Source organism: Saccharothrix ecbatanensis (genome assembly GCF_014205015.1).
In the GTDB taxonomy this organism is placed as follows: domain Bacteria; phylum Actinomycetota; class Actinomycetes; order Mycobacteriales; family Pseudonocardiaceae; genus Actinosynnema; species Actinosynnema ecbatanense.
On record NZ_JACHMO010000001.1, the window covers coordinates 7338557 to 7453523 of the forward strand.

At 70.3% G+C, this 114967-nt stretch carries 106 protein-coding genes (2 of these 106 cut by a window edge); 65 read left to right on the top strand and 41 right to left on the bottom strand.

The annotated features are described in order from the left end of the window. Positions 1-222, top strand: partial view of an HAD family hydrolase gene (locus F4560_RS31960; RefSeq protein WP_184926489.1) — the 3' portion only. It extends 573 nt beyond the left edge of the window; the window shows 222 of its 795 coding nt (coding positions 574-795); the start codon falls outside the window, past its left edge; it ends in the stop codon at positions 220-222. 106 nt (positions 223-328) lie between these two features. Here F4560_RS31960 and F4560_RS31965 read toward each other — a convergent pair whose 3' ends face one another. Further along, on the bottom strand, positions 329-763 hold the full coding sequence (locus F4560_RS31965) for a PPOX class F420-dependent oxidoreductase (protein WP_184926491.1): 435 nt from the start codon (positions 761-763) through the stop codon (positions 329-331). A gap of 211 nt (positions 764-974) precedes the next feature. Here F4560_RS31965 and F4560_RS31970 point away from each other — a divergent pair, with 211 nt between their 5' ends. The 3 genes from F4560_RS31970 to F4560_RS31980 all read left to right on the top strand — a co-directional run bounded on the left by F4560_RS31970 (position 975) and on the right by F4560_RS31980 (position 3718). Next, positions 975-1895, top strand: coding sequence for an ABC transporter ATP-binding protein (locus F4560_RS31970; protein ID WP_184926494.1), 921 nt, complete (start codon positions 975-977; stop codon positions 1893-1895). Between the two features lie 6 nt (positions 1896-1901). Further along, positions 1902-2666, top strand: a complete 765-nt coding sequence (locus tag F4560_RS31975) for a hypothetical protein (protein ID WP_184926496.1) — start codon at positions 1902-1904, stop codon at positions 2664-2666. 143 nt (positions 2667-2809) lie between these two features. Further along, entirely contained in the window at positions 2810-3718 is a 909-nt protein-coding gene (locus F4560_RS31980; protein WP_184926498.1) for an ABC transporter ATP-binding protein, read from the top strand. Between the two features lie 24 nt (positions 3719-3742). Here the strand turns inward: F4560_RS31980 and F4560_RS31985 are convergent, their stop codons facing one another. Continuing rightward, on the bottom strand, positions 3743-4933 hold the full coding sequence (locus tag F4560_RS31985; RefSeq protein ID WP_312869603.1) for a S8 family serine peptidase: 1191 nt from the start codon (positions 4931-4933) through the stop codon (positions 3743-3745). 230 nt (positions 4934-5163) lie between these two features. On the opposite strand from F4560_RS31985, the gene F4560_RS31990 reads away from it, so the two are divergent. The 4 genes from F4560_RS31990 to F4560_RS32005 all read left to right on the top strand — a co-directional run bounded on the left by F4560_RS31990 (position 5164) and on the right by F4560_RS32005 (position 9189). Continuing rightward, the gene (locus F4560_RS31990; protein WP_184926500.1) at positions 5164-5745 is read left to right on the top strand and encodes a hypothetical protein; all 582 of its coding nucleotides are present in this window, start codon (positions 5164-5166) and stop codon (positions 5743-5745) included. A gap of 92 nt (positions 5746-5837) precedes the next feature. Continuing rightward, positions 5838-6479: a tRNA (guanosine(46)-N7)-methyltransferase TrmB gene (gene trmB / locus F4560_RS31995; RefSeq protein ID WP_221484941.1), complete on the top strand. Its 642-nt coding sequence runs from the start codon at positions 5838-5840 to the stop codon at positions 6477-6479. A gap of 145 nt (positions 6480-6624) precedes the next feature. Next, positions 6625-7746 (top strand): nitric oxide synthase oxygenase, encoded by a 1122-nt coding sequence (locus tag F4560_RS32000; RefSeq protein ID WP_312869604.1) that lies wholly within the window; start codon positions 6625-6627, stop codon positions 7744-7746. Positions 7747-8022: 276 nt separating this feature from the next. After that, positions 8023-9189, top strand: coding sequence for a sensor histidine kinase (locus tag F4560_RS32005; RefSeq protein WP_184926502.1), 1167 nt, complete (start codon positions 8023-8025; stop codon positions 9187-9189). 56 nt (positions 9190-9245) lie between these two features. On the opposite strand, the gene F4560_RS45780 is transcribed toward F4560_RS32005, so the two are convergent. Further along, positions 9246-10442, bottom strand: a complete 1197-nt coding sequence (locus F4560_RS45780) for a hypothetical protein (protein ID WP_184926503.1) — start codon at positions 10440-10442, stop codon at positions 9246-9248. Between the two features lie 173 nt (positions 10443-10615). Between F4560_RS45780 and F4560_RS32015 the strand changes: the two genes are divergently transcribed. Both F4560_RS32015 and F4560_RS32020 read left to right on the top strand, forming a co-directional pair. Continuing rightward, the gene (locus tag F4560_RS32015; RefSeq protein WP_184926504.1) at positions 10616-11917 is read left to right on the top strand and encodes an amidohydrolase family protein; all 1302 of its coding nucleotides are present in this window, start codon (positions 10616-10618) and stop codon (positions 11915-11917) included. A gap of 58 nt (positions 11918-11975) precedes the next feature. After that, positions 11976-12560, top strand: coding sequence for a hypothetical protein (locus tag F4560_RS32020; protein WP_184926505.1), 585 nt, complete (start codon positions 11976-11978; stop codon positions 12558-12560). Here the strand turns inward: F4560_RS32020 and F4560_RS32025 are convergent. From F4560_RS32025 to F4560_RS32035, 3 genes are all read right to left on the bottom strand, one after another. Continuing rightward, positions 12557-13237 carry an SDR family oxidoreductase gene (locus tag F4560_RS32025; RefSeq protein WP_184926506.1) on the bottom strand — a complete coding sequence of 227 codons (681 nt, stop codon included), beginning with the start codon at positions 13235-13237 and terminating at the stop codon, positions 12557-12559. The two genes, F4560_RS32020 and F4560_RS32025, sit on opposite strands and share 4 nt — an antisense overlap. Before the next feature lie 315 nt (positions 13238-13552). Continuing rightward, positions 13553-15634, bottom strand: a complete 2082-nt coding sequence (locus tag F4560_RS32030) for a PhoX family protein (RefSeq protein ID WP_184926507.1) — start codon at positions 15632-15634, stop codon at positions 13553-13555. 176 nt (positions 15635-15810) lie between these two features. Next, complete coding sequence (locus F4560_RS32035) at positions 15811-17853, bottom strand: PhoX family protein (RefSeq protein WP_376775366.1); 2043 nt, start codon at positions 17851-17853, stop codon at positions 15811-15813. 134 nt (positions 17854-17987) lie between these two features. Between F4560_RS32035 and F4560_RS32040 the strand changes: the two genes are divergently transcribed. After that, positions 17988-18626 carry an HAD family hydrolase gene (locus tag F4560_RS32040; protein ID WP_184926509.1) on the top strand — a complete coding sequence of 213 codons (639 nt, stop codon included), beginning with the start codon at positions 17988-17990 and terminating at the stop codon, positions 18624-18626. A gap of 67 nt (positions 18627-18693) precedes the next feature. Here the strand turns inward: F4560_RS32040 and F4560_RS32045 are convergent, their stop codons facing one another. Then, positions 18694-19785 carry an inositol-3-phosphate synthase gene (locus F4560_RS32045; RefSeq protein ID WP_184929518.1) on the bottom strand — a complete coding sequence of 364 codons (1092 nt, stop codon included), beginning with the start codon at positions 19783-19785 and terminating at the stop codon, positions 18694-18696. Between the two features lie 44 nt (positions 19786-19829). Then, entirely contained in the window at positions 19830-20375 is a 546-nt protein-coding gene (locus tag F4560_RS32050) for a PadR family transcriptional regulator (RefSeq protein ID WP_184926511.1), read from the bottom strand. Between the two features lie 191 nt (positions 20376-20566). On the opposite strand from F4560_RS32050, the gene F4560_RS32055 reads away from it, so the two are divergent. The 4 genes from F4560_RS32055 (at position 20567) to F4560_RS32070 (ending at position 26029) form a co-directional block, all read left to right on the top strand. Next, positions 20567-20971 carry a DUF5318 domain-containing protein gene (locus F4560_RS32055; RefSeq protein ID WP_184926512.1) on the top strand — a complete coding sequence of 135 codons (405 nt, stop codon included), beginning with the start codon at positions 20567-20569 and terminating at the stop codon, positions 20969-20971. Positions 20972-21692: 721 nt separating this feature from the next. Next, the gene (locus tag F4560_RS32060; RefSeq protein WP_312869605.1) at positions 21693-23972 is read left to right on the top strand and encodes a transglycosylase domain-containing protein; all 2280 of its coding nucleotides are present in this window, start codon (positions 21693-21695) and stop codon (positions 23970-23972) included. Between the two features lie 215 nt (positions 23973-24187). Further along, entirely contained in the window at positions 24188-25744 is a 1557-nt protein-coding gene (locus F4560_RS32065; RefSeq protein ID WP_184926514.1) for a glycosyltransferase family 87 protein, read from the top strand. Positions 25745-25774: 30 nt separating this feature from the next. Then, positions 25775-26029: a hypothetical protein gene (locus F4560_RS32070; RefSeq protein WP_184926515.1), complete on the top strand. Its 255-nt coding sequence runs from the start codon at positions 25775-25777 to the stop codon at positions 26027-26029. An 11-nt stretch (positions 26030-26040) separates the two neighbouring features. Here the strand turns inward: F4560_RS32070 and F4560_RS32075 are convergent, their stop codons facing one another. The 5 genes from F4560_RS32075 to F4560_RS32095 form a co-directional block, all read right to left on the bottom strand. Next, entirely contained in the window at positions 26041-26208 is a 168-nt protein-coding gene (locus F4560_RS32075; RefSeq protein WP_184926517.1) for a DUF397 domain-containing protein, read from the bottom strand. Between the two features lie 14 nt (positions 26209-26222). Next, positions 26223-27095 carry a helix-turn-helix domain-containing protein gene (locus F4560_RS32080; RefSeq protein ID WP_184926519.1) on the bottom strand — a complete coding sequence of 291 codons (873 nt, stop codon included), beginning with the start codon at positions 27093-27095 and terminating at the stop codon, positions 26223-26225. A 135-nt stretch (positions 27096-27230) separates the two neighbouring features. After that, entirely contained in the window at positions 27231-28805 is a 1575-nt protein-coding gene (locus F4560_RS32085) for a hypothetical protein (protein ID WP_184926521.1), read from the bottom strand. Positions 28806-28824: 19 nt separating this feature from the next. Further along, positions 28825-30234 carry a glycosyltransferase family 87 protein gene (locus F4560_RS32090; RefSeq protein ID WP_184926523.1) on the bottom strand — a complete coding sequence of 470 codons (1410 nt, stop codon included), beginning with the start codon at positions 30232-30234 and terminating at the stop codon, positions 28825-28827. Next, on the bottom strand, positions 30231-31001 hold the full coding sequence (locus F4560_RS32095) for a deoxyribonuclease IV (RefSeq protein WP_184926525.1): 771 nt from the start codon (positions 30999-31001) through the stop codon (positions 30231-30233). Before F4560_RS32095 ends, F4560_RS32090 begins: the two co-directional genes overlap by 4 nt. A 173-nt stretch (positions 31002-31174) precedes the next feature. Here F4560_RS32095 and F4560_RS32100 point away from each other — a divergent pair, with 173 nt between their 5' ends. The 6 genes from F4560_RS32100 (at position 31175) to dnaB (ending at position 35719) form a co-directional block, all read left to right on the top strand. Next, the gene (locus F4560_RS32100) at positions 31175-32173 is read left to right on the top strand and encodes a hypothetical protein (RefSeq protein ID WP_184926527.1); all 999 of its coding nucleotides are present in this window, start codon (positions 31175-31177) and stop codon (positions 32171-32173) included. 145 nt (positions 32174-32318) lie between these two features. Then, positions 32319-32672 carry a 30S ribosomal protein S6 gene (rpsF, locus tag F4560_RS32105; RefSeq protein WP_184926529.1) on the top strand — a complete coding sequence of 118 codons (354 nt, stop codon included), beginning with the start codon at positions 32319-32321 and terminating at the stop codon, positions 32670-32672. Between the two features lie 11 nt (positions 32673-32683). Then, positions 32684-33181: a single-stranded DNA-binding protein gene (locus F4560_RS32110; RefSeq protein ID WP_033436338.1), complete on the top strand. Its 498-nt coding sequence runs from the start codon at positions 32684-32686 to the stop codon at positions 33179-33181. A gap of 52 nt (positions 33182-33233) precedes the next feature. Continuing rightward, entirely contained in the window at positions 33234-33473 is a 240-nt protein-coding gene (gene rpsR / locus F4560_RS32115) for a 30S ribosomal protein S18 (protein ID WP_015805710.1), read from the top strand. Positions 33474-33486: 13 nt separating this feature from the next. Next, complete coding sequence (gene rplI, locus F4560_RS32120; RefSeq protein WP_184929520.1) at positions 33487-33945, top strand: 50S ribosomal protein L9; 459 nt, start codon at positions 33487-33489, stop codon at positions 33943-33945. 412 nt (positions 33946-34357) lie between these two features. Then, positions 34358-35719: a replicative DNA helicase gene (gene dnaB / locus F4560_RS32125; protein WP_376775367.1), complete on the top strand. Its 1362-nt coding sequence runs from the start codon at positions 34358-34360 to the stop codon at positions 35717-35719. Between the two features lie 31 nt (positions 35720-35750). Here the strand turns inward: dnaB and F4560_RS32130 are convergent, their stop codons facing one another. Continuing rightward, the gene (locus F4560_RS32130; protein ID WP_184926531.1) at positions 35751-36191 is read right to left on the bottom strand and encodes a hypothetical protein; all 441 of its coding nucleotides are present in this window, start codon (positions 36189-36191) and stop codon (positions 35751-35753) included. Positions 36192-36384: 193 nt separating this feature from the next. Here F4560_RS32130 and F4560_RS32135 point away from each other — a divergent pair, with 193 nt between their 5' ends. The 4 genes from F4560_RS32135 to F4560_RS32150 all read left to right on the top strand — a co-directional run bounded on the left by F4560_RS32135 (position 36385) and on the right by F4560_RS32150 (position 39120). Beyond that, positions 36385-36690, top strand: a complete 306-nt coding sequence (locus F4560_RS32135) for a hypothetical protein (protein WP_221483709.1) — start codon at positions 36385-36387, stop codon at positions 36688-36690. 113 nt (positions 36691-36803) lie between these two features. Continuing rightward, a complete protein-coding gene (locus tag F4560_RS32140; RefSeq protein WP_184926533.1) occupies positions 36804-37361 on the top strand; it encodes a TetR/AcrR family transcriptional regulator in 558 nt (185 codons plus the stop codon). A 25-nt stretch (positions 37362-37386) separates the two neighbouring features. Continuing rightward, positions 37387-38271 carry an exonuclease domain-containing protein gene (locus F4560_RS32145; RefSeq protein WP_184926535.1) on the top strand — a complete coding sequence of 295 codons (885 nt, stop codon included), beginning with the start codon at positions 37387-37389 and terminating at the stop codon, positions 38269-38271. Positions 38272-38337: 66 nt separating this feature from the next. Continuing rightward, a complete protein-coding gene (locus F4560_RS32150; RefSeq protein ID WP_184926538.1) occupies positions 38338-39120 on the top strand; it encodes a GGDEF domain-containing protein in 783 nt (260 codons plus the stop codon). A 74-nt stretch (positions 39121-39194) separates the two neighbouring features. Here F4560_RS32150 and F4560_RS32155 read toward each other — a convergent pair whose 3' ends face one another. The 3 genes from F4560_RS32155 to F4560_RS32165 all read right to left on the bottom strand — a co-directional run bounded on the left by F4560_RS32155 (position 39195) and on the right by F4560_RS32165 (position 46287). Then, positions 39195-42647 carry a hypothetical protein gene (locus tag F4560_RS32155; protein ID WP_184926540.1) on the bottom strand — a complete coding sequence of 1151 codons (3453 nt, stop codon included), beginning with the start codon at positions 42645-42647 and terminating at the stop codon, positions 39195-39197. 198 nt (positions 42648-42845) lie between these two features. Beyond that, complete coding sequence (locus F4560_RS32160) at positions 42846-43727, bottom strand: hypothetical protein (RefSeq protein WP_184926542.1); 882 nt, start codon at positions 43725-43727, stop codon at positions 42846-42848. A 169-nt stretch (positions 43728-43896) separates the two neighbouring features. Further along, on the bottom strand, positions 43897-46287 hold the full coding sequence (locus F4560_RS32165; RefSeq protein ID WP_312869606.1) for a translocation/assembly module TamB domain-containing protein: 2391 nt from the start codon (positions 46285-46287) through the stop codon (positions 43897-43899). A gap of 140 nt (positions 46288-46427) precedes the next feature. Here F4560_RS32165 and F4560_RS32170 point away from each other — a divergent pair, with 140 nt between their 5' ends. Further along, positions 46428-47621, top strand: coding sequence for an AI-2E family transporter (locus F4560_RS32170; RefSeq protein ID WP_312869607.1), 1194 nt, complete (start codon positions 46428-46430; stop codon positions 47619-47621). Between the two features lies 1 nt (position 47622). On the opposite strand, the gene F4560_RS32175 is transcribed toward F4560_RS32170, so the two are convergent. Continuing rightward, positions 47623-48819, bottom strand: coding sequence for a GGDEF domain-containing protein (locus F4560_RS32175; RefSeq protein WP_184926547.1), 1197 nt, complete (start codon positions 48817-48819; stop codon positions 47623-47625). Positions 48820-49022: 203 nt separating this feature from the next. Here F4560_RS32175 and macS point away from each other — a divergent pair, with 203 nt between their 5' ends. From macS to F4560_RS32210, 7 genes are all read left to right on the top strand, one after another. Next, positions 49023-50129, top strand: coding sequence for a MacS family sensor histidine kinase (macS, locus tag F4560_RS32180; protein WP_184929523.1), 1107 nt, complete (start codon positions 49023-49025; stop codon positions 50127-50129). Further along, positions 50126-50776 (top strand): response regulator, encoded by a 651-nt coding sequence (locus tag F4560_RS32185; protein ID WP_184926549.1) that lies wholly within the window; start codon positions 50126-50128, stop codon positions 50774-50776. The genes macS and F4560_RS32185 overlap by 4 nt, the downstream gene beginning before the upstream one ends. Before the next feature lie 3 nt (positions 50777-50779). Continuing rightward, complete coding sequence (locus F4560_RS32190) at positions 50780-51382, top strand: DUF1707 SHOCT-like domain-containing protein (RefSeq protein ID WP_246477910.1); 603 nt, start codon at positions 50780-50782, stop codon at positions 51380-51382. Positions 51383-51464: 82 nt separating this feature from the next. After that, positions 51465-51734 (top strand): type II toxin-antitoxin system TacA family antitoxin, encoded by a 270-nt coding sequence (locus F4560_RS32195; RefSeq protein WP_184926551.1) that lies wholly within the window; start codon positions 51465-51467, stop codon positions 51732-51734. Next, positions 51731-52258, top strand: a complete 528-nt coding sequence (locus F4560_RS32200; RefSeq protein ID WP_184926553.1) for a GNAT family N-acetyltransferase — start codon at positions 51731-51733, stop codon at positions 52256-52258. The genes F4560_RS32195 and F4560_RS32200 overlap by 4 nt, the downstream gene beginning before the upstream one ends. A gap of 70 nt (positions 52259-52328) precedes the next feature. Then, positions 52329-53363, top strand: a complete 1035-nt coding sequence (gene tdh, locus F4560_RS32205) for an L-threonine 3-dehydrogenase (protein WP_184926555.1) — start codon at positions 52329-52331, stop codon at positions 53361-53363. Then, positions 53363-54541 (top strand): glycine C-acetyltransferase, encoded by a 1179-nt coding sequence (locus F4560_RS32210; protein WP_184926557.1) that lies wholly within the window; start codon positions 53363-53365, stop codon positions 54539-54541. The genes tdh and F4560_RS32210 overlap by 1 nt, the downstream gene beginning before the upstream one ends. Positions 54542-54590: 49 nt before the next feature. Here the strand turns inward: F4560_RS32210 and F4560_RS32215 are convergent, their stop codons facing one another. Then, positions 54591-55340 carry a class I SAM-dependent methyltransferase gene (locus tag F4560_RS32215; RefSeq protein WP_184926559.1) on the bottom strand — a complete coding sequence of 250 codons (750 nt, stop codon included), beginning with the start codon at positions 55338-55340 and terminating at the stop codon, positions 54591-54593. A gap of 65 nt (positions 55341-55405) precedes the next feature. On the opposite strand from F4560_RS32215, the gene F4560_RS32220 reads away from it, so the two are divergent. Beyond that, positions 55406-56275 (top strand): LysR family transcriptional regulator, encoded by an 870-nt coding sequence (locus tag F4560_RS32220; protein ID WP_184926561.1) that lies wholly within the window; start codon positions 55406-55408, stop codon positions 56273-56275. 5 nt (positions 56276-56280) lie between these two features. Here the strand turns inward: F4560_RS32220 and ptsP are convergent, their stop codons facing one another. From ptsP to F4560_RS32235, 3 genes are all read right to left on the bottom strand, one after another. After that, positions 56281-57912 carry a phosphoenolpyruvate--protein phosphotransferase gene (gene ptsP, locus F4560_RS32225; protein WP_184926563.1) on the bottom strand — a complete coding sequence of 544 codons (1632 nt, stop codon included), beginning with the start codon at positions 57910-57912 and terminating at the stop codon, positions 56281-56283. Between the two features lie 85 nt (positions 57913-57997). Continuing rightward, complete coding sequence (locus F4560_RS32230; protein ID WP_184926565.1) at positions 57998-58906, bottom strand: phosphotransferase; 909 nt, start codon at positions 58904-58906, stop codon at positions 57998-58000. A gap of 31 nt (positions 58907-58937) precedes the next feature. Further along, positions 58938-59801 carry a ribokinase gene (locus F4560_RS32235; RefSeq protein WP_184926567.1) on the bottom strand — a complete coding sequence of 288 codons (864 nt, stop codon included), beginning with the start codon at positions 59799-59801 and terminating at the stop codon, positions 58938-58940. A gap of 96 nt (positions 59802-59897) precedes the next feature. Between F4560_RS32235 and F4560_RS32240 the strand changes: the two genes are divergently transcribed. Continuing rightward, positions 59898-62123, top strand: coding sequence for a DUF2339 domain-containing protein (locus tag F4560_RS32240; RefSeq protein ID WP_184926569.1), 2226 nt, complete (start codon positions 59898-59900; stop codon positions 62121-62123). 300 nt (positions 62124-62423) lie between these two features. Next, the gene (locus F4560_RS32245; protein ID WP_184926571.1) at positions 62424-63437 is read left to right on the top strand and encodes a YncE family protein; all 1014 of its coding nucleotides are present in this window, start codon (positions 62424-62426) and stop codon (positions 63435-63437) included. Here F4560_RS32245 and F4560_RS32250 read toward each other — a convergent pair. Further along, positions 63434-65563 (bottom strand): MMPL family transporter, encoded by a 2130-nt coding sequence (locus F4560_RS32250; protein ID WP_184926574.1) that lies wholly within the window; start codon positions 65561-65563, stop codon positions 63434-63436. The genes F4560_RS32245 and F4560_RS32250 overlap by 4 nt on opposite strands. A gap of 121 nt (positions 65564-65684) precedes the next feature. On the opposite strand from F4560_RS32250, the gene F4560_RS32255 reads away from it, so the two are divergent. Together F4560_RS32255 and F4560_RS32260 are read left to right on the top strand one after the other, a co-directional pair. Next, a complete protein-coding gene (locus F4560_RS32255; RefSeq protein WP_184926576.1) occupies positions 65685-66431 on the top strand; it encodes a TetR/AcrR family transcriptional regulator in 747 nt (248 codons plus the stop codon). 169 nt (positions 66432-66600) lie between these two features. Beyond that, positions 66601-67212, top strand: coding sequence for a hypothetical protein (locus tag F4560_RS32260; RefSeq protein ID WP_184926578.1), 612 nt, complete (start codon positions 66601-66603; stop codon positions 67210-67212). Between the two features lie 22 nt (positions 67213-67234). On the opposite strand, the gene leuS is transcribed toward F4560_RS32260, so the two are convergent. Then, positions 67235-70033: a leucine--tRNA ligase gene (leuS, locus tag F4560_RS32265; RefSeq protein WP_184926580.1), complete on the bottom strand. Its 2799-nt coding sequence runs from the start codon at positions 70031-70033 to the stop codon at positions 67235-67237. Between the two features lie 148 nt (positions 70034-70181). Continuing rightward, on the bottom strand, positions 70182-71321 hold the full coding sequence (locus F4560_RS32270; RefSeq protein ID WP_184926582.1) for an esterase-like activity of phytase family protein: 1140 nt from the start codon (positions 71319-71321) through the stop codon (positions 70182-70184). Between the two features lie 102 nt (positions 71322-71423). Here F4560_RS32270 and F4560_RS32275 point away from each other — a divergent pair, with 102 nt between their 5' ends. After that, positions 71424-71834 (top strand): SdpI family protein, encoded by a 411-nt coding sequence (locus tag F4560_RS32275; RefSeq protein WP_312869608.1) that lies wholly within the window; start codon positions 71424-71426, stop codon positions 71832-71834. A gap of 31 nt (positions 71835-71865) precedes the next feature. On the opposite strand, the gene F4560_RS32280 is transcribed toward F4560_RS32275, so the two are convergent. Next, positions 71866-72447: a YqgE/AlgH family protein gene (locus F4560_RS32280; protein ID WP_184926584.1), complete on the bottom strand. Its 582-nt coding sequence runs from the start codon at positions 72445-72447 to the stop codon at positions 71866-71868. 350 nt (positions 72448-72797) lie between these two features. Between F4560_RS32280 and F4560_RS32285 the strand changes: the two genes are divergently transcribed. Beyond that, on the top strand, positions 72798-74093 hold the full coding sequence (locus tag F4560_RS32285; protein ID WP_184926586.1) for an MFS transporter: 1296 nt from the start codon (positions 72798-72800) through the stop codon (positions 74091-74093). Here F4560_RS32285 and F4560_RS32290 read toward each other — a convergent pair. Then, positions 74082-74339 carry a response regulator transcription factor gene (locus F4560_RS32290; RefSeq protein ID WP_184926588.1) on the bottom strand — a complete coding sequence of 86 codons (258 nt, stop codon included), beginning with the start codon at positions 74337-74339 and terminating at the stop codon, positions 74082-74084. The two genes, F4560_RS32285 and F4560_RS32290, sit on opposite strands and share 12 nt — an antisense overlap. A 97-nt stretch (positions 74340-74436) precedes the next feature. After that, positions 74437-75888, bottom strand: coding sequence for a CCA tRNA nucleotidyltransferase (locus F4560_RS32295; RefSeq protein ID WP_184926590.1), 1452 nt, complete (start codon positions 75886-75888; stop codon positions 74437-74439). 138 nt (positions 75889-76026) lie between these two features. Here F4560_RS32295 and F4560_RS32300 point away from each other — a divergent pair, with 138 nt between their 5' ends. The 4 genes from F4560_RS32300 to F4560_RS32315 are packed head-to-tail and all read left to right on the top strand — an operon-like array spanning position 76027 to position 81995. After that, on the top strand, positions 76027-76545 hold the full coding sequence (locus F4560_RS32300; RefSeq protein WP_033436306.1) for an NUDIX hydrolase: 519 nt from the start codon (positions 76027-76029) through the stop codon (positions 76543-76545). Further along, positions 76542-78809, top strand: a complete 2268-nt coding sequence (locus F4560_RS32305; RefSeq protein WP_184926592.1) for a DUF6049 family protein — start codon at positions 76542-76544, stop codon at positions 78807-78809. The genes F4560_RS32300 and F4560_RS32305 overlap by 4 nt, the downstream gene beginning before the upstream one ends. Positions 78810-78823: 14 nt before the next feature. Continuing rightward, positions 78824-80440, top strand: a complete 1617-nt coding sequence (murJ, locus tag F4560_RS32310) for a murein biosynthesis integral membrane protein MurJ (protein ID WP_312869609.1) — start codon at positions 78824-78826, stop codon at positions 80438-80440. 37 nt (positions 80441-80477) lie between these two features. Then, positions 80478-81995 (top strand): protein kinase family protein, encoded by a 1518-nt coding sequence (locus tag F4560_RS32315; protein ID WP_184926596.1) that lies wholly within the window; start codon positions 80478-80480, stop codon positions 81993-81995. Positions 81996-82005: 10 nt separating this feature from the next. Here F4560_RS32315 and F4560_RS32320 read toward each other — a convergent pair whose 3' ends face one another. Next, positions 82006-82644, bottom strand: a complete 639-nt coding sequence (locus F4560_RS32320) for a TetR/AcrR family transcriptional regulator (protein ID WP_184926598.1) — start codon at positions 82642-82644, stop codon at positions 82006-82008. Positions 82645-82895: 251 nt separating this feature from the next. On the opposite strand from F4560_RS32320, the gene F4560_RS32325 reads away from it, so the two are divergent. The 10 genes from F4560_RS32325 to F4560_RS32370 all read left to right on the top strand — a co-directional run bounded on the left by F4560_RS32325 (position 82896) and on the right by F4560_RS32370 (position 89545). Continuing rightward, positions 82896-83270, top strand: a complete 375-nt coding sequence (locus tag F4560_RS32325) for a VOC family protein (protein WP_184926600.1) — start codon at positions 82896-82898, stop codon at positions 83268-83270. Positions 83271-83402: 132 nt separating this feature from the next. Then, positions 83403-84020, top strand: coding sequence for an RNA polymerase sigma factor SigM (sigM, locus tag F4560_RS32330; protein WP_184926602.1), 618 nt, complete (start codon positions 83403-83405; stop codon positions 84018-84020). Further along, the gene (locus tag F4560_RS32335) at positions 84017-84769 is read left to right on the top strand and encodes an RsmA family anti-sigma factor (RefSeq protein WP_184926604.1); all 753 of its coding nucleotides are present in this window, start codon (positions 84017-84019) and stop codon (positions 84767-84769) included. Before sigM ends, F4560_RS32335 begins: the two co-directional genes overlap by 4 nt. A gap of 127 nt (positions 84770-84896) precedes the next feature. Further along, the gene (gene trxB / locus F4560_RS32340) at positions 84897-85889 is read left to right on the top strand and encodes a thioredoxin-disulfide reductase (protein WP_184926606.1); all 993 of its coding nucleotides are present in this window, start codon (positions 84897-84899) and stop codon (positions 85887-85889) included. A 28-nt stretch (positions 85890-85917) separates the two neighbouring features. After that, a complete protein-coding gene (trxA, locus tag F4560_RS32345; RefSeq protein ID WP_184926608.1) occupies positions 85918-86244 on the top strand; it encodes a thioredoxin in 327 nt (108 codons plus the stop codon). A gap of 170 nt (positions 86245-86414) precedes the next feature. Then, entirely contained in the window at positions 86415-87557 is a 1143-nt protein-coding gene (locus F4560_RS32350; RefSeq protein WP_184926610.1) for an N-acetylmuramoyl-L-alanine amidase, read from the top strand. A gap of 99 nt (positions 87558-87656) precedes the next feature. Then, positions 87657-88559, top strand: a complete 903-nt coding sequence (locus F4560_RS32355; protein ID WP_184926612.1) for a helix-turn-helix domain-containing protein — start codon at positions 87657-87659, stop codon at positions 88557-88559. Next, positions 88534-88710, top strand: a complete 177-nt coding sequence (locus F4560_RS32360) for a DUF397 domain-containing protein (RefSeq protein WP_184926614.1) — start codon at positions 88534-88536, stop codon at positions 88708-88710. The genes F4560_RS32355 and F4560_RS32360 overlap by 26 nt, the downstream gene beginning before the upstream one ends. 19 nt (positions 88711-88729) lie before the next feature. Next, positions 88730-89188, top strand: a complete 459-nt coding sequence (locus tag F4560_RS32365) for a prevent-host-death family protein (RefSeq protein ID WP_184926616.1) — start codon at positions 88730-88732, stop codon at positions 89186-89188. 3 nt (positions 89189-89191) lie between these two features. Continuing rightward, entirely contained in the window at positions 89192-89545 is a 354-nt protein-coding gene (locus F4560_RS32370) for a hypothetical protein (protein WP_184926618.1), read from the top strand. Positions 89546-89550: 5 nt separating this feature from the next. Here the strand turns inward: F4560_RS32370 and F4560_RS32375 are convergent, their stop codons facing one another. Then, positions 89551-89769 carry a hypothetical protein gene (locus F4560_RS32375; protein ID WP_184926620.1) on the bottom strand — a complete coding sequence of 73 codons (219 nt, stop codon included), beginning with the start codon at positions 89767-89769 and terminating at the stop codon, positions 89551-89553. A gap of 47 nt (positions 89770-89816) precedes the next feature. On the opposite strand from F4560_RS32375, the gene F4560_RS32380 reads away from it, so the two are divergent. Beyond that, positions 89817-90236 (top strand): hypothetical protein, encoded by a 420-nt coding sequence (locus F4560_RS32380; protein WP_184926622.1) that lies wholly within the window; start codon positions 89817-89819, stop codon positions 90234-90236. 24 nt (positions 90237-90260) lie between these two features. Here F4560_RS32380 and F4560_RS32385 read toward each other — a convergent pair whose 3' ends face one another. Further along, positions 90261-91010 carry an ArsR/SmtB family transcription factor gene (locus F4560_RS32385; RefSeq protein WP_184926624.1) on the bottom strand — a complete coding sequence of 250 codons (750 nt, stop codon included), beginning with the start codon at positions 91008-91010 and terminating at the stop codon, positions 90261-90263. A gap of 69 nt (positions 91011-91079) precedes the next feature. Next, a complete protein-coding gene (locus tag F4560_RS32390; RefSeq protein WP_184926626.1) occupies positions 91080-91712 on the bottom strand; it encodes a GNAT family N-acetyltransferase in 633 nt (210 codons plus the stop codon). Between the two features lie 144 nt (positions 91713-91856). On the opposite strand from F4560_RS32390, the gene F4560_RS32395 reads away from it, so the two are divergent. Both F4560_RS32395 and F4560_RS32400 read left to right on the top strand, forming a co-directional pair. Beyond that, entirely contained in the window at positions 91857-93173 is a 1317-nt protein-coding gene (locus F4560_RS32395; protein ID WP_184926629.1) for an aminotransferase-like domain-containing protein, read from the top strand. A 14-nt stretch (positions 93174-93187) separates the two neighbouring features. Continuing rightward, positions 93188-94132 (top strand): D-alanine--D-alanine ligase family protein, encoded by a 945-nt coding sequence (locus F4560_RS32400; RefSeq protein ID WP_184926631.1) that lies wholly within the window; start codon positions 93188-93190, stop codon positions 94130-94132. Between the two features lie 137 nt (positions 94133-94269). Here the strand turns inward: F4560_RS32400 and F4560_RS32405 are convergent, their stop codons facing one another. From F4560_RS32405 to F4560_RS32420, 4 genes are all read right to left on the bottom strand, one after another. Further along, on the bottom strand, positions 94270-95250 hold the full coding sequence (locus tag F4560_RS32405; protein WP_184926632.1) for a ParB/RepB/Spo0J family partition protein: 981 nt from the start codon (positions 95248-95250) through the stop codon (positions 94270-94272). Beyond that, positions 95247-96143 (bottom strand): ParA family protein, encoded by an 897-nt coding sequence (locus tag F4560_RS32410; RefSeq protein ID WP_312869610.1) that lies wholly within the window; start codon positions 96141-96143, stop codon positions 95247-95249. The genes F4560_RS32405 and F4560_RS32410 overlap by 4 nt, the downstream gene beginning before the upstream one ends. A gap of 128 nt (positions 96144-96271) precedes the next feature. After that, positions 96272-96949: a 16S rRNA (guanine(527)-N(7))-methyltransferase RsmG gene (rsmG, locus tag F4560_RS32415; RefSeq protein WP_184926634.1), complete on the bottom strand. Its 678-nt coding sequence runs from the start codon at positions 96947-96949 to the stop codon at positions 96272-96274. Between the two features lie 174 nt (positions 96950-97123). Beyond that, positions 97124-97582: an NUDIX domain-containing protein gene (locus tag F4560_RS32420; RefSeq protein ID WP_184926636.1), complete on the bottom strand. Its 459-nt coding sequence runs from the start codon at positions 97580-97582 to the stop codon at positions 97124-97126. 44 nt (positions 97583-97626) lie between these two features. On the opposite strand from F4560_RS32420, the gene F4560_RS32425 reads away from it, so the two are divergent. Then, positions 97627-98616 (top strand): methyltransferase domain-containing protein, encoded by a 990-nt coding sequence (locus tag F4560_RS32425; protein WP_184926638.1) that lies wholly within the window; start codon positions 97627-97629, stop codon positions 98614-98616. Positions 98617-98699: 83 nt separating this feature from the next. Here F4560_RS32425 and F4560_RS32430 read toward each other — a convergent pair whose 3' ends face one another. The 5 genes from F4560_RS32430 to rpmH are packed head-to-tail and all read right to left on the bottom strand — an operon-like array spanning position 98700 to position 101205. Further along, a complete protein-coding gene (locus tag F4560_RS32430) occupies positions 98700-99242 on the bottom strand; it encodes a Jag family protein (protein ID WP_184926639.1) in 543 nt (180 codons plus the stop codon). Positions 99243-99260: 18 nt separating this feature from the next. Beyond that, complete coding sequence (gene yidC / locus F4560_RS32435; RefSeq protein ID WP_184926641.1) at positions 99261-100316, bottom strand: membrane protein insertase YidC; 1056 nt, start codon at positions 100314-100316, stop codon at positions 99261-99263. 3 nt (positions 100317-100319) lie between these two features. After that, positions 100320-100592 (bottom strand): membrane protein insertion efficiency factor YidD, encoded by a 273-nt coding sequence (gene yidD / locus F4560_RS32440; RefSeq protein WP_053714550.1) that lies wholly within the window; start codon positions 100590-100592, stop codon positions 100320-100322. Further along, positions 100589-101047 (bottom strand): ribonuclease P protein component, encoded by a 459-nt coding sequence (rnpA, locus tag F4560_RS32445; protein WP_184926643.1) that lies wholly within the window; start codon positions 101045-101047, stop codon positions 100589-100591. Before rnpA ends, yidD begins: the two co-directional genes overlap by 4 nt. Positions 101048-101061: 14 nt before the next feature. Next, on the bottom strand, positions 101062-101205 hold the full coding sequence (gene rpmH / locus F4560_RS32450) for a 50S ribosomal protein L34 (RefSeq protein ID WP_081915316.1): 144 nt from the start codon (positions 101203-101205) through the stop codon (positions 101062-101064). Between the two features lie 453 nt (positions 101206-101658). Between rpmH and dnaA the strand changes: the two genes are divergently transcribed. The 7 genes from dnaA to gyrA form a co-directional block, all read left to right on the top strand. Further along, entirely contained in the window at positions 101659-103230 is a 1572-nt protein-coding gene (gene dnaA, locus F4560_RS32455) for a chromosomal replication initiator protein DnaA (protein ID WP_184926645.1), read from the top strand. Positions 103231-105181: 1951 nt separating this feature from the next. Beyond that, on the top strand, positions 105182-106318 hold the full coding sequence (dnaN, locus tag F4560_RS32460) for a DNA polymerase III subunit beta (protein WP_184926647.1): 1137 nt from the start codon (positions 105182-105184) through the stop codon (positions 106316-106318). Positions 106319-106358: 40 nt separating this feature from the next. Beyond that, the gene (gene gnd / locus F4560_RS32465; protein ID WP_184926649.1) at positions 106359-107273 is read left to right on the top strand and encodes a phosphogluconate dehydrogenase (NAD(+)-dependent, decarboxylating); all 915 of its coding nucleotides are present in this window, start codon (positions 106359-106361) and stop codon (positions 107271-107273) included. Between the two features lie 4 nt (positions 107274-107277). Further along, positions 107278-108393, top strand: coding sequence for a DNA replication/repair protein RecF (gene recF / locus F4560_RS32470; protein ID WP_184926651.1), 1116 nt, complete (start codon positions 107278-107280; stop codon positions 108391-108393). Beyond that, positions 108386-109012, top strand: coding sequence for a DciA family protein (locus F4560_RS32475; protein ID WP_376775369.1), 627 nt, complete (start codon positions 108386-108388; stop codon positions 109010-109012). Before recF ends, F4560_RS32475 begins: the two co-directional genes overlap by 8 nt. A 237-nt stretch (positions 109013-109249) precedes the next feature. Then, positions 109250-111220 carry a DNA topoisomerase (ATP-hydrolyzing) subunit B gene (gene gyrB, locus F4560_RS32480; RefSeq protein WP_184926655.1) on the top strand — a complete coding sequence of 657 codons (1971 nt, stop codon included), beginning with the start codon at positions 109250-109252 and terminating at the stop codon, positions 111218-111220. 98 nt (positions 111221-111318) lie between these two features. After that, positions 111319-114967, top strand: partial view of an intein-containing DNA gyrase subunit A gene (gyrA, locus tag F4560_RS32485; protein ID WP_221484966.1) — the 5' portion only. Its footprint extends 197 nt past the window's final position; the window shows 3649 of its 3846 coding nt (coding positions 1-3649); it begins with the start codon at positions 111319-111321; its stop codon lies off the right edge, out of view.

A 114967-nucleotide genomic window follows, 5' to 3' on the forward strand; every position in this document is an offset into this window, starting at 1 on the left:
GGGGCGGCGTTGGAGGTGTTGCGGCGGGAGCTGGGGGTGTCCGAAAAGGACACGCTGGCCATCGGGGACGGTTCGAACGACGTGGCGATGCTGTGGTGGGCGGCGCACGGCGTCGCCATGGGTCAGGCGCCGGCGGCGGTGCGGGCGGTCGCGGACGCGGTCACCGGGACGATCCTGGACGACGGCGCGGCGGCGGTGCTGGACCGGTACTTCGCCGCCTGACCCGGCCGGCGCGGCGTTCTGAGCGTTGAATTCGGGGGTCCTGAACGTAGGACACGGGTGTTCTGAACGTAGGACTCACGGGGCCTGAACGTAGGACTCGCGGGGATCAGTCGGCGATGGCGACCTTGGCGACGACCTTGGCGTCGCGGATGCGGACGACCACCTCGCCGGGCACGCCGTTGCGCTCGGCGTACTCGTTCGCCCGGTCCGCGCCCATGTACCGGGCGCCGATGCGGCCCGCCCAGTAGCGCACCTGCTCGAGGTCGTCCTCGATCTCGGCCCGGCCGGACACCGTGACGAACGCGAACGGCGGCCGTTCGTCGTCCAGGCAGACCGCCACCCGGCCGTCGCGCGCGATCGCCTTGCCCTTGATCGACTCCAGGTGCGTGGTGAACACGAGCGTGCCGCCGTCCAGGTCCACCCACACGGGTGAGACGTGCGGCGACCCGTCCTTGCGCACGACCGCGAGCTTGCCGGTCCGGGCCGGCGCGGCCGACACGAACTCGCGCCACCAGCCGTCGGGTGCCTCGGTGTAAGCCATGACCGCACCGTAGTTGCCGCCCGTCCCTGAGAACTACCGGGTCGGCCCCTCAGGGACAACTCAGGGTGGTCACCGATTACTACGACCGAGGTATTGACCACGATAAGACTGAAGTCGCACGGCCGAGTCAACTACAGACCGATGTGCGAGACCCCGTGGACCGGGCAAGGTTTACCCGAGTCCGGGGGATGTGTCGTCCAGGGGAGAAATCATGATCGAGGCTATCGGCCTCACCAAGCGCTACGGGAAGACGGTTGCGGTGGACAACCTGTCCTTCGCCGTCGAACCCGGTCGGGTCACCGGTTTTCTCGGCCCCAACGGCGCGGGCAAGTCCACCACCATGCGGATGATGCTCGGCCTCGACCGGCCGACCGCTGGACAGGTGCTGATCGACGGCAAGCCGTACGCGCAGCTCGACCGTCCACTGCGGACCGTCGGCGCGCTGCTCGACGCGAAGTGGGTGCACCCGAACCGCTCGGCGCGGGCGCACCTCCAGTGGATGGCCAAGTCCAACGGCCTGCCCGACAGGCGGGTGGACGAGGTGCTCGACCTGGTCGGCCTGAGCAAGGTGGCCAAGCGTCGCGCCGGCGGCTTCTCGCTGGGCATGTCCCAGCGGCTCGGCATCGCGGGCGCCCTCCTGGGTGACCCGAAGGTGTTGCTGTTCGACGAGCCGGTCAACGGCCTCGACCCGGAGGGCATCCTCTGGATCCGCCAGTTCATGCAGGGCCTGGCCGCCGACGGCCGGACCGTGCTGGTGTCCAGCCACCTGCTGTCCGAGATGGCGGTCACCGCCCAGGACCTGGTGGTCATCGGGCGCGGCAAGCTCATCTCGCAGTCCAGCACCACCGAGTTCGTGGAGCGGTCGACCGAGAACACGGTCAAGGTGCGCAGCCCGCACGCGGACAAGCTGGGTGCCATGCTTGTCGACAAGGGCTTCACCGTCAGCGAGGAAGACGACGGTTCGCTCGTCGTGGCGGGTGTGACCAGTGACGAGATCGGGGACATCGCGGCTGCGAGCGGCGTCGTGCTGCACGAGTTGAGCCCGCAACGCGGTTCGCTCGAACAGGCATTCATGCAGCTCACCGGCGATTCCGTGGAGTACCACGCCGAGCTCGCCGAGACGGGGAAGTGACCACCGATGACTCTGCTCGCCGTTGAACGGATCAAGCTCTTCACCACGCGCTCGCCGTGGTGGTCCATGCTGCTCGCCCTCGGGTTGACCATCGGCATCACCGCGATCATCGCGGCGAACTGGGGCGCCGAATCGCCGATGCCGGTGCTGGGCGCGGTGTTCGTGCACAACCTCGGGCTGTACGTGATCATGGTGATGGCCGCGCTGGCGGTCACCACCGAGTACCGCTTCGGCACGATCAAGGCGACGTTCCAGGCGGTGCCGGACCGCATCTCGCCGCTGGTCGCCAAGGCGGTCGTCGTGGTGCTGCTGGCCGGTCTGGTCGGCCTGGTCTCCGCGTTCGGGTCGTGGGGCCTGAGCTGGCTGCTCGCGGACAACACCTCCGAGCTGGCGCTCGAATCGGCCAACGACTGGCGGCACGTGGCGGGCGTCGGCCTCGTCTACGCGGCGGGCGCGCTGCTCGCGCTGGGCGTCGGCACGCTGGTGCGGCAGACCGCGGGCGCGGTGTCGATCATCCTGGTGTTCGCGCTGGTGCTGGAGAGCGTGGTCGGGTTCATCCCGAACATCGGCGACGACATCCAGAAGTGGATGCCGTTCACCGTGGCCGGCAAGTTCATCTTCGGCAGCCCGGACCCGAGCGTCATCCCGGACGGTCAGGGCCCGCCCGCCATCGGCGAGCTGAGCCCGTGGGGTTCTTTCGGGTACTTCGCGGCCGTCGCGCTGGCCATCTACATCATCTCGCTGGTGGTCGTGAAGCGGCGGGACGCGTAGGGGGAGCCCGCGTGGCCGGCGTCGGGGGCCGGGCGCGCGGGACGACAGGGGGAAAGGAGGAGCTCGGGTCGCCTTACGGGGAGGTGACCCGGGCTCTTCTGCCTTAGGTTTCGCCACAAGCGTTAGATCGGACGGGAGATGTCATGATCGAAGCGACCGGCCTCACCAAGCACTACGGCAAGACGGTGGCCGTGGACAACCTGTCGTTCACCGTGCAGCCGGGTCGGGTGACCGGCTTCCTCGGGCCCAACGGCGCGGGCAAGTCCACCACCATGCGGATGATCCTGGGCCTGGACCACCCCACGCGCGGCCGGGTCACCGTGAACGGCAAGGACTACGGGTCGCTGCACCAGCCGCTGCGCGTCGTCGGCGCGCTGCTCGACGCGAAGTGGGTGCACCCCAACCGGTCGGCGCGGGCGCACCTGCACTGGCTGGCCCGGTCCAACAACATCCACACCGCGCGCGTGGACGAGGTGCTGGAGATGGTCGGCCTGACCCAGGTCGCCAAGCGCCGCGCGGGCGGCTTCTCGCTGGGCATGTCCCAGCGGCTCGGCATCGCGGGGGCGCTGCTGGGCGACCCCGAGGTGCTGATGTTCGACGAGCCGGTCAACGGCCTCGACCCGGAGGGCATCCACTGGATCCGCCAGTTCATGCACCGGCTCGCCGACGAGGGCCGGACCGTGTTCGTGTCCAGCCACCTGCTGTCGGAGATGGCCCAGACCGCGCAGGACCTGATCGTGATCGGGCGCGGCAGGCTCATCGCGCAGACCAGCGTCGAGCAGTTCATCAAGGACGCCACCGAGGACACCGTCCGCGTCCGCACGCCCCAGGCCGAACAGCTGCGTGAATTGCTGAGCGGACGCGCCCGTGTCGCCGATGCCGCGGCCTCCGACGGCGCGCTCGTCGTGCACGGCGTGGAGTCGTCGTTCATCGGCGAGTTGGCCGCCGCGAACGGCATCACGCTGCACGAGTTGAGCCCGCAACTCGGTTCACTGGAGGAAGCCTTCATGCAACTCACGAAGGAATCCGTCGAATACCACGCGCACGAGTAATCAGCGATCAGGGGTGGTCGTCGATCAGGGGCGGTCACCGCGCCAGAAGTCGTCGGACGGCGACGGGATTTCGGTCACGACCGGAACGGGAGTGCGGCGGACGCGGTTGCGGCGGACCAGGAGCAGCGCCACCACGAGAACGACCGCGGCGACGCCACCGGCCGCCATCAGGATCGGGGTCTGGTCACCCGACTCGAACGGCGGCGCGGGCAGGCTCTCGACCGACGCCGGCGGAGGCGTGGCGGACGACGTGCGCGGCGGCGGGGCCAGCGGGTTCCGCTCGACCGGCGGCACGTCGGCGGTCAGCGCCGCCACCGGGTTGACCAGGCCGAACCCGGTCTGGCTGTCCCTCCCGGGCGCCATCAGGTCGGTCGCGGTGACGATGAGCCGGTTCACCACGTTGCCCGCGTCCAGGTCCGGGTAGCGGGCCCGGACGAGCGCCGCCGCGCCGGAGACCAGGGCCGTCGCCGCACTGGTGCCGTCGATCCCGGCGTACCCGGTGCTCTGGACCGTCAGCGGCATGGCGGTGACGATCCCCTGCGCCGGCGCGGCCAGCACCGCTTCCGGGCCGGTGTTCGACTCCGGCCACGGCCCGTTGCCGTTGACCGTGCCCGAGACCGCGATGACGCCCTTGATGTTGGCGGGCGCGCCGATGTGCTCCTCACCCTCGTTGCCGGTGCCCGCGATCACCACGACGTCGTGGTCGAGCGCGTAGTTGATCGCGCGCAGCAGGTCCGGGGTGAGCGTCGCGAGCGACGTCAGGGACAGGTTGACCACGTCGGCGCCCTGGTCGACGGCCCAGGTCACGCCCTCGGAGACGGCCGCGGTGCTGAACTTGGCGCCGTCCGCGCCGACCGAGACCGGCAGGATCCTCGCGCCGGGCGCCACGCCGAGCGCACCCCCGTCCACGCCCCGCCCGGCGATCAGCGTCGCCATCGCGGTGCCGTGGCCGTCGTTGTCCCGGGTGCCGTCCGTGCCGCTCGCCGTGCCGAACCCCGTGCCGGGCAGCAACGCGCCCGCGAGGTCCGGCGCGGTGCCGTCCACGCCCGAATCCACCACCGCGACGACCACCCCGTCGCCGCGTGTGATCGCGTGCGCGTCCGGTACGCCGAGGGCGGCGAGGTGCCACTGCTGTTCCTCGATCGTCTGCGCTCCGGCGACCCCCGGAATGATCATCGCGATCAGGACCGCGACGACCACCGCTCTCCCCGTCACCCAATTCCCCTTGTGTTCGGGATCACAAATATTCCATGTCGGTCATGTTTCACAGTTCCCGATTCGGGCAAGCGGAGTAAGACGTTCGTTAAGACGTCGTGAACTCCGGCACAGGTCCATGACAAGCGCATCTGAACCGGGTCAGATGGAAAGCGCGAATCGTGAGGTGGGCGCCTGCCCGCACGCGAATTCGCGTATCCCCCGTCAAGGAACCCTCCGGAGGTGAACCCGTGACGGTGCTTGATCCGAACCTGAACGCCGACCAGTCGGCAGCCGGGTCGAAGGAACTGCCACGGCAACGCGACCACGCCCTTCGCGTCGAACCGATGTTGGCGCTGGAATGGTCGCATGCGATCGAAGCCGCGGGAGGCGTCGGTGTCGCCGACTCGCCCGCGCAGACCCGTCGGGCCTGGATCCACAAGGCCGACGAACAGCAAGTGCTCGCGCTCTTCCGCGCGGTGGGCAAGGAGGCGCCGGCACCCTGGTGGCTCCGCGCCCTCGACCGGGGCAGGATCGCCTCGCGCGCGGCGGCGTTCGCCATCGAGGACGAGGTGACCAGCCTGCTCGGCAGCCGGCCGGGTTGGGTGTTCGTCCCCTGGGCGACCGAGGGCGAGGTCGGCTACTGGGAGTTCGTCCCGTCGGAAAGCGGCGTGTACGGCCCCGCCGAGCCCACAACAGTGCAGTTCACGGACCGGCACCCCGGTTTCGTGGACCTGCTCCCGGCGCACCGGGGCCCCGGTCAGCGCCAAGCCATCGAGTTCACCCCCGCCGAGCTGCGTGAGCAGATCGAGGACCTGGAGAACATCGCCTAGCGCACCACCTAGGCTGTACGCCCGTGACGTCCAGCCACCAGCGCCCGCAGCACCACCGATCCGTCGTCAGCTATGTGCAACGCGGCGAACGGATGACCGTGGGGCAGCAGCGCGCATGGGACCGCCACTGGGAGCGCTTGGGCCAAGAGGTCAAGGCGCTCCCGGCCGGTCCCGTGCGATTCGACGAGTGGTTCGGCCGCGAGGCGCCCGTGGTGCTCGAGATCGGTTCCGGCATGGGTGAGACGACCGCCCAGCTGGTGGCCGCCGCGCCCGACGTGAACTACGTGGCCGTCGAGGTCTACAAACCCGGCCTCGCGCAGCTCCTGCTGCGTGCCGAGGCGCTCGGCGTGACCAACCTGCGGGTCCTGCGCGGTGACGCGGTCGACCTGCTCACCGACCACATCCCGCCCGGCACGCTGTCCGGCGTGCGGATCTACTTCCCCGACCCGTGGCCGAAGAAGAAGCACCACAAGCGGCGGCTGGTCCAGCCCGAGTTCGTGCACCTGCTCGCGACGCGCCTGCGTCCGGGCGGCACGCTGCACCTGGCCACCGACTGGGAGCAGTACGCCGACCAGATGCTGGCGGTGTGCTCGGCCGAGCCGCTGCTGCGCAACCAGCACGACGGGTGGGCGCCGCGGCCGGAGTGGCGGCCGGTGACGAAGTTCGAGCAGCGGGCGGTCGAGGAAGATCGGATCAGTCACGACCTGATGTTCGAGCGGAACGAGCTCACCTGACCGTGGCATGCAGTCCGGGCCCGGTCCGGCCGATGCGGCGACTGCCTGTCGTTTCGTCACCGGATCGAGTGGACCCTGTTGATCACTCGATGTGCCCCGTCTGGCAGTGACGTGTGACACCGTTCGGCAACTACGGTTGCCGCCCGTGACCGTAGTTGACAACGAACCGATAACGTTCGACGTGGACGCGGCGGAGGGCTTCCTCCGCATGTTCCACATCGCCCACCCCGAAGCCGGACCGGTCGGACCGCGGCTGGCCGCGATGCGCGACGAGATCGCCGAGACCGGCACGTACCGCCACACCACCGAGGAGCTGGCCTACGGCGCGCGGATCGCGTTGCGCGACTCCGGCTGGTGCACCAGCGGCGTGCCGTGGCGCCGGCTCAAGGTCCGCGACCTGCGCGGCTTCCGCAACGCCGCCGCCGTGGCCGGCGAGTGCGTGGAGCACCTGCGGCTGGCTGCCAACGGCGGCGAGATCCGCCCGCTGGTCACGGTGTTCGCGCCGGACACGCCCGACACGCCCGGTCCGTGCATCTGGAACGAGCAGCTGATCCGGTACGCGGGCTACGGCGACGGCACCGGGGACCGCCGCTACACCAGGTTCACCGACGCCGTGCAGGGCATGGGCTGGCGGGCGCCGGCCACCCCTGGCCGCTTCGACCTGCTCCCGCTCGTGGTGGAGACCGCGCACGAGGGCGCGAAGCTGTTCACGGTGCCACCGGACGTGGTGCGCGAAGTGCTGCTCGAACACCCGGAGCTGCCGTGGTTCGGACAGCTCGGCCTCCGCTGGCACGCGGTGCCCGTGATCACGAACATGAGGCTGACCATCGGCGGCATCACCTACCCCGCCGCGCCGTTCAACTCCTGGTTCGTCGGCTCCGAGATCGGCGCACGCAGCCTGGCCGACGAGAACGCCTACGGCGCTGCCAGGCCCGTTGCGGAGGCGCTGGGCCTCGACACGTCCACCGAGCGCTCGCTGTGGCGCGACCGCGCCGTGGTGGAGCTGAACCGGGCGGTGCTGCACTCGTTCGACCTCGCCGAGGTCACCATCACCGACCACCACGCCGAGTCGCGCCACCGGCTGTCGTGGCTGCGTTCCCGGCAACGCACGTCCGGCAACCGCCCCGCGTTCCGACTCGACCCCTCCGCCGCCCTCCGCGCCCGGACCGGCGGCCCCGCCCGCTTTTCCCCCGCGCCTTCCGAAACGACCCGACCCCATTCACCCGGACGGCTCGCCGAACTGCTCCGGCAGCGCGCCGGGGGATGAGCCGCACGGCTATTCCTGGGAATCGATCAACAACCCCGACAACGCCATCAAGACCAGCACCAGCAGGCCCAACACCGCACCCGCCCAAGTAGCCAACACTCCGAACATGACGTTCCTCCGTTCCCCGACTCGCTACTCCAGAGTCACCCCCCGATTCGTCATCCGACATCGGCCACTGGTGTGTTTCGGGTGGCGTTCGGGTCAGCCTTGTGGTTGACACCCCACCCGACCGGGGGCGGACGCGCGGTACGCCGCGAGGACCTACCGTGACACCCCGTGGAGAGCACTCACCTCGGGTGGCGGCCCCTGATCCGCCGCCAGTGGCCGCTTGCCTGCGCCCTGCTCTTCTTCCTGGCCAGCGGGTTCCTCGGCGAGGTGGGGTGGTGGCACGTCCCCGGCTCGGTCGTCGTGTGCGTGCTGGCCGTGGTGGCGCCCCGGCGCCCGTTCGACGCCGCGTTGTCCGGTGCGACGGCGGTGGCGGCGAGTTCGATCGTGATGCGCGTGGCGGGCGTCCCGCCGATGATTCCGATGCTCAGCGGCCTGGTGCTCGCCGAGGTGGCGGCGGTGATGGCGATCATCGCGATCGTGATCCGGCACGTGGCGTCGATGCGGGCTGTGGTCGGGACGGCGACGCTCGTGGTCGTGTCGGTGGTCGCCGGCGTCGTGCGGCCGGAGTACCGGTCGCCGTACTGGCCGGACGACTACACCGGGCCCGGGTTCTGGGCGCAGGTGGTCTTCGGCGCGGTGCTGCTGACGCTGTCGGTCGGCACCGGGCTGTACTTCCGCGCCCGGGACCGGGAACGCGCCACCGCCGTGCGGGCCGAGGTGGCGGCGGCGCAGCACGCCGAGCGGATGGCGTTGGCGCGCGAGCTGCACGACGTGGTCGCGCACTACGTGACGGGGATCGTGGTGCACGCGCAGGCGGCGCAGGCCGTGCCGTCCGCCGTGCAGGAGGTGTTGCCGATCATCGTGCGCAGCGGGAACGAGGCGTTGACCGAGATGCGCCGGCTGGTCGGGACGTTGCGGGGCACCGACGGGGACGCGCCGACTGCGACCAGCGACTTGGCGGACGACGTGCGCGGAGTGGTGGAGCAGTCCGGTCAGCCGGTGCGGCTGCACGTCGACCTGCCGGTGCCCGTGCCGCCGTCGTTGGGGCGTTCGGTGCTGCGGTTGGTGCAGGAGTCGTTGACCAACACGCGGAAGCACGCCGAGGGTCTGTCTTTTGTGGACGTTTCGGTGGTGGTGGAGGACGGGGTGGTGCACGTGGTCGTGGCCGACGACGGGCGGGCGCAGAGCGCGGACCCGGCCGGTGGGACGGGTGGGTACGGGTTGGTGGGCATGCGGGAGCGGGTCGAACTGCTCGGCGGCCGGTTCAGCGCCGGTCGGCGGGCCGGTGGGGGTTGGGAGATGCGCGCCGCGCTGCCCGTCGCGGAGGACCGGTAACCCGCTCGGGGGTCGGCGCCATCGGGTCGGTCGCCGCCGAGTTGGTCGCGGTCGGGTCAGCCGGGCATGCGGCTGGGTTCGGGAAGTTCGGCCGGCAGCGGGTAGGTGAAGGGCTTCGCCGGGTCCTCAATGGTCAGGTGACGATCGGCGACCGGCTTGGTCTGCGGTGTTCGTCGGGTCTGATCGGGGATGGCGGGCCGGTGGTCGTCCGGGTGGCTGGTGACGTCGGCGGACAGCTGGGCGTTCTGCCGGCGCAACTGCTCGACCTGGTGCTCCAGCTCGGTGATCCGCGCTTGGGCTTCGCGGTGGACCCGGACCACCGTCCACAGCAGCTGGTACGCCTGCCGCTCGCTGCTTTCCGTCGCTTGTGGACCGCCCTGGACCTTCGGCCGCCGGGCTTTCGTCCGCTGTGATGCCGGTGGTCGGGGCACCGGCGGTTTGGGTGCAGCGGACTTGGGCGCGGCGGGTTTGGGCGCCGCGGATTTGGGTGCGGCGGGCTTGGGTGCGGCGGGCTTGGACGCCGGTGGTCGGGGCACCGGCGGTATGGGCGCAGGAGGCTTGGCCGTCCCAGGATCGGGCACTGCGGGCTTGGCCACTGCGGGCTTGGCCACTGCGGGACCGGATGCCGACGGATCGGCCGCCGCAGGTTCGGCTGTCGTCGGTTCGGCTGTCGTCGGTCGGGGCGCCGGCAGCCGGGGTTCCGGCACCGGGGTCTCGGCGTCGTTCTCGGGCAGGCCGTGCTTCCGCGCCCACCCCGGCCCGCCGATGATCGTGGTGGTGATGATGTCGTCCATCCCGGTCTCCAACCACTCCGGACGGTGCAGCTCGGCGTCGTTCTCCGCGCCGGCTGCCAGGCAGTGCAGGCAACGGGCGGTCGCCAGCACTTCCAGGGTCCGCCGCGGGTGCACGGCGTCGTTGATCAGGTCGGCGATCCGGTCCCACGGCGGCACGCTGTCCGCCCTCGCGTGCACGCCGATCCAGCGCATCACGTCCGCCCGCACCGCGCCGAGCGACATTCCTTGCGCCCAGTGCCCGGGCACCCGCCCCGCACGCCGGAGGATCCGCCGGTACGCGGAGTCCAACCGGCCGTGCTCGTCCACAAGGTGCACCAGCAGGAACAACGCGAGCCATCGACGTTCCCGGGGCAGGTCCGGGTCGGTGAAATCGGCCTCCGACCGGAGGACCGTCACCGCGGGCCGTTCCCGACCGCGCCGCTCGCCGGACTCACCATCACTTCCACCCACACGAGCCACTGCCACTCCTTCGCCGGATCAGCGGGACCACCACCTCACCCAACGTTTCGGAGGCTACGTCCGTCCGGCGTCCGACAACCGTCCAAAACGGTCAAACCCACTGTTCGGGTTACGGTGCGCCCGCGCGCCGCCACGTCGTGTGTAGCTCGATCGGGTGCGGCAGGATCGTGGTCATGTCACTGCGTCTGCACGCCCCTGTCGTCCTGCCCTGCGATCCCGCCTGCACCGTCCTCCGCGACGCCGTGGTCGACGTCGTCGACGGTCGGGTCGCCTACGTCGGTCCCGAGGCCGACGCGCCGGAGTTCTCCGGTGAAGTCCGCCGGTTGAGCGGAATCCTGTTGCCCGGTCTGGTGAACACGCACGCGCACAGCCCGATGGTCTTGTTGCGCGGCATGGGCGGTGACCTGCCGTTGCTGCGCTGGCTGCACGAGGCGATGTGGCCGGCCGAGGCGAAGATGAAGCCCGACGACATCCGGGTCGGCATGCTGCTCGGCGCGGTGGAGATGCTGCGCAACGGTGTGACCACCAGCGCCGAGATGTACTTCCACGGCGAGCAGCTGACCGACGCGGTGCTGGCGGCCGGGTCGCGGGTGCTGTTCGGCGCGGCGATCATGGACCTGCCGGGTATGCCGTGGCGGCCGATGGCCGACGAGATCACCCGGTGGATCGACGCCGACGGGCTGCGGTTCGGGCCGGACGAACGGATCGAGCTGAGCTACGGGCCGCACTCGGCGTACACCCTCACGCCGGAGGCGTTGGGCGAGATCGCGGTTGAGGCGCGTGAACGCGGGGCGTTGTTGCAGGTCCACGTCGCCGAGTCGGTCGAGGAGGACGTGGCGCAGCGCGCGTCGCACGGTTCGGTGCCGCGGTTGCTGGAGCAGGCTGGGGTGCTCGGCGGGCGGGTGTTGTCGGCGCACTCCGTGCACCTGTCGCCGGAGGACGTTCAGATCTACGCCAAGTACCAGGTCGGGATCGCGCACTGCCCCGGCTCGAACACCAAGCTGGCGTCCGGCATCGCGCCGCTGCGGTCGTACATCGACGCGGGCGTGCCGGTCGGGTTGGGCACGGACGGGCCGGCGTCCAACGACGACCTGGACCTGTTCGAGGAGGCCAGGTTGGCGGCTTTGTTGGCGCGCGTGACGTCGCAGGACGCCACGGCGATGCGTGCGGCGGACGCGTTGCTGCTGGCCACTCGGGGTGGGGCGGCGGCGTTGGGCCGGGACGACCTCGGCGCGTTGGAGCCCGGCCGGTGGGGTGACGTCGTGCACGTGGACGTGGACGACCCGGCGTTCGCCACCGGGTTGGACGCGCCGGACGAGCAGGTGCTGGCGAACCTGGTGTGGGCGTCGGGGACGCGGCGGGTCAAGGACGTGTGGGTGGCCGGCAAGCAGGTCGTGGCGGACGGTGAGACCACCAACGTGGACCGGCGTGAGGCGCAGGCCGGTGTGCGGGCCGTAGCCGCCCGGCTCCGGTAGGCAACGAATCCCACCCCTCGGTGCGTCTCCACAACGGGAACCACAGAGGGGAAGCAGGATGATTCGCAGGACGTTCGGCGCCGTGTTCGTGGCGGCGTTGCTGGTGGGTTTCGGTGGCTCGGCGGTCGCGGCGGAGTCGACGGAGTTCGCCTGGCCGCCGGCCGACATCACGCCGGTGCACGAGACGGTGGCGCAGTTGGAGGTCCGCACGGCCGGGTTCAGCGCGCGTGAGGTCGAGTTGGTGCCTCGGGTGGTGCGCGGTGCTTCGGACGTGCGGACCGGTGCGTGGGGGCATGAGGCGGCGGGGCTGTTCGACGGGCAGCAGTACGTGAACAACGACGTTCGGTTCACCACGCCGCGCGGCGCGACGGGGCTCTTCGTCCAGATCCACGCGCCGGGCTTCTTCACCACCACGCCGGCGGGGATGTGCGAGATGACGACGTGCACCGGCTCGGTGCGGTTGGCGGACGGCGGTCTGGTGCTGTTCACCGAGTACGCGCCGGGTGAGTGGGGCGCGCGCACGGCGTACAGCTACCGGCCGAACGGCGAGGTCGTGTACGTGTCGACCGGGTACTCGTCGGTGGTGTCCAACCGGCAGTTGGCGCTGCTGGCGACGGACCGGGCGTTCACCTTCGCGAGCTAGCGCGGACGTGGTCGGACGACGATCTCGGTGACGTGGGCGTCGTCGGTCGCGTTGACGGCGGTGGCCACGGCACCGGCGACGGAGTCCGCGTGCAGGTAGAGGTTCGGCTGGTAGTCGCCGCTCTCCTGTTCGCGGACTCCTCGCTGCATGTCGGTGTCGACGCGTCCGGGGTGGACGGACGTGACGCGGAGGTCTTCTTCTTCGGCGCGCAGGACGTCACCGAAGGCGCGCAGGGCGAACTTGCTCGCCGCGTACACGCCCCAGTTCGCGTTGGCGCGCAGCCCGGCGCCGGAGTTGATCAGGACCACGTGACCGCGGGCGGCGCGCAGGAGCGGCAGTGCCAGCCGGGTGAGTTCGGCGACCGCGACGACGTTCAGGTCGAGGGTGCGGCGCCAGACGTCGGCGGTCGTCTCGGCGAGCGGGCCGAGTTCGGCGATGCCGGCGCTGTGCACGAGGACGTCCAGGCGGGTGAGGCCGGCGGTGGCGGTGGCCAGGGCGTTCGGGTCGGTCAACTCCACCGGCCAGGGGCGGGCGGACTCCAGCGACCCGGCCAGTTCGGCCAACGCGGCTTCGTCCCGACCGCCGAGGAGCAGGTCGTGCGTCGGGGCGAGGACACGGGCGACAGCCGCACCGATGCCGCGTGACGCACCGGTGATCAGGGCAACGGGTCGGCTCATGCGAAAACCCTAAACCCCGCGAGTCGAACCTTCAGGCCCCGCGTGTCGAACCTTCAGGCCCCGCGTGTCGAACCCCCAGGCCCCGTGAGTCCTACGTTCAGGACCACCGTGTCCTACGTTCGCGACCCCCGAGTTCAACGTTCGGAACCCCCGAGTTCAACGCTCAGTACGAGATCGTTTGTTCTGAGCGTTGAATTCAGGGGTCCTGAACGTAGGACACGGTGGTCCTGAAGGTACGACTCGCGCGTTCTGAACGTAGGACTCGCGCGGAGCGGAGGGCTCGCGGGTGTGGGGTGCGAGCCCTCCGGAGCGCGGTCAGCCGCAGATGCGGCCCTTGTCCTTCTTCCACACCGCGACGACGGACGGGCGCGGCTGGGAGGCGCCGCCGTCCGGCCAGTGCGACAGCGGGTTCTGCGCCGACGCGCCGTCGATCTCACCCGGGTGCTGCACGGCCACCAGCACGAAGTCGTCCTCGATGACCGGGCCGCACGTCTCGGCGCCCTTCGGCACGGTGAGGAACTGCTTCACCCGACCGCGGTACGGCCCCTCGACCGGCACCGCGAACAGGCCGTCGTTGGACTTCAGCGCGTTGCCGTCGGTGGAGATCCACAGGTTGCCCTGCGAGTCGAACGCCACGTTGTCCGGGCACGAGATCGGCGAGACCTGGGTCTTGTCGTACCCGCCGAAGTACGTGTCGGACGACGTCGGGTCGCCGCACACCAGCATCAGCTTCCAGGAGAACGTCGTGGCGGTGTTGTCGCCGCGGCGCTCCTCCAGCTCCAGCACGTGCCCGTGCCGGTTGTTGACCCGCGGGTTCGGCTCGGTGGCGCCTTCCTTGCCCGCCTTGCCGCGGTCGGTGTTGTTGGTCAGCGCCGCGTACACCCGGCGGTTGCGCGGGTTCGGCTCGACGTCCTCGGGACGGTCCATCTTGGTCGGACCGACCTGGTCCGCCGCGAGCCGGGTGAAGATGTAGACCTCTTCGGCGGTGAAACCGGGCACGAACGACCGGTTGCCACTGGCCAGCGGGATCCACTCGCCGGAGCCGTCGAACTCGCCGTCGGCAGGCAGCTTGCCGGTGCCGTCGAACTCGGCGGCCGGGCTGTCGCCGGTGAACTTGGCGACGTAGAGCGTGCCGTTGTCCAGCAGCTTCTTGTTGTGCTCACGCGCGTGCTTGCTGTTGCCCGGCTTGAACCGCTCGTCGGACACGAACTTGTACATGTAGTCGAAGCGCTCGTCGTCGCCCATGTACGCGACCACACGGCCGTCCCTGGCGATGATGACGTTCGCGCCCTCGTGCTTGAAGCGGCCGAGCGCGGTGTGCTTGACCGGGGTCGACGTCGGGTCGAGCGGGTCGATCTCGACGACCCAGCCGAACCGGTTGACCTCGTTGGGCTCCTGCGCCACGTCGAACCGCTTGTCGAACCGCTCCCACTTGCGGCCGGACGCCGCGCCGCGCAGGCCGTACCGGGCGAGCCGCGCCTGGGCCACCGGGTCGGTGACCGAGCCCGCGTTGCCGAAGTACTGGTTGAAGTTCTCCTCGCCGGACAGGATCGTGCCCCACGGCGTGACGCCGCCGGCGCAGTTGTTGAGCGTGCCCAACACCTTCGTGCCGGTCGGGTCGGCGGACGTCTTGAGGTGGGCGGAGCCCGCGGCCGGGCCGGTGACCTTGAACTCGGAGGTCGCGGTCAACCGACGGTTGTAGCGCCGGTCCACCTTCGGCACCAGCTTGCCGCTGCGCCGGTCACGCTCGACCAGCACGACGGAAGCGCCGTGCGCGGCCCACGCGATCTCGGTCTGCTCGCGGGTGGGGTTCTCCGCGTCCCAGTTCGCGAAGAGGAACTCCTCGCTGGTGTACTCGTGGTTGGCCACGAGCAGCCACTGGTCGTGCCGGCCGACGGGCACCAGGCCGAGGAAGTCGCAGTTGTACCCGAACTGCTCGGCCTGCGCCGCCGCGGTCTGGCGGTCGAAGTCGAACTCCGGCGCGCCGGGCAGCACCGGGTCGCCCCAGCGCAGCACGATGTCCTGCTCGTAGCCCTCGGGCGTGACGACGCGGTCCTCGGTGTTGGGCGCGACGGCGGTGAAGTTGAGGCCGTCCTTGCGGCGTCCGCCACCCATGTCGGCGTCGACGCCGGACTTGGGCTGCGCGGCGGCGCTGCCCGCACCGACCAGCCCGACACCCGCGCCGGCGACGGCGAACACCGCGCCCGCCTTCAGCAGCCCGCGCCGACGCACGACCTCGCCGACGACGTCGCCGAAGTAGGCGTTGCCGGAGGTGTTGGGAGCCTCGTGCGCGCACGCGTCGCCGCAGCGGTTCTTGCAGGTGATCGCGGAACGCCCGAGGGGATGGTTGGCCAACAGGGGCAGCAGGCGACGGCCCCGATCGGTGGATGAGGACACACGGACCTCCGAAATAGCTCAGTGGGAACCGGCCGACCGTAAGAGGGCAAGTCCTCCTACAGCGGACTTCGAAGTGAACGCGAGGCGAACACCTCGACCACAGCCCGCCGAAACCGCCTGCTCACACGCGGTGTGGTCGGCCGATCGCACTGGGCGACCCCTGTGGCCGCACGGCTTCACTCGCCGATGCGGCGCCCTTCCCGCCAGATCGCGACCACCGACGGGCGCGGTTGCGAGTCCCCGCCGTCCGGCCAGTGCGAGGCCGGTCGGTCCGCGCTCGCGCCGTCCACCTCGCCGGGGTGCTGCACGCACACCGTGATCACGCGTTCGCCGATCACCGGCCCGCACGTCTCCGCGCCGCGCGGCACGGTGAGGAACGCCTTCAGGTGACCGCGTTGCGACCCGGACACCGGCACCGCGTACAGGCCGTCGTTGTAGCCGTTGAGCGCGCCGCCCGAGTCGCTGGAGATCCACAGGTTCCCGTGCCGGTCGAACGCCACGTTGTCCGGGCTGGAGATCGGGGAGACCCGGGACTTGTCGTAGCCCGCGAAGTACGTGTCCGGTGACGCCGGGTCGCCGCACACCAGCATGAGGTTCCAGGAGAACGCGAGCGCGAGGGCGTCACCACCGCGTTCGGTGAGCTCCAGCACCTGACCATGCTTGTTGTCCACCCGCGGGTTGGGCTCGGTCGCGCCTTCCTTGTCCGGCTTGCCGCGATCGACGTTGTTGCTCAGGGCGCAGTAGACGACGCCGGTGTGCGGGTGGGTCTCGATGTCCTCGGGGCGGTCCATCTTGGTCGCGCCGACCTTGTCCGCGGCGAGCCGGGTGAAGACGTAGACCTCCTCGGCCGACATGCCCGGCACGAACGACTTGTCGCCGGCGGCGAGCGGGATCCACTCGCCGCGACCGTCGAACCCGCCGTCCGAGGGCAGCCTGCCGGAGCCGTCGATCTCGGCGGGCGGGCTGTCGCCGGTGAAGCGGGCGACGTACAGCGTGCCGTCGTCCAGCAACGTCATGTTGTGCCTGCGGGCAGCCTTGCTGTGGCCCTTGCGGACCTTGCCGGTGGAGATGAACTTGTAGACGTACTCGAACCGCTCGTCGTCACCGGAGTAGGCGACCACGCGCCCGTCGGCGGCGATGCGGACGTTCGCGCACTCGTGCTTGAGGCGGCCCAGCGCGGTGTGCTTGACGGGCGTGGAGTCGGGGTCCGTCGGGTCGAGTTCGACGACGTACCCGAACCGGTTGACCTCGTTGGGCTCCTGGGCCAGGTCGAACCGCTTGTCGAACCGCTCCCACTTCCGGGTGGTCGCCGTGCCGGTGAGGCCGTAGCGGGTCAGGCGCGGGTCGGCGAGCGCGGCTGCGTTGCCGAAGTACTGGTTGAAGTTCTCCTCGCCGGACAGGATCGTGCCCCACGGCGTGACGCCGCCGGCGCAGTTGTTCAGCGTGCCCAACACCTTCGTGCCGGTCGGGTCGGCGGACGTCTTGAGCAGGTCGGAGCCCGCGGCCGGACCCGTGAGCCGGAACGGCGTGGTGGCCGTGATGCGGCGGTTGTGGCGGGAGAACCGCGGGGTGAGGCGGCCGTTGCCGGCCTGCCGGACCTCCACCACGGACAGGCCGTGCGCGGCCCACGCGATCTCGACCTGCTCGCGCGTGGGGTTCTCCGGGTCGTAGCCGCGGAACATGAACGGCTCGCCGGTGTACTCGTGGTTGGTCACCAGCAGGTTCGTCCGGCCGACCGCGTCCAGTGGCAGCAGCGCGGCGAAGTCGCAGTTGTAGCCGAACTGGCGGGCCTGCGCGGCGGCGGTCTGGTGGTCGAAGTCGAACTCCGGCGCGTCCGCGAAGAGCGGGTCGCCCCAGCGGATCACGACTTCCTGGCGGTAGCCCTCGGGGACGACGACGGCGTCGAGCGCGTTCGGGGCGACCGGTTCGAAGTCCAGGCCGGCGGGGTGCAGTTCGGCTGGGTGCCGTCCGGCGGCGTTCGGTTCGGCGTCCGCGACGCCCGTGCCGGCCGCACAGCCCGCAGTGCCCGCCACACCGCCCAGGGCCGCGACGACCACGCCCGCCTTGATCGCGGTGCGCCTGTCGACCATGTCACCGAAGTAAGGGTTGTCGGACGTGTTCGGCACGTCGTGGAAGCACGCGTCGCCGCAGCGGTATCGGCAGGTGACCGCCGCTCGTCCGGCGGAGTGGTTGGGCAGCAGCGGAAGGTGTAGCACCACGTCACGCGCCTCCTACGGTCAGTACGGGACCAACCGACAGTAGGCCGGCGTTCACCTCTTGTTAACCCACGGATTCCGGTTCGGCCAGAATCGCTTCGGCGGCAACGCGCGCCGCTCGCACTACGGTCATGGGCGTGGATGCAGTGGTGTTCGACCTCGACGGCGTGCTGGTGGATTCCGAGCGGATGTGGGACGAGGTGCGGCAGGCCTTCGCAGCCCGGCACGGCGGCGCGTGGCTGCCCACGTCGACCCGGGCGATGCAGGGCATGAGCACACCCGAGTGGGCGACCTACCTGGTGACCGAGGTGGGCGTCCGACTGACCCCCGCCGAGGCCGCCGCGGGGGTGATCGGCGAGATGGCCGAGCGCTACGCCGAAGGGCCGCCCGTGCTGCCGGGCGCGGTCGAGATCGTGCGCGAGGTGGCGTCCCGTTACCCGGTGGCCATCGCCAGCTCGTCACCGCCCGTGCTGATCAAGTCGTTCCTGGCGGCGACCGACCTGACCGACGTGGTGCCGGTGGCGCTGTCCAGCGAGCAGGCGGGCGCGGGCAAGCCGGCGCCGGACGTCTACCTGCTGGCCGCGTCGAAGCTGGGCGTCGAGCCGACCCTCTGCGCCGCCGTGGAGGACTCGACCAACGGCCTGCGTTCAGCCCTGGCCGCCGGCATGACCGTGTACGCCGTCCCCAACCCGCACTTCCCGCCGGACCCGGAGGTGTTGCGGCAGGTCACGGTGTTGCGCGAACTGTCCGACCTGCCCGCCGCGCTGGCCGGGTGACCGAACGACGACACCCCCCGCACTTCGCGTGCGGGGGGTGTCGTTCGAAACCGGCGTTCGAAACCGGTCAGCGCTCCACGTCACCGCGGATGAACGCCTCGACCGACTGGTGCGCCTCGGAGTCCGAGTACTGCACCGGCGGGGACTTCATGAAGTACGACGACGCGGACAGGATCGGGCCGCCGATCCCCCGGTCCAGCGCGATCTTCGCGGCACGCACCGCGTCGATGATGATGCCCGCCGAGTTCGGCGAGTCCCACACCTCGAGCTTGTACTCCAGGCTCAGCGGCACGTCGCCGAACGCACGGCCCTCCAGCCGCACGTACGCCCACTTGCGGTCGTCGAGCCACGCCACGTAGTCCGACGGTCCGATGTGCACATTGCGCTTGCCCATCTCGCGGTCGATCTGCGACGTCACCGCCTGCGTCTTGGAGACCTTCTTGGACTCCAGCCGCTCCAGCTCCTTCATGTTCAGGAAGTCCATGTTCCCGCCCACGTTGAGCTGCATCGTCCGGTCGAGCTGGACGCCGCGGTCCTCGAAGAGCTTGGCCAGCACGCGGTGCGTGATGGTCGCGCCCACCTGGGACTTGATGTCGTCACCGACGATCGGCACACCGGCCGCGCGGAACTTCTCCGCCCACACCGGGTCCGAGGCGATGAACACCGGCAGCGCGTTGACGAACGCCACCCCGGCGTCGATCGCGGCCTGCGCGTAGAAGCGGTCCGCGTCCTCCGAGCCGACGGGCAGGTACGACACCAGCACGTCGACGTCGGCGTCGCGCAGCACCTGCACCACGTCCACCGGCTCGTCGTCGGACTCCTCGATGGTCTCCCGGTAGAACCGGCCGAGCCCGTCGAGCGTGTGCCCGCGCTGCACGGTGACGCCCAGCGGCGGCACGTCGGCGATCTTGATCGTGTTGTTCTCACTCGCCCCGATGGCCTCGGAGAGGTCCGAGCCGACCTTCTTGGCGTCCACGTCGAACGCGGCGACGAACTCGATGTCGCGCACGTGGTAGTCACCGAACCGGACGTGCATCAGACCTGGCACCTTGGCGGCCGGGTCGGCGTCGCGGTAGTAGTGGACACCCTGCACCAGCGACGCCGCGCAGTTGCCGACCCCGACAATGGCCACTCGAACGGTGCGGCGGTTGTCGCCCATGCCGAGTCCTCCTTCGTTCATCCGTGTTCGCTTCTTCGGGGTGCTCATTGGTCCTGCTCGCGCTGTTCGGCCTGCTCATGGGCGATCAGCTCGTTCAACCACCGCACCTCGCGCTCGGTGCTCTCCAACCCGAGCCGGTGCAACTCCCTGGTGTAGCGGTCGATGCGCTCACTGGTCGTCGATAACGAGGTGCGCAGCCCCTCACGACGTTCCTCGACCCGCCGGCGGCGGCCTTCCAGGATGCGCATCCTGATCTCGGCCGGAGTGCGGGAGAAGAACGCGAGGTGGACGCCGAACGAGTCGTCGTCCCAGGTCTGGGGGCCGGCGTTGACCAGCAGATCGGCGAACCGCTCCTTGCCTTCGGCGGTGAGCCGGTAGACCTTGCGCGCCCGGCGGCCCCAGCGGGCCGAGTCGTCCTCGGGAACTTCCTCGACGATCAGCCCGTTACGTTGCAGCTTGCGCAGCGTCGGGTACAGCGTTCCGTAGGAGAACGCGCGGAACGCGCCCAACAGCTCGTGCAAACGCTTGCGCAGCTCGTAGCCGTGCATCGGCGCTTCGTGCAGCAGGCCGAGGATCGCGAACTCCAGCACGTGGCACCTCCTCGCACCAGTAAGCGCCGATGGGTAAACCCAGTATATCGGTGCGATACATCCACGCATCCTGATGCGATGTCGCGTGGCACACAGTGCCCCCTGCCTGGCCCCTGCCTGGCCCCCTGCTTTCGGCCCACTGCCCCGAACGGCCCATCGACCCGATTCGGGCGGCACGTACTCTGGTCGTCGTGTCGACCCAACGCCAGGTCGTGGACTACGCCTTGCAGCGCCGTGCGCTGCTGGCGGAGGTCTACGCGGGCCGAGTGGGCACGATGGAGGTGTGCGACGCCAGCCCGTACCTGCTGCGAGCTGCGAAGTTCCACGGCCAACCGAGCCAGGTGACCTGCCCGGTCTGCCGCAAGGAGCCGCTCACCCACGTGTCCTGGGTCTACGGCGACGAGCTCAAGCACGCGGCGGGATCCGCGCGCACAGCCGACGAGCTCACCCGCATGGCGAACCTTTTCGAGGAATTCACCGTGTACGTGGTTGAAGTTTGCCGCACATGTAGTTGGAACCACCTGGTGCAGTCATACGTCCTGGGTACGCGTGGCCTGGATTCTCGCAAGCCGCGCAGGAGGACCGCGGCGGAGTGAACCGGCTCCGGCCACGGGCGCCGCTCCCACAAGGAGCAGTGGCGTACGACCACCGAACCGCGTGCAGGAGCACGCTGGTCTGGGAGGCCATTTCGTGAACGACCAGCATGACGACAGGCATCGTGGCGCGGAGCCGCAGTGGCCGACCGGGGAGGACCCGGACGGCGGCATGCACTCACCGCGGCACGGAGCCGGGGATCAGCCGGAGCGTCCGAACACCCCGCCAGGTGGTTTCGCGCGCACTCCGGTCGACGGCCCCGGCCCTCGGCACGGCACCCCACCGGGCGGGTTCTCCCGTCCGGCTACACCGCCGGGTGGAATCCCGCCGGCGGGAGGCACGCCACCCGGCGGCATTCCCCGAGGCGGCCCACGCCGACCTGCCGGTCCCGGCGGCCCTGGTGGCCCCGGCCCGAACGGCGGCCCGGTTCCGAACGGCAGGCACGGCGTGCCCGGTGACGGCCCCGGTCGTCCCGGTCCCCGGCCCGGCGGCCTCGACGGCGTGGCGGCGGCCGGCAGCGTGCCCGGCGGCCCGCCCCTGCGACCGAACACCCCGCCCGGCGGCATGCGTCGACCCGGCGCACCCGGTGGACCTGGTGGACCCGGTGGACCGGTGCCTCCCGGCGGCCGTCCCCCGATGGCAGGCCCCGGCGGCCCGCGCAGACCTGGCGGACCAGGCCCGGAACGACGTCCTGGCGAAGAGCCGACGGACCTGCTCCCACCCGTGTACCAGTCCACGCCTCGCGAGCCGGAACTCCTCACCCACCGCGAGGACGAGGTCGAGCTAGAGCCGTTCTACGACGACGAGTACGACGAGGAGCTGACCGAGCAGGAGGCCCGCGCCGTGCGTCGGAAGAAGATCTGGCGGAAAGTCCGCCGCACCACCTACGTGGCCTTCGGCCTGATGCTCGTCGCCCCGGTCGTCGCCTTCGCGGTCGCCTACCAGGTGGTGGAGGTGCCGAACCCGGAGGTGGTCGCGGCCGACCAGGACAAGGCGATCACCATCCTGTACGCCGACGGCTCGCCGATGACCAAGATCGCCCAGGCCGACGCGAACCGCACGCTGGTCAAGTACGAGGACCTGCCGGAAACGATCAAGGACGCGGTCATGGCGGCCGAGGACCCGACGTTCATGACGAACGTCGGCTTCGACCTGACCGCCATCGCCCGCGCCGGCTGGTACCAGCTCAAGGGCGAGCAGAGCGGTGGCTCCGGTCTCACCCAGCAGTACGTGAAGGCGGCCACCGAGCAGGACGGCATGACCCTGAGCCGCAAGTTCACCGAGGCCGTCACCGCGTACAAGATGTCCGAGCAGCAGGACAAGAAGGACATCCTCACCGCGTACTTGAACACGGTCTACTTCGGCAAGGGCGCCTCCGGCATCAAGACCGCGGCGAAGGCGTACTTCGGGCTCGACGACCTCAAGTTGCTCACGCACTCGCAGGCCGCCCTGCTCGCCGGCATGATCCAGAACCCCGGCCGCGACTACCAGCCCGCGTACCTGCTCGAACGCTGGAACTACGTGATGGACCAGATGGTCGAGCACAAGATGATCGAGCCGGCCTACCGCGCGAGCGAACCGTTCCCGACGCCCGTGCCGGACGCCGACCAGGCCGGCCTCTCCGGCCCGCGCCTGCACATCATCCAGCAGGTCAAGCAGGAGATGGCCGAGCTCACGTGGGGCGTCGACCGGTTGAAGAAGATCGGTGGCACCGTCCACACCACCATCGACCCGCCCATGCAGGCCGCGGCGGAGGCGGCGGTGACCGAGGTGTTGACGGGTCAGGACCCGGACCTGAGGACCTCGATGTCGGCGATCGACCCGAACACCGGCGCGGTCAAGGCCTACTGGGGCAGTGCGACCGGCACCGGCACCGACTACCAGATGGGCATCCTCCAGGAGCCAGGGTCGTCGTTCAAGCCGTTCGACTTCGTCGCAGCCCTTCAGCGGGGCGAAGGCGCGGGAGAGGTGTACGACGGCAGCTCGCCGCGCGAGTTCGCCGGCCGTACGGGCAACAACGCGGTCCGCAATTCGCCGGGCGTGGCCTGCGTCAACCCGAAGCGGTGCAGCATTCGTGAGGCCATGGTGAAGTCGGTCAACACCGTGTTCTTCGACATGGCACTCAAGATCGGCACCGAGAAGGTCGCCAAAGCGGCGTTCGACGCGGGCATCCCCCGCGAGGTGACGATCGATGGAACGAAGACCCCACTCCTGGTCGATGAGGGCGGCGTCAGCCCGAACGGCAACATCTCCATCGGTGGTTACCTGGTCCGGCCGTTCGACATCACATCCGCTTACGCCACGTTCGCGGCGCGCGGTGTGTACCACAAGCCGTTCTTCATCTCGAAGATCACCAACTCCGAGGACAAGGCGATCTACCAGCACATCGACGAGACGCGGCCGGCGTTCGACCCGGACCCGACGAAGAGCCGGGACATCGCGGACAACGTCACCGACGTGCTCAAGGGCGTGGTGACGGGCCCCATCGCCTGCGCGGGCGGGCGCGAGTGCGCCGGCAAGACCGGCACGCACGAACTCCAGGGCACCACCCGGAACGCGAAGGCGTGGATGGCGGGCTACACGCCGACGCTCGCGGCCAGCGTCTGGATCGGCACCGACCCGGGCAACATCGCGCTCTACGACCAGAAGAGGAAGAAGGACATCTACGGCGGTGGCCTGCCGGGTGATATCTGGAAGAAGTTCATGGACGGCGCTCTGAACGGCGCGCCCATGGAGAAGTTCCCGAAGCCAAAGCCGATCGGCCAGTTCGAGGAGCCGAAGCCGACCACGACGGTCCCGCCCACCACGACGTCCGAGAAGAAGCCGGACGACGACAAGAAGACGACGACGCCGACCGAGACGGCCACAACGACTCGGACGCCGCCGAGCACCACCACCCGCACGACGCCGCCGTGCCGGCCTCCGCTCTGCACGCCGACCACGACGTCGCCGACCTGGGCGTCGCCCGACCCGATCGGGGGCGGCACGGAACCGACCGGTTAGCGCTCGGTTCACGCACGTCAGGAGGGGTCCGGCCAAGTGCCGGGCCCTTCCTCGTTTTGTACGCAGGTTTGGTCATGTCTTGCTGCCGGTGGTGTTCACGGTCGCTGCGGGGAGCCACAGCGGGCCCGTCCACGTGGAAGGTCTTCGGTGGCGCGGCGGGCTGCGGTGCCGGACCTCACAACCTCCATCGACCGGTGCCCGTAGCATCCGTGCCCGTGGCCAGCCCTTCGCAGCACCCGCAGGCGAACGCCGACGACGCCGACTCGCTCGGTCCGGACGAGCGGGTCAACCCGACGTGGACCGAACCGCTGGCGCGGAAGGCGAGCAAGCTGCTGGGCGGGCCGGTCGGCCGTCACGCGTCGGTCGGGCGGCAGTGGTTCTGGACGCCGTTGCGGGTGGTGCTGCTGTTCGCGGTCGTGACGCTGGCGCTGTCGTGGTTCCAGAAGTCGCCGTGCATCCAGCAGTACGTGGACGGCAACGGCGTCGTCCAGCTCGACTGGCGGGGCAGCAAGCAGTTCACCGCGATGTGCTACTCGGACACCGTTCCGCTGTACACGGCGGAGCGGTTGGACAAGCCGGACACGTTCCCCTACAAGACGTCCTGGATCGACGACGAGGGCAAGCCGACGGCGCACGTGCGGTACATGGAGTACCCGGTGCTGACGGGCATGTTCCAGCTCCTCAACGCCCGCATGGCGCAGGGCTGGACGGTGATCGCCTCGTCCGGGTGGCTGCCCAACCCCATGACGGTGATCGTGTACTTCAACATCACCGCGCTGTGGCTGGCCCTGGCGTGGCTGGTGACGGCGTACGCGGTGGCGCAGCTGGCCAGGCGGCGGCCGTACGACGCGGTGCTGGTGGCGGTGTCGCCGCTGGTCATCGTGCACGCGTTCACGAACTTCGACACGTTGGCGACGGCGTTCGCGACGGCGGGCATGTTGGCGTGGGCGCGGAAGAAGCCGGTGCTGGCGGGTGTGTTGCTGGGGCTGGGCGGCGCGGCGAAGCTGTACCCGTTGTTCCTGCTCGGGCCGTTGCTGTTGTTGTGCTGGCGGTCGGATCGGCTGCGTGCCGGGCTGACGACGTTGGGCGCGACCATGGCGACGTGGGCGCTGGTGAACGCGCCGATCGCGTGGCTGTACCCGGACGGGTGGCGTGAGTTCTTCCGGCTGAACACCGAACGCGGGGTGGACCCGGACTCGCTGTACAACGTGGTCGCCCAGTGGACGGGGTGGCAGGGCTTCGACCCGGGACTGGCGCACGGGCAGGCGCCGGAGGTCTTGAACACGGTCAGCGCGGTGCTGTTCCTGGTGTGCTGCGCGGCGATCGGGTTCGTGACGCTGTCCGCCCCCCGACGGCCGCGGTTCGCGCAGTTGGCGTTCCTCGTGGTGGCCGCATTCCTGCTGACGAACAAGGTGTGGAGCCCGCAGTACTCGCTGTGGCTCGTGCCGCTGGCCGTGCTGGCCCTGCCGCGGTGGAAGCTGCTGCTGGTGTGGATGACGCTGGACGCCCTGGTGTGGGCGCCGCGGATGTTCTTCTACCTGGGCGAGGACAACAAGGGGCTGCCGATCGATTGGTTCCTCGGCGCGGTGGTGGCGCGGGACATCGCGGTGATCGTGCTGTGCGGGTTCATCATCCGCGAGATCTACCGGCCGGCGTTGGACAAGGTGCGGCAGGCCGGTGACGACGACCCGTGCGGCGGGTTCATCGACGGCACGCCGGACCGGCACGTGCTGCGGTTCCGCCGACGCGAAGCCGTCCCCGGCAATCGTTGACCGCAGCGGCTGATCAGGAGAACGAAAACAGTGGGACTGATCGTGCTCGCGCTCGCGTTCGTCGTCGCGGGGATCTGGTTCGCCGTGGCGCTCGCTCCGGTGCGGAACTTACCGGCGCGGCTGGCCCTGTTCGCCGTGCACGTCGGCCTGTCCGCATGGGCGGTGGCCGCGACCGCCGCCGAATTCGGCCCGTCCGACGACCTTCTCCTGACGTGCGCGGTCGTCGCGCCGGGAACGCTTGTGGTGGTCACCCGGCTGGCGCTGTTGGTCCGCCGGACCGGCTGACGGCGAGCCGGTCAGCGCAGCGCCGTCAGAAAGCTCCGCCACGCCTGCGTGCCGACGGCGAGCCGGCCGCCTTCGGGGTTCTTGGAATCCCGAACGCCGACCGATCGCCTGCCATGCGCGACCTCGACGCAGTTCTGGCCCGCAGTGCTGTAGCTGCTCGTACGCCAGGTCAAGGTCATGTCTGCCCCTCTTGTCAGTAGGGGATCGTCTCCCCGGACAACTCGTCGATCACCCGACCGATCAACTTCGCCGAGCGCCCGACGTCCAGCGCATCCGCGATCAACCGGTCGAACGTGACGTTGTACCGCTCGATCTCGGCCGGTTCCTCCATGTAGAGGCCGCCGGTCTGGTTCTCCAAATAGATCACGTCAGGGTCTCGCCGGCGATCCGCGAACCGGGTGATCACGAACGGACCGCTCATCGCCGGGTGCTGTCCGGCGGAGAACGGCAGCACCTGCAACGTCACCGATGGTTGGTGTGCCAGTTCAAGCAGGTGCTGCAACTGTTCGCGCATCACCTGCTCACCACCGACCACCCGCCGGATAGCCGACTCGTTCAACACCACCCAGAGGTCCAACTCGCCGCTGAGGACTCGTTCCTGACGAGCCAGCCGCACCTCGGTGTAGCGCTCGGCGTCGATGTCGTCCCGTGGGCGGGTGGCGAGGTTGACCGCATTGGCGTAAGCCTCGGTCTGCATCAGGCCGGGAACCACTTCAGCCTCATAAGTGCAGATCCGGGTCGCCTCGGCTTCGAGGTTGGCGTAGGTGATGAACCGGGAGGTCATGACGTTCGAGTGCTTGGTCCACAGCCCCTGCTCACGGGCCTCCTTGGCCAGCATGATCAGCGGCTCCCGCTCGTACTGCGGGACGTCCAGGTAGTCGAGCACCACCTTGACCTCCATCGGCCGGATGGCGAGGAACCCGGCTTCGATCTTGGAGATCCGCCCTTGGGTGCAGTCGAGGACCTTCGAGATGTCGGTGTGCGTGCGGTTCGCCTCCTCTCGGAGTCGGCGCAACTCGTGTCCGAGTCGCCGCCGACGCAAGGTGCTCCCCCGTGGCGCGGTCATGGTGATGCCTCCGTCAGAACAGGATTGGGATGACCGCCAGCCTGGCCCGGAGCGCCACCCGGGACCAGCCGGACCGCGTGAATTCACTCGTTGGTGAGCGATATTCCTGTGGAATATTCCGATCAGCAGACCGGACTATTGACGCTGGTCCAGCCGGGCACGGAGTCGGGCGAGCCGCTGGTCCGCGGGCACCTGGTGGACGGCGTCGAGCCGGTCGAGCACGTCCAGGAGCGACGGGCTCTCGGCCACCCGCCGGCCCAGTTCCGACGCCTCGACCACGTGCGGGAACGGGGTGAGCACTGGGTGGTCCCGCCTCAGCGGCTCGCTGACGGTGCGCGGCAGCCAGGCCTGCGTGAACGGGTCGGAGTCCGGAGCGTCGAGCACCACGAGCGTGTCCCCGGTCCGCTGTTCGGCGATCAGGCAGTCGAGTTCCCGCGCGAGGCCGGGGCTCAGCTCGGCGGCCCAGACGATCACCTGGTCGGCGACCGTGATCAGCGTCGACACCGTGTCGAACCACGTCTCGTCCGGCAGGTACAGCCGGACCGGTGCGGAGAACTGGCCGTAGGACTGGCCCAACTCCAGCTCAGCCGCCGTCGTGCTGGCCACCAGGACCAGCGGCACCGCAGACGCCAGGTCGCTCAGCGCGGGCGCGCCGTCCCTGAAGTTGATCACCTGGACGTGGTCGCCGGGCACGTCGTCCGGGTCTTCGAACGGCGGCATCGCGGCGATCCCGGACCGCTCGGTCAGCTCGAAGTTCCGCAGCAGCAACACGAACGGCTCGCCGACGCACAGCCACGCCCGCACCTGGCCGACGGACTTGCGGTGCCGGTCACGGGCCTCGCGGACCAGCCGCCGCATCCGGTTGCGCGGCGCACCGGCCAGCAGCCAGTACAGGAACCCGAGGCCCTTGAACCGCCGCCGACGGTCCCAGTGCCGCTGCCGCTTGAGGTAGTCGAGCTTCAGCTGAGCCTCGCCGACGTCGAACCGGTCCAGCACATCGACGGCGTGCCGCGCCCGGCCGACCCACAGGTCCACGTCCGGCGACACCCCCGGCGCATCCGCCCCGAACTCCGCGGTGATCTCGGCGAACCGCCGACGTGCGTCCACCTCGCGGTCGACCTGCAACCACAGCAGCGCCTCGTTGCCCAACGCGTGTGCCCGCCACCCGCGCAGCTCGGGATCGTCACCGCCGCCGCGCTCGGCGAGTTCCTGCCAGAGCGCGGCCAGTTCCCGGGCCTTGGCGTGGTCCAGCCTGGTGAACCTGCCGCTCAACTGCACGAGGCTGGATAACGCCCGGCACACCGCCCGCTCGACCCGCACGTCCACCGGCGCACGGATCGCGTCGACCGCCTCCCGCAGCACGCCGATCGCGCGGACGTTCGTCTCCCGGTCGACCGCCCGCCCGACGCACGTGTCGGTCAACGCCATGATCGTGCGGGCCGCCAGGTCGGCTTCAAAGCTCCGGACGTGCCGTCCCAACCAGCCCAGCATCAGAAAGGCGTCATCAGTCCGCCCACGGCCGAACAACTCGACCGCGACCTCGAACGTCAGGAACGCGAAGGTGTCCGGATCGCCGTGCGCCGACACGGTCTCGAAGTACCAGGCCCGGAACTGCTCGTCACCGACCCGCGGCCCCGACTCCCGCCGTATCTCGTCCCACCGCACGAGCACGGAGCCGACGACCTCCGCCGCGGTGAACTCGTCGTCCATCGGCGTCGTCCCCGGTCGATCAGGCGGCGGGTGCTGAGGTGGAGCGTCGGCGGAGAGCGGGCTTACGGTCGGTGAAGGTCACTTCAGAGCGCAGGAAGACGAAGAACAAGGCCACCAAGAGCGCCGCGCGACCCCACACGCCGATCACCACGGCCTGCGCCGAGAACCCGTCGTAGATGCCCGACGGCTCGCCGAACTCGATCGCGTAGTACCACCGGAAGATGCCGACGCCCATCGCGAAGTCCGCCGCGAAGTACGCCGCGACCCAACTCCAGTTCACCCGCAGCAGCACGAACATCGGCACCAGCCAGAGCGTGTACTGCGGCGAGTGCACCTTGTGCAGCAACAGGAACCCGCACAGCATCGCGGCCGACACCGGCACCCACGGATAGGTGCCCTCGCGCTGGAACCGCCGCCAGCCGATCCAGCACGCCAGCGCGAACGACGCCACGATCCCCACCGGCGACAGCACGCCGACCACCGTCTGCATGGTCAGGTCCGACATGAACGGGCGCATCGACCAGAACCAGATCGAGTTCGTGGTGATGTCCACCCGCCGCAGGCCCTGGAACGCGAACGACGCCTTCCAGCCCTCCAGCCCGACCACCACGAACGGCAGGTTGATCAGCACCACCGTCAGCACGGACGCCAACGCCACCCGTGCCGCGCCCACGAAGTCGTACCGCACCCCACGCGGCAGCCCACGGCCACCAGGACCGCCGGTCAGCACGTACAGGCACAGCGGCAGCACGAAGATCGCCGGGTAGATCTTGAACGCGAAACCGATGCCCAGCAGCACGGACGCGACCACCGCGCGTTCCACCAACGGCCGCTCACGCCGTCCCCAGCCCCGGTGCACGACGTACACCGCCGCCACCGCGCAGAACACGACCGGCAGGTCCCAGTTGTGGAACGCGTACAGCACCACCGGCGGGCCGAGCGCCCAGATCAGCGCCCGCCACCGGCTCAGCTTGCCCAGCAGCCACCCGGTGGCCAGCCCGAACGGCGCCATCAGCAACGCCGAGAACAGCAGGAACGCCGCGTCCGTCTGCGCGAAGATCGCACCGGCCCAGATCAGCAGCCCGGTCAGCACCGGGTACTCGACCACGCCCCCGACCAGCACGCCCTTGCTGTTGATGCTGCCGTGCACGTACGGGAACACGTGCCGGTCGACGTCACGCCCGATCCACAGGTGCTGGATGTCCGAGTAGCAGACCTCGGCCTTGTTGCGCTCCTCGTAGTCCGGCGCGCTGCGGCCCCACTGGTCGAACTCCGGGCCGGTGCAGCGGTCCTTGTTCAGGAAGCCGACGAACATCGTCAGCCCGCACAGGAGGACGACCGCGGCGAGCGCGACCCGACCGAACCGCGGCACCCGCGACCCGGCGTCCGCGCGCTCGGGCACGGCCACCACCTCCCGTGTCACGCTCATCGGCCCAGGTGCTCGCGGAGGAACGCGATGTCCGCCGCTTGGCCCTCGTCCGGCGTCTCGACCAGCACCGGAGAGCCGGCGGCGGCGGCCACCGCGACCAACTGCTCCGGGTCGATCGTGCCGGACGCGATGTTGGCGTGCCGGTCGCGCGCCGAGCCGAACTCGTCGCGCGAGCTGTTCAGGTGGACCAGGTCCACCCGGCCGGTGATGGCCTTCACCCGGTCGACGATGCCGACCAGGTCCTCACCGGAGGCGAACGCGTGGCACGTGTCGAGGCAGAACCCGGCGCCGAACTCGCCGACCGCGTCCCACAGCCGGGCGAGCATGTCGAACGTCCGGGCCATGGCGTTGTCGCCGCCCGCGGTGTTCTCGATCAGGATCGGCACGGCGAAACCGCCGCTCTCCGCCTGCCGCTCGAACATCTTCCGCCAGTTCGCGATGCCCGCGTTCGGGTCCTCGCCCTTGGTGACGTGGCCGCCGTGCACGATCAGGCCCTTGGCGCCGACCTTGGCCGCCGCCTCCGAGTGCTGGAGCACGATCTTCCGGGACGGGATGCGGATCCGGTTGTTCAGCGACGCGACGTTCGCCAGGTACGGCGCGTGGATGAAAACGTCGAGGTCAGAGGCCAGCAACCCGTCGGTCTGCGGGTGTGGCTCGGGCGCCTTCCAACCCTGCGGGTCGGCCAGGAAGAACTGGACCACCTCGGCTCCGCGTTCGACCGCGGCGCCGAGCGGGTCGTCGTCGCGGACGTGGGCCCCGATGCGCATGACTGTGCAGGGTAGTCGGGCGCTGCAACGCATCGCCGACGGCCGCCGATACGAAAATTGTCACTGCGGGGGATGGTTCGCGTCACCGTCAGCACCTACGCTCGTTACTTGCAAGTAGGTACCCGTGCTCGCACGGTCCGGACTCCGGACCAGGCACCGCCAGGAGGCCAGACATGCGGACCCGGCTCACCCGACTGCTGAGTGCGGGCGCCGTCGTGTTCGCGGTCGGGGCGGCTGGCGCCGCGGCGGGGTCCGGAGCCGCGGTGGCCGCCGAACCCGTCGTCGTGGGCAGCTGCGCGACGACCGTGCAGGGCGCGCCGGGCACGCCCGTGTCGCTGAGCCCGGCCGCGGTGCTCGACCCGGTGGTCCAGCTGATCCGGGCGATCCCGCTGCTCGGGCCGCCGCTCGCGGACCCGTTCCGGCAGACGTTCTCGGCGCTGCCGCCCATCCCGATCGGGGTGATCCCCACCGGCACGGGCGTGGTCACCGGCGGCGAGATCGCGGACAAGGTCAACGCCGAGCTGGCCAAGCTGCCGCTGCTCGGACCGATCATCGTCACCCTCTCCACCGGCGTGCGCACCGAGCTGACCAAGCTGTGCGGCGTCACGATGCAGGGCGTCAACGCCGTCGTCGCGCCCGTCCAGGACGGGTCGAAGGCGATCGCGGACGGCTCCCAGCAGGCGGTCGGCGCGATCCCGGGCCTGCCCGGCGCCAAGCCGTCGCCGAACGAGCCGCCGCAGACGGGCAAGCCCGGTGGCGAGCCGGCCACCCCGCCCGGCACGCCGGTCGACCGGCAGGACCCGTTCATCCCGGTCGGCGGTGACGACGGGCCGCTGGACGTGCCGCTGTACGGCTCGAACCCGTGGGGCGGGAACTTCGGCCGCGTGCCCCTGTTCGGCTACGGCTCGCTGCCGTTCGCCATCCCCGGCCAGTACGCGCCGTCACCGGGCGTGCGCTACGGCGGCGGGGTGGCCGGCTACCGGCCCGGTCACGGGACGTCCGGCGCGGACGACTCGGACGGCGTGCAGACCGCCGGCCGTGCCCAGGCGCTGCCCGGTATCGGCCGGATGGGCGGTGGCGTCGCGGCTCCCGTGCTGCTGGCCGTGCTGCTGCTGTCCTGCGTGACGGGCGCGCTCGTGCGGACGTGGGTGCTGCGTCGCGCGGTGGCCTGAACCGGCGGCTCGAACCCCGGTCGGCCGTGAGGCCAGGTAAAGGGGCACGTCCGGGGCTGTTACCCTTCCTGGAGTTGCTGACGCGACGACCCTCCTGCCACGGAACGTCCGTGGCCGCCGAGTCCACAGGAGGTGAGTGGTCTTCATGCGTCATTACGAAGTGATGGTCATCCTCGACCCCAGTCTCGACGAGCGCACGATCGCGCCGTCCCTCGACACGTTCCTCAACGTCATCCGCACCACGGGTGGCAACGTGGAAAAGGTCGAGGTTTGGGGCAAGCGCCGGTTGAGCTTCGAGATCAACAAGAACCCCGAGGGCATCTACGCCGTCCTCGACCTGATCTCCAGCCCGGAAGCAGTGAAGGAACTGGACCGCCAGCTCGGTCTCCAGGAGACGGTGCTCCGGACCAAGGTCATCCGCCGCGAGCCCGCCAAGGCCGCGAAGGTCGCCGCAAGGATCGCCGCCAAGGCCGCGATCAAGGCTGCCAAGAAGGCTTAGGAGCCCTCATCATGGCCGGCGAGACGACGATCACGGTGGTCGGGAACCTGACCGCCGATCCCGAGCTGCGCTTCACCCAGTCCGGCGCCGCGGTGGCGAGCTTCACCGTGGCATCCACCCCCCGCACGTTCGACAAGGCGAGCGGCGAGTGGAAGGACGGCGAAGCGCTGTTCCTGCGGTGCAACGTGTGGCGTCAGGTCGCGGAGAACGTGGCCGAGTCGCTCACCCGCGGTTCGCGCGTGCTCGTTTCCGGGCGGCTGCGCCAGCGTTCCTTCGAGACGAAGGAAGGCGAAAAGCGCACCGTCATCGAGCTTGAGGTCGACGAGATCGGCCCCTCGCTGCGATACGCGACCGCGAAGGTCAACAAGGTGAGCCGTGGAGACGGCGGCGGCGGCTTCGGCGGCGGCGGTCAGTCTCGCGGTGGCGGCGGCAGCGCCCCGGCCGACGACCCGTGGGGCTCCGCGCCCCCGGCCGGCTCCGGTGGCTTCGCCGACGAGCCCCCCTTCTAGACCCGGCACCGGTCCACTCCACACTTCACTGCGTAATACCAGGAGTCCACACATGGCCAAGCCGCCTGTGCGCAAGCCCAAGAAGAAGGTCTGCGCGTTCTGCAAGGACAAGAACGCCAACCTCATCGACTACAAGGACACCACCCTGCTCCGGAAGTACATCTCGGACCGGGGCAAGATCCGCGCCCGCCGGGTCACCGGCAACTGCTCCCAGCACCAGCGCGACGTCGCGGTCGCAGTCAAGAACGCCCGCGAGATGGCGCTGCTGCCCTACACCTCGACCGCTCGCTGAGAAAGGGGAGGGCATCGTGAAGCTCATCCTCACCGCTGACGTGACCGGCCTCGGCGGCCCCGGCGACATCGTCGAGGTCAAGGACGGCTACGGCCGCAACTACCTGCTGCCCCGCGGCCTGGCGATCCTCGCCACCAAGGGCGCGGCCAAGCAGGTCGAGGTCATCCGTCGGGCGCAGGACAACCGTCGGGTCCGCGACCTGGACCACGCCAAGGAGATCAAGGCCACGCTCGAAGGCCTCGGCTCCGTCACGCTGAAGGCCAAGGCCGCAGCGGGCTCGAAGAAGCTGTTCGGCTCCGTCACCTCGTCCGACGTCGTGTCGGCCGTGCGTGCGGCCGGCGGTCCGACGCTGGACAAGCGGGCCGTCGAGATCGCGGGTCACATCAAGACCCTCGGCAAGCACTCGGTGAGCGTCCGGCTCCACCCGGAGGTCACCGTGTCGCTCTCCGTCGAGGTAGCGAACGCGAGCTGACGTTCTACCCGGACGCGCCGTTCGACCAGGTGTTCTGGTCGGGCGGCGCGTTCGTACGTTCGGCTGTGGACAACCGTTGTGACACGTTGGCCGCGACACGCCGTGCCGACGGTTATACGCGACACGCCGCAGGTGTGACCCACGACTTTTCCACAAACTTATCCACAGGGTCTGACCTGCGGAAACTTTTGTCCAAGGCCGAGTTGTACCCAGGTTGTCCACAGCTTTCCCCAAGCCTGTGGCCAGCTCGGCACGACCATCCCCAAGCTGTCCACCGGGTTGTCCACAGGCTCGTTTGCCTACGCCATCCAGGTGGCTCTAGCGTCGCTGAATCGCCGAGCGTGGCCTAGCCGAAATTGTCGGACCCACGGGGTACAACATCCGCACGGCAGCAGATTGGGGTGAGCTCACGGTGGCGCTGGTGGACGACCGGGGCATGGCCGAGCCCGGCTTCGAACGGCAGCCGCCGCAGGACCTCGCCGCCGAGCAGTCGGTGCTGGGCGGGATGCTGCTGAGCAAGGACGCGATCGCCGACGTGGTCGAGGTCCTGGCCCCCAACGACTTCTACCGGCCCGCTCACCAGGCCGTGTACGACTGCGTCCTCGACCTGTACGGGCGGGGTGAGCCGGCCGACCCGATCACGGTGTCGGCGGAGCTGGAGCGGCGGGGTGAGCTGCTGCGCGTAGGCGGGGCCCCGTACCTGCACACCCTCATCGCCACCGTGCCGACGGCCGCGAACGCTTCCTACTACGCCGAGATCGTGGCGGAGAAGGCGGTGCTGCGGCGGTTGGTGGAGGCGGGGACGCGGATCGTCCAGCTGGGGTACAACGGCGCCGAGGGCGCCGACGTGGACGAGGTGGTGGACCGGGCGCAGGCGGCGATCTACGAGGTCACCGAGCGCCGCACCACCGAGGACTACGTGGTGCTGGAGGAGCTGCTCCAGCCGACCATGGACGAAATCGACGCCATCGCCTCGCGCGGCGGCTCGTCGCTCGGCATCCCCACCGGCTTCGCGGACCTGGACGAGCTGACCAACGGCCTGCACCCGGGTCAGATGATCATCGTCGCGGCCAGGCCTGGGGTCGGGAAGTCGACCTTGGGACTGGATTTCGCGCGGTCGTGTTCGGTGAAGCACGGGTTGACCAGCGCGATCTTCTCGCTGGAAATGTCGCGCACCGAGATCGTCATGCGCATGCTGTCGGCCGAGGCGCGGATCCGGCTCGGTGACATGCGCGGTGGGCGGATGAGTGATGACGACTGGACCAGGCTGGCGCGGCGGATGAGTGAGATCAGTGAGGCGCCGCTGTTCGTGGACGACTCGCCGAACCTGACGATGATGGAGATCCGGGCGAAGGCGAGGCGGCTGAAGCAGCGGCACGACCTGCGGCTGGTGATCGTCGACTACCTCCAGCTGATGTCGTCGGGCAAGCGGACGGAGTCGCGGCAGCAGGAAGTGTCCGAGTTCTCCCGAAACCTGAAGCTGATCGCCAAGGAGCTCGAAGTTCCGGTCATCGCGATCAGTCAGCTGAACCGTGGCCCGGAACAACGCACCGACAAGCGCCCGCAGCTGTCCGACCTCCGTGAATCGGGATCCCTGGAGCAGGACGCCGACATGGTGATCCTGATCAACCGCCCGGACGCGTGGGAACGCGACGACCCGCGGGCGGGCGAGGCGGACCTGATCATCGCCAAGCACCGCGCCGGCCCCACCGCCACCATCACCGTCGCCCACCAGCTCCACTACAGCCGTTTCGCCGACCTCGCCCAAGGCTGACGACCGGCCGTGCGGGGCCTCGAGTTCGACTTCATTCCCGAAGGGCTGACTTGTCGATCTCGGTCAGCAGAGCCATCAGCCGGCCCGCGCCGAGGCGTCTCCGCTCATCAGGGCTCCTGGTCAACGCCTCGCACTCCCGGACGGCGGCGTCCCGTTCGTCCGAGGACACCATGAACACGTCGAACACCGCTGTTCCGACCCAGTCGGCGTGATTCGGATCGGCCACAGCGAGCGCTGAAGCGACCACCGCGAGCCCGACCGTGTCCCCACGCCGCAGCAATGCCTCCGTCGTCGCGCGGGTGACGAACGTGTCGCCCGCATCGAGCACGAGGTCCAGCAGCGGTCCGTGGGCTGTGGGCATCTCGGCGAAACGGGCCAGGCAGCGGCCCGCGTCCGCCCTGTCGTGGTAGTCGGCGCATCCCGCCAGTCCGGTCAGCGCGGCCACGGCGGCGTTCCTCGCCTCGTTGCTCATCGGCGCAGTCTTCCGCTGGCATGTCAGGCTCCGTTACCGCGTTCCCGGTCAGAACAGCTCCAGGACGACGTTGTCTTCGGACTGGTCACCACCCCCGGTTGTGTTGCGTGGCCTGGTCGACCCCGACGCGGCTCGGGAGGCCGGGCGAGCGTTGGGCTGGTTGGTGATGTCGGGGCCGATTAGCATCAGCGCTGTGATGCCGGCGGTCGTGCCGTTCCTGTTGCGCCTGGCAGCCGATCCGTCCGTGCCGCGCCGGGGGGAACTGTTCGTGCTGGTGTTGGTGGCCGCCGCGCTCTCCGAACCGACCGATCCCGACAACGCGGCGGCGCTGGTGATCGGCGGTCGCGAGGAGGACCACCCCGAACGAGCTCTGTGCCGGGCGGCGTTCGTCGCCGACGCGCGGTGGGTGAGCCGGCTGTTGGCCGACGACGGACTGCCGGCGGGAGCGGAGCTGCGCGATGACGAACGGGACTACCTGCTCAAAGCCGCCGGGCTGTGACACGTCCGAACCTGTCGCCGTGACCCTCGACGGTTCGGGATCGACAGGTCACGCGCGACTCGGGTGGTCGTCGGGACGTTCCCGGACCGCGGGAGTGCGCATACGATCAAGGTATGCCACCCGACGCGGCGCGGCGCAGCGACCGTTCGAGGCGGGCGATCCTCGTGGCCGCGATGGAGTTGGTCGAGGCGCTCGGCTACTCGAAGTTGACCATCGAGGCGGTGGCCGCGCGGGCTGGGGTGGGTAAGCAGACGATTTACCGGTGGTGGCCGTCGAAGGGCCCGCTGCTGTTCGACGCGTTCGTCGAACTGGGGCCGGTGGGGCCGGATGTCCTGCCCAGCGGCGATCTGGCCACCGATCTCAAGCGCGAGTTGCGGGTCGCGGTCGCGGAGTTGGCGGAGCGGCGGTTCGACCAGGTGTGCCGGGTGCTGGTCCACGAGGCACGCACGGATCTGGTGACGTTGCTGCTCATGCCGCGCCGGGTGGAGCTGGAGGAACGGCTGTTGGCCGCTCAGCGCTCGGGGGAAGTGCGGGTGGACGTCGACGTGTCGGCGGCGGCGGAGTTGTTGCTGGGGCCCGTGTACCAACGCTGGCTGTTGCGGACCGCGCCGTTGACCGGGGACTTCGTGGACGCGGTCGTGGATCTGGTGCTCCGCGCGTTGAGGGGGTGACCATGATCGGTAGGGTTCGCCGATCATGGAGTACGCCGTGGTCGACGTGGAGACGACCGGGTTCGCCGCGCGTGGTTCGGACCGGATCGTCGAAGTCGCTGTCGTGCAGCTGGATTCCGCCGGTCGGGTGACCGGTGAGTGGTGCACCCTGCTCAACCCCGGACGTGATCTCGGGCCTCAGCACGTGCACCGGATCCGGGCGGCGGACGTGTGGCACGCGCCGACGTTCGCGCAGGCGGCCGGTGCGTTGGCCGCACGGCTGGCTGGCCGGGTCGTCGTCGCGCACAACCTGTCGTTCGACGCCCGGTTCCTGACCGCCGAGTTCGCCCGCGTCGGCGTCGACCTGCCGGTGGACGGGCTGTGCACGATGCGGCTCGCCGCCCGGTACCTGCCGGACCGGGTCGGGCGGTCGTTGAAGGCTTGCTGCGAGGCGGCCGGGGTGGTGCTCGAATCGGCGCACTCGGCGTTGCACGACGCCCGTGCCACGGCCCGGTTGTTCGCCCATTACGTCAGGTTCGGAGTGCCGGACGCCGAGCCGGTGGCGGACGTGCCGCTGAACGGGGACGTGGTCGAAGTGCGGCGCGGCGCGGCGGCGGTCACGCACCGGCGGCCCGAGTTGGTGACGTTGGTGCGCGGCGACCGGGTCGTGTTCACCGGGCAGATGCACTCGCCGCGGGACGAGTGGATCGACCGGGCGGCGTCGTTCGGGCTGGTCAGCCAGGGGTACGTGACCAAGGCGACCCGGGTGCTCGTGGCCGCGGACCCGTTCACGTTGTCCAGCAAGGCGCAGCGGGCGCGGGCGTACCGGGTGCCGATCGTGTCCGAGGAGGACTTCGCCGGGATGCTCGGCCTGCTGGGCGTTACACCGCCGGCGAAAGATCACCGGACCGAGTGGCGTCGGGCCTATTGAAAAGCCCGTTACCCGAGTGGAGGCTCTTCACGGACAGGCCCTGCGCTCGGCGGAAGGCACGAGTCTATGAGTACCGTGCAGATAACGGCTTCCCGTGCGGTGTGGGACGAGTTCGTCTCCGAACTGCCGGTCGGAGTGCTGCTCCAGGACGAGAACGGCGTGGTCCTCGCGGCGAACCGGCTGGCGTCGACGCTGCTCGGTGACGCCCTGGCCCGTGACGATTCCGGCGCGCCGCTGCCCAGTTGCGCCGAACTGGCCGCGCAGGTGCTGCGCACCGGGTCCCCGCTGACCATCCCGATGGTGCTGCCGCACGCCCAGGTCTGGGCCGAGTTCCACCCGATCACGTTGCGCGGTCAGGTGTTGGTGCTGCTGCGGCCGGTGCAGGCGGACGTGCCGCACAGCGCCGGGCTGCTCGACGCGCTGACCGGACTGCCGGGGCGGGCGCTGCTGCTCGACCGGCTGGACCAGGCGTTGATCCGGGCCCGGACGCAGGGCACGTTGGCGTCGCTGGTGCTGGTGGACGTGCACCGGATGGCATCGGTGAACGCGCAGTACGGCTTCCAGCGTGGGGACGAGTTGCTGGCTGCGGTCGCGCGCCGGCTGCGGCAGGGTTTACGGGCGGACTACACGGTGGCGCGGTACGGCGGTGATTCGTTCGCCGTGGTCGCGGAACACCCGGACGGCAACGGTGCGGCGGTCGCGGAACGGGTGCGCGAGCTGGCCGGGCGTGCGGTGCGGCTCGGCGACGTCCGGGTGCGGCCGGGGGTGCGGGTGTGCTGGGTGACCAGTGACGGTGAAGCGCCGCTGCACTCGGTGATCGCGCACGTGGAGGAACGCCTCCGCACCTGACCCGACCGGGCCCTCACACAGGACCGGGCCCCTGGCACGGTGTGCCAGGGGCCCGGTCGCGGGAGCGTGGTGGATCAGATGCGCGGCATCACGGTGGTGTCTTCGAGCGAGTTGAACACGCTGCGGGCGTCGATGCCGGCCAGCGCGGGCGCCTGGGTGCGGTCCGCGATCTCGTTCGCGCGGATGCCCTGGGTCGGGTTGAGGTTCAGACCGGTCAGCGCCATCGGCGGCACGGCCGGGGCCGCGGTCCGCGGCTGGGCCACACCGGGCACCGGCAGGACGAACGGCAGCGCGGCCGGGATCGCGACGGACAGGCCGCGGGCGACCTGGTGGGCGGCCGGCACGCTCTTCAGCGGCAGGCGCTGGAGGTCCGGCAGGGGGCCGAACCTGCCGACCACGGGCAGGGTGCCGTCCACCGGCACGGTGCCGACCAGGGGCAGCGTGCCGCCGAACGAACGCTCGTCCGCGTCGGCGTCCGACACGACCGGCAGCTCACGCGTTGCGCCCGACACGACCGGCAGCTCACGCGTTGCGCCCGACACGACCGGCAGCTCACGGGTCGCGCCCGACACGACCGGCAGCTCACGGGTCGCGCCCGACACGACCGGCAGCTCACGGGTGGTGCCGCCCAGCAGCCGGTCCGCGATGCTCGGAAGCACGTGCTGGGCCTGCTCGAACCAGCCGAGCGGGTCGGTCTCGCCGACCCGCAGCTGGTTGGTGACCGGCGCGAGCGCGTCCACCCCCGGCACGGCGGGCAGCTGCTCGGTCGGCAGCTCCACCTTCGGCAGCACGGTCGTCGCCCCGTCCAGGTCGGGAACGGCGGGCAGCGCGATACCGGACGTCGGCGGAAGCGCCGCGCGGGACGCCGGGTCGACGTCGGCCGCACCCGTGACCGGCAGACCGTGCAGCCCGCCGAGACGCGGCGTGTTCAGCGGCAGCAGGTAACCGGGCAGGTCGCGCAGCATGGCCAGGCTGGGCAGCTCGGTGGCGCCCATCAGGCTGTCGACCGAGGCCGGCAGCTCGATACCGCGGGTCGCGTCGCCGACCGGGGCGTCGCCCTTGTCCGAGCCGGTCCGCACGTCGTTGCGGTCCTGCGTGTTGGCGGTGGCGGTGCCGAGCACGTCCAGCGGGATGCCGAACAGGCGGGCGAACGCCTCGGTCGGCGCCTCGAAGTCGCGAGCGCTGACCGCGCCGTAGCCGGACGTGGTGGTCTCGCCACCGGAACGGCTGGACGCGTTGCTGCCGGTCGCGGTGTCGGCGAGGCCGCCGACGCTGACCGCGTCACCGTGCACCGCAGGCGACACGCCCGCGGGCGCGGTGACCAGGTTGCCGGACCACGCGCTGTCGTCGGCCGACGTCAGGTGCCTGCCGCCCGCGACCAGGCCGGACTTGTTGGTCGTCCGGGACGAGCCGTTGCCGGCGACCGAGACGGCGTCGCCGAACACCTGGAGCGGGACGGCCGGCTGGGCGCCGACGCCGTTGCCGGAGAACGAGCCGTCGTCACCAGAGGTCTGCACGTCACCGCCGGCGCGTGAGAGGAAATCGTTGCCGCTGTCCGACCGGGCGTTGCCGCCCGCGCCGACCGCGCTGCCGAACACCTGCGGGGACGACGACTCCGGCAGCGACACCACGTTGCCCGAGAACGAGCCCTCGTCGCCGTTGGTCATGGTCGCGCCGCCCGAACGGGAGTCCATCCGGCTGTTCGCGGCGGCCACGCTGTTGCCGACGCCGACGACCGAGCCGCCGAAGACCTGCGCCGGGTTCGAGGTCGGCACGTGCACGACGTTGCCCGACGCGGAACCGTGGCGGCCGTTGGCGCTCGGCGGGTTGCCGAGGTCGATCGTGGTGTCGCTGTCGCTCCGCGACGTGGGGTTGGCGACCGCGCCGGTGGAGTTGCCGAACACCTGGCCGCCCAGGGCGGTCGGGGTGGACACGACGTTGCTGGACACGGTGCCGTTGTCGTCGATGCTGGTCGGCACGCGGCCCGAGCGGATGACCTTGTGCTCGGTGGCCCGGCCGGACGGGGTGCCGACCGCGCCGACGCCGTTGCCGAACGCCTCGGCGGGCGCGCCGATCGGGACCTGGCCGACGTTGCCGGAGCCGACCGCGTCGTTGCCGGTCGTGCCGTTGTAGCCGCCGGAGTCCGCGACGACGTCGTTGTTGCAGCCGCCCTCGGCGATGCCGCCGGCGGTGGTGCCGTTGCCGCACAGGTCGACCGCGCCGGCCGGGGGCAGGTGCGCCCCGTTGGACGACAGCACGGACCGGTCGCCGTGGGTGAACGTGTCGCCGCCCGCGGTCGCGGTGGCCTCGTTCGAGTGGCGGGCCGAGGTGGTGCCGACGCCGGACGTCGCGTTGCCCGCGTTGGACACCGGCAGCGCCACCGGCGCGTCGGCGAAGTTGCCGGACAGCACGGAGTCCTGGCCGGAGGTGGAGCTGTTGCCGCCGGCTTCGGCGGTGTGCTCCATCGAGTTGTCGACGCGCGTGAGGCCGCCGCCCGTCAGGGCGTTGTCGCCCGTGGCGACGGGACCGGCGAACGCGGGCTGGACCGTGTTGCCGGCCAGCGTGCTCGCGTCGCCGGAGGTGGTGGACCACATCGGCGTGCCGTACGAGTTGACGCGGGTGTCGCCCGCGTCGGAGGAGGCCCGGTTCTCGGCGAGCGTGTCCGCGGTGCCGGCGGCGGCGACCCCGTTGCCGCTGACCGCGACGATCGTGGCGAGCGGCGTGCCGAGGACGTTGCCGCCGCCGGTGCTGCGGTCGCCGGTGGTGCTCAGCGAGCCGCCGGCGGCGGTGCTGTTCGACGTCGAGGCGTCGGTGTGCGAGTTGCCGCCCGCGGCCACCGCGTTGTCGGTCACCTGGACCGGCAAGGCGCCTTGGACGGCGGCGATGTTGCCGGACAGCGAGCCGTCCTGGCCGGAGGTCTTGACGTCGCCGCCCGCGACGGCCCGCTGCTCGGACGAGCCGCGGGACTCGGCGTTGGCCAGCGCGGCCACGGCGTTGCCGTCGGCCTGGGGTGAGACCGCCGCGGCGGCGTGCGCCACGTTGCCGGCCAAGGTGCCGTACGAGCCGTCGGCCTTGACGTCGCCGGCTTCGGTGACCGACCGGGAGCAGTCGCGGTCGATGTAGGCGTCGCCGCCCGCCGCGATCGCGTTGCCACAAGCGCTGACCGGCACGACCACGTCGGCGTCCGCGGTGTTGCCGCGGGTGATGTGGGAGGTGTCGACCGAGCGGAGCCCTTCCCGCGCATTGCGGACCAGCGGGTTGGCCGGTTCGGCGAGGCGGCCGGGGAGCAGGCCCGTCGCGGTCGGCGTGCTGATCTCCCGGTGGATCTCCGGCAGGTCGTGGGCGCCGACCGGGGTGCCCAGGGTGTTCTGGTCGACGTCGACCGGGATGCGCACCTTCGCGTCGAGCGGGTTCGGCGGTGCGTCGGGGTTGACGTTGTCCTGGGCTGAAGCGATGCCCGTACCGAGCATCAGCAAACCACCAGTGACAAGTGCGGTCTGGAGACCGCGCTTGGCCCAGGTGTGCATGAGTTCTCCTTCTTTCGGTGTCCCTTGCGGGAGGTGAAGGGCGGTCGGACGCGGAAACCGCGTCGCAGACGGACGACCACCCTGATCGGAGGGCGGGAAGGCGCGGCGTCACGACCGGGAGGGGAGCGCACACGAACAGCGCGCCGGTCGACTACCGGGTCAGCTCGTGGACGAGCTGCCGCGGACCGCGCGCTGTGGTCAGTCGGGCGTGCTACCGGGCTGCTTGCCCGGCATCACGACGTTCCGCTGGGTGGCGGGGAACAGAGCCCGGGCCACCGCGGCGTCGAAACGGTCGGTCGAGACGGCCGAGAAGGGGCCGTTGCCGCCGCCGGAGGAACCGGAAGCGTCGCCACCGCAGGAGCAGTGGACCGGCGCGCCGAGCGGCGCGAACGGCATCGACGGCATTCCGGACGGGTCGCCGGGCAACGACGAACCGGTGTCGCCCGGCAGTGCGGCGCTCGACCGCGGGGACATGTCCAGCCACACGTGGCCGGACGTGCCGGACACCCCTTGCACCACCGGGGTACCGGCGGAAACCGGCGCGGCGGTGGTGGCCGGGGTGGCCTCGGTGACGCGCTTCGCCGTTGCGCCGGCGGCCACCTCGTCGGTGGGCGACGGCTCGGACGTGCGCGCCTGGAACCAGCCGCCCATGTGCTCGACGGCGCCGCGGAGGTCTCCGGTGACGCGGCCGATGTCGGGCGGGCTGGGCTCCTGTGGGGTGCGGAGGGTGGTGTCGAGATCCCGCACGGCTTCGCCGACGGGGGTCGGCACGACCTGGTTCAGCGTGGCCGGGTTCAGCTTGGCCGGGCTCGGGGTGACCAGGTTCTGCGTGACCGGGTTCTGGCCGGTCACGTCGAGCGTGGCGTCGATCCCGGTGGGCCGCGACGACCCCGTGACGTCGGTGAGCGAGGTGACACCGGTGACCTGGTCGACCGGTTCCTGCGCCGACGCCGGAGCCGCGGCCAGCGCCCAGGCCGCGGCGGAGCCGGCCAGCGTGCCGCCGACGACCAGCAGGGCGCGGGAGAGCAGCCGCCGAACGCGGCCCGCCCCCGTTCCCACTCGCTGGTCAACGCGCGACATCGCTGCTACCTCCGCCTGAAAGCTCCGGGATTCGCCGGCGACGTGATCCAAGTGATCAAGCCGACGCCGAGAGCGTGCCAGTAGGTGAGTCGCCCGCGCACTCGTTCGCCGCCCTGTTCGCCGTATCGTGTGACGAACACTCCGTGTTGCCGGACGTGACGGTGAGTGATCAGACCCGCTTGAGCACCCGTGCCGCGCCGGCGGCGGCCGTGGACGCCAGGATCCAGCCCACCGCGATCAGCGAGCTGGAAATCCACTGCGAGGCGCCGCTGAACCGCCACTTGCCGTCCTGGCCGAGGTCCACGATCGGGATCAGCAGGTCCATCGACAGCAGCCACGCGTTCCACGACGGCGACTCGTCCTCGTTCAGCTTCGGCATCTCGTGGCCGAGGAACCACCCGGTGCCGGCCAGCCAGAACGCGGCCAGCCAGGCGATCGCGAGCCACGGCCGGTAGCCGTAGCCGACCGTCCAGCGCTGGAGGAAGCCCCAGACCCGGCCCGCGACACCGAGTTCCGAGTAACGCCGGTGCTGCTTCTCCAGCTGCACGGCCTGCGCCAGCTCTTCCTCGCCGCCGTCCCGGTACACCGCCGCCAACTGCTCGTACGGTCCCGGCGCGAAGTCCGGCTGCACCTCCCGCAGCCAGCGCAGCCGGGTGCGCACCCCGACGTCCGGCGTGGACGAGATGGAGCTGAACGTGAAGTCCTCCACGTCCACGCCACCGGTCGCGGCCCACAGCCCCGGCCCGTCCATCACGGTCGTCGCGCTCACCCTGGTCAGCACGACCCGGCCGACCGGGATGCGGTCTTCCGACAGCCGCAGCACCAGTTGGCTCACCGTGAGCCCGTACGCGTTCAAGGCGATGTCGCTGCCCGGACCGCCCAGCCGGGCGCCGGCGAACGTGGCCATCTTGCCGACCTCGCCCAGCCGGATCCGCACGCCGCCGACGGCGGTGAAGCCGTGGCTGCACAGGAAGTCCTTGCCGATGGTGGCCACGCGGGCGTCCAGCGACGGTTTCACGGTGCCGTCCGGGCGGCGGCGCGGTGCGAGCAGGGACGCGCCGGAGCAGTCGAGGGTGGAGCCGATCTCGGCGTTCTGGAGGCGCAGCGACCCCTGGGCGCGCAGGTCGCGGAGGAACAGCGTGCCGCCGACGCGGAGCCGGTCGGCGAACAGGACGTCGATGCCTGGGCCGTGCAGCTGGACACCGGAGAGGGACGCGCTTCCTTTTACATGCGCGTCCACCAGGCGCACCTGTCCGTACGCGCGCAGGGCCGAGTCACGTTCGCCGTCGCCCTTGAATCCGCCGTCGACCGCGCCGCGCGCTTCCAGGTCGCCCTGCACCCGGATGCCGTCGGCGTGCAGGGCCACCGGGATGCGCTGGTCGCCGGTCTGGTCCGCCAGGTCCGCCACCACGTCCTGCCGGCCGATCACCGCGCCGGACAGCCGCAGGTAGCCGCCGATGTCGGCGTTGGGCAGGCGGACCGTGCCGGAGGAGGTGAAGCCGTCGTCCAGTTCCACGTTGCCGTCCACCCGGATCCGGTCGGCGACCAGCGCGGCGGCCTCGTCGGCGGTGCCGCGCGGGATCACCAGGACCGGGCGGTCGACCACGCTGGCGTGCAGGCGCGCGCCGGAGAACACGACGCTGCCGCCGACGCGCGCGCCGTCCAGCAGGATGCGGCCCTCGGCGGTGAACCGGCCGCCTTCGGCGTCGCAGAACAAGTTGCCCGCGATGGTGACGCCGGTGGCGTCGAGGGCGTTCTGGCCGGCGTTGAGCAGGCGCGCGCCGCCGAGGTGCACGTTGCCGCCGACGTCCGCGCCGCGCAGCCGCACCTCGCCGCCCGCGCGCAACGCGATGGCCTGGAGGGAACCGGACAGCCGGATGCGGGCGGCGAGCAGGGCGTGGTCGCCGCCCTTGCTCCGCAGCACGGCGCCGGCCAGCCGGAACGTGCCGTCGACCGTGGCGTCGGTCAGGTCGACCACGCCGTCGCTGGTGAAACCTGCCTCCAGCACCAGGTCGCTGGCGACGCGCAGGTTCCGGCCCCACAGTCCGGGCACCTTGCAGCCGCGCATCCGCAGGCCGACCAGGCGTGCCATCCGGAAGTCCGGCGGCCGTTCGAAGGCGCAGTCGAGGAAGTCGATCACGTGGTCGACCCGGGCACCCTCCACCGCGAACAGGCCGACCACGTTCGCGCCGACCAGGCGGAGGGCGGCGTTGCGCGGGCCGTCCGAGAGGAGGGACGACAGGAGTTCGCCGCGGACCGTGCGCTCGCTCTTGGGCGCCCTCGGGTCGAACCGCAGCGGGCGTCCGGCGGCGAACGCGGCGCGCACGGCGTGCTCGATGGTTCGGGCGGTGTCGGCGGTTCGAGGGGCTGCGGCGGTTCGGGCGGTTCCGGCGGTGTCCGCGGTTCCGGCGGTGTCCGCGGTTCCGGCGGTGTCCGCGGTTCCGGCGGTGTCCGCGGTTCGAGCGGTCCGGACAGCGGCGACGTCAGCGGCTCCGGCGTGGGCGGCGGTGGGCTGGGCGTCGACGGTCTCGGCGGGCTCGGCGGTGTCGTCGGCGGTCACGTTCCGATCCGATCACTCGCGGTGCGGGTTCCGCCAGGGTTTGCCGCAACCCGAAACGTGTGGTTCGACATGCCCGGATGGACCACCCGCGATGTCCGAGCAGCCCACTCGCGCGGCTCTTGCGGGCTACCGTGATCGGCGTGACGGGGACGGAAACGGAGATCGGCAACAGGGTGCCGCGGCTGCTGCGCGTGACCGCGGCGTTGAGCTGGCGGTTCGTGGCGGTGGTCGCCGCCCTCTACGTGGTGTTCCAGGTGGTCGGGTTCCTGGCCACGATCGTCATCCCGACCGGGGTGGCGCTGTTGCTGGCGGCGTTGCTGTCGCCGGCGGTCTCGCAACTGACCCGCGCCGGTATGCCGCGCGGGTTGTCCACGGGCGTGGTGCTGGTCGGGGGCATCGCCGTCGTCGGCGGCGTGCTCACGTTCGTCATCACCGAGTTCTCCAAGGGCCTGCCGCAGTTGCAGGAGCAGGTCAGCGCGAGCCTCGACACGATCCGCGGCTGGCTCAAGGACGGTCCGCTGCACCTGAGCGACCTCCAGCTCCAGCAGTACCTCGACCGGGTGGTCGAGACGGTCAAGGAGAACCAGTCCGAGATCACGTCCGGCGCGCTCACCACGGCGGCCACCGTCGGCGAGCTGCTGACCGGGTTCATCCTCGCGCTGTTCACCCTCATCTTCTTCCTGCACGACGGCGACGGGATCTGGAAGTTCCTGATCCGGATCGTGCCGCGCGATGTGCGCGGACGGGCGGACGTGGCGGGACGGCGAGGGTTCTCCTCGCTCGTGTCGTACGTGCGGGCGACGGCGCTGGTGGCCGTGGTGGACGCGGTCGGCGTCGGCATCGGCCTGTGGATCGTGGACGTGCCGCTGGTGGTGCCGCTGTCGGCGCTGGTGTTCCTGGGCGCGTTCATCCCGATCGTCGGTGCGGTGATCACCGGCGCGGTGGCGGTGTTGGTGGCGCTGGTGGCCAACGGGCCGCTGGAGGCGTTGATCATCCTGGCCGTGCTCATCGGCGTGATGCAGCTGGAGAGCCACGTGCTGCAACCGCTGCTGCTGGGGCGCGCGGTGAAGCTGCACCCGTTGGCCGTGGTGCTGGCGATCACCGCCGGGTTGGTCGTCAGCGGTATCTCGGGCGCGTTGCTGTCCGTGCCGCTGCTGGCGGTGCTGAACTCGGGGATCAGGTCGTTGCTGTCGGAGTCGGACCGGGCGGTCGAGCCACGCCAAGTGGACGTGCACGAGCCGCAGGAGAGCGGTCCGCTGGACACCGGCGGGGAACGGGTCGAGGACACCGACCAGCAGGAAGAACCGAACTCGGAGCACAGCGGGAACAAGTAGGTCAGGCCATTTCGACCAGGTTGCGGCCGTAGCCCTTCGCGGCGAGCAGCGCGGCGTCGGCCGCCACCAGCAGATCGGGCAGTTCGTAGCCGAACCGCTGCGTGGTGGCCACGCCGATGCTCACCGTCAGCCCGGTGAGCAGGTGTTCCCGGCCGTCCGTGCCGACCGTGGGCACCGCCAGGTCGGCCACGGCGTGCCGCACGCGTTGGGCCACGGAACGCGCGATCGCCGGTTCGGCGTCGGGGAGCAGCACGACGAACTCCTCACCGCCGAACCGGCCGACCAGGTCGCCGCTGCGGACGGTGCTGGTGAGCAGCAGCGCCACCGCGCTCAGGGCCGAGTCGCCCGCGAGGTGGCCGACCTCGTCGTTCACCCGCTTGAAGTGGTCGAGGTCGAGCAGCATCACGGCCATCGGCCGGTGGCGGGTCCGCGCCTTCGACAGCTCGTACCTCGCCCGGCCGTCCCAGTGCACGGCGTTGGCCAGGCCGGTCTTCGCGTCACGTTGCGCGGAACGCCGCCAGTGCGGCAGCTGCGCGGCCCGTTCCAGCAGGGCCAGCGGCGGGCCGGCCATCAGCGCGTGCACGGCGGTGGTGGCGGACGCGAAGCCCATCAGTCCGCCGATGCTCACCGCGACGATGCCCAGCACGACGTCGATCGGCTCGCCGATGACCTCCTCGCCGGGCGCGCGCGGGTTGCGCAGCTTCAGGCCCAGCGCGATCACACCGGCCCGGACCACCAGCAGCACCGTCGCGCCGAGCACCATGACGGCAAGGTCCGTGGTCGGCTCGGCCCAGCCGATGACGTAGCGGGTGCTGAACACGGCCAGCGCGGTGGCGGAGAGGGTGAACAACCAGCGGTGCGACTCGGGGCGTTGCGCCAGGACGCCGTGCAGCGCGGGGCCGAAGAGCAGCAGCACGAGCAGGTTGGACGGCAACGCCACCAGGCCCGCGGTCAGGTAGCAGAGGTGCGCGGCCCACGGGTTGCGCTCGGGCTCGCCAACCCGGTGGCTGTAGATCGAGGTGCCGATGATCACCGCGCCGGCGGTGCCCGCGATGGCCGCGAACCGGCCGATCTCGCCGGGCGTCGGCTGGGGTGACGAAACGATCGCGAAGACGACGACTGCCAGTGCCGCGAGGTCGACGAGCAGCCAGTAGGCCAGCGCGGACCGCCCGAGCGTCCACAGCGGCCAGCGGCGCACGCTGAGCCCTCCCTCGCCACAGCAGCCTGCGAGCGCCCCCTCCCCAAGGGGTCACGCTCCGTGACCTCCGTCAGCCTTCCACAGATGTCGATGTCGGAACAGACGGCCACCTGGGGGTTAGCCACGCCACTCGGACACGGCAAGATTGGACCCGAAGGGAGCACACTGTGCACACAAGGCCAACCGACCAGGCTCCATCGGTGATGGAGGACCCGGTCGCGCACCTCTGGCGGGGAACGGTAGCTCTACGCATAGTGACGTTCGTGTTCGCTCTGGGGAACGTCGTGGTCCAGCGCGACGATTACGAGCGCCCGTGGCTGGCGTGGTCGGCGATCGGGGCGATGGCCCTCTGGTCGGCGTTCACCATCCACGCCTACAGCCGGGAGAGCGGACGGCGGCCGTGGGTCGTGGTCGCGGACCTGCTGGTGACGTGCGGGCTGATGTCCCTGTCGCCGTTGATCATGACGGATGAGCAGTTCCTCTTCAACGTCCCGCTGATCACCACCATCTGGGCGGCCGGACCGCCGGTGGCGGCGGGCGCGCTCGGCGGGCAGGTCGCGGGCGCGGTGTCCGGGTTCCTGGTCGGCCTGAGCACCTACCTCAACCGCGTCGAGCTCACCGTCGACCTGGTCCGCGACGTGGTGCTGCTGTCCGGCGCGGGGTTCGTGGTCGGCATGGCCTCGTCCACGGCACGTCGTTCGGCGGTGCGGCTGGCGCAGGCGTTGCGGACCGAGGCGGCGACGGCGGAGCGGGAGCGGCTGGCCCGGTCCATTCACGACGGTGTGCTGCAAGTGCTGGCGCGGGTGCGCAAACGCGGCAACGAGCTGGGCGGTGAGGCGGCGGAGCTCGCCGAGTTGGCCGGCGAGCAGGAGGTCGCGCTGCGGTCGCTGGTGGCCGCCGCGCCGACGGAGTCCACTGTGGATGGTGACGCGGACCTGCGGCCGGCGCTGCAACTGCTCGCCACCCCTCGGGTGCAGGTGTCCACCCCGGCGACGCAGGTGATGCTGCCCGCCGCGACGGCGTTCGAGCTGGCCGCCGTGGTGCGGGAGGCGCTGTCCAACGTGGACAAGCACGCGGGCGTGGGTGCGCGGGCGTGGGTGCTGCTCGAAGACCTCGGTGACGAGGTCGTGCTGAGCATCCGTGACGACGGCCCCGGCATCCCCGAGGGTCGGCTCGCGTCGGCCGAGGCGGAAGGGCGAATGGGTGTCGCCCAGTCCATCCGGGGCCGGGTGGAGGCGCTGCGTGGGACCCTTGAGCTGCAAACGGGCCCGGGGGAGGGCACCGAGTGGGAGGTGCGTTTCTACAGATGAGCGTTTCCGTGATGGTGGTGGACGACCACCCGCTGTGGCGTGACGGTGTCGCGCGTGACCTGGCCGAACGCGGCTTCGAGGTCGTCGCGACGGCCGGTGACGCCGCGTCGGCGGTGCGGATCGCCCGTGCGGTGCGGCCCGACGTGGTGCTGATGGACCTCAACCTCGGTGAGACGACGGGGGTGGAGGCGACGACGATGATCACCGGGGCGCTGGAGGGCACCCGGGTGCTGGTGCTGTCGGCCAGCGGTGAGCACAGTGACGTGCTGGAGGCGGTGAAGGCGGGCGCGTCGGGTTACCTGGTGAAGTCTGCGTCGGCCGAGGAGCTGGTGGAGGCGGTGAACCGGACCGCGGCCGGTGACGCGGTGTTCACCGCCGGTCTGGCAGGGCTGGTGCTCGGCGAGTACCGGCGGATGGCCGCCACGCCGGACGAGGACAAGCCGCAGCTCACCGAGCGGGAGACCGAGGTGCTGCGACTGGTGGCGAAGGGGCTGACGGCGCGGCAGATCGCGAACCGGCTCGTCATCTCGCACCGGACGGTGGAGAACCACGTGCAGTCCACCCTGCGGAAGCTTCAGCTGCACAACCGCGTCGAGCTGGCGCGGTACGCGATCGAACACGGGCTCGACGTCGAGCCGGAGGACTGAGCCATGACCGATCCCGCCATGCACAATCCCGCCACGCCCGATCCCAAGGAATTCCGGGTGTCCGACGCGGAGCGCGAGCACGTCGTCGAGATCCTGCAAAAGGCGATCGGCCGCGGGCTGATCACGTTGGACGAGTTCACCGAGCGCACTGACACGGCGTTGGCCGCGCGGACGCGTGGGCAGCTCAACGCGGTGCTGCTGGACCTGCCGGGTGTGGTGAACAACGAGCGGGTGCTGCCCCGGCCGCAGGACCGGCAGGAGCTGAAGTCCACCATGTCCACGGTCAGCCGCAAGGGTGCGTGGGAGGTGCCGCGGCAGCTCGTCGTGCGCAACCGGATGGGGACGACGGACCTGGACTTCCGCGAAGCCTCCATCCCGCACGCGGTGGTGGACATCGAGCTGGACGTGACGGCCGGGTCGGTGAAGCTGGTGCTGCCGGAGGGCGCGACGGTGAACGCGGACGGCGTGGAGCTGGCCGCGAGCAACCTGAAGGACAAGGTGGGCACGGGCTCGAACGGCCGGCCGCACTTCGTGGTGCACGGTCACGTGCGCGCGGGCAACGTGGAGATCAAGAAGAAGAAGGCCCGCTGGCTCAAGCACGCGTAGGGCCGGATGAAGGCCACACGATCGGGCGGTTGATCAGCATTGCCCTCGCACCGCACGGACAAGCTGCCGCACAGTCGCCCGCATGCCCGCCAAAGACGCCCGCCTCGAACTCCGCCTCGACCCGGCAGTCAAGGCGCGGCTGGAGCAGGCCGCGGCCTTGACACGGCAGTCGACCAGTTCATTCGTCGCGGAGGCGTCGATCGCGGCCGCGGACAAGGTGCTCGGCGCAGCGGACGTGACGTTCATGCCGGCCGAGCAGTTCGACGAGTTGATCGCAGCGCTGGACGTGCCCGATGACGCCCCCGAGTTGGCGAGGCTCGCCGCGAGGCCGTCGCGGGTTGTGCGCAGGTGACCGACTGGGTTTCCTCCGCTCTAGCTCCGCTGCACGACCTGACCGACTTCGACTGCGGCGTTCATGAGTTCAACGACTGGCTCAGGGGCCATGCCGTCAACGCGATCGCCCGCGGCACAGCGCGCACGTACGTGTGGACGCCCTTGGGCAATGATCGCGTGGTTGCCTACTACTCGGTCGTCCCGCACCTGGTCGCTCGGACCGAATTGACGACGAGTTTCGCGGGCGGACTCGGTGCGGCGGTGCCGGGCTATCTGTTGGCGAAGCTTGCCCTGGACCAGACGTTGCATGGTCGAGGGCTCGGCGCCGAACTCCTTCGTGACGCCATGAAGACGGTGGTCTTCGCCGCCGACGTGGCATCCGGGCGCCTGCTGATGGTCGACGCGATCGACGACCACGCGGCAGCGTTCTACCGAAAGCACGAGTTCAGGCCGACAGCGGGCAATCCGCTCCGACTGGTCGTGAAGATCGCGACCCTGCGCAAGGCTCTCGGTCTCCAGGTCCACGCCGCCACCGGCTTGTGAAGCTGCGCTTACGAGTGAATTCAGAAAGTCCTGATGGACTGCACAAGTGCGCAGGAGCACACTCGCCGGCATGAAGGCACTGGTCAAGGCGACCGCCGGGCCGGGACTGTCCCTGACCGACGTCCCGGACCCCACCCCCGGCCCGGGTGACGTCGTGGTGCGGGTGCTGCGCACCGGCATCTGCGGCACCGACCTGCACATCGACGCCTGGGACGACTGGGCCGCGCGCAACATCCACGCGCCGCTCGTGCTCGGGCACGAGTTCGTCGGCGAGGTGGTCGAGACCGGCGCCTCGGTGACCGGCGTCAAGGTCGGCGACCTGGTCAGCGGCGAGGGGCACCTGGTCTGCGGCACGTGCCGGAACTGCAAGGCCGGCCGCCGTCACCTGTGCGCCAACACGCGCGGCCTCGGGGTGCACGACGACGGGGCGTTCGCCCAGTTCGTGGTGCTCCCCGAGCAGAACGCCTGGGTGCACCGCGCGCCCGTCGACCTGGACGTGGCGGCGATCTTCGACCCCTTCGGCAACGCCGTGCACACCGCGCTGTCGTTCCCGGTCATCGGCGAGGACGTGCTGATCACCGGCGCCGGCCCGATCGGGATCATGGCGGCGGCCGTGGCCAAGCACGCGGGCGCGCGCAACGTCGTCATCACCGACGTGAGCGAGCACCGGCTGGACCTGGCCCGGAAGGTCGGCGTCGACCTCGCGCTGAACGTCGCCGAGCACGACATCGCCGAGGCGCAGGCCAAGCTCGGCATGTCCGAGGGCTTCGACATCGGCATGGAGATGTCCGGCAAGCCCGCCGCCTTGCGGGACATGATCGCCAACATGACCCACGGCGGCCGGATCGCGATGCTGGGCCTGCCCGCCGAGGAGTTCGCGGTCGACTGGAGCAGCGTCGTGCTGAAGATGTTGCAGATCAAGGGCATCTACGGCCGGGAGATGTTCGAGACCTGGTACTCGATGTCCGTGCTCCTGCAACGCGGCCTGGACCTGACCCCGGTGATCACGCACCGGTTCGACTACACGGCGTTCGAAGAGGCGTTCACGACGGCCCGCGAGGGCAAGTGCGGCAAGGTCATCCTCGACTGGACGGGAGCTCACTGATGTACGGCGCGATGCGCGAGGACCTGCGGACCGGGCTGGACGAGATCCGGGCGGCCGGGCTCTACAAGGCGGAACGGGTGATCGGCACGCCGCAGAACGCCGTCGTCCGGGTGGGTTCCGGCGCCGAGGTGCTGAACTTCTGCGCCAACAACTACCTGGGCCTGGCCGACCACCCGCGCCTGGTGGAGGCCGCGCACGAGGCGTTGGACCGGTGGGGCTTCGGCATGGCGTCCGTGCGGTTCATCTGCGGCACGCAGGAGCCGCACAAGGAGTTGGAGCTGCGGCTCTCCGAATTCCTCGGCACCGAGGACACCATCCTCTACAGCTCCTGCTTCGACGCCAACGGCGGCCTGTTCGAGACCCTGCTCGGCGCCGACGACGCGATCATCTCCGACGAGCTGAACCACGCGTCGATCATCGACGGCGTGCGGCTGTCGAAGGCACGGCGGCAGCGGTACAAGAACCGGGACATGGACGACCTGGAGCGGCAGCTCAAGGACTCCGCCGACGCCCGCTACCGGCTGATCGCCACCGACGGCGTGTTCTCGATGGACGGCTACCTGGCTCCGCTGGACGAGATCTGCGACCTGGCCGACCGGTACGACGCGCTGGTGATGGTGGACGACTCGCACGCCGTCGGCTTCACCGGGCCGAACGGCCGGGGCACGCCGGAACTGTTCGGGGTGCAGGACCGGGTCGACATCGTCACCGGCACGCTCGGCAAGGCGCTGGGCGGCGCGAGCGGCGGGTACACGTCCGGGCGGGCGGAGATCGTGGAGATGCTGCGGCAGCGGTCGCGGCCGTACCTGTTCTCCAACTCGCTCGCGCCGTCGATCACGGCCGCTGCTATCGCCGCGCTGGACCTGCTCAGCTCGTCCGGCGAGCTGCTGACCCGGCTGCGCGAGAACACCGCGCTGTTCCGGTCGCGGATGACCGACGAGGGCTTCGACCTGCTGCCGGGCGAGCACCCGATCATCCCGGTGATGATCGGTGACGCGGCGCGCGCGTCGCGGATGGCCGACCTGCTGCTGGAGCAGGGCATCTACGTGATCGGCTTCTCGTACCCGGTCGTGCCGCACGGCAAGGCCCGGATCCGGACGCAGATGTCGGCGGCGCACACGACCGACGACGTGAACCGGGCCGTGGACGCGTTCGTGGCGGCACGAGCCCACATGTGACCGCCAGGCGGTGTTTCGGAAGCCCGTGTTCGCGCTTCCGAAACACCGCCTAGTGCTTGACGGCCTCGATCAGGATCCGCTGGGAGTGCGCCACGAACGGACCGTGGCGTTCGATGAAGTCGTGCAGCCGGGCCAGGCGGTCGCGGTAGGCGTCCACGGTGAAGCCGGGGACGGTCCAGATCACCTTGCGCAGGAAGTGGACCACCGCCGCGATGTCGTGGAACTCCATCCGGAGGGCTTCCTGGCGCAGGTCCACGACTTCCAGCCCGGCCTCCTCGGCCTGGGCCACGAGCACCATCGGGCTCCGGCTCGGGTTCACCGGCTGCGGGCCCATCATGACGTCGGTCAGCTCCCGCACCGAACCCGCGCCGACCTCCTGGGACAGGTAGGCGCCGCCCGGCCGGAGCACCCGGTGCACCTCGTCCCAGCGGACCCGCACCGGGTGCCGGCTGACCACCAGGTCGAAGTGGTCGGACGGGAACGGCAGGTCCGCCGCGTCGTCGACCTGGCGCACGTCGGCGCCGAACTTCGCCAGCGTGCGCCGGGCGATGTCGAGGTTCGGCGGCCACGACTCGGTCGCCGCCAGCACCGGAGGCGCGACCGGGATCGTGGCCAGCACCTCGCCGCCGCCGGTCTGGAGGTCGAGCGCCGCCTCGGCCTTCGCCATCCGGTCGGCGAGCAGGCGCGCGTAACCCCACGACGGACGCTGCTCCGTCGCCCGACCGGTGAACCAGGAGAAGTCCCAGCCCTCCGTCGGCACCGCTTCACCCTCGGCGACGAGGTCTTCGAACGTCCGCATGGGGACAGGTTGGCAGCCGGCGGTGGCCACCGCACCGGGATTTCGCGGTGGGTGAGGATGTGTCGGTGATCGACCCACGACGGCTCCGGGTGCTGCGCGCGCTCGCCGACCACGGCACCGTGACGGCGGCGGCGCAGGCGTTGCACCTCACGCCGTCCGCGGTGTCGCAGCAGTTGGCCGCGTTGGAGTCCGAGGTGGGGCACTCGCTGTTGCGGCGGCGGGGGCGGCGGGTGTCGTTGACGGCGGCCGGTGAGCTGCTGGTCCGGCACGCCAACGCGGTGGCGGCGGAGCTGGAACGGGCCGAGGCGACGTTGGCCGCGTTCACGTCGGGCACCACCGGTCCGGTGGAGGTGGGCAGCTTCGCGTCCGCGATCACGCAGGTCGTGGCGCCCGCGTTGGCGGCGTTGCGGGTGTCCGCGCCGGGTGTGACGCTGCGGGTGCGGGACGTGGAGGGGCACGCCAGCGTGCCGTTGCTGCTGGACGGCGAGATCGACCTGGCGATCACCGAGGAGTACCGGCTGCGGACGGACGACCGGCGGCTGACCCGGTTCCCGCTGTACACCGAGCCGTTCGACGTGCTCCTGCCGCCGGAGCACCGGTTGACGGGGCAGTCGGACGTCGACCTGGCGGAGCTGGCGGACGACGACTGGGTGGTGACGCTGCCCGGCAACCCGGTGCGGGACGTCGTGCAGCAGGCCTGCGAACACGCCGGCTTCGCGCCGCGGATCACGCACACGTCCGACGACTTCCGGGCCATCGGCGCGTTGGTGCGGGCCGGGGCCGGGGTCGCTTTGGTGCCGCGCAACGCGGTGCGAGGTGTGCCGGTACGCGGCACGGCCCCGCTGCGACGGGTGGTCGCGGCGGTGCGGCGGGGCAGCGAGGAACACCCGTTGATCAGGCTGGTGCGCGACGCCCTGCTGGACGCCGTGAGGTAGGCGCGTTAATGCGGGGCGCGGGCGGCGAGTTTGGCGGAGCCCGGATCGGCGGCGGCGAGGGCGCCGGCGGCGGCCAGTTGGCACAGGTCGAAGCTGGTGGACGCGAGTTTCGCGCCGACGCTCGCCAGGGCGGTGTGGTTCATCGACAGGCTCGTGACGCCCAGGCCGGTCAGCACGCACGCCAGCAACGGGTCGGCGGCGGCTTCACCGCACACGCCCACGGGCTTGCCCAGAGCCGTGCCGGCGTCACCGACGAGCTTGATCAGCCGGAGCAACGCGGGCTGCCACGGGTCGTTGAGCGCGGCCACCGCGCCCACCTGCCGGTCCGCCGCGAAGACGTACTGGGCCAGGTCGTTGGTGCCGATGGACACGAAGTCGACCACGTCCAGGATCTCGCGGGCGACCAGCGCCGCCGCCGGGATCTCGATCATCACGCCCGCACGCCGGATCCCGGCCGCACGCGCCCGTTCCACGAACCACGCGGCCTCGGCGGCGGTGGCCACCATCGGCGCCATCACGGACACCTCGGCTTCGGTCTCCGCGCCGGCCAACGCGATCGCTTCGAGTTGACGTTCCAGCACGTCCGGGCGGTCGAAAGCGACCCGCAGGCCGCGCACGCCCAGCGCCGGGTTCGGTTCCGGCTCGGGGGACAGGAACGCCAGCGGCTTGTCCGCGCCGGCGTCCAGGGTCCGCACCACCACGGGCTTGCCCGCGAACGGCGCGAGCACCGCCGCGTACGCCATCCGCTGGGCATCCACTGACGGCTCTGAGGACGCGGACAGGAAGCAGAACTCGGTCCGGAACAGCCCGACGCCTTCCGCGCCACCAGCGGCGGCGGCCACCGCGTCGGCGGGCGAGCCGACGTTGCCGAGCACCTTCACCCGGTACCCGTCACGCAGCACGCCGACGCCGTTCCACGACGCGCGACCGGCCACGTGGGCCGCACGCACCGTCCCGTCGGACACGTCCACCACACCGGTGTCGCCGTCCACGAAGAGCGCCGACGCCTCCAGGTCCAGCACGCCGCGGCACGCGACCACGGCCGGGATGCCCAGCGACCGGGCCAGGATCGCGGTGTGCGAGGTGGGGCCGCCCTCCTCGGTGACCAGCGCCAACACCTTGGCCGGGTCGAGCCCGGCGGTGTCGGCCGGCGCCAAGTCACGGGCCACCAGCACGGACGGCGACGTCAACGACGGCACACCCGGCGCGGCGACGCCGAGCAGTTCGGCGACCAGCCGGTCCCGCACGTCCCGCACGTCGCGGGCGCGTTCGGCCATGTACCCGCCGGCCGCCTCCAACGCCGAGATGAACCCGGCGGCGGCCTGGTGCACGGCTCGTGCGGCGGGCAGCGACTCGGACGTCACCAGCTTCTCGGCCTGGGACAACAACGCCGGGTCGGCCGCCATCGCGGCGGTCGTCTCCAACACGTCCTTGGCGTCACCGCTCGCGTTGGCCGCCCGCGCGTGCAGCCGGGCCACCACCGCGTCCGCGGCCGGCCTGATCCGGTCCGCCTCGGCCGCCAGGTCCGCGGGCGCGGGCACGGCGGGTGGCTCACCCAGCGGCTCGGCCACCCGGACCACCGGACCGGAAGCCCGACCGGAACTCACCCCGACGCCACTCAGCCGCGCGCTCGACATGGTCTAGACCATACCCTCCAGGTCGACGGGACGTAAGGACAAGACGGGACGTGAGGACCAGCCAACGCCACCCGCGCCCAACCCGCTACCCCACCCGTTGCCTCAACCACCGCAACGCTGGCACGCCCTGCGCCGCCTGGAACGCCCGCAGCGTCGGCAGGCCGGGCGGCGCCGGCAACAACGACGAGTGCACGAAGTACCCGGCACTCGCCGCGACGACCGCCGTCACCGCATCCGGATCGGCGCCTTTCGACAACGGCGACGACCGCCAGACGTCCTCCGGCTCGGGGCCGCCCTGCATCGCCAGGCACGGCAGCAGGAGCACCAGGTCGACCCACGACGCACCCGACCCGGCCTGCGGCCAGTCCACGAACACGACACCGGACAGGGTCAGCAGCACGTTGTCGGCCCGCACGTCACCGTGCACCAACGCCGTGCCGGCGGCAGCCGCGGCCCACTCCGACTCCCACGCCGCCAACTCGTCCAACCGCTCCGACGCCCACGGATCGACCCCCGGCAACGGTCGGGCGGCCAACGACCGCCACCCCGAGAACACGTCCGGATCAGCCCCGACGGATCGCAGCCAGTCCGGAGCCTCCACGGACGCCAACCCGACCACGGCCGCGTGCACCCGTTCCCACTCGTGCGCGACCCACGGCAGCGCCGGCGTCCGGCCGACGACCTCCTCGAAGACCAGGGCCACCCAGTCGCCGTCGTCGTAGGACCACAGCAGGCGGGGACCGGGCACGGCGGCGGCGACCTCGGCCTCACGCCGGTGCATGGTCGGGCTGTGCGGGTTGCAGGACAGGCCGACCGCCTTGGCGAACACCCACCGCCCGTCGGCCAGCTCCAGCCGTGACGCGAGCCCTGGCGAGAACCCGCCCGCGCAGTTCACCGCCCGGACGACTGCCGACCCGACACCGTCCTCGATCGCGGCACGGACCTCCGCGGGCACCTGGGCCCACGTCAACCGGTTGCCGCCGATTCCTTCCACGTCACGATGGTCCCGGCTTCGAGGCTGGGGATCACCTGGTTTTCCGGACCTGCTCCAACGTCGGGTACGACGGCTGCGCGCCGGCGGACGTCACGGACAGCGCGGCCACGCGGGCGGCGAACCCGGCGGCGTCCGCCAACGACGAGCCGGACGACAGGCCGTAGGCCAACGCGCCCGCGAACGCGTCACCGGCGCCGGTCGTGTCCACAACGGACACTTCCGGCGCGTTTACTGTGACCACTCCGGACGACGTGACCACGGCGGCGCCGAGCGCGCCCAACGTGACCACCGCGGACCGTGGACCCAGGTCCAGCAGGCCTTCGAACGACGACGCCAGCGACGCGGCCTCGTGCTCGTTCACGATCAGCGGGTCCAGCAGGGCCAACGTGCCGGCCGGCACCTCGACCACCGGCGACAGGTTCAGCACCGGCCGCACCCCACGTGAAGCCGCTATTTGTACCGCGTGCGACACCGTCGTCACCGGCACCTCGAGCGAGCACACCAGGACGGTCACGTCGTCCCAGGTCAGGGCGTCCACATCGGACACGTCGAGGTCCGAGTTCGCGCCGGGTGCGACGACGATCGAGTTCTCCCCGTCCGGGGTCACGGTGATGTAGGCGATGCCGGTGGGGCGCGATGACCGGCGCACGAAGTCCGTCCGCACGCCCGACGACGACAACGAGGACAGCAGCAGATCGCCGTACTGGTCCAATCCGACCGCGCCGACGAACCCGACCGAGGCGCCGAGTCGGGCGGCGGCGACAGCCGTGTTGGCGCCCTTGCCCCCGGGCAGCACGACGGTGTCGCCGCCGAGCACCGTCTCACCGCCGGCGGGGCGGCGTGGCACGGACACGACGAGGTCGGCGTTGGCCGAACCGAGCACGAGAACCGTCACGGGGAAACTCTGCCAGGTACCGGCGTGACCTGTTCGGTACCGGGTTGAGTAGTGGTACGGATGTCGGATACGTGGGCGAGGGGCGACTCTGGTCACATGACCGGGACTGGGCAGGAACCCCTGATAAGGCTGGCAGACGAACTCGGCCACCTGGGCCGCCGCTTGGAGGCGGTGGGACAGGAACTGCACCGGGTGGGCAGCGCCCAGTCAGTGGCCACCCTGCCTCCACCGGCCACCACCAGCACTGCCGGTGAGCAGGCCCGTTCCGACGCCGAACGGCAAGCCACCCCGGCCCAGCCCGCCGTCGCCGCGTACGCCCACGCGGCAACCCAGTCCACTGACACCACCGCGCCGACCCAAGGTCAGCCCACCGACACTGCGGCGACCCGACCCCTCACGTCGACGGCGCACACCGCAGGCCAGCCCGGCCAAGCCGCGTACGCCCAGAGCCAGTCCGGCCCGACCGCAGGCGCCACAGATCAGCCCGCCTCCACCGCTCACACCGCAGGCCAGCCCAGCTCCACCGCGTACGCCCAGACTCAGTCCGGCTCGGCCGCTGGCCACCCCGGCTCGACCGGCTACCCCGCAGGTCAGCCCGGCTACCCCGCAGGTCAACCCGGCTACCCCGCAGGTCAACCCGGCCAGTCCGGCTACGCCGCAGCCCAGTCCGGCCCGACCGCGTACCCCCAAGGCCACCCCGGCCACCCCGGCCGGCCCGGCTACCCGCCGCCGCCGAACCAGGCCTGGGGCGCACCCTGGACCCCGGCCCCGCCGCAGCCGCCCGGCCCCTCCCTCTTCGACCGCCTCAGCAAGGACGGCGCGGGCAGCAAGCTCCTCGCCTGGGTCGGCGGCGCGGTCACCCTGCTCGGTGTCGTCCTCCTCCTCGTCCTCGCCGTCCAACGCGGCTACCTCGGCCCGCTGCCCCGCGTCCTCGGCGGCGCGGCGCTCGGCGGTGTGCTGGTCGGCCTCGGCCTCTGGCTGCACCGCACCCCCGCCGGCCGCACCGGCGCGTTCGCCCTCGCCGCCACCGGCATCGCCGTCCTCTACCTGGACGTCATCGCCGCCACCTCGATCTACGACTACCTGCCCGCGGCCGCCGGCCTGACCGCCGGTCTGCTCATCGCGGGTGGTGGGTTGCTGCTCGCGTTGCGTTGGGATTCGGACATCCTGGCCATCGGCGTCGTCGCCGCCTGCGCCGTGTGCGCGCCCGTCCTCACCGAAGGCTTCACACCGCTGCTCGTCGCGTTCCTGCTGGTCCTGAAGATCGCGGCCAGCCCGGTCCACCTCAAGCGCGACTGGCCGTGGCTCGCCGTCACCGCGGGCGTTCCCCCGCTGCTCGCCTCGATCCTCGTCATCGGCCGCACCGACCAGTACACGCTCGCCGCACTGGCCCTGCTGGCCGCCGTGATCGGCGTGGCCGCCGCGGTCCTCACGATCAAGAGCCGGCCGGACGACATCACCGCGCTCGCACTCGCCGTCGGCTCACCGATGCCCGCCCTGCTCACCACCGCCGTCCTCGACCGCTACCTCGGCGCGGCGGTCGCCGGCACGGTCGCGGTGATGATGCTGGCGTTGTGGGCGGCCGGACGACAGGCGTTGCCGGCGAAGTTCGGCGCGGCCGTCGGCGCTGTCGGGGTGTTCGCCTTGTTCCAGGCGACTTCGCTCGCACTGGACGGCAGCACGCGCGCCGCGGTGGTGTTGGCCGAAGCCTTGTTGTTGGCGTTCCTGGCGAAGGTCCTCGCGTCACGCGGTCCGCTGCTCGGTTCCGCCGTGTTCGGCGCCATCGGGTTCTTGCTCACCGTGTCGAACGCCGTGCCGCCACGGCTGATCCTGGACGAACCGTGGCGCGTGGACAGTGCCGGTTTCCTGGTGTCCGGCATGCTGACCTCGCTGGTCCTCGGCGTCCTGATGGTCGTGCTGCCGTGGGTGGCGACCAGCCTGAACGTCCTTGGCAGGCACCCGTTCCCGTGGATCGCGGGTGGTGTCATCCTGCTGTACGCGGCGGCCGGGGTCGTGTTGTGCGCGGCGCTGCTGGTGTCGCAGGACGTAACCGGATTCCTCTTCGGTCACTCGATCGTGACGGTGTCGTGGACGGTCGCCGCACTGGTGCTGCTGGTACGCGGAATCGACCGGAAATCCCTGCGGGTGGCCGGATTGGTGCTGGTCGGAGCCGCGGTGGCGAAGCTGCTGCTGTTCGACATGGCCGCGTTGGACGGTATCGCCCGCGTCCTCGCGTTCATCGGCGCCGGTCTCGTCCTCCTGACAGCGGGCACCCGTTACGCCAAGCTGGTGGCAACTCGGCGAATTTCGGCTGATTCGTAGCTCTCAGGATCCAAAACGGCCCGGATTACGTCAACCTGGTGGTAGTTCTAAGTCGTCGGGGTACGACCACCGGTGCATCGCACCGGCAGGTGTCCGGCGTCGGTCGTTTCGCCCCCCGAGCGACCGGCGCCGGGCAGACAACCCCGCTGCCGCCCGTCCCGCCGTCGCGGGCGGCAGCCGGACCCGGTGCGGATCACCCGGCGCGGATCACCCGGCGCGGATCACCCGGTCCGGCACAAAGGTCACTCGTCCGTAGGACGAAGGTGGAAGCCGACCAAGCGGCGGTGTTCCCATCCAGCCATGTGGGGACGACGACGCACCGCAGCCCTCGGCACCGCCGCCCTCCTGCTCACCGCCGCGGTCGCGGCGGGCCAGTCCCGGTCACACCCGATCATCGCCACCAGCGGCCCCGCGCCCAAGGCGTACGTGATCGCGCACAACGGTCGGATGCAGGTGCTCGACACGGCCGACGGAAAGGTCCTCGCCGACGCGAACACCGGCGCCTGGACCACCGGCGCCGCAGTCGGATCGGACCCCCGCCGGGCGTACGTGGTCAACGGCTGGGCGGGCGTGATCACCGCGGTCGACCCGGAGTCGGGCAAGGTCGTCGGCCGCATCGACGCCGGCGCGCGACTCGCGCAAGCGGTGCTGCGACCGGACGGCGAACGCCTCTACGTGACCGGGAGCGGCTCGGTCGCCGTGGTCGATCCGGCGACGTTCCGCCTGGTCGCGGCGATCCGGGTGGGCGGCCAGCCGCACGGCATCGCGGTCACCCCGGACGGGCGGCGGCTGTACGTGGCCAACGCCCAGGACGGCACGGTGAGCGTGCTCGACACCACGAACGCCAGTCCCAGGACCACCATCGACATCGGCGGCCTGCCGCAGCACGTCGCGATCAGCCCGGACGGCGACGCGGTCTACGTCAGCTCGCTCGACCTCACCGAGGGCGCCGGCAGCGTCTCCATGATCGACCCGCACGCCGACGAACTGCGCTGGTCGACGCCCGTGGGCAAGGGCGCGGGCAGCATCGCCGTCACCCCCGACGGGCGGCACGTCTACGTCGCGCTCGACCGCCAGGTCGCCGTCCTCGACACGGCGACGCGCGCCACCAGGACGTTGCCGTTCACCGCCAGGACGTTGGCCATCGCGCCCGCCGACAGTCGGGTGTTCCTGGCCACCGGCAACAGCATCACCGTGCTGGACAGCGCCGACGACGAAGTGCTGACGACGTTCCAGTTGAGCGGCCTGGACGACGATGGCCGCGGCTTCGCAGCCGCGGCCATCGCGTTCGAACCGCCCGAGGACGTGTCCTAGACCCGTTGCGGCACCTTGGAGTGACCGCCGTCGCCACCGGCGTTCTCGTCCTCCACTGGCGCTTCCTCGTGGATCGCCATCCGCTCCTGGATCCGCCGCAGCGGTCCCGGGGCCCACCACACCGAGTCGCCGAGCACCTTCAGCACGGCCGGCACCAGCAACATCCGGACCACGGTGGCGTCCAGCGCCAGCGCCAGGATCATGCCGACGCCGACGAACCTCATGATCGTGATCTGCGAGAACGCGAACGCGCCGGTCACCACGATCAGCAGCAGCGCCGCCGCCGTGATCACCCGTCCGGTCTTGGCCAGGCCGATGGTCACGGCCTCCTCGGTCGACGCGCCGCGCCCGCGTGCCTCGACCATCCGGGACAGCAGGAACACCTCGTAGTCCGTGGACAACCCGAACACCATGGCCGCCATCAGCACCACGATCCCGGACTCCAGCGGCGCGGGCGTGATGCCGAGCAGCGACGCGCCGTGGCCCTCCTGGAACACCCACACCAGCACACCGAACGTCGCGGCCAGGCTCAAGGTGCTCATCAGCACGGCCTTGATCGGCAGCAGCACCGAGCCGAACGCCAGGAACATCAGGATGAACGTCGCGCCGACCAGCAGCAGGGCCATCCACGGCAGCTTCTCGCCGATCGCGTCGAGGCTGTCGGTCACCAGCGCCGTGCTGCCGCCGACGAGCACTTCGCCACCCGGTGCGGGCAGCGCGCGAACGTCCCGCAGCGCCTGCTTCGACTTGTCGCCGAACGCGTCCTGGTCCAGCCCGGCGTTGATCATCCACACGCCGTTGGCCGGCTCGGCGCTGATCTGCGCTTCGCCCACACCGGACACCGCGCTCACGTCACCGACGAACCTCTGCACGTCGGCGGGCGACGGGTCGCCGGTCACCAGGATCTTGAAGCCGGAGTTGGACAGCGCGGAGAAGTCGGAGTTCACCGTCTCGACGGCGACGCGCGCGGCGTGGCCCTCGGGCAGGACCTTCTCGGTGACCTCGCCGAACTTCACGCCGAGGAACGGCGTGCCCAGCGCGAGCAGCACCAGGATGATCGGCAGCGCGAACAGCACCGGGCGCTTCATCACCCGGCCCGCCAGCCGACGCCAGCCCGCCTCCGACGGCGGCTTCTTCTTGCGCCACGGCATGGCCAGCTTGTCCACGCGGTGGCCGAGGATGCCCAGCAGCGCGGGGAGCAGGGTGAGCGACACGATCGCCGCGATCGCCACCGCGGACATGCCGCCGTAGCTGAGGGACTTGAGGAAGCCCTGCGGGAACAGCAGCAGCCCGGCGAGCGCGATCACCAGCAGCGTGGCCGAGAACATCACCGTGCGTCCCGCGGACATGACGGTCCGGCGCACCGCGTCCGGCGTGCTGCGGCCCGCGGCCAACTCCTCGCGGAACCGGCCGACCATGAACAGCCCGTAGTCGATCGCCATGCCGAGGCCGAGCAGGCTGGCCACGTTGACCGCGAACGTGTTCACGTCGGAGGCGTACGAGATGGCGTGCAGCACGCCGAGCGAGCCCATGATCGCCAAGCCGCCGACGAGCACCGGCAGTGACGCCGCGACCAGGCCGCCGAAGATGATGATCAGCAAGATCAGCACGATCGGCAGCGAGACCGTCTCGGCCTTGGTGAGGTCGGACGCGGAGAGGTCGTTGATCGCCTTCTGGGTCGGGATCAAACCACCGATCTGCGTTTCCAACCCGTCGACCGGCAATTGGTCGACGATCCGGTCGTACTGCTCGATCTGCTCGTTCGGAGTGCTCGACCGCAATGTGATCACCGCGAGCGACTTGTCGCTATCGGGTGACGGGAACAGCGGCTGCACCTTCAGCACGGCGTCGCTCGGCAGACCGGACAGCTGGTCGGTGATCTTCTGGAGCTGCGCGGGTTCGGCGGTGTTGTAGACCACCAGGACGTCACCGCCCTGGCGGCCGAACGCGTCCTGGGCGACCTCGTTGGCCCGCGCCGCCTCGCTGCCCGGAGCCTCGTAGCCGCCCTGGCTGAGGCGGTCGAACACGCCGAGTCCCCAGATGCCGCCGACCACGGCCAGGGCCACCGTCGCGACCAGCACCACCCATCTGCGGCGGTACGCCAGCGATCCCCACTTCGCGAACACGCGTCCTCCCAGGACTATGCGTTACCGTTTGGGTGAATGGCGTCAACTTCGTAAACGGCGTTCACCGACAGTCCCGAAGTTATACCCGGTGAACACCGTTTACAACGCGATTGGGTGACATATGACCGAGGCCACTCGCCGAGAGCGGCTACGCGCTGAGACCGAGCGCGACATCCGGCGACAGGCCCGTGCCCTGCTCGTCGGGCGCGGCCGTGACGCGGTGACCCTCCGTGCCATCGCACGCGAGCTCGGCATCACCGCTCCAGCGCTGTACCGGTACTACGACTCGCGCGAAGACCTGCTCCGCAGGCTCGCCGACGACATCTGCACCGACCTCGCCGCCGAGCTGAACGCCGATCTCCGGCAGATCGGCGAGGACGACATCAGCGCGCAGGTCTACTCGGTGTGCCGCGGCTTCCGGCGTTGGGCCCTCGCGCACCCGCAGGAGTTCGCGCTGGTGTTCGCGTCCACAGAGGACACTCTCGGCAACTGCGGCCCGGACGGTGACCGCGGTCACGTCGGCGACCAGTTCGGCCGGGTGTTCCTGGAGGTCGCGGGTCGGCTGATCGCCAGCCACCCGTTACCCGAGGGCATCGGCGCGGACGTGCCGGAGGAGCTGCACGCCGACTTGGCGGAGTTCCAGCAGATCCTGCTCGCCACCGTCAACGACCGCGGGGTCGCGGTGGACGAGAAGGGGCTGCCGCTCGGCGCGGTCTACCACATGACGCAGTCGTGGGTGCGGATCTACGGGCACGTGGCCCTGGAGGTGTTCGGCCGCTTCCCGTTCGCCGTGTCGAACCCCGAGCCCATGTTCGACAACATGCTGGCGCAGATCCTGGGCGAGTTGGGTTTCCCTCCGCAACCATGAGCTGCGACTTCCGGGCAGACCTTATGGGCCGTTCGAGGGCTTTTCACACTTCCGGGGCAACTTCGGCCCGGGATGGCGGTTCCATGGGGCGTCCGCGAAAGCGAGGACGTCTGGGACCGGGGGAATGGTGGCGCGGAAGGCAGGCGGGTCCGAGAAGGGATCGGGCGGTGTGGCGTTCGCCGCCGCGGTGCTGGTCGTGCTCGCGGGAGCGGGTGGCGCGGGTGGCGCGGCGTTGAACTCGGGCGCCGCGAGCGGTGGCGGTGGGGCGGCGCCGGCAGCGGCGGAGAGCATCAGCGTCCGGAAGTGGGACGCCAAGCGTGCGGCCCGCGGTGGTGACGCCGAGCGTGCCATGAGCCACTTGGGTGTCGCGATCAGCAAGCAGGCGCTCAAGCAGGAGCTCGACTGCGCGGAGAACTCGTTCGGCCAGGTGCACGACTTCTTCCTCCGCACCCCGTGCACCTCACTGGACCGCCTGCTGCTGGCGGTCGGGGACCGGGCGGGCAACGCGGCGATCGTGTCGGTGGCGTGGGTGACGTTCCCCGGGCGCAACCAGGCGCGGCAGTTCGACCGGGTCATCGACACGGCCGGTTCGGGTGACGTGAAGCCGTTGGGCGGCGCGGTCGTCGGCCTGCCGGACGTCCAGTTCACCGCCCGGCACTACGCGTCGGAGACCAGGGACACGACGATCACCATCGCCGAGTCCGAACCGGCAACCGGGCACGTCGCGCCCGATCTGCTCGACGCGATGACCGAAGTCGCCGCCCAGTTGCCGCGTCCGTAACCCCTCTTCCGAACGACCTCCCTTACAGCACCACGTTCACCAGTCGGCCCGGCACCACGATCACCTTGCGCGGTGTGCCGCCGTTCAGCAGCTCGGCCACCTTCTCGTCCGCCAACGCCGCCGCCTGGACCTCGTCCGCCGACGCCGAGGCGGACACCACGATCCGCGCCTTCACCTTGCCGTTGACCTGGATCGGGTACTCCACCGTGTCCTCGACCAGGTACTTCTCGTCCGCCTTCGGGAACGGCCCGTGCGCCAGCGACTCGTCGTGACCCAGCCTCGACCACAGCTCCTCGGCGATGTGCGGGCTCAACGGCGCCAGCATCAGCACCAGCGGCTCGGCCAGGACGCGCGGCGCGCCACCGGAGAAGTGCTTGGTGACGTAGTTGTTCAGCTCGATCAGCTTCGCGCCCGCCGTGTTGTACCGCAGGTGCACGAAGTCCTCGTGCACACCGGCGATCGTCTTGTTCAGCAGCCGCAACGCTTCCTCGCCCGGGTCCACGTCGGTGACCCGCAGCGCGCCCGTGGTCTCGTCGACCAGGTTCCGCCACAGCCGTTGCAGGAACCGCTGCGCGCCGACGACGTCCTTCGTCGCCCACGGCCGCGACACGTCCATCGGGCCCATCGACATCTCGTACAGCCGGAACGTGTCCGCGCCGTACTTCGCGCACATCTCGTCCGGCGTCACGACGTTCCGCAGGCTCTTGCCCATCTTGCCGTACTCGCGGCGCACCTCTTCGCCCTCGAAGAAGAACTTGCCATCGCGCTCATCCACCTGCTCGGCGGGCACGTACGTCCCGCGCGCGTCGGTGTACGCGTACGCCTCGATGTAACCCTGGTTGAACAGCCGCCGGTACGGCTCGTCACCGGACACGTGACCCAGGTCGAACAGCACCTTCTGCCAGAACCGCGCGTACATCAGGTGCAGCACCGCGTGCTCCACACCGCCGATGTACAGGTCCACACCACCCGGATCGGACTCGCCGTGCTCGCCGGTGCGCGGGCCCAGCCAGTACCGCTCGTTCTCCGGGTTGACGAACCGCTCCGTCTCCGTCGGGTCCACGTACCGCAGCTGGTACCAGCACGAACCCGCCCAGTTGGGCATGGTGTTGGTCTCGCGCCGGTACTTCCGCGGCCCGTCGCCCAGGTCCAGCTCGACGGTGACCCAGTCCTGCGCCCGGGACAGCGGGGGTGACGGCTCGGAGTTCGCGTCCTCCGGGTCGAACGTCCGCGGCGAGTAGTCGTCCACGTCGGGCAGTTCGATCGGCAGCATCGACTCCGGCACGGCGATCGGCGCGCCGTCCTCGTCGTACACGATCGGGAACGGCTCACCCCAGTACCGCTGACGCGAGAACAGCCAGTCGCGCAGCTTGTACTGCACGGTGCCCTCGCCCCGGCCCTGCTCCTCCAGCCAGGCGATGATCTTCTTCTTCGCCTCGGGGACGTCCAGCCCGTCCAGGCTGACGCCGCTCTCGTGGCTGGAGTTGATGGCCGGCCCGACACCGGTGTACGCCTCGCCGTCGAAGTCCGCCGGCGGCCGCACGGTCCGGATGATCGGCAGGTCGAACGCCTTGGCGAAGTCCCAGTCGCGCTGGTCCTGGCCCGGCACCGCCATGATCGCGCCGGTGCCGTACCCCATCAGCACGTAGTCCGCGACGTACACCGGGATCTGCGCGCCGTTGACCGGGTTCGTCGCGTGCGCGCCGGTGAAGACGCCGGTCTTCTCCTTGTTCTCCTGCCGGTCCAGTTCGGACTTGCGGGCCACCTCGCGCCGGTACGCCGCGATCTCCTCGACCCGATCGGCGGACGTGATCACGTCCAGCAGCGGGTGCTCGGGCGCCAGCACCATGTACGTCGCGCCGAACAGCGTGTCGGGCCGCGTCGTGAACACCTCGATGTCCGCGGACGAGCCTTCGACCGCGAACTTGACCCGCGCGCCGTGCGAGCGCCCGATCCAGTTGCGCTGCATGGCCTTGACCTTCTCCGGCCAGTCCAGCCGGTCCAGGTCGTCGATCAGCCGGTCCGAGTACGAGGTGATCCGCATCATCCACTGGCGCAGGGAACGCCGGAACACCGGGAAGTTGCCGCGCTCGCTGCGGCCGTCCGCGGTGACCTCCTCGTTCGCCAGCACGGTGCCCAGACCGGGGCACCAGTTCACCGGGGCCTCGGACAGGTACGCCAGGCGGTACTGCCCCAGCAGCTTCTGCCGCTCCGCGCCGGTCAGCTCGGCCCACGGCTTGTCCGGCGTCGGCCGCTCACCCGAGGCGAACTCCGCCTCCAGCTCGGCGATCGGCCGGGCCTTGCCCGCCGCGGTGTCGTACCAGGAGTTGAAGATCTGCAGGAAGATCCACTGGGTCCACTTGTAGTAACCCGGGTCGATGGTGGAGATCCGGCGGCGCTCGTCGTGGCCCAGGCCCAGGGAGCGGATCTGCCGCAGGTAGGTCTGGATGTTCTCCTCGGTGGTCTTGCGCGGGTGCTGGCCGGTCCGCACCGCGTACTGCTCGGCGGGCAGGCCGAACGCGTCGAAGCCCATCGTGTGCAGCACGTTGCGGCCGGTCATCCGGTGGTACCGGGCGAACACGTCGGTGCCGATGAAGCCCAGCGGGTGGCCGACGTGCAGGCCGGCGCCCGACGGGTACGGGAACATGTCCTGGACGAACAGCTTGTCGTCCGGGACGTCACCCTTGAGCGGCCCGACCGGGTTCGGCGCGTGGAAGGTGCCGCGCTCCTCCCAGTGCTGCTGCCACCGCTGCTCGATCTCGCCCGCCAGCTCGGCGGTGTAGCGGAAGGCGGGCGTCTCGTCCGCCGCGACGGTGCTCATCGGGTGTCCCTCTCCATCGGTACCTGCCCTTGACATGACGAAACCCCCCAGCCCGGAAGGGCATGAGGGGTTGCCGCGCGGACCTGGCTGACGAGGTCTGCGCGGCTAGCTAAGGAGCAGGCGGGCCTTGCTCATGCCGTCAACGGTATCAGCGCACCGCAAGCGCGATGAACCGGGTGAACTCCTCGGCCGCGAAGTTGTCGTCGCTGACCAGCAGCAAGGTGCGTTCGCCGGAGGGCAGTCGCGGGCCCCAGGTGAGGCCTTCGACGTTGTCGATCACGGGCAGCGGGAAGTCGTGCAGGTCGGCGAGGAGCTTCTTGCGGACCGGGCGCACGGAGTCGTCGAGGACGTCCTGGTCTTGAACGTCCGACGTGCCGGCGATGTCGACCTGGAAGAGGCGGACCTTGTAGTCGGCGCCGGGCACCCAGCTGCGTTCGAGGGCGTAGTAGCGACCGGGCACGGTCTGGTCGGCGAGGATCGCGGGCACGCCGGTGTCCGGGCCCCACGGGCCGGGCTCGGGTGCGGCGAACAGCGGTTCCAGCGGGTAGGCGTGCTGGGTCACGACGGTGCCGTCACGGCCCTGCACGGTGAGGCGGGTGAGCGCGCCCCGGTCCTCGGTGGGCAGGTCGCCGTCCTGGAGGAGCGGGCCCTCGACCACGCTGGTGATGAGCGCGCCGCGGGCCGAGAACGTGATCGCTTCCAGGGCGAGGTTGCGGCGCGGGCCGCGGTCGGGGGTGATGGCGTAGTTGGCGGGCAACGGGAGGCTGCCCGCGTACGAGCCGTCCCGGCGGGCCTGCTGGATGGACGGCTGGACCACGACCGGGCCGGTGGTCTTGGGTCGCTCGCCCTCCTGGCTCCACCAGTAGTCGCCGGTGACCGGGTCGACCCGGATCTCCTCCGGGTCCACGGTGCGGCCGTCGTTCTGCGGCGGGGACGAGTACGTGCCGCCGTCCTCGTGGAGGAGTGCCCGCGTGCCGGTGATGCGGACGTCGTGCACGCCGGACTCGTCGACCGTGAGCGCGGCGGTGTAGAACCGGGCCGGGTTCGTGTACGAGCGGTCGTCGCTGATCAGGACGTACTCGCCGGTGCGCGGGTCGCGGTCGACGCCGGACAGGCCGCCGACCGTGGTGCCCTCGAACTGGAGGCCGTGCGGCAGGGTCGTCTGGCCGAGGAAGCGGACTTGCGGCGCGGCGGTGGCGATGGCGGCGGGAGTGGCGGTGGCGACGGGCGCGGTCGAGATGAGCGTGGCGGCGACGCCCACCACGGCCAAGCAAGATCGAAGTCTCATTGTGCTGAGCTTGCCGAGCGGCCGGGTCGGACGTAAGGACACCTTCAGGTGAAGCCGGGGCTGGTTCGACCAAGATCGAAAGACCGGCCTACCCTCGTCAGGGTGAACATCGTGCTGCCTGTGGTGCTGGGTCTGATCGGCGTCGCCTTCGGGACGGTCGGTTTCCTGGGCGTGCGTGGCCTGCTGCACCGGAACCGCTTCTTCGGCGTGCGCACCAAGGCCGCGCTGCGCGACGACGAGACGTTCGCGCTGGCCAACAAGGTCGCCGGCGTGCCGAACGTGACCGCGGGCGCGATCGCCCTGGTGGCGGCCGTCGCGGCGGCGGTGACCCCGGCGTTGGCGCTGGTCATCGGCCTGGTCGGCTTGATCGGCAGCCTCGTGCTCGCGGGTGCGGGCGGCGTGCTGGGCCACCGTGCGGCCGAGGCCATGCCCAAACAGGCTCCCGCGGGTTGCGGCGGCTGCGCTTGCTCCACCGGCGGCGGCTGCGGCGTACTCACGCGCGCCGGCGTTTGATTGCCGCTGCTCCACAGGCGGCGGCCGTCCCTCAATTCCTGCGGATGTCGGTGGGGTAGGTCGCCAGTAGAGCGGTCGGCATGCCCTGACGGCGCAGGACGCGGCCCCAGAGGTCGACGTTCGGCGGGGTGAGGACGTCGTCCGGCAGGCCCTTCACCACGATCCAGTCACCGCGCGAGATCTCGTTGCCCAGCTGGCCCTCGCCCCAACCCGAGTAGCCCGCGAACACCCGCATCCCGCGCACCTTCGCCACCAGGGCGTCCGGATCCGCGTCCAGGTCCACCAACGCCACCGGACCGTGTACGCCGACCACTCCGTCGAGTGCCGCCACGTTCTCACCGGTGCGCAACGCGGCCAGGCACAGCGCCGTCTTCTGCTCCACCGGCCCGCCGATGTACACCGCCTGCGGCCGGGTCACGTGCGGTCCCCACGCGGGCAGGACGTCGTGCACGGCGACCTCGCTCGGCCGGTTCAGCACCACCCCGAGGGTGCCTTCGCCCCGGTGGTCGATGACGTAGACCACGGTCCGGCGAAAATTGGCGTCGGTCAGGCTCGGTGCCGCGACCAGCAGGGAACCCGGTTCGACGTCGGCATCAGGGCGCACGCTGTGCATGATCCCAGACGACGCGCGCCGTCCCGGCCAGGCAGCACGTCCATGCCCTGGGAGGGTCTGCCCCGCGAAGCGCCGGGCGTGGAACATCCGGGTTACCGTGTTCGTTGTAGTGAACGTCAGGCGCCATCGAGTCCCCCGGGCCCACTGAACAGCCTGCGCGGAATACCGTTCGGCTGGAGCCGCGTAGTGCCACCCGCCGAGAGGCGACCGGGCGCCTGGCACCAGGGAGGCCGGACCCATCGGGTCCGGCCTTCGTGGTTTCCCACCGTTTCCCACCGTTTCCGCGCCGTTGAGGCCCCGGACCCTTCCCCGAACGTCCTTGTCGCACGTCGAGGCATAGGCTCATCGGCGTGACCACTGCCGGCAGCACCGCGGCGAAGCACCACCTCGGTGTCCGGAAGCTCCTCGCGGTACCCGACTTCCGCAGGTTGCTGGCCTCGCGGCTGGCAGCCCAGTGGGGTGACGGCCTGTTCCAGGCCGGTCTCGCGGGCGCGGTCCTGTTCAACCCGGAGCGCCACGCCGACCCGCTCGCCGTCGCGGCCGGGTTCGCCGTGCTGCTGCTCCCGTACTCCGTGGTCGGGCCGTTCGCGGGCGCCCTGCTGGACCGGTGGGACCGCCGCCGGGTGCTGGTCGTGGCGAACCTCACGCGCGCGCTCTTCATCCTGCTCACCGCCGCGGCCGTCGGCGCCGGGCTGGAGGGCGTGCCGCTGTACGCCTCCGCCCTGTTCGTCACGGGGGTGAGCCGGTTCGTCGGCTCCGGCCTGTCCGCGTCCCTGCCGCACGTCGTCGACAGCGACCACCTGGTCGAGGCGAACGCGTTCGTCACCACGCTCGGCGCGTTGACCGCCGTGCTCGGCGCGGGCTGCGCGGTGGGGCTGCGGGCGATCCTGGGTTCGGGTGACGGCGGCTCGGCCTGGACCACGACGTTCGCCATCGCGGGCTCGCTCGGGGCCGCTTTCCTGGCGTCCCGCTTCGCGCGTGGCGTCCTCGGGCCGGACGAGGTGGACGAGCCCAGCCGGACCGTCACCGCCGTCGCCATGGGTCTGCTGGACGGCGCACGGGCCGCGTGGCGTGCGCCGAGCGTGGCCGCCGGCCTGCTGGCACTGCTCGCGCACCGGGCCGGGTTCGGCATGTCGCTGCTGCTCACGCTGCTGCTGATGCGCAACTCGTTCACCGACTACGGGCCGCTCAAGGCGGGCATGGCCGGGCTCGGCGAGGTGGCGATCGCGGGCGGCGCGGGCATCCTGCTGGCGGGACTGGTGACCGACCGGGTGGTGGACGTGCTCGGCCGGCGCGGCACGGTCTGCGGCGCGCTGCTGCTGGCCTCGGCGACCCAGCTCGGCCTGGGTCTGCCCATGCTGCTGCCCACCATCCTGGCCGCGTCGTTCTTCCTCACGTTCGCGGGTCAAGTGGTGAAGCTGTGCGTGGACGCGGCCGTGCAGGGCGACATCGGCGACGAGGTCCGCGGCCGGGTGTTCGCCCTGTACGACACGCTGTTCAACGTCACGCAGGTAGCCGCCGTCACCGCCGCGGCGGCCGTCGTCCCGCTGGACGGCCGGTCACCCGGCTTGGTGATCGCCGCGACGGTGTCGTACCTGCTCGGCCTGTTCGGCTACCTCATGCTGACCAAGAGGTCACCGCGGTAGCGGTAGTCGGATGATCCCGGTTTCGTGGGCGTAGACCACCGCGGCCATCCGGTCGCGCAGGTTCAGCGCCCGCAGGATCTCCGACACCACCGCCCCCACCTGGTGCTGGCTCAGCGCCAGCACCCTCGCTATCTCGTGATCGGCGAGCCCCCGTGCCAGGCAGCGCAACACCGCGCGTTGCCGGTCGGTCAACGCGTCCAACCCGTGTGCCCGGGTGCCCCCCTCGGACAGTCCCCAAGCATTCATACGACACCACCCCCAGTGCGCGTGTGACGCACACAGTCATGGTCCCGCAACAGGCTGTCACTGGCCAAGCCGTAAGTCCGAGATTGGTCGGTTGGTGTCAGTCACGAGGCGGCTCGACGCCTTCCTCGCGCGCCCACGCCAGCAGCTCGGCGACCGCCTCGTCGTGGTCCAGCGGACCGCGGTCCAGGCGCAGCTCCTTGAGGAACTTCCACGCCTTGCCGACCATCGGACCCGGCGGCAGGCCGAGCAGGCGCATGATCTCGTTGCCGTCGAGGTCCGGCCGGACCCGGTTCAGGTCCTCCTCGGCGGCGATCCGCTCGATCCGGCGCTCCAGGTCGTCGTACGTCCGCTGGAGCGCGTTGGCCTTCCGCTTGTTCCGGGTGGTGCAGTCGGCCCGGACCAGCTTGTGCAGCCGGGTCAGCAGGTGATCGGCGTCGGTGACGTACCGGCGCACCGCCGAGTCGGTCCACTCGCCGCTGCCGTAACCGTGGAACCGCAGGTGGAGGTACACGAGGTTGGCGACGTCCTCGACGATCTCCTTCGAGTACTTGAGGGCGCGCAAACGCTTGCGGACCATCTTCGCGCCGACCACCTCGTGGTGGTGGAACGACACACCGCCGCCCTCCTCGAACCGCCGGGTGTCCGGCTTGCCGATGTCGTGCAGCAGCGCGGCCAGCCGCAGGACCAGGTCCGGCTCGGGTCCGTCCTCCAAGTCGATGGCCTGGTCGAGCACGACCAGCGAGTGGTGGAACACGTCCTTGTGCTGGTGGTGCTCGTCGATCTCCAGCTTCATCGCGGGCAGTTCGGGCAGCACGACGTCGGCGAGCTTGGCCTCCACCATCAGCTCGACCCCCGCACGCGGGTACGCGCCGGTGAGCAGCTTGGACAGCTCGACCTGCACGCGTTCGGCGGTGATGCGGGACAGCTCGCCGGACATGGCCGCCATGGCGTCGAGGACGCGCGGCGCCACGGTGAAGCCGAGCTGGGACACGAACCGGGCCGCGCGCAGCATCCGCAGCGGGTCGTCGGAGAACGACTCCTGCGGCGTCGCGGGCGTGTCGAGCACCTTGGCCTTCAGCGCCGCGCGCCCGTCGGTCGGGTCGATGAGCTGTCGGTTGACCACGTCGTAGGCCATCGCGTTGACGGTGAAGTCACGCCGGACCAGGTCGCCCTCGATGGTGTCGCCGAACGTCACCTCGGGGTTGCGGGTCACGCCGTCGTAGGCGTCGGCGCGGAACGTGGTGATCTCGACGGTCTGCCCGTGCTTGGTCGCGCCGACCGTGCCGAACGCGATGCCGGTGTCCCAGATCGCGTCCGCCCAGCCCTTGACCAGCGCCATGATCTGCGGCGGGCGGGCGTCGGTGGTGAAGTCCAGGTCGCCGGAGAGCCTGCCGAGCATGGCGTCCCGCACGCTGCCGCCCACCAGGTAGAGGCGATGACCCGCCGCGGTGAAGCGGGCGGCCAGGTCTTCGGCGACGGGGAGGGCGCTCAACAGTTCCACCACGGCATTGTCCTGCCCAGCGGCGGTGGAGGTGACGGGTCCGGACACGAAGAGCCAGCCTACTGGTCTGGTCCGGGCCACCCGAACGAGTTGTCCGACAGGGCCGCACGCGCCGGGTCCCGGTGATCACTTGTCGCTACGGGGCTGTCACGTCCCGTAATGGCAGGTCGCCACTACCATCAGGGCATGCCCCAGTCGTCCGGTCGCTCCGGCGGTCCCAAGCCGAGGCGCCGGAACAGGCGTCGTGGCCGGCGGCTGAAGACGGTCGACGAGACGTCCGCGGGCGGATTGGTGCTGGACTTCGAGCAGCACGTCGCCGCGGTGATCGGGCGGCTGGACCGACGCGGCCGGTTGTTGTGGTCGCTGCCCAAGGGGCACATAGAAGCTGGTGAGACCGCGGAGCAGACCGCGGTGCGCGAAGTCGCCGAGGAGACCGGTATTCATAGCAGGGTGCTGCGACCGCTCGGCTCGATCGACTACTGGTTCGTGGCCGAGGACCGGCGGGTGCACAAGACCGTCCACCACTTCCTCCTGGAAGCGCTGGGCGGCGAGCTTTCCGACGAAGACGTGGAGGTCACCGAGGTGGCGTGGGTGCCCCTTGGCGAACTGGACGACCGGCTCGCCTACGCGGACGAGCGTCGACTGGTGCGCCGAGCCGCCGAACTGCTCTCCGAGTACCAGACGGACGGGGCGGAGTCGGCGTGAAACGGCTGCTGGCCGCACTCGCGGCGGCGGGGGTCCTCGTCGTGACGACGGGCGCCCCGGCGCCGGCCGCGCCCTACGACGGCGAGCGACTGCCCGTCAGACCGGCGCCCGCGACCCAGGTGTGGTCGACCAGGGCGCTGACCGGCCAACCGGGCCAGCAGTCGCAGGTCTTCCTGCGCTTGGACGTCGAGGAGATGACCCCCCGGGTGGTCACCGCGGCCGGTCCGGAGACGATCACCATCTCGGGCCAGGTTGTCAACGTCAGCGACCGGGCGATCAAGGACATCGAGCTGCGCCTGGAGCGCGGTGATCCGCTGACCATCGAGGACGACGTCCGCAAGGCGTTGCGCGAGCCGACCGACGCGGAGGTCGTGCAGCCGTACTTCACCCGGATCGCGGACCGCCTGGAGCGCAACGAGTCGAAGCCGTTCACGCTCACCGTCCCGCTGCGCGCCGGCGCCGACCCGACCGCGCTGCGGATCAGCGAGCCGGGCATCTACCCGATCCTGGCCAACATCAACGGCGTGCCCGACTACGGCGGTCGGGCCCGGCTGGCCGCGTTGAGCACCCTGCTCCCGGTGCTCGCGATGCCGGGCGGCACGGGGCCGAGCGTGCCCGCGAACCCCGCCAAGATCACCCTGTTGTGGCCGCTGGCCGACCGGCCGCGGCTCGTCTCCACCGGCCCGACCGTGCTCACCGACGACGAGCTGGCGGGCTCGATCGCCATGGGCGGTCGACTGTACGGCCTGCTCAAGGCGTACGAGTCGGCGCTGGCCAGCCCGCTGGGCGCGGGTGTCTGCCTGACCGTCGACCCGGACCTGCTGCGCACGGTCGCCGCCATGGGCGAGGGCTACGAGGTGCGCGGGCAGGGCGCGGGCAAGGGCGCCGGTGAGGCAGGGCTGTGGCTCGCCCAGCTGCGCCTGCTGGTCGCCGGACGCTGCGTGATCGCGTTGCCCGACGCGGACGCCGACCTGGTCGCCCTGTCCCGGGCCCAGCTCACCGAGCTGACCGACCTCGCGCTGGACGGCGCCGAGGTGGTCCGCCAGATCCTCGGCGTGCAGCCGACCCAGGGCCTGACCTGGCCCGAGGACGGCGTGCTCGACCAGCAGTCGCTCGCCTCCCTCACCGCGCAGGGCGTCACGTCGCTGGTGATCGACCAGGCGGCCGTCGCCGGCACGCCCGGCACCGGTCCCGTCCGGCTCGACGCCGCGGCCGATCGACCGGTCACGGCGGTGCGCGTAGACGGCATGGTGTCCGACGCGTTGCGCGGCGCGGCGGCGACCAGGCCGGTCGCGGGCGTGACCACGCCGAGCGAGACCAGGCCGGTGTCGGTGCAGAACGCGCTGGCCGCGCTGACCTTCCGGGCCGGCTTCCAGGACACCGGCCAGAACGTGGTCATCGCGCCGCCGCGTCGGTGGAACGCGCCGACCGGTGAGGTCCGCACGCTGCTCCAGACGACGAACTCGCTGATCGAAGGCGGGTTCGCCACCCCGACGGCGCTCGGATCGCTGCTGGAGCCCGCGCCGCAGCAGCCGGCGACGTTGAGCTACCCGGTCGAGTCGGGCGCGCGCGAGGTGCCGCCCACGGTGACCGCGGCGATCGGCGAGTCGTGGCGTCGGGTGCAGCAGCTGTCCGAGGCGATGCGGCAGGAGGACGCCGAGTCCGCCGCCCCGGCCGACCTGGTCGACCCGCTGCGGCTGGACCTGCTGCGCGCGGCGTCCGGGGCGTGGCGCGGTGACGAGGAGGGGGCGCGCGCGTCGTTGGCGATCGGCCGTGAGCGGATCGACGCGTTGCAGAGCCAGGTCTCGGTGACCGAGCCGAACAGCCCGATCCTGCTCGGCTCCGGCGACAGCCCGATCCCGCTGTCGATCAAGAACCGGCTGGACGTGCGGGTCACCGTGCGGATCGTGATCGAGGACACGCCGGGCATCGTGGCCAAGGAGTCGACCAACATCGAGCTGCCCGCGCGCGGCGACCGCCTGGTGCGGATCCCGGTCGAGGTGCAGCGGTCCGGGCGGTTCCCGGTGCACGTCAGGCTGGTCACGCCGAGCGGTGTGGAGCTGGGCGGGCGGGCCCGGCTGGAGGTGTCGTCCTCCGCGTACGGGACGATCACCGTCGTCATCACCTGCCTGGCCGGCGCCGCGTTGGTGCTGCTGTCCGCCCGGCGCATCTACCGTCGGGTCCGGGCGGCGAAGGCCGCCGCCGCGCAGGTGCCGGACGACGCCAGCGGGGTCACGCCGCCGGAGAGGTCGAGCACGAGTTGAGCGGAACGAGCACGGTGGCCCAGGAGCAAGAGCAGCAAGGCCCGTCGCTGGCACGTGCCAGCGGCTCCATGGCCATCGCCACCATCGTCAGCCGGGCCTCCGGCCTGCTGTCCAAGCTGCTGCTGATCACGATCCTCGGCATCAACGTGCTGAGCGACTCCTACAACGTCGCCTCCACGCTGCCGACGATGATCAACGAGCTGCTCCTCGGCGGCGTGCTGACCAGCGTGGCCATCCCGCTGCTGGTGCGCGCCGAGAAGGAGGACGGCGACGGCGGCGAGTCGTACGCCCAGTGGCTGATCACCATGTCGGCGGTGGTGCTGGGCATCGGCACGGTCATCGCGGTCGCGTGCGCGCCGCTGCTGACCGCGATGTTCATCGGCTCGTCGAAGGCCAACCCGGCGCTGGTCACCGCGTTCGCGTACCTGGTGCTGCCGGGGATCGTGTTCTACGGGCTGTCGGCGATGCTCAGCGCGATCCTGAACACCCGGCACGTGTTCGGCCTGCCCACGTGGGCGCCGGTGCTGAACAACGTCGTGGTGATCCTGACGCTCGGCGTGTACTGGCTGATGCCGGGGGAGATCTCGCTCGACCCGGTGCGGATGGGCGAGCCGAAGCTGCTGGTCCTCGGCCTCGGCACGATGCTCGGCGTCGGCGTGCAGGCTGCCGTGCTGCTGCCCGCGCTGCGGCGGACCGGATTCCGGTTCCGCTGGCGGTGGGGCTGGGACCGGCGGCTGTCGGAGTTCGGCGGCCTGGCGTTCTGGGTGCTGCTGTACGTGGCGCTCGGTTTCGTCAGCATGATGGTGTTGACCAGGGTCGCGACGAACGACGACGGCGCGATCACGGCGTACAACATGCAGTGGCTGATCGCCCAGGTGCCGTACGGCGTGCTCGGCGTGTCGCTGCTGACCGCGTTGATGCCGAAGATGAGCCGTGCCGCGGCGGCGAACGACAACGACTCGCTGGTCGGCGACCTGTCGTTCGGCAACCGGATGTCGGCGATCCTGCTGATGCCGTTCAGCGCGCTGATGACGGTCGCCGGCGTCTCGATCGGTCTGGCCTTGTTCTCGTTCGGCGAGTCGGGCCACGAGGGTGGCGAGTCGATCGGCACGGCGCTGGCGCTGTCCGCGTTCGGGCTGGTGCCCTACGCGATCACCCTGCTCCAGCTGCGGGTGTTCTACGCGATGAAGGACGCCCGGACGCCCACGCTCATCCAGGCGATCATCGTGGCGGTGCGGATCGCTCTGCTGTACGGGTTCCTGGCGTTCTCGCCGCCCGGGAAGCTCGCGGTCGGCGTGTCGATCGCGATGTCGCTCAGCTTCGTGGTCGGCGCGTTGGTGGGTCAGCTGTGGCTGCGCATCCGGCTCGGCCGACTGCGCACCGGTTACACAGCGTGGACGATCTGCCTCACGGTCGTGGCGTCCGCGATCGCGTTCGGAGCAGCCACCGGACTGGCGTGGCTCGCCGTCCGCGTACTGGGAATCGAGTCCCGCTTCGTGGGTGCGTGGGTGGAAGTCGCGATCCAGGCGATCGTCGGACTGCCGCTGACTTTCCTGTTGCTGGCCCTGTTCCGAGTACCCGAAGTAAAGCCGGCGGTCGCCAAGATCAGTCGTTTGGTGGGGCGGCGATGACCCCTGTGGCAAGCCTCTTTCACGTACCCTCGGCCCCGTGAGCAGCGGTCCGATCCAGAACACCTCGCTGGTGCCCGGCGGGGTGATCGGCGACGGCCGGTACCGGCTGCTGGCGCAGTCCGGTGTGGACCGCAGGTGCGACGCGCACCTGTGGCGGGCGCGGGACGGCCAGCTCAACCGGGACGTGGCGTTGACCATCCTGGTGGGCAGCGCGGCCGACCACGCCGCGGCGGCGCGGGCCAAGCGGACCGCGGAACGCGCGATGCACGCGGCCAGCTTCACCCATCCCGGTGTGTCCCGGGTGATCGACGTGCTGACTCCCGGTGCCGGGATCAAGCCCGAAGAGGGCATCCTCGCCGTGATCGTGGCCGAGTGGACCCAGGGCACCGATCTGATGGACCTGATCGCCGAGGGGCCGTTGCCGGCGGGTGCGGCGACGCGGCTGCTCGGTCCGTTGGGCGCGGCGATCGAGGGCGCGCACCACGCCGGTCTGGTGCTCGGCGCCGACCACCCGCACCGGATCCGCGTGACGTCCGACGGACGGCTGCGGTTGGCGTTCCCCGGTCCAAGGCCGGATGCGATCGCGCGGGACGACGTCAAGGGCCTGGGCGCGATCCTGTACCTGTTGCTGACCGGGAAGTGGGCGTTGCCGGACGGTCCGGACGGCGTGCCGGCCGCGCCGACGGGGCCGGACGGTTCGGTGCTCGCGCCGAGCGCGCTGCACCCGTACGTGCCGCACGAGCTGTCGTCGGTTGCCGTGCGGAGCCTGGAGGACACCAGCGTCGGCGGCATCCGGACGAGCGCCGCGATCCTCCAGGTGCTGGACCAGATCGCCCAGTCCGAGGCGCAGACCGCGCTGATCGAGCCGGTCCAGGACGACGGCGCGGTGTGGACCACGCAGCGGCCGGCGCACGACAAGGGCCGCAAGCGGAAGCTGCTGATCAGCGTGGCGGTGCTCGCGGTGGCGACGCTGGCCGTGATCGTCTGGCTGGGCATGCAGATCGTGAGCTTCTTCAGCGACGAGCCGGCCGGCAACGGCGGGCCGACGGTGGTGATCGGCCAGTCCAACCCGCCGGGCGAGAGCGGCCAACCCGCACCGCCCGCGCCCCAGCCGGCCGGTCCCGTGCAGCCCGCGTCGGTCGGCGTGTACGACGTGACCAACCAGCCGGACAACGCCAACCGGGCGAACCGCGCGGTCGACAACAACCCGACCACGGTGTGGCAGACGGAGAACTACTTCCAGCCGTTCCCGGCGTTGAAGCCGGGGATCGGGCTGATGGCGGGGTTCGCCGAGCCGGTGAAGCTCGCGTCGGTGACGATCACGTCGCCCAGCGCGGACACGATGGTGGAGATCCGGGTCGCCGGCGCACCGGGCGCGCCACTGACCGAGACCAAGGTCATCGCCACCGCGACCCTGTCCGCCGGCCAGACCCAGATCCAGCTGAACGACCACGACCCGACCCAGCACGTGCTGGTGTGGATCACGAAGCTCTCGGGCAGCGGCAAGAACAACAAGTCCGAGATAGCGGAACTCGTCTACACCCGCGCCCAATAAGCGCCGTGGGTCAGGTGCGGATCGCGTAGCTGCCCAGGGTCGGTTCGAGCAGGTCGAAGACGCGCTCCGCGGCACGGGTGACGGTGGCGGCGATGTGCGGGTTGTCGTGTCCCTCCACGGTCAGCCGCAGCGCCTCCCCGAACAGCAGCCGGTGCGCCGCGCCCAGCTGGGTGGCGACCGCCCTCGGCGTGATGTCGTCGGGCTCGGCGGCGGTTTCCGCGGTCAAGGTCGCGGCCAGGGCTTCCTCGCGCGTCTCGTGCAGTTCACGCAGGCGCGCGGTGAGGGTGGGGCTGTCCACGATCATCCGGGCGAACGGCTGACCCGAGAAGCCGATCACCGGGTCGTGCCCGGCCGCCGCGCGCATGAACGCCGCACGCAGCGCCGCCAACGCCGACTCGCCGACACCCCGCGCGGCCACCGTGCGGGCCAGGCCGGCGGTGAACTCCTCGTGCTGGTCGAGGGCCAGGTCCTCTTTGCGCGCGAAGTAGTTGGTCACGGTCTTCTTCGCCACCCGCGCGGCCTCCGCGATGTCGGCGATGGTCGTCTCCTCGAACCCCCGCTCGATGAACAGCCGGGTGGCGTGGTCGGAGATCAGCTGGCGCGTCTCCTGCTTCTTCAGCTCCCGAAGGCCGGGGTTTGTGCTGGTCATGGACCTACCCTGGCAGATTTTTACGTCGGAGGCAAACTTCTCCTTGACGTTTCGTAGTACGAGGCTATAATTACACTCGTAGCAAGCCACCACGGAGGAGAACACCTTGCGCCGAGAGCACCCAGGCCGTCGCCCGACCCGCGTCACCCACCAGCCGTTCCCCGGCAAGCAGCAGCCGACCAGGCCCACCCGGGCCACCGGCGTGCCGCGCCGTCGCTCGTACTGACCGACCCCACCCCAGGAGAAACCACTTGATCACCAGGTCCACGCTGTCCCTCAACGTCGACGACGTCACCGCGTCGAGCGACTTCTTCACCACCCATTTCGGCTACACGCAACAGATGGCGGCCGACGGCTTCGCCTCGCTGAGCCACGAGGGCGCGGTCGACATCGTCCTGCTGCGCCGGGGCGTCGAAGTGCTGCCCGAGGGCTTCCGCGACCAGCACGCGGCCGGTCTGATCGTCGCCTTCACCGTCGACGACCTCGCGGCGGAGCACGACCGGCTCCGCGCGGCGGGCGTCGAGATCACCATGCCGCTGCGCGAGGAGTCGTGGGGTGAGCGCCTGTTCCAGGTGACGGACCCGAACGGCGTCATCGTCCAGCTCGTCGAGTGGGCGAACTTGTGACGCGGGGTCGTGGCGGGCGGCTCCGGCGGGGTCGCCCGCCCACCGCGGAGCGGCGAATTCGACCTCGGTGAGGCGACCCCGCCCGCGACGCCGGAAGCGGACCCTTCCACCACAGCCGATAGGCTCCCCGGCGTGACCGCCGCAGCCAGCTCGGACGCAGACCTCATCGCGGCACACGCCGCGGGTGACCCACACGCCTTCTCCGAGCTCGTGCGCAGGCATCGGGATCGCATGTGGGCGGTCGCGCTGCGCACCCTGCGCGATCCCGAAGAGGCCGCGGACGCCCTGCAAGAGGCGTTCATCTCGGCCTTCCGGGCGGCGGGGAGCTTCCGCGCCGAGTCCCAGGTCACCACCTGGCTGCACCGAATAGTCGTGAACGCCTGCCTCGACCGGATGCGCAGGCGCCAGACCAGGCCGACGGTCCCGCTGCCCGAGGCAGGCCCTGGTGAGCCCGTCGCACCGAGGGACGCGATGGCCGAACGGGAGACCCGGCTGGTCGTCCAGGCCGCTCTCCTCGAACTTCCGGAGGAGCAGCGCGCCCCCATCGTGCTGGTCGACGTGGAGGGGTACTCCGTCGCCGAAACGGCCCAGCTCCTGGGTATCGCGGAGGGCACCGTGAAGTCGCGCTGCGCCCGCGGGAGGGCCAAGCTGGCCAAAGTTCTGGGTCACCTCCGGAACCGGAGTGCAGATGCGAACGTCCCAATGAACGATGTGCAGGTGCAACAGGGACGTCAGTTGGAGGAACGATGACCGGCAATGAGCGGCGTTCAGGGCCGCCGTGGTCCGTCGACCTGCTGGCTGATCTGCACGCGGGGGCTCTGGACCCGCGGGCCGAGGCCGAGCTTCGGCCACTGGTCGAGAACGACCCCGAGGCGCGGGAGATCCTGGCGGCACTCGACGCCACGCTGGAAGACCTGCACGACATGCCGCCGATCCCCATGCCGCGCCACGTGGCCGAACGGATCGACGCGGCGCTCGCCGAAGAGGCACGCCCGACCGCCCCGGTGATCGACTTCGCGCAGGCCAAGGCTCGCCGCAACAAGCGGCTCGGCTGGGGTGCGGGCTTCCTCGCCACGGCCGCGGTCGCCATCGGTGTCGCCGTGGTGGCGATCCCGAAGGACACGACCGCGGGTGACGGCGGCATGGCCCAGAAAGACGCGACGTCGACCCCGGTCACGGGCAGCGCGGCGCCGCCCGGCGATCGGATGCCGGCGGTGCGCGGCCAGAACTTCGGCCCGGTGATCGGCGACGTGCTCAAGGCGCAGAACTACGGCCCACTGGAGAACCAGGACCAGCTGGCCGGCTGCCTGCGCGGCGCGAACGTCACGGCGGGCAAGCCGCTCGGGGTCAGCCCGATCACGCTGGACGAGAAGCCGGCCGTGATGGCGATCCTGCCCGGTGGCTCGCCCGGCGCGTACCGGATCGTGGTGGTCGACCCGGCCACGTGCGGCCCGGACAACCCCGACGGCGTGCTGGCGAACAGCGTCATCAACCCGTAGTCCGGCTCGCCCCGGGACCCGTAGTCCAGCTCACCCCGGGACGCGGAATTACCGCGCCCTACGATCCGTTGTGCGAAGTGCCGGGCCGGGTTGATCCCGGCCCGCAAGCGACTAACGGAGGTCGAGGGTGTCGGACGTTCGGAACCTGATCGTCGTGGGATCGGGGCCCGCCGGGTACACCGCGGCGGTCTACGCCGCGCGGGCCCAGCTCGAACCGCTGGTGTTCGAGGGCTCGCAGTACGGCGGCGCGCTGATGACCACGACCGAAGTCGAGAACTACCCCGGTTTCCGCGACGGCATCATGGGCCCCGACCTCATGGAGCAGATGAGGGAGCAGGCCAAGCGCTTCGGCGGCGAGCTGCGCTCCGAGGACGTGGAGTCGGTGGAGCTCGACGGCCCGGTCAAGTACGTCACCGCCAACGGTCAGCGGTACGCCGCCCGCGCGGTCGTGCTGGCCATGGGCGCGGCGGCGCGCTACCTGCACGTCCCCGGTGAGCAGGAGCTGCTCGGCCGCGGCGTGTCGGCGTGCGCGACGTGCGACGGCTTCTTCTTCCGCGACCAGGACATCGCCGTGATCGGCGGCGGCGACTCGGCGATGGAGGAGGCGACGTTCCTGACCAAGTTCGCCCGGACCGTCACGATCATCCACCGCCGCGAGGAGTTCCGCGCCTCCAAGATCATGCTGGAGCGCGCGCGGAGCAACGAGAAGATCAAGTGGCTGCTGAACGCCGAGGTGGTCGAGGTGCTGGGCAGCGGTTCGGTGTCCGGCGTGACGACCCGCGACACGCGGACCGGCGACGTGACCGAGCACGCGTTCACCGGATTCTTCGTCGCCATCGGCCACGACCCGCGCAGTGAGCTGGTCAAGGGCCAGGTCGAGGTGGACGGCGAGGGTTACGTCCAGGTCGTCGGCCGGACGACGCACACGAACGTGGACGGCGTGTTCGCCGCGGGCGACCTCGTCGACCACACCTACCGCCAGGCGATCACCGCCGCCGGGTCGGGCTGCGCCGCCGCGATCGACGCGGAGCGCTGGCTCGCCGAACACGGGTCCGAAGAGGCCTCGATCGCGTCCGAGCACGTCGGCGGCGGCTACGGCGACCCCGTCTCCACCAGCTGAACCACTTCTTTCCCGAGGGAGAAACAACATGGCAGGGTCCACCGTGGTCACGTCCGCCAAGACGTTCGCCGAAGACGTGCTGACCAGCGAGAAGCCGGTTCTGGTCGACTTCTGGGCGACCTGGTGCGGCCCGTGCAAGATGGTCGCCCCGGTGCTGGAGGAGATCGCCGCCGAGCACGCCGAGAAGATCACCGTCGCCAAGCTCGACATCGACGCGAACCCGTCGATCGCGCGGGACTACCAGATCATGTCGGTGCCGACCCTGATCCTGTTCCAGGGTGGTGTCCCGGTGAAGCAGATCGTGGGCGCCAAGCCGAAGGCCGCGTTGCTGAAGGACCTCTCCGACGTCCTGTGAACGCGCAAGCCCGAGTGACCCGTCCGTCTTCCCGGAAGGCGGACGGGTCACTCGTTTGTGGACAGTTGACCACTCGCAGTAGCCCCGTCCCTGGCATCGGCGCGAGCAAGGCACAATAGGGCGTCAAGTTCGCGTCGACGGATGTCGGCGCCTTAGTGAGCGAGGGGTGCATGCCGCTACTCCGCCGCGGGGATTTCGGTCCGGACGTCGCCGAGGTCAGGGCAACGCTGACGAAGCTCGGTCTGCTGTCCGATCCGCAGCCGTCCCAGGTGTTCGACCTGCCGGTCGAGCATGCTGTGCGCGCGTTCCAGCAGCGGCGGGGTCTGATCACCGACGGTGTCGTCGGCCCGGCCACCTACCGCGCGCTGCGCGACGCGACTTACCGCCTCGGCGACCGGCCGTTGGCGTTCCTGATGGCGCAGCCGGTGACCGGTGACGACGTGTCGGCCCTCCAGGAGCGCCTGCTGGAGCTGGGTTACGACGCCGGGCGGGCCAACGGCGAGTTCGGTCACCAGACCGAGCTGGCCCTGCGGAGCTTCCAGCGTGACTACGGGCTGATCGTGGACGGCATGTGCGGTCCCGACACGGTGCGTGCGCTGCGCCAGTTGCAGCCCAAGGTGCGCGGCGGCCGGCCGGTGTTCCTGCGCGAGCAGGAGCGGGTGCGGCGGGCCGGGCCGAGGCTGTCCGGGAAGCGCATCATCATCGACCCGGGTCACGGCGGCGACGACCGCGGTGTCGAGGTCGACGGCGTGTCCGAGGCCGACGTCATGCTCGACCTGGGTCGGCTGCTCGAAGGCAAGATGGCCGCCACCGGGATGGAGGCCCTGCTCACGCGCGGGCCGAACAACAACCCGGACGAGGGCGAGCGGGCGCGGTTCGCGAACGAGGCGGGCGCCGACCTGATCCTGTCGCTGCACGCCGACCGCAACGCGTCGCCGTTGGCGTCCGGGGTGGCGACGTTCCACTTCGGGACGGGCAACGGCACGTCGTCCACGGTCGGTGAGGCGCTGGCCGGGTTCATCCAGCGGGAGATCGTGGCGCGGACCGGGATGCTGGACTGCCGGACGCACCCGAAGACGTGGGACATGCTCCGGATGACCCGCTGCACGGCGGTGCGCGTCGAGGTCGGCTACCTGACCAACGACGGCGACCGGCAGCGGCTGGCGAACCCGTCGTTCCGGGACGTGGTGGCCGAGGGCATCCTGGTCGCGGTGAAGCGGCTGTACCTGTTGGGCAAGGACGACCAGCCGACCGGCACGTTCACGCTGGACGACCTGCTGCGGCACGAAGTGGCCACCGGCAAGATCCGCTGACTTGACCACCGGTCAAGGTCGCGGCCGACGTGGTCCCTTGAGGTGGATTCTCGGCCTGAGCAGCACTTATGCGCTCAGGAAACGCTAGCTTCGGCCGCTATGGGACTGCGATCGACGCCGTTGCGGCTGACCACCGTGCGCACCAGGGAGTTGGGCGAGGAGCTTCGGCAGGCGAGGGTCCGGACCAGGGCACGAGCCGAGAAGGTGTCCCGGTCGCTGGGCTGGTCGGCGAGCAAGCTCAGCCGGATCGAGCACGGCGAGCGCGGCGTCGACGACCTGGACCTCGGTTCTCTCCTCGGCCAGCTGAATGTCGACATAGCGACCCGAGAGCGCATCCGGTTCCTGGCCGGCGAACGGGACCTCGGCAGCTTCCTGAGGTCCCACGACGGAACGCTCTCCGACAACCTGCTGAGCTTGATCATCCACGAGCGCGCCGCCCTGACCATGCACAAGTACGAGCCCATGGTGATCCCCGGCTTGCTGCAAACCGTCGACTACGCGCGAACGATGATCGAACTCAACGGTGTCGAAACCCCGGACGAGGTGCAACCGCTGGTCGAGGCGCGGATGAGGCGCCAGACTGTGCTGACCTCCCAGAACCCGCCGGGGGCGGTGTTCTACATCCATGAGGTCAGCCTGCTTCGCGGCGTCGGCGGCAACAAGGTCATGCACGACCAGGCGATGCGGTTGAGGTTCATGTGCGACTGGCCTCGGCTGGTCCTGCGAGTGATCCCGATGTCGGCGCCCGGCCACCCCGTGCTCGCCGCCGGGTTCAACCTGATGACCTTCGCGCGACCGGTGAAGCCGGTCGCCTACGCCGAAACAGACGTCGCCACCGTCTTCACCGAGGCTCCGGAGTCGATCAAGCACTACGAACGCAAGCGGAAGGTGCTCGCAAGCCTCGCTCTTGATGCGGAAGAATCGCGGTTCGTGTTCGCCCATTGGGCGGACTTCTACGACCTTCGAGAGGACCGCGATGTCGAAGGCTCCGACGTGGCGTAAGAGCAGCTACAGCACCGGCGGCCAGCAGGACTGCGTCGAGGTCGCCCACACCGAGCCGGGCGTGGCCGTCCGGGACTCGAAGAACACCGGCCCGACCCTGACGTTCCCTGAGAGCACCTGGCACGCGTTCCTCACTTGCCAGAACTTCTGAAAAAGTTCAGAATTGAGCCATGACGACCGAGGTGCAGTGGAGCCAGCTCCAGCGCGATCCCAAAAGCGTCGCCGCCCTCGCGGATGAAGGGGATGTCCGGGTCCGCCGCCGCGATGGCGCCGACCTGCTGTTGACACGTGAGGATCGTGTGCAGTCCGCTTCGGAGGGCTCGGTATCCGCGGCACGGGCGCTGAGGAACGTACTGGCGCACCTGCCGCACGACGTCGCCGCGAAGGCGTTGCTGGACGAGTTCCCCTGGGTCGACGTCCTTCCTGACAATGAGAAGGCCGAGTTCGTTGCGGATTTCGCGCGCGCGTTCCAGGCGTCCGCCGAACTCGGCGAGTGGTCGGTGTTGGCGCAGACCGTCCGGGAATGGCGGAGCACTGCGGCCATCCACGCGGATCCGGTCTTGGCCGCGCAGCTCACCGGCCCGGTGGACGACGACTTCGGGCCCGTCCCCGCCCCAACGGAAAGCTGAGGCATGCCCGCGAAACGTGGCGATCGTGTTGCGCCGCCTGGACGCCCCGGACACTGGGAAACGCGGTTCGCCACGTCGGAGGCGGCCAAGGGCTGGGAAGAGCTCTGCCAGTCCGCGCGGTCGAACACCTGGGAGGCGTGGGTCGTGCTGACCGAGCGCCCGATCACGCCGGAGAACCCGGCTCGACAACACCGACTCAAAGGCGGGTACGCCACCCGAGAGGTCCGTGGACGGATGCTCGTCCAGTGGCAGTACGAAGTCACCGCTGGAGGGCGAATCTGGTACTGCCCTGACCAGGAGAACCGCATCGTCTGGGTCATGGCGGCGGGTACCGGGCACCCGAAGGCGACCGAATAGGTCGGCTACCAGTCCGCCAGCACGTCGAGCACGTCGGCGACCGCGTCCTCGTCGTCCGAACGGTTCTGTGCGCGCAGGTCGAGCATGAGATCGGTCAGCTCGTCGACCAGGCGTTCCGCCGGGACGCCCTCGGCCTGCCACCCGTCGAGCAGTGTGCGAATCTTCTCGAAGTCCCGCGATCCCTCGATGATCGCGAGTACCTTGCGCTGGATCTCCACCCCCATGTCCACAAGTCGATCTTATTGGCCGGCGCCCGCCGGTGAGGAGCACGATGGAGTTCTACCGCCTCGATCCCGAGGTCGCCGGCGCGTTGGACGAAGGGACCGTCATCGACGCCGCGGCACACCCGCCGCGCATCGAAGCGGTGCACTACGAGATCAGTGACTGGTCCGGCGACGACCTCATCGAAGCGTTCCCGGTGTACCTCGTCACCGACGACCTGGCCGACGTGCTGGTCGACAGCGGTCTCGACGCGTTCCGGATCCGCCGGGCCACGGTGACGCTCTCCGAAGAGGCACAGGAGCTGCTGGACGGCAAGGAGCTGCCGACCTTCCACTGGCTCGAAGTGACCGGTCAGGCCGGCGTGGACGACCTCGGCGTCACCGACCAGGGTCAGCTCATCGTGAGCGAGCAGGCGCTCGAACTCATCCAGGCCGGCACGTTGGAGAACTGCGAAGTCGACCGCTTCTAAACGCCGTAAGACCCGCCGAGGCGCTCAGCCCACGGGCGCCTTCCACGGGATTCCCGGCAGCACGTGCCCGGTCTCCAGCAGCGACTTCAGGTTCGACAGCACCGCCGCCCAGCCGGACGCCGCCTGCGCGCTCTCCGCCTCGGCCAGCCCGGCGTGCGTCACGGTCAGCCGCACGATCGCCCCGTGCGGCTCGACGCGGAACGTCACGGTGGACGTCGCCGACGGCTCGGCCGGGTCGGCCCACGTGACCACCAGGCGGCGCGGCGGGTCGGCCTCGACGACCTCGCCCACCACGTCGTCCACCTCCGACCCGTCGACGCGCCGGTGCGACCACGTCGAGCCGACCTGCCAGTCGGAGATGTTGCGCCGCCCCCAGTACTCGGCCGTCACATCGGCGTCGGTCAACGCCTCCCACACCCGCTCGGGCGTGCTCTCGATGTACGTCACGTACACGAAATCCGGCTTCACCGGTTCCTCCGCTCGTCGTTTCACGTCACTGAGCAGCCTCAACCGGGGCCGCTCGAACTTGTCGATCCACCGCTCCTGCACCTCGTGCAGCGGCACGGGGTTGAGGTAGTGCAACTTCTCCCGGCCACGGCGGACCGTGGTGACCAGGTTCGCCGCCTCCAGCACGCCCAGGTGCTGGGTGAGCGACTGCCTGGTCATGCCGACGCGCGCGCACAGCTCGCCAAGCGTTTGCCCGTTCTCCTCGTGGAGCCGGTCCAGCAGGTAGCGGCGGGTGTCGTCGGCCAGGGCTTTGAAGACCTTGTCCACGCCCCACCTTATGCAGGTATTTACCTGCACGTCAACGCACGCCGATAAACCCGCAGGTCAGAGCGGAAATCACACGGGTCGGAAGCTCGGCTCCGCGGTGGAAACAGTCACCGAGTTGAGCAGCTGCTCCAGCGCCGCCTCCACGTCTTCCTTCCAGGAGGACGCGCTGCGCAGCTCGAGCCGCAACCGCGGCCAGCGGGGGTGGGGACGGACCGTCTTGAAGCCCACCTGCAACAGGAAGTCGGCCGGCGTGACGCAACACTGAGGGCCTTCGTCCGGCCGGTTGTCGCCGAACGCCTCGATCGCCTTCACGCCACGCCTGGTGAGGTCCTTCGCCACCGTCTGCACCAGCACCCGGCCGAGGCCGCCGCCGCGGAACTCCGGCAGCACCTCCACGCCCGTCATCAGCACCGCGTCGGCGCTGGCCGGTGACGTGGGGAACGCCAACGAACGGGGCACGGCCGCCGGCGGCGCGTAGAAGGCGGAACCGGCGGGTATCCCGTCGACGTAGATGATCCGGCCGCAGGAGCCCCACTCCAGCAGCACGCTGGAGACCCAGGCTTCCTTCTCGAACTCGGTGTCCCCGAACTCCTCGGCCTGCTCCTTCAGGTGCGGCGCGAGCTCCCAGAACACACACGTCCGCGCATGTTTGGACAGGTGCTCCAGGTTGTCCAAGGTGACGCCCACAACACGACGCGACACCCCGACCTCCAAGCCCCCGGATACATCCCCTCACGAGGATAGGCGGATGTGACCCCCGCCCGGAAGGCAGATGCCCCGAACGGGACGGCCGTTACACTCGGGCGGGAACAAACCCGCCGGTAACAGCCACCTACGGAGTTTCCCGTGAACCTACCCGGACAGCCTCCCAAGCAGGGAGCCAGAAGCCTTGATCCCCACCTGCGCCGGTACGCGGCGCGGACGGCGGGCATGACGGCATCGGAGATCCGGGCACTCTTCGCGGTGGCGAGCAGGCCGGAGGTGGTATCCCTGGCGGGCGGGATGCCCCACCTGGCAGCACTGCCGCTGGACTCCCTCAGCGCGGAAGTGGCGGACGTGATCGCCACCGAGGGCCTGGTCGCCCTCCAGTACGGCAGCGCGCACGGCGTCCCCGAGTTGCGCGAGCAGATCTGCGAAGTGATGGCGCTGGAGGGCATCAACGCCCACCCGGACGACGTCGTGGTGACGGTCGGTTCCCAGATGGGGCTCGACATGGTCACCCGCATCTTCTGCGACCCCGGTGACGTGGTGCTGGCCGAGGGCCCCTCGTACGTGGGCGCGCTCGGGTCGTTCGCCGCCTACCAGGCGCAGGTCGTGCACGTCGGCATGGACGCGGACGGCCTGATGCCAGAGGCGTTGCGTGAGGCCATCGCGTCCGTCGAACGGGCCGGCCGGCGGATCAAGTTCCTCTACACGATCCCGAACTTCCACAACCCCGCCGGCGTGACGCTCGCCGTCCAGCGCCGGGCCGAGGTGCTGGACATCTGCCGCACGCACGGCATCCTCGTGGTCGAGGACAACCCGTACGGGCTGCTCGGCTTCGACGGCACCACGTACCCCGCGCTGCGGGCGAGCGACCCGGACAACGTGGTCTACCTCGGGTCGTTCTCCAAGACGTTCGCGGCGGGTCTGCGGGTCGGCTGGGTGCTGGCGCCGCACGCCGTGCGGGAGAAGCTGGTGCTGGCCGCCGAGTCCGCCACGCTGTGCCCGCCCACGCTCAACCAGCTGATCGTGTCGCGCTACCTGTCGACGCACGACTGGAAGGGCCAGATCAAGACCTACCGCGAGGCCTACCGGGAACGGCGTGACGCGGCGATCTCGTCGCTGGAGCAGCACATGCCGCTTGGTTCCACGTGGAACAAGCCGACTGGCGGGTTCTACGTGTGGGTCACCGTCCCGGAGGGCATCGACACCAAGGCGATGCTGCCGCGGGCGATTACCCAGCGCGTCGCGTACGCGTCCGGCACCGGCTTCTACGCCGACGGTCTCGGCAGCCGCCAGCTCCGGATCTCGTACTGCTACCCGACGCCCGAACGCATCCGCGAGGGTGTGCGGCGGCTGGCGAACGTCATCAAGGACGAGATCGAGCTGCACGAGACGTTCGGTCCCACGGTCGGCCGCGCGGTCTCCGGTCCGCACAGCCCATCGCCCGACACCGCGTGATCAGGAGTAGAGAGTTGTCCAACCGCTGGGTCGCAGTCCTGTCCGGGGGCCTTTCGCACGAGCGGGAGGTGTCGTTGCGATCCGGTCGCCGGCTGTCCGCCGCCCTCCGCTCGGCCGGTCTGGTCGTGGAGGAGTGGGACGCCGACCGCAACCTGCTCACGCGGCTCAAGGAACACCGGCCGGACGCCGTGGTGGTCGCGCTGCACGGCGGTGAGGGCGAGAACGGGTCGGTGCAGACGATCCTGGAGCTGACCGGCGTGCCGTTCGTCGGCACGGACTCGCGGGCGTGCCGACGGGCGTGGGACAAGCCGACCGCCAAGGCCGAGCTGGCGCGGGCAGGGCTGGCGACGCCGGAGTGGGCCGTGCTGCCGCACGCGACGTTCCGGGAGCTGGGCGCGCAGCCGGTGCTGGACGCGATGGTGGAACGGCTCGGGCTGCCGTTGATGCTCAAGCCGGACCAGGGCGGCTCGGCGCTGGGCGCCCAGGTGGTGCGTGACGCGGCCGACCTGCCGGCCGCGATGGTCGGCTGCCTGGCGTACGGGAACACCGTGCTCGCCGAGCGGTACGTGGAAGGCGTCGAAGTGGCCATCGCGGTGGTCGACGGTCCGGACGGGCCGTACGCCCTGCCGCCGGTGGAGATCGTGCCGGAGAACGGCGTCTACGACTACACCGCCCGGTACACCGCCGGCCTCACCGACTTCCACGCGCCGGCGCGGTTGGACGAGAAGGCGGCGCAGGCCGTCGGCGAACTCGCGGTGTCGGCGCACCGGCTGCTGGGTCTGCGCGACGTGTCGCGGACCGACGCGATCGTGGCGGCGGACGGCACGGTGTACTTCCTCGAAGTGAACGTGTCGCCCGGTTTGACCGAGACCTCGTTGCTGCCGATGGCGGTCGAGGCGGCGGGGGAGTCGCTCGGCGAGATCTACGCGGGGCTCGTGGAGCGCGCTGTCGAGCGTTAAACCCTCTTACTTACTGGTGACGGCCCGTGTCCATTTGGACGCGGGCCGTCATCGTCACCGTGACGTAAGGCCCTGGGGTGATCCCTTGCGGGCCAAACGTATCCGATTTGTCCGATTTTTTCGTTGCTCCCGGCAACCTATTCCGGGGACCTATTTCGCTGCACAGCGTCGGGTGACATGAGCTGAATAATGCGTTCGAGGTCGTCCACGGACCCGAACTCGACCACGATCCGGCCCTTCCGCTGACCCAACTCGACCTTCACCCGGGTGTCGAAGTTGTCCGACAGCCGCTCCGCCAAGTCCTGGAGACCGGGCGCCTGGATCTGCTTGCGCCGGACCGGCTTCGCCTTGGCGGGCTCGGCGCTCTTGGCGAGAGTCACCGCTTCCTCGGTCGCGCGGACCGACATGCCCTCGGCGACGATCCGGGTGGCCAGCTCCTCCTGCGTGCCGGGATCCTCGATGCCGAGCAGCGCCCGGGCGTGACCGGCGGACAGCACGCCCGCCGCGACCCGCCGCTGCACGGGGAGGGGGAGCTTCAGCAGCCGGATGGTGTTGGTGACGACCGGGCGGCTGCGGCCGATGCGGTCGGCCAGCTCCTCGTGCGTCACGCCGAACTCCTCCAGCAGCTGCTGGTAGGCGGACGCCTCTTCCAACGGGTTCAGCTGGACGCGGTGGATGTTCTCCAGCAGCGCGTCGCGCAGCATCACGTCGTCGGCGGTCTGCCGGACGATCGCCGGGATCGTCTTCAGCCCGGCCAGCTGGGTCGCCCGCCACCGCCGCTCGCCCATGACGAGCTCGTAGGTGTCCGCCCCGGTCGCCCGCACCACGATCGGCTGCATGAGCCCGAACTCGCGGATCGAGTGCTCCAGCTCGCGCAGCGCCTCTTCGTCGAAGACCTGCCGCGGCTGCTTCGGGTTGGTGCGGATCGACGTGACCGGCAGCTCCTGGTACACCGCGCCGGCCACCTCCCCGGAGGGTGGGGAGTCGGACTGCGCAGGGGATGACGAGCCGTTGGGCACCGCCCGCAGGGGTGTCGCCGCCGGTGTCCCCGGAGGCGGTCCACTGGGGATCAGGGCCGCGAGCCCGCGGCCTAGGCCACCCTTGCGCTGTTCCGTCATGCCGTTCCCATCTTCGCGCCGAACTCGGCGATCTCCCGTGCCGCGTCGAGGTAGCTCATCGCACCCCGTGAGCCGGGATCGTAGGCGAGCACCGTCTGACCGAATCCTGGTGCCTCGGAGACCTTCACGCTGCGCGGGATCACCGTTTTGAGGACCGTGTCGCCGAAGTGGCCGCGCACCTCGCTGGTCACCTGGTCGGCCAGCTTCGTCCGGCCGTCGTACATGGTGAGCAGGATGGTGGACACGTTCAGCGCCGGGTTCAGGTGCGCCTGGACGAGCTCGATGTTGCGCAGCAGCTGCCCCAGTCCTTCCAGCGCGTAGTACTCGCACTGGATCGGGATCAGCACCTCCTGCGCGGCGACCATCGCGTTGACGGTCAGCAGGCCGAGCGACGGCGGGCAGTCGATGAACACGTAGTCCGGCTGGATCGGGTCCAGCGCCTCGGGGCTCAGCGCCTCCTTCAGCCGTGACTCGCGGGCCACCATCGACACGAGTTCGATCTCCGCGCCGGCGAGGTCGATCGTGGCGGGCACGCAATAGAGGTTCGGGGACGCGGTGCTCACCTGGGCGGCCTCGGCGACCGACATCTCACCGATCAGCACCTCGTACACGGACGGCGTGCCGGAGCGGTGGTCGACGGCCAGCGCGGTGCTCGCGTTGCCCTGCGGGTCGAGGTCGATGACGAGGACCTTCAACCCGTGGATGGCGAGCGCGGCGGCCAGGTTCACCGTGCTCGTGGTCTTGCCGACGCCACCCTTCTGGTTGGCGACCACCATGACGCGGCGCCAGTCCGGGCGGGCGAGTTGGAGGGAGTCGGGGTGCAGGACGCGGGTGGCGCGTGCCGCTTCTTCCGCGATGGGGGTCCACACGGTGTTGTCTCCTGCCGGTTCCACGTTGTCAGTCGAGTCTGCGTTGCCTGCCGGGCGGAGCACTTCGCCTGCGCCCACCGCACCTTCGGGCTCGGTTTCACGTGAAACACCGGCCGCTTGGAACACGGGTTGCAGGGGGTCGGGGTACACGTTCACCGAACCTTCCTTCCGCGACGCTCGCCTTGACGGCGGCTCGCCTGCTCGTCGCGCTCCACGAGCACGACCGTCGTCGGCTGTTCGAGGACTTCGCCACCGCAGGTGATGACGCGCGGCCGGACACCTCCGGCTCTGCGCACCGCCTCGGCGTCACGTTCGAGTTCTTCCGCCGCGCTCTCGCCCTTGAGAGCGACCAGACGTCCACCGGGCCGCAGCAGTGGAATGCACCACCGCGTCAGCCGTTCCAGCGGGGCCACCGCACGAGCTGTCACGACGTCACTGCCGGACAGTTGGTCGAGCACCGGCCCTTCCTCGGCTCGTCCGCGGATCACGGTGACATCGAGGTCGAGTGCTTCGACGCACTCGGTCAACCACGCCACCCGTCGCGCCATCGGCTCCAGGAGCGTCAGGGCGAGATCCGGTCGTGCGATCGCCAGGGGGATGCCCGGCAAGCCCGCGCCCGAGCCTACGTCCACGACCCGCGAACCTTCGGGAAGCAACTCCGCGACGACCGCCGAATTCAGGATGTGGCGGTCCCAGAGCCGGTCGACCTCCCGGGGTCCGATGAGGCCGCGCTCCACGCCGTGCTCGGTGAGCAGTGCCGTGAAGGCGGCCGCCTTGTCGTAATGGTCACCGAAGACCTTCTTCGCGCGGTCTTCCACCTCTGCGGCCATGTCTCCATCCGGGACGTTTCACGTGGAACCACACACGACGCCGCCGGCGGCCGGTGTGGGCGATGGGGTCGGGCGTCTCGCCAGGAGGCGGTGAGCCCCGGGAGATGTGCCGGTCCCCACTATGACGGATCACCCCGGCGACACGCCAAATCGACGTGACGAGTTCACCGCGTTTCACGTGAAACTGTCGATCCGACCGTCCCTGGGCGACGTGCGGAGGAGTTCGAGCGCGTAGTCGACCGACTCGACGTGGTCGAGGTCCGGGACTTCGTCGAGCGGGAACCACGCCGCCTGGTCCGTGCTGCCGTCCACCTCGAAGGTGAGTTCGCCACCGATGACGTGTGCCTCGTACATGATCCGGAGGCGGTGGTAGTCGACCTGGACGCCGTTGCGCTCCAGCGGGCCGTGGACGTTCTGGATGCCGAGCAGCCGGTCGACCTCCGCGTGGTAGCCGGTCTCCTCGAACACCTCACGGATGACCGCGCGGTACGGGTCCTCGCCGTGGTCGACTCCGCCGCCCGGCAGGATCCACATCGGCCGGTCCGGGCCCAACCACCTGGACAGGAGCAGCCGACCGTCCTCGATGATCACGGCGTAGGCAGCGACACGAAGTTTTCGGATGATCTCAGTCATGCGGCGACCGTTTCACGTGAAACGCGGCGAGGGGAAGGTTTTCGATGTACTCGGTTCGACCGGGAGTGCTGAGCACCATGGGGCACCCGCACGACCTCCGGCATATCGCCGATCTGGCGGCGGCGGGGGTGGACGTCATCGTCTGCGCGTTGACGGAGACGGAGCTGGGTGAGCTCGCCCTGACAGGGGAGGGGGAGGCGGCACGGGACGCGGGGATGGCGTTCCACTGGGTGCCGATCCCGGACTTCGGTGTGCCGGCTGCCGCGCTGGAGTTGGACGCCGTGTTGGAGGAGATGCGTGCGGGCCGGCACGTCCTGGTCCACTGCTGGGGTGGGATCGGGCGGTCGTCGTTGGTGGCCGGTGCGCTCTTGGTGATGGACGGCGCGTCAGCCTCGGCGGCGTGGCAGGCGATCTCGGAGGCGCGGGAGCGGGACGTGCCGGAGACCGACGAGCAGCGGGCGTGGCTGAGCACGTTCGCGGCGGCGCGGTTCTGGGACGGGCAGGCGGCGACGTTCGACCAGGAAGCCGACCACGGGCTCGGCGACCCGGACGTGCGGCAGGCGTGGGCGGACCTGCTCCTGCCGTTGCTGCCCTCCGCGCCGGCGTCCGTGGTGGACCTCGGGTGCGGCACCGGCAGCCTCACCGCGTTGCTCGCTGAAGCCGGGCACGACGTGTGCGGGCTCGACCTGTCCGAGCGGATGGTCGACGCGGCACGGGCGAAGGTGGCCGGGGTCGAGTTCCGCCAGGGTGACGCCGGCCGCCCGCCGTACCCGCCGGAGTCGTTCGACGTGGTGCTCGTGCGGCACGTGCTGTGGGCGCTGCCCGACCCTGCCGCCGCGATCGAGCGGTGGCGCGCCCTCCTCAAGCCGGGCGGGTGCCTGGTGCTGATCGAGGGACGGTGGCACACCGGCTCCGGGCTCACCGCCGCCGACTGCGTCGCGCTGCTGGGGGAGGGGGACGTCCGGCCGCTGACCGACCCGGCGCTCTGGGGCCGGGAGATCACCGACGAGCGGTACCTCGTCCTGGCCCGCTGAAGCACAGGCCCGTTGAAGTACCCGCTGAACGAGAACGGCCCCGGCTCCCACAAGGGGGCCGGGGCCGTTTCACGTGAAACCACTCAGGGCTTCGGCAGCACCACTACGCGACGCTGCGGCTCCTCGCCCTCGCTCTCGCTGTGCACGCCGACCACCGTGGCAACGGCGTCGTGCACGACCTTCCGCTCGAACGGCGTCATCGCGTGCAGCCGCACCTTCTCGCCGGTGGCCACCACCTTCTCCGCCGTCGTCCGACCGAGGTCGGCCAGCTCGGCCCGACGCCCCGCGCGCCACCCGGCGATGTCCAGCATGAGCCGGCTGCGCACGCCGGTCTCCTGCTGCACCGCGAGCCGGGTCAGCTCCTGCAACGACTCCAGGACCGTGCCGCGGGTGCCGACCAGCTTCTCCAGGTCGTCACCACCGTCGATGCTCACGATCGCCCGACCCGCCTCGACGTCGAGGTCGATGTCGCCGTCGTAGTCGAGGAGGTCCAACAACCGCTCCAGGTAATCCCCGGCGATGTCGCCCTCCTGGACGAGCAGGTCCTCCGAACTCCCCGACCGCGCCGACGGGGCCTTTTCGACCTCGGGCGTGTCCACGTCGGCCGCCTGCAACGTCTCCGACACGATGTCTCCTCTCCAGGGTCAACGACGCTTCTTGTTGCCCTGCTTCTTGCTCGGGGATCGGTCTGGGCTCAGACCGGGAATCTCGGTGGACGGCTTCACGGTCCCGTTGGACTCGCTTCCGTCCGCTTGTGCCTCGGTCGACGCCGGCTGCTCGGCAGCGGGCTGCGCCCCTCGGGGCTGCGTGCTCGCGGGCTTGCGCGGCTGCGGCTTCTGACCGGGCCTCGGCTTGACCGTCGGCTTGGCGCCCGGCTTGGGCGCGAGCCCCTGGCGCTGCGTGGTCGCCTCGACCTTCTTCTGCTCTTCCTCGCGGTCGATGCGGTGGTACACGACGTACTGCTGGCCCAGCGTCCACGAGTTGTTGCTCAGCCAGTACAGCAGGATCGCGATGGGGAAGAAGAGGCCACCGACGAGGACGCCGATCGGGAACAAGTAGAGCGTCAGCTTGTTCATGATCGCGGTCTGCGGGTTGTCCATCGCAGCCTGCGTCTGGCGGGCCACCGAGTGGCGGGCGGTGAAGTGCGTGCCGATCGACGCCACGATCATCAGCGGGATCGAGACCAGCAGCACGCTGCTGCGCTCGGTGGCGAACGCCGCCAGCTCGTTCTCGGGCATCGTGATGAAGGTCGACAGGTTCGCGCCGAACAGCTTGGCGTTGACGAACGACTCCACGCCCTGGGCGTCGAAGAAGTACACCTCGCCCCAGCCGGGCTTGAACGAGCGCAGCACGTGGAACAGGCCGATGAACACCGGGATCTGCACCAGCATCGGCAGGCAGCCGCCCAGCGGGTTGACGCCGTGCTCCGACTGGAGCTTCTGCATCTCCTGCGCCTGGCGCTGCTTGTCGTTCGCATACTTCTTCTTGATCTTCTGGAGCTCCGGCGCGAACTCCTGCATCTTGCGCATCGAGCGGACCTGGCCGACGAACGGCTTGTACAGGATCGCGCGCAGCGTGAAGACGAGGAACACCACGGCGAAGGCCCACGCGAACCCGCTCGACTCGCCGAAGACGTGGCCGAACACCCAGTGCCAACACCACAGGATGAAGGACACCGGGTAGTAGATGAAGTTGAGCACTAGCTACTCCTCGGCAGGAAGGTCGGGGACCGCGTTTCGCCTCGGCGGAACCGGGTCCAGGCCACCAGGGTGCCAGGGTCCGCAGCGGCCCAGCCGGCGGAGGGTCAGCCAGGAACCGCGCAGCGCACCGTGGACGGTCAACGCTTCCACCGCGTACGCACTGCAACTCGGGTGGAAACGGCAGGTCGGGGGCAACGCGGGCGAGATGAACTTCCGGTAGAAGCGCACCGGCAGCAGCAGAGCCCGAACGACGGGACTCACCTGGACGGTCGTCATCGCAGCACCTTGTGCAGCGCCGCGTCGAGGTCACGGCCGAGTTCGGCGCTGCTCGCCTCGGCTGATGGTGCCAACGCGCGCACGACCAGCGAAGTTCCGGGCGGCAGCAGATCGAGCCGATCCCGGACGACGTGCCGGAGCCGGCGGCTCACCTGGTGCCGGACCACGGAGTTGCCCACGGCTTTGCTCACGACGAAGCCCACCTTGGACTGGTCCAAGGTGGGCTGCGCCGAGGTACGTGGTCCCGCCGAGGCGCTGTTCGATGCCGCCTCGGTGCCGACCGTCGTCGCTGTGCCTTCGGCCTCCGCCGCTGGTGCGACGGCGCCCGCTGTTTCGGCGGTCGCCGACGGCAGCAGGACGTGCACCACCAGCCGTGACCGACCGGCCCGGCGGCCTCGGCGGACCACCAGGCCGAAGTCCTGGCTGCGGGTCAGCCGATTGGCCGCCGGTAGCACGGCGCTACGGCGATCTAGGCGGACAGCTCTTTGCGGCCCTTGCCGCGACGCGCGGCCAGGATGGCGCGGCCGGCACGGGTGCGCATGCGCAGCCGGAACCCGTGCGTCTTCGCACGGCGACGGTTGTTGGGCTGGAAGGTGCGCTTACCCTTGCTCACGGTCGGACTCCCGGTGCTTAACTGCCAAGCAGGTCTGTGGTGTCCCCAGCCGAACAAGCCTTAGGCGCGCGAAAAGCACCCCACGCAAGCGGGAGACGGTACGAGGGTACGCAGCCCCGGGGGCGCGGTTCAAATCGGGGTCGCACCCGGGCACGGGGAGTGGCCGCGCACGTGCGTTAAAAGCTTGCGAGCCGGTACGCCTTGTGGCATGGCCCGCACCTTGTTAGCGTGCTGCCTTCGCGGGTAGACGCGGGCCGTGCCGACCAGGCGGGGCAGAGCCGCCGCCACGCGGACCGCAGGTGCTCGGGAGCAACGGGGGGACCGCTGCGCGCCGAGCCGCGTTCGTGCACAGTTGTGGATAACTCTGTGGATGCCTCTATTCTCCGTGTCCACGTCGTGGATGTTCCCGGGGACTGACCGCGGAGCCGTCACCGAGGGGAGGGGAGCGCGGAGGTGTCCGACCACCAGGCCGATTTGGGTCTCGTGTGGGAGCAGGTCGTGCAGGAGCTAGCCGCCAGCACGCTGTCTCCCCAGCAACGCGCATGGATGCGCGTGACCAGACCCATCGGGCTGCTCGACGGGACCGCCCTGCTCGCCGCGCCGAGCGACTTCGCGAAGGAAGCGATCGAGCGCGCGCTCCGCGAACCCATCACCGCGGCGCTGTCACGTCGCCTCGGCCGTGCGGTGTCGTTGGCCGTCAAGGTCGACTCGCCCGACCCTCCCGTGACCAAGCCCATCCCGGTGCCCGGCGCCATGCCTGTCGCCATGTCGACATCGGTGCCGAACGGTAACGGCGGCATCGGGGGCATCGGCGGTTTCGCCGTCGAGACGGAGACCGAGGGTGACGCCGAGGGCGAGGGTGAAGAGGTCGACGAAGAAGGCGAAGCGCTCGCCGCCGTCACCGAGATCTGGCCCACGTACGGCGGTGGCAACGCCGCCCCGAGCGGCACCCCGTACACCCGGCCGGCGAACCCTGTGGCCTCGCAGACGAGGTTGAACGAGAAGTACAACTTCGACACGTTCGTGATCGGCGCGTCCAACCGCTTCGCGCACGCCGCCGCCGTGGCCGTGGCCGAAGCACCGGCCCGCGCGTACAACCCCTTGTTCATCTGGGGTGAGTCCGGTCTCGGCAAGACGCACCTGCTGCACGCGGTCGGGCACTACGCCCAGCGCCTGTTCCCGGGGATGCGCGTGCGGTACGTGTCGACCGAGGAGTTCACCAACGACTTCATCAACTCCCTGCGTGACGACCGGAAGGTCGCGTTCCAGCGCCGGTACCGGGACATCGACGTGCTGCTGGTCGATGACATCCAGTTCCTGGAGGGCAAGGAAGGCACGCAGGAGGAGTTCTTCCACACGTTCAACACGCTGCACAACGCGAACAAGCAGATCGTCGTGTCGTCCGACCGTCCGCCCAAGCGGCTGGAGACGTTGGAAGACAGGTTGCGGACGCGGTTCGAGTGGGGCCTGATCACGGACATCCAGCCGCCCGAGCTGGAGACCCGGATCGCGATCCTGCGGAAGAAGGCAGCGCAGGACCGCCTGGCCGCGCCCGCCGAGGTGCTGGAGTTCATCGCGGCGCGGATCGAGCGGAACATCCGTGAGCTGGAAGGCGCCCTGATCCGGGTGACGGCGTTCGCGTCGCTGAACCGGCAGCCGGTCGACGTGCAGCTGGCGGAGATAGTGCTCCGCGACCTCATCCCGGACTCGCACGCGCCCGAGATCACCGCGCCGACCATCATGGCCGTGACGGCGGAGTTCTTCAGCGTGTCCATAGACGATCTTTGTGGGCCCGGTAAGACGAAGGTGCTGGCGCAGGCGAGACAGATCTCGATGTACCTGTGCCGGGAGCTGACGGACCTGTCACTGCCGAAGATCGGGCAGACCTTCGGTGGCCGGGACCACACGACGGTCATGCACGCGGACAAGAAGATCCGCAAGGAGATGGCCGAGCGCCGGCGCGTCTACGAGCAGGTGCAGGAACTGACGTCGCGCATCAAGCAGCGCGCCCGCCACACCCCCTGACACGACGCAAACGCTTGCGCCACCTCGCCGGCGAGGGCGGCCTGCTCAACACGTTTGGGTGATCATCGCCCAAATATGTACGGAAACACCGTTCCCGTACCTCGGTTGATCAGACCGCCCCCGCAACCACCCCTCCCGCCTCCACACCCCCAGCCACACCCACACTCCGCCCCACCCCACACTCCGCCCCGCGCTGCCTACCCCCACCGCGCCTGCCCACCGCGCCTGCCCACCGCGCCGAGCCCGATGTCCCGTGCCCACCGCGCCTGCCCGGCGCCGCCAGCACGCGCCGCCCGGCGTGCCGCGCCAGGACTGCCCACTGCGCCGCCCTCCTGTGCCCGCCGCCCGCCCGCGCCCGCCGTACTACCCGTCGCCCGGCAGCCGCGCCTGCTGGCCGCGCCAGCCCCCGGCCGTGTCAGGCGCCCGCCCGCAGCCCGCCGCGGCTCGTTGGACCCCGGCGTGCCACCCACCAGCGACCTGTAGCCCGCCGCATGCTGCTCCGCCTGCCGCGCCAGTCCCCGGCCGAGCCGCCGACAGACCCGACCGAGGCGCAAGCCCGCAAGCCGGCCCACTTGCCAGCCGGCTGTGACGTAGCCCAGCAGCCACCCGCAAGGGCAGCCCACCCGCCGAGCCGAGCCGCTCGTCGCTGCGAACGAATCCGCCACCTCCGAGTGCGCGAACGAACGCGCCCGAATCTGGCCGGGCCACCCACCCCGCATGTTCACCCACGTTGCCTGCCCGCCAGCCCCACCGACCGCGCCGCCTGCCCGCTCTGCCCGCTGCCCGCCCGACCCTGGGCCATGGCCAGCCCTCGACCGCTGCGTCCCACACCGCTGCGGCGCGGCACACAGCTGCCGTGCCGCCGCCGGTCGGTTGGTCACCGGCTCGCTCGCGGTCCCCGCGGCGGTCCATCGGGCAGCCGGTCGCGCGGCGGGTCGGTGGCGGTCGGGTCGTGAGCCGACCGGACACGTGATGGGTCGGGGCGGTAGTCGCGCAAGCGGTCGGGTGGGAATTCGGTGGGGTCGGCCGGCACGGGTCGGCGTGCACGGGTCGCGGTGGGGCGGTGGGCTGTCGTGGAGAGAGGTAGCCGTCGCGGGGCCGGGGCGGGATTCGGTCTTCCTCCTCCCCGGGTGTCGTCCCCGGGTGTCGCCGTCGCACCCGGGGACGACGCGAACCGCACCCGGGTGCGGTCGGGATCTGTCGGCGGACTGTCGCCGGCACCCGGGTGCGACGCCCACAACGGCCGCCAGAGCCGTGCCGAGCCCGGGTGTGGAGGCGGCTTCGACCCCCGAACCAGGGCCGGTTTCGGCTGGTTTGGCGCCAATACCCGCGGATCACCCTGACGTGGTGGGAAATCCCGATGGGGCGTGGTTCCCGGGCGGGGCTTGAGGTTCTCGTCGTCCGCCGGCACCCGAAGACGCAGGTGAACGGCTGGCTACGAGTTGTCCACAGGCACAGAAAAGTCCCCCGCCGGGGGAGATCCGGCCCACCGTCACCCTGTGCAGCACCCGGGTACAACTCGGCCCACACCCGGGGATTAACCCGGGGACAACTCGGCCTACCTGTGGACTGATCGGACCATCCCCATAGTTCTCCCCGGGGACGCCGAGTTGTCCCCGGGTGACGGGGGGTACTTGTCCACACGCCCAAGTGGGCGACACGCTGCAGGAACAAGGGTTGTCCACACAATCCACAGGCCCTACTGCTGTTGCTGTTGTCTTCCCTTGAAGATGAAGAACAAAAGAAAAACAGCCGGCGGTCGAGCCCGGGGACGAACGCTCGGCAGCGCCTCGCCCCGGGTGTGGCCCCGAGGTGACGAACCGCGTCCCGACGCTCTACGGTGGGGACCCTCCGCTCCGTGGGTCGAAAGATCCGGCGAGGGACGCGGCTCCCCAACCCCCACCGCAACGCATGCTGTTGTCGGTCATGCCGACTTGAGGAAGGACGCCTCATGAAGATCCGCGTCGAGCGCGACGGCTTGGCCGACGCCGTCGCCTGGGTCGCCCGCAGCCTGCCGTCCAGGCCGCCTGTCCCGGTGCTCGGTGGCGTCCTGCTCGACGCCGGGGCGGAGGACGGCTCCGGCGAAGCGCTGACGGTCTCCGGCTTCGACTACGAGGTGTCCGCCCAGTGCGGCGTCCCGGCGACCATCGCCGACGGCGGCAAGGCGCTCGTCTCCGGCCGCCTGCTCGCCGACATCACCAAAGCCCTCCCGAACCACCCGGTCGAGATCGCGGTCGACGGCTCCCGGATGACGATCTCCTGCGGCAGCGCCCGGTTCAGCCTGCCGACCATGCCGGTCGAGGACTACCCGCAGCTGCCGTCCATGCCGCAGCACGCCGGCGAGCTGCCGGGCGAGATCTTCGGCGAGGCCGTCGCCCAGGTCGCCGTCGCGGCCGGCAAGGACGACACGCTCCCGATGCTGACCGGCGTCCGGCTGGAGATCGGCGAGGGCAACCTGACCCTCGTCGCCACCGACCGCTTCCGCCTCGCCATGCGCGAGTTCCCCTGGGAGCCGAACGAGTCGCTCGGCGAGGTCGCCGTGCTCGTCCCGGCCAAGACCCTCAACGACGCCGCGAAGACGCTCGGCGCGTCCGGCGCGAAGATCACCCTCTCCCTCGCCGCGAACGACGGCCTCCTCGGCCTCTCCGGCACGAACCGCCGCACGACCACCCGCCTGCTCGACGCCGACTTCCCGAAGTACCGCCAGCTGCTGCCCACCGAGCACTCGGCCGCCGCGATCATCGAGGTCGACGCGCTGGTGCAGGCGATCAAGCGCGTGTCGCTGGTCGCCGAGCGCGGCACCCAGGTGCGGCTCGAGTTCGTGGACAACAGCCTCCGCCTGTCCGCCGGCGGCGACGACGAGGGCAGCGCCGAGGAAGAGCTCCCCGTCGACTACACCGGCGACGCGGTCACCATCGCGTTCAACCCGACGTACCTGCTGGAGGGCCTCCAGGCCGTCCGCACGCCGAGGGCGCACTTGTCCTTCACCACACCCAGTCGGCCCGCGCTGCTCAAGCCGGTGGACGAGGATGGGAACGTGGCGCCGGGCTACCTCTACCTGCTGATGCCCGTGCGCCTGCCCGGCTGATCCACAACGCCATCCACAGACGTAGGGAAGAGGAACGACCGTGCAGCTCGGACTCGTCGGCCTCGGCAAGATGGGCTTCAACATGCGCGAGCGGATCCGCCGCGCGGGGCACGAGGTGGTCGGCTACGACCGCAACCCCGAAGTCTCCGACGCCGCCTCGCTCGCCGACATGGTCGGCAAGCTCAGCGCGCCGCGCCTGGTGTGGGTGATGGTGCCCGCCGGCGACATCACCCGGCAGACGATCACCGACCTCGGCAACGTGCTGGAAGCCGGCGACCTGGTGATCGACGGCGGCAACTCGCGCTACACCGATGACGAGATCAACGCGAACGCGTTGGCCGACAAGGGCATCGGCTACATGGACGCCGGCGTGTCCGGTGGCGTCTGGGGCCTGGAGAACGGCTACGGCCTGATGGTCGGCGGCGACGCCGAGCACGTCGAGCGCGCCATGCCGATCTTCGACGCGCTGCGCCCGGAGGGTCCGCGTGAAGAGGGCTTCGCGCACGCGGGCCGGATCGGCGCCGGCCACTTCGCGAAGATGGTCCACAACGGCATCGAGTACGGCCTGATGCAGGCGTACGCCGAGGGCTTCGAGCTGCTGGAGGCCTCCAAGCTGGTGGACAACGTGCCGGCCACGATCAAGGCGTGGCAGCGCGGCACGGTGGTCCGCTCGTGGCTGCTCGACCTCCTCGTCCGCGCGCTGGAGTCCGACCCGGAGCTGGACGACCTGCGCGGTCACGTGGAGGACTCCGGCGAGGGCCGGTGGACGGTCGAGGAGGCGATCAAGCACGCGGTGCCCGCACCGGTGATCTCCGCCGCGCTGTTCGCCCGGTTCGCGTCCCGCCAGGACGACTCGCCGGCCATGCGGGCGGTCGCGGCGCTGCGCAACCAGTTCGGCGGTCACGCCGTGCAGGCCGCGGGCCCTTCGTCCGGTTCCGGCTCCACCCAGAGCTGACCCGTTGTACGTCCGGCACCTGCAAGTCGCCGACTTCAGATCGTGGGAGCACGCCGACCTGGCGTTCGAGCCGGGGGTGAGCGTGCTCATCGGGCGCAACGGCCAGGGCAAGACGAACCTGGTCGAGGCGCTCGGGTACGTGGCCACCCTGGGTTCGCACCGGGTGGCCACGGACGCGCCGTTGGTCAGGCACGGCGCACAGCGCGCGGTGGTCCGCACGGCGGTGGTCAACGAGGGGCGCGAGCTGCTGGTCGAACTGGAGATCACGCCGGGCAAGGCGAACCGGGCGCGGATCAACCGCGGCCCGGTGCCGCGCCCGCGTGACGTGCTGGGCATCCTCCGCACGGTGCTGTTCGCGCCGGAGGACCTGGCGCTGGTGCGCGGCGACCCGGGCGAGCGGCGGCGGTTCCTGGATGAGCTGCTGACGACGCGCGCGCCGCGTTACGCGGGAGTCCGCAGCGACTACGAGCGGGTGCTCAAGCAGCGGGGCGCGTTGCTGAAGAGCGTGCGCGCGTCGCGGAACGCGGACATCAGCACGCTCGACGTGTGGGACGGGCACCTGGCCCGGCACGGCGCCGAGCTGCTGGCCGCCCGGCTGGACCTCGTCGCGGACATCGCGCCGCACGTGGCCGCGGCGTACGCGGAGGTGGCGCCGGAGTCGCGGCCCGCCCGGATCGCGTACCGGTCGAGCCTCGGCGAGGCGTTCCCGGGGTCGCACGACCGCGAGGTGCTGGAGGACGCGTTGCTCGCCGAGCTCCACCGGGTGCGCGGGCAGGAGATCGACCGGGGCGTGTGCCTGGTCGGGCCGCACCGCGACGACGTCGACCTGGCGTTGGGCGACCTGCCCGCGAAGGGCTACGCCAGTCACGGAGAGTCATGGTCCTTCGCGTTGGCTCTGCGACTCGGAGGGTACGAGTTGCTGCGTGTCGAGGGCTCGGAACCGGTGCTCGTGCTGGACGATGTGTTCGCCGAACTGGACCGCGGCAGGCGACGCCAGTTGGCGAAGGTGGCCGCCGGCGCGGAGCAGGTGTTGATCACGGCGGCGGTCGCGGAAGACGTGCCCGAGGAGTTGGACGGGCTGCGGTTCGATGTCCGCGACGGGGAGGTGCGTCGTGTCTGACGAGTTGCCCCAAACGGGTGTGACCCCTCGCACATCTGGGGACAACCCTGTGGATGGTGTGGATAACTCGGGGTTGGAACCGGACATATCCACACCTGGCGCCACTCCATCGAGTGGATTGAGGGGTCCGGACCTGGCACGGGCGGCACTCGAAGCCGCTCGCGCCTCGGCCAAGGCACGCGGTGCGCGGGGTGCGCGGAAGGGTTCGGCGCCCGCCACGGGCCGTCGTCGGCGGCGCCGTTGGTCGGGTCCCGGCCCGGACGACCGCGACCCGCAGCCGCTCGGCCGGCTCGCGTCCCGGATGGCCGCCGACCGCGGCTGGGCGGAACGGCTGGCGGGTGGCCAGGTGTTCGCGCGATGGGCGAAACTGGTCGGTGAGGACGTGGCCGAGCACGCGAAGCCGGTTGCGCTGAGTGACAACGAGCTGACCGTCCAGGCCGACTCGACGGCGTGGGCCACGCAGCTCCGGCTGTTGCAGCGGGACCTGCTGAAGCGCATCGCGGCGGGTGTCGGCGAGGGCGTGGTGAAGAAGCTGAAGGTGCAGGGCCCGGCGGCGCCCAGCTGGCGCTACGGCCCCAGGCACGCTCCGGGGCGCGGACCACGTGACACCTACGGGTGACAAGCGCCAGGGCCGCAGCGGCGATTCTGTGGCGCGGTGAGCGCTCACGAGTCGATTTTGACCCCTTGAACGGCGGTGGGCACCCATCTGCGTTCACTTCGGGCCGCCTGTGAGCAAACCAGGGGTGTCCTCGGTGGGTTTCTGTCGGACTGCCCCGGTAGGATCGAGGGGTAGCGTGACCCCAGCGTCGCCAGGCGACGAACGCAGTCGCTAGAAGTCTGAGGAGACACCGAGCCCGTGGCAGCCAAGAAGAATGAGTACAGCGCGTCTTCGATCACCGTCCTCGAGGGCTTGGAGGCGGTCCGCAAGCGGCCCGGCATGTACATCGGGTCCACCGGCGAGCGCGGTCTGCACCACCTGATCTGGGAGGTCGTGGACAACTCGGTCGACGAGGCGATGGCGGGCTACGCCACGGTCGTCGACGTGACGCTGCTGGCCAACGGCGGTGTCCGGGTCATCGACGACGGGCGTGGCATCCCGGTCGGCATGCACCCGGTCGAGAAGAAGCCGACGCTGGAAGTGGTGCTGACCAAGCTGCACGCGGGCGGCAAGTTCGACAGCGACTCCTACGCGGTGTCCGGCGGCCTGCACGGCGTCGGCATCTCCGTGGTGAACGCGCTGTCGAGCGCGGTGGACGTCGAGGTCAAGACCGACGGTTTCACGTGGAACCAGCGGTTCGAGAACACCAAGCCCGCGTACGAGCTGATCAAGGGCGAGGCGACCGAGGACACCGGCACGGCCATCACGTTCTGGGCCGACTCGACGATCTTCGAGACCACCGAGTACAACATCGAGACGATCTCCCGGCGGCTCCAGGAGATGGCGTTCCTCAACAAGGGCCTCACCATCATCCTGCGCGACGAGCGCGCCCAGGACGGTGACACGGAGGCCGACGCCGAGGGTCACGTGGCGGTCGTGCGCGAGCGCACGTTCCACTACCCCGGCGGCCTGGAGGACTTCGTCCGCCACATCAACCACACCCGCGAGGCCGTGCACCAGAAGATCGTCTCCTTCGAGGCCAAGGGCGAGGACCTCGAAGTCGAGGTGGCGATGCAGTGGAACACCGGCTACACGCCGTCGGTGTACACGTTCGCCAACACGATCAACACGCACGAGGGCGGCACGCACGAGGAAGGCTTCCGCGCCGCGCTGACCCGCGTGGTCAACGAGTACGCGCGCGAGAAGAAGGTGCTCAAGGAGAAGGACGCCAACCTCACCGGCGACGACATCCGCGAGGGCCTGGCCGCGATCATCTCGGTCAAGCTCAAGGAGCCCCAGTTCGAGGGGCAGACGAAGACCAAGCTGGGCAACAGCGAGGCCAAGTCGTTCGTGCAGAAGTCCACCAACGAGCACCTGGCCGACTGGTTCGAGCGTCACCCGAACGAGGCGCGCACGATCGTGACCAAGGCGGTGTCGTCGGCGCAGGCCCGCATCGCCGCCCGCAAGGCCCGCGAGCTGGTGCGCCGCAAGGGCGCGCTCGACATCGGCGGCCTGCCCGGCAAGCTCAAGGACTGCCGCTCCACCAACCCGGAGGAGTGCGAGATCTACGTCGTGGAGGGCGACTCCGCGGGCGGTTCGGCCAAGGAGGGTCGGGACTCCATGTTCCAGGCGATCCTGCCGATCCGCGGCAAGATCATCAACGTGGAGAAGGCGCGCATCGACCGCGTGCTGAAGAACACCGAGGTCCAGTCGCTCATCACCGCGTTCGGCACGGGCATCCACGAGGACTTCGACCTCGCCAAGCTGCGCTACCACAAGATCGTGCTGATGGCCGACGCCGACGTGGACGGCCAGCACATCCGGACCCTGCTGCTGACCCTGCTGTTCCGCTTCATGCGCCCGCTGATCGAGCACGGCCACGTGTACCTCGCGCAGCCGCCGCTGTACAAGATCAAGTGGCAGCGGCAGGAGCCGGAGTTCGCCTACAACGACCGCGAGCGCGACGGCCTCCTCCGCGAGGGCCTGGCCGCCGGCAAGAAGCTCGGCAAGGACGACAACATCCAGCGCTACAAGGGCCTCGGCGAGATGAACGCCTCGGAGCTGTGGGAGACCACGATGGACCCGGCCCACCGGGTGCTGCTCCAGGTGACGATGGACGACGCGGCGACGGCCGACGAGCTGTTCAGCGTGCTGATGGGCGAGGACGTGGAAGCCCGCCGGTCGTTCATCACGCGCAACGCCAAGGGCGTGCGGTTCCTCGACGTCTGATCCATCCCCGGGCCTGATCCGCGCTGGCTGCCTGTTAAGGAAGTAGAACTGTGAGCGAGACGACGCTGCCCCCGGCGACCGGTGGAGACCGCACCGAGATGCGGGACATCGAGCAGGAGATGCAGAACTCGTACATCGACTACGCCATGAGCGTGATCGTGGGACGAGCGCTGCCCGACGTGCGTGACGGCCTCAAGCCCGTGCACGTCCGCGTGCTGTACTCGATGTTCGACTCGGGCTTCCGCCCCGACCGCAGCTACAACAAGTGCGCCCGCGTGGTCGGCGACGTGATGGGCAACTACCACCCGCACGGCGACTCGGCCATCTACGACGCACTGGTCCGCCTCGCCCAGCCGTGGTCGCAGCGCTACCCGCTGATCGACGGCCAGGGCAACTTCGGCTCCCCGGGCAACGACCCGGCAGCCGCGATGCGTTACTGTCTGTCATCTGACAGTCGCATTCGGTTGGCAGATGGCTCGACGCCGCGCATCGGCGACATCGTGCCGGACGCCAAGCCGAACAGCGACAACCCGATCGACCTCAAGGTGCTGGACCGCAACGGCAACCCGGTGCGTGCCGACATGCTGTTCCACTCCGGTGAGCACCCGACGTTGAAGCTGCGCACCAAGAACGGCTACGAGCTGACCGGCACCCACAACCACCCGGTGCTGTGCCTGGTGAGCGTGCTCGGCGTGCCGACCCTGCTGTGGAAGCTGCTGGAGGAGATCCAGCCAGGCGACCGCGTGGTCATGCAGCGCATGTCTCAGGAGCAAGAGGAGCCCTTGCATCCGGAGAGCTATGCCGCTGCGACGCTTGCGGGTGGACTCATCTCCGAGGGCTACCTCTCAGAGACCTATGTCCAGTTCGCGAACACCGACGCCGAGTATTTTGAATCGGTTCTGACCGCGTACAAGGTGCTGGTTGGCCCGAAGGTCAGTCGGTATACCGAGATCACCGGTACCGGCAAGACCCTCCACAAGTTCAGTGCCTTGTCGTCTGGATTGCGCCGCACGGGCCTCGGGAAGTCACTCGGCCTGCTCAGCGCGGCCAAGCGGGTGCCCGAGTTCGTATGGCGAAGCGATCCCACCATCAAGCGGGAGTTCCTCGCCTCGCTGTTCACCGGTGACGGCTCGGCTTCGGCGCTGCCGCGCAACACCGTGCAGGTCAGCTACTCGACTCGCAGCTCACAGCTCGCACGCGAGGTCCAGCAGCTGCTGCTGGAGTTCGGCGTGGTCAGCTCGCTGGTGAACTACGAGAACGGCGAGATCAAGGTCGTCATCAGCAACCGGCGTGACGCCCGGCTGTTCGCCCGCAACGTCGGTTTCCTCGGCGCGAAGCAGGACAAGCTCAACGCGATCCTGGACGCTGTCCCGCTGGCGAGCCGGGCGATGAGCAGCGACCACGTGCCGTTCGTCGGCGACTACATCCGCGCGCACGGCGCGACCCGCTGGACCGAGCGCGACTGGCTGCGCCGCCACAACGTGGACCGAGTCGAGCGGTGGGAGCGTGACTACGACGAGATCGCCGCGCGCATCACCGACCGCGAGGTGCTCGACGTGGTCGAGCCGCTGGTGGACGGCCGGTTCTACTACGCGCCGGTGGAATCGGTGACCGACGCCGGTGTGCGGCCGGTGTTCAGCCTGCGGGTCGACAGCGACGACCACGCGTTCGTCTCCGACGGCTTCGTCAGCCACAACACCGAGTGCCGGCTGACGCCGTTGGCCATGCAGATGTTGGCCGACATCGAGGAAGACACGGTCGACTTCCGGGACAACTACGACGGCCGCATCCAGGAGCCGACGGTCCTGCCGTCCCGCGTGCCCAACCTGCTGATCAACGGCAGCTCGGGCATCGCGGTCGGGATGGCGACGAACATCCCGCCGCACAACCTGCGCGAGGTCGCCGCGGGGGTCGTGTGGGCGCTGGACAACCCCGAGACGTCCGATGAAGAGACGCTCGAGGCGATGATCGCCCGGATCAAGGGTCCGGACTTCCCGACGCACGGACAGATCCTGGGCACCGCGGGCATCGAGGACGCGTACCGCACCGGCCGCGGCTCGGTGAAGATGCGCGCGGTGGTGGAGATCGACGAGGACGCCAAGGGCCGGACCATCCTGGTCGTCACCGAGCTGCCCTACCAGGTGAACCCGGACAACCTGGTCGAGAACATCGCCACCCTGGTGCGCGACCAGAAGCTGACCGGCATCGCGAACATCGCCGACGAGTCGAACCGCCGCTCCGGCATGCGGATCGTCGTCACGCTGAAGCGTGACGCCGTCGCCAAGGTCGTGCTGAACAACCTCTACAAGCACACCCAGTTGCAGTACTCGTTCGGCGTGAACATGCTGTCGCTGGTCGACGGCGTGCCGCGCACGTTGCGCCTGGACCAGATGATCCGGCACTACGTGAAGCACCAGATCGAGGTCATCGTCCGGCGCACCAGGTTCCGGCTGCGCAAGGCCGAGGAACGCGCCCACGTGCTGCGCGGTCTGGTCAAGGCGCTCGACCAGCTGGACGCGGTGATCGCGCTGATCCGCGGGTCGGACACGCCCGACGCGGCGCGCACCGGCCTGATGGAGCTGCTGGACGTCGACGAGATCCAGGCCAACGCGGTCCTGGAGATGCAGCTCCGCCGCCTGGCGGCCCTGGAGCGGCAGAAGATCATCGACCAGTTGGCCGAGATCGAGCGCGAGATCGCCGACCTCCAGGACATCCTCGCCAAGCCCGAGCGGCAGCGCGCGATCGTGCGCGAAGAGCTGATGGCGATCGTGGACAAGCACGGTGACGACCGGCGGACCAAGATCGTGCCGTTCGACGGCGACGTGTCGATGGAAGACCTGATCGCGGTCGAGGACGTCGTCGTCACGATCACCCGGACGGGTTACGCGAAGCGGACGAAGACGGACCTGTACCGCTCGCAGAAGCGCGGCGGCAAGGGCGTGCAGGGCGCCCAGCTCAAGCAGGACGACATCGTGCAGCACTTCTTCGTGTGCTCCACGCACGACTGGATCCTGTTCTTCACGAACAAGGGCCGGGTGTACCGGGCGAAGGCGTACGAGCTGCCCGAGGCCAACCGCAACGCGCGCGGCCAGCACGTGGCGAACCTCCTGGCGTTCCAGCCGGAGGAGGAGATCGCCCAGGTCATCCAGATCAAGAACTACCAGGTCGCCCCGTACCTGGTGCTCGCCACGAAGAAGGGCCTGGTCAAGAAGTCGAAGCTGTCCGACTTCGACTCGAACCGGTCCGGCGGCCTGATCGGCATCAACCTGCGTGACGACGACGAGCTGGTCGGCGCGGTGATGTGCTCGGCGACCGACGACCTCCAGCTGATCTCGGCCGACGGCCAGTCGATCAGGTTCCACGCGAGCGACGAGGCGTTGCGGCCGATGGGCCGGGCCACGTCCGGTGTGCTGGGCATGCGGTTCAACAGCGGTGACGAGCTGTTGTCGATGGGCGTCGTCCAAGAGGGTCTGTTTGTTTTGGTCGCCACCGACGGTGGGTACGCCAAGCGCACGCCGATCGAGGACTACCCCGTTCAAGGTCGTGGTGGCAAGGGTGTGCTCACCATCCAGCACGACCGCAGGCGTGGCAGGCTGGTCGGCGCGCTCATCGTCGACGTCGACGACGAGCTGTACGCGATCACCTCTTCGGGCGGGGTCATCAGGACCAGCGCCAAGGAGGTTCGCAAGGCAGGACGGCAGACGAAGGGCGTCCGGTTGATGAACCTCGGTGAAGGGACCACCCTGA

Excerpts from the sequence above, each read along its gene's own strand:
- F4560_RS32270 (WP_184926582.1), bottom strand. The coding sequence starts at position 71,321 with ATGAGACTTCGATCTTGCTTGGCCGTGGTGGGCGTCGCCGCCACGCTC.
- F4560_RS32365 (WP_184926616.1), top strand. The coding sequence starts at position 88,730 with ATGACGACCGAGGTGCAGTGGAGCCAGCTCCAGCGCGATCCCAAAAGC.
- F4560_RS32425 (WP_184926638.1), top strand. The coding sequence starts at position 97,627 with ATGTACTCGGTTCGACCGGGAGTGCTGAGCACCATGGGGCACCCGCAC.
- F4560_RS32350 (WP_184926610.1), top strand. The coding sequence starts at position 86,415 with ATGCCGCTACTCCGCCGCGGGGATTTCGGTCCGGACGTCGCCGAGGTC.
- F4560_RS32140 (WP_184926533.1), top strand. The coding sequence starts at position 36,804 with ATGCCACCCGACGCGGCGCGGCGCAGCGACCGTTCGAGGCGGGCGATC.
- F4560_RS32370 (WP_184926618.1), top strand. The coding sequence starts at position 89,192 with ATGCCCGCGAAACGTGGCGATCGTGTTGCGCCGCCTGGACGCCCCGGA.
- F4560_RS32075 (WP_184926517.1), bottom strand. The coding sequence starts at position 26,208 with ATGACCTTGACCTGGCGTACGAGCAGCTACAGCACTGCGGGCCAGAAC.
- F4560_RS32380 (WP_184926622.1), top strand. The coding sequence starts at position 89,817 with ATGGAGTTCTACCGCCTCGATCCCGAGGTCGCCGGCGCGTTGGACGAA.
- F4560_RS32155 (WP_184926540.1), bottom strand. The coding sequence starts at position 42,647 with ATGCACACCTGGGCCAAGCGCGGTCTCCAGACCGCACTTGTCACTGGT.
- F4560_RS32110 (WP_033436338.1), top strand. The coding sequence starts at position 32,684 with ATGGCCGGCGAGACGACGATCACGGTGGTCGGGAACCTGACCGCCGAT.
- F4560_RS32145 (WP_184926535.1), top strand. The coding sequence starts at position 37,387 with ATGGAGTACGCCGTGGTCGACGTGGAGACGACCGGGTTCGCCGCGCGT.
- F4560_RS32025 (WP_184926506.1), bottom strand. The coding sequence starts at position 13,237 with ATGAGCCGACCCGTTGCCCTGATCACCGGTGCGTCACGCGGCATCGGT.
- F4560_RS32195 (WP_184926551.1), top strand. The coding sequence starts at position 51,465 with ATGCCCGCCAAAGACGCCCGCCTCGAACTCCGCCTCGACCCGGCAGTC.
- rpsF (WP_184926529.1), top strand. The coding sequence starts at position 32,319 with ATGCGTCATTACGAAGTGATGGTCATCCTCGACCCCAGTCTCGACGAG.
- F4560_RS32420 (WP_184926636.1), bottom strand. The coding sequence starts at position 97,582 with ATGACTGAGATCATCCGAAAACTTCGTGTCGCTGCCTACGCCGTGATC.
- F4560_RS32190 (WP_246477910.1), top strand. The coding sequence starts at position 50,780 with ATGACCGATCCCGCCATGCACAATCCCGCCACGCCCGATCCCAAGGAA.
- F4560_RS32160 (WP_184926542.1), bottom strand. The coding sequence starts at position 43,727 with ATGTCGCGCGTTGACCAGCGAGTGGGAACGGGGGCGGGCCGCGTTCGG.
- F4560_RS32020 (WP_184926505.1), top strand. The coding sequence starts at position 11,976 with ATGATTCGCAGGACGTTCGGCGCCGTGTTCGTGGCGGCGTTGCTGGTG.
- F4560_RS32290 (WP_184926588.1), bottom strand. The coding sequence starts at position 74,339 with ATGAATGCTTGGGGACTGTCCGAGGGGGGCACCCGGGCACACGGGTTG.
- F4560_RS32355 (WP_184926612.1), top strand. The coding sequence starts at position 87,657 with ATGGGACTGCGATCGACGCCGTTGCGGCTGACCACCGTGCGCACCAGG.
- rpsR (WP_015805710.1), top strand. The coding sequence starts at position 33,234 with ATGGCCAAGCCGCCTGTGCGCAAGCCCAAGAAGAAGGTCTGCGCGTTC.
- tdh (WP_184926555.1), top strand. The coding sequence starts at position 52,329 with ATGAAGGCACTGGTCAAGGCGACCGCCGGGCCGGGACTGTCCCTGACC.
- F4560_RS32210 (WP_184926557.1), top strand. The coding sequence starts at position 53,363 with ATGTACGGCGCGATGCGCGAGGACCTGCGGACCGGGCTGGACGAGATC.
- trxA (WP_184926608.1), top strand. The coding sequence starts at position 85,918 with ATGGCAGGGTCCACCGTGGTCACGTCCGCCAAGACGTTCGCCGAAGAC.
- F4560_RS32255 (WP_184926576.1), top strand. The coding sequence starts at position 65,685 with ATGACCGAGGCCACTCGCCGAGAGCGGCTACGCGCTGAGACCGAGCGC.
- F4560_RS32015 (WP_184926504.1), top strand. The coding sequence starts at position 10,616 with ATGTCACTGCGTCTGCACGCCCCTGTCGTCCTGCCCTGCGATCCCGCC.
- leuS (WP_184926580.1), bottom strand. The coding sequence starts at position 70,033 with ATGAGCACCGTCGCGGCGGACGAGACGCCCGCCTTCCGCTACACCGCC.
- F4560_RS32185 (WP_184926549.1), top strand. The coding sequence starts at position 50,126 with ATGAGCGTTTCCGTGATGGTGGTGGACGACCACCCGCTGTGGCGTGAC.
- F4560_RS32130 (WP_184926531.1), bottom strand. The coding sequence starts at position 36,191 with ATGAGCAACGAGGCGAGGAACGCCGCCGTGGCCGCGCTGACCGGACTG.
- macS (WP_184929523.1), top strand. The coding sequence starts at position 49,023 with ATGGAGGACCCGGTCGCGCACCTCTGGCGGGGAACGGTAGCTCTACGC.
- F4560_RS31970 (WP_184926494.1), top strand. The coding sequence starts at position 975 with ATGATCGAGGCTATCGGCCTCACCAAGCGCTACGGGAAGACGGTTGCG.
- F4560_RS32280 (WP_184926584.1), bottom strand. The coding sequence starts at position 72,447 with ATGCACAGCGTGCGCCCTGATGCCGACGTCGAACCGGGTTCCCTGCTG.
- F4560_RS32240 (WP_184926569.1), top strand. The coding sequence starts at position 59,898 with ATGACCGGGACTGGGCAGGAACCCCTGATAAGGCTGGCAGACGAACTC.
- rsmG (WP_184926634.1), bottom strand. The coding sequence starts at position 96,949 with ATGGCCGCAGAGGTGGAAGACCGCGCGAAGAAGGTCTTCGGTGACCAT.
- F4560_RS32085 (WP_184926521.1), bottom strand. The coding sequence starts at position 28,805 with ATGGACGACGAGTTCACCGCGGCGGAGGTCGTCGGCTCCGTGCTCGTG.
- trmB (WP_221484941.1), top strand. The coding sequence starts at position 5,838 with ATGACCGTGGGGCAGCAGCGCGCATGGGACCGCCACTGGGAGCGCTTG.
- F4560_RS32245 (WP_184926571.1), top strand. The coding sequence starts at position 62,424 with ATGTGGGGACGACGACGCACCGCAGCCCTCGGCACCGCCGCCCTCCTG.
- F4560_RS32095 (WP_184926525.1), bottom strand. The coding sequence starts at position 31,001 with ATGCGCATCGGGGCCCACGTCCGCGACGACGACCCGCTCGGCGCCGCG.
- F4560_RS32300 (WP_033436306.1), top strand. The coding sequence starts at position 76,027 with ATGCCCCAGTCGTCCGGTCGCTCCGGCGGTCCCAAGCCGAGGCGCCGG.
- F4560_RS32090 (WP_184926523.1), bottom strand. The coding sequence starts at position 30,234 with ATGAGCGTGACACGGGAGGTGGTGGCCGTGCCCGAGCGCGCGGACGCC.
- F4560_RS32375 (WP_184926620.1), bottom strand. The coding sequence starts at position 89,769 with ATGGGGGTGGAGATCCAGCGCAAGGTACTCGCGATCATCGAGGGATCG.
- F4560_RS32335 (WP_184926604.1), top strand. The coding sequence starts at position 84,017 with ATGACCGGCAATGAGCGGCGTTCAGGGCCGCCGTGGTCCGTCGACCTG.
- F4560_RS32100 (WP_184926527.1), top strand. The coding sequence starts at position 31,175 with ATGCGGACCCGGCTCACCCGACTGCTGAGTGCGGGCGCCGTCGTGTTC.
- F4560_RS32045 (WP_184929518.1), bottom strand. The coding sequence starts at position 19,785 with ATGGGCGACAACCGCCGCACCGTTCGAGTGGCCATTGTCGGGGTCGGC.
- F4560_RS32405 (WP_184926632.1), bottom strand. The coding sequence starts at position 95,250 with ATGACGGAACAGCGCAAGGGTGGCCTAGGCCGCGGGCTCGCGGCCCTG.
- F4560_RS32215 (WP_184926559.1), bottom strand. The coding sequence starts at position 55,340 with ATGCGGACGTTCGAAGACCTCGTCGCCGAGGGTGAAGCGGTGCCGACG.
- F4560_RS31975 (WP_184926496.1), top strand. The coding sequence starts at position 1,902 with ATGACTCTGCTCGCCGTTGAACGGATCAAGCTCTTCACCACGCGCTCG.
- ptsP (WP_184926563.1), bottom strand. The coding sequence starts at position 57,912 with ATGTCGAGCGCGCGGCTGAGTGGCGTCGGGGTGAGTTCCGGTCGGGCT.
- F4560_RS31965 (WP_184926491.1), bottom strand. The coding sequence starts at position 763 with ATGGCTTACACCGAGGCACCCGACGGCTGGTGGCGCGAGTTCGTGTCG.
- F4560_RS32150 (WP_184926538.1), top strand. The coding sequence starts at position 38,338 with ATGAGTACCGTGCAGATAACGGCTTCCCGTGCGGTGTGGGACGAGTTC.
- F4560_RS32360 (WP_184926614.1), top strand. The coding sequence starts at position 88,534 with ATGTCGAAGGCTCCGACGTGGCGTAAGAGCAGCTACAGCACCGGCGGC.
- dnaN (WP_184926647.1), top strand. The coding sequence starts at position 105,182 with ATGAAGATCCGCGTCGAGCGCGACGGCTTGGCCGACGCCGTCGCCTGG.
- F4560_RS32080 (WP_184926519.1), bottom strand. The coding sequence starts at position 27,095 with ATGACCGCGCCACGGGGGAGCACCTTGCGTCGGCGGCGACTCGGACAC.
- F4560_RS32320 (WP_184926598.1), bottom strand. The coding sequence starts at position 82,644 with ATGACCAGCACAAACCCCGGCCTTCGGGAGCTGAAGAAGCAGGAGACG.
- yidD (WP_053714550.1), bottom strand. The coding sequence starts at position 100,592 with ATGACGACCGTCCAGGTGAGTCCCGTCGTTCGGGCTCTGCTGCTGCCG.
- F4560_RS31980 (WP_184926498.1), top strand. The coding sequence starts at position 2,810 with ATGATCGAAGCGACCGGCCTCACCAAGCACTACGGCAAGACGGTGGCC.